We start from the raw sequence: 111,848 nt of genomic DNA, 5'->3' as shown, positions 1-111,848 counted from the left end.
GCCGCGCGGGGGGAACCCCGTACGGGCCGCGGACCGGGCCACGGGAGCCGCGTGGCGGTCGTTTTCGCAGGTCGTGGCCGGTGCGCCGGCCGGCCGGGCCGCTCGTCAGCCGGCTGCCGGCCGGGGGCCCTTCAGCACCTTGCTGATCCACTCCAGGGAGCTTTCCTTCATCCCCCGGACGTAATGCCAGCCGTTGTGTTCGCCGTTCTGGATGTCGTGGATGGTCGTCTTGACCGGGCCCTTGCCGTACTCGCGCTGGAACGCGAGCATCCGGTCCTTGCCGGTCTCCTTGGTCCCGATCTGGAAGTCGATGTAGACGTCCGGGCCCTTGCCGTCGATCAGCTTCCGGGCGAGGTTCTCCGGGTTGTTCTCGTCCATCTCCGCCTGGTGGCCCTTCCAGAGCGGCGAGTCGGGGATGATCTCCCCGCCGCTGGCGATCGCGGCCTTGAACCGGTCCGGGTGCTGGAGGACCTGCTTCATACCGACGAAGCCGCCGGAGGAGGCGCCCATGAAGGCCCACCCGTCGCGGGACTTGTACGTACGGAAGTTGGCGCGGGTGAAGTCCGGGATGTCCTCCGCGAGCCAGGTGCCCATCTTGGGCCGGCCGGGGATGTCGGAGCCGTCGTAGTAGAACTTGTTGTCCGGGTTGAGCACCGGCATGATCAGGACGAACGGCAGGCTGGTGCCGGCCTCGACGCCGTCCTCGATCGCCTTCTGGAGGCCGAGGCTGCGGTCGGACCAGTAGTTGGCGGGGAAGCCGTTGCCGCCGGGCAGCGAGATCAGGACCGGGAAGGCGCTCTTGGCGTACTTCGGGTCGCTGTACTCCTTGGGCGTCCAGACCCAGACGTCACCCTCGAAGCCGGATTTGGCGCCCGCGACGCGCGTCTTGCTGATGACCGTGCCGTCGTCCAGCTTGGCGGTCTGTTTGAAGTCGGAGCGGGGGCCGGTCTCCATCAGCACGTCCGGGTCCCCGGTCGGCTCGGCCGGGACGGCGGGGGCGGGCGGGGTCCGCGCGGCCTTGTCGTCGCCGTGCGCGGCCGGCGGGGGCGTCTTGGCGACGGTGACCGCCCGACCGTTGCCGGAGAACCACTCGTACTTCCGGGCGGCGAAGCCGCCGCCCCCGAGGATCAGCGCGACCGCGAGGCCGGCGCCGATCCGTATCGCGCGCCGGGACCGCTCGGGCGCGCGGCCGGCGGTCGTCTCGTGGGGCCGCGGGCTCTGCGGGGACTGGGGCACGGACTTCGCTCCGAACGCTGAACGGGTTGGGCCATCTGTGGGTGCTGACGTACGCATCCTGCCGGTGGTTGCGGGACGAGACAAAAAACCCGTCGCCGGGGCGCGAGGGCCCGCCGAACGTGAACGGAGGCGTCCCACTTCAGGGCGGGAGCCGTGTCACCTCAGGGCGGGAGGCGTCTCATTTCAGGGCGTCGAGGACCCGGGCGCACCGCCCCAGCAGCTCGATGAGCCGCTCCCGTTCCTCGGCGCTGAACTCGGCCGCGAGCCGCCGCTCGACCCGCACCGCCGCCGTGTCCGCCAGTTCCATCACCGTGCGCCCCTGCTCCGTCAGCCGGGTCTCCAGCACGTTGCGGTGCCATTCGTGCGGGGTCCGCTCGATGAGCCCGCGCTCCTGGAGGTTCTTCAGGACGGTGTTCATGGTGGGCGGCGTCACCCCGCACAGGCGGGAGAGCGCGGCGGCGGAGATGCCCGGCTTCTCGGCGAGCCAGAGCAGGGCGGCGTACTGGGGAACCGTTACCGCGGCCGGCTTGAGCGCCGTGTTCTTCGCCGCGAGCAGCGCCTGCTCGGCGCGCTTGATGTGCGAGCCGATGCGCTCCTCGGCGGACAGGGAAGTCATTCCCGCATACTACGGCCCTTGCAAGCATTAGAGCTCTAACGTACCTTCGTGCTCGACCGATCGGAAGATTACACAGAACAGGACGCCCTCACATGCGACGCGCCTCCACGGCCCTGTCCCTCGCCGCCGCCCTCGCCACGGCCCTGACCCTGGCCGCCACGCGGCCACCGCCTCAGCGCAAGCCACCGCCGCCGCGCCCGCCACGGCGACCCCGCGACTGTCCACCGCCTTCGCCCTCCCCGGCGAGAAGGTCTACCCGGAGGGCATAGCCTCGGACGCCCGTACCGGCACGGTCTACGTCGGCTCGTACGCGACCGGCGCCGTCTACCGCGCCCGCCCCGGCCAGGGCACGGCCGAGGTCTTCCTGCCGGCCGGGACCGACGGCCGCCACACCGCGAACGGCCTGGCCGTCGACGCCCGCGGCCGACTGTGGGTCATCGACTCCACCAAGGGCGTCGCCGTGTACGACACCCGTACCGGCGCCCGCGTCGCCCACTTCGACACCCCCGGTGGCGCCCCCTCCTTCGTCAACGACCTGGCGATCACCCCGGACGGCACCGCCTACCTCACCGACAGCCTCCGCGCGGTGGTCTACCGCGTGACCCCGGCCCGGTCGGCCACCGGCTCCGGTCCCCTGGAGGTGGCCTACGACCTGAGCGGCCAGGTGACCCCGGGCCCGGCGGGCAGCGTCACGCTGAACGGCATCGTGGCCGACCCGGCGGGCCGCTTCCTGCTGACCGTCGACATGACCGCGGGCGACCTCCACCGGATCGACCTGCGCACGGGCGCCCTGTCCCGCGTCACCCTCCACGGCGGTGACCTCAAGCACGGCGACGGCCTCCAGCTCTCCCCCGGCGGCGTCCTGCGCGTGGCCCACAACACCACCGACACCCTGACCCGCTGGCAGCTCACCCCGGACGGCACCCACGCCCGCCTGACCCGCACCCTCACGGACCCGGACCTCCAGATCCCCACGACCCTGACCCACACCCCCGGCCGCACCCTGGTGGTCCGCTCCCAGTTCGACAAGGGCGGCCCCATGACCCCCTCCACGGGCACCCCGACCACCTTCACGATCGCGTCGGTCCGCGACCTGTAGGGGGTGTCGGGCGGTGGCGCGCGTCAGGCCGTCGCGGGTGTCAGGCGGTGGCCACGCGCAGGACCACCGACAGGGAGCTGACGACCAGCAGCCCGAGGATCACCCGCCGGAAACGGGCGGCGTCCAGGCGGCGGAACGCCCGCTCGCCGACGAAGATGCCGATGAGCAGCGCCGGCACCCCGACGAGGAGCATCCGTCCGACGGTCGCCGTGAGCTGGCCGCTGATCCCGAACCCGACCAGCGCGGCCAGGCTGGTGCCGGAGAACACCACGCCCAGCGTGGCGCGTTGGACCCTGGGCTCCAGCTTCATGCTCTGGAACGCGGCGACCATGGGCGGCCCGTCGATGCCCGTGGCGGCGAAGGAGGCGCCGGAGAACATCCCGACGGCCATCACCGCGCCCAGGCCACCGCCGAGCGTGATCTTCCGCCAGACGATGAAGGTGCCCAGCAGCACCACGGTCGCGATGACGAACAGCAGGACCCGCGAGGAGAGCGTGGTCAGCAGCCACACTCCGATCGGCACCCCGGCCAGCCCCGACAGCAGGGTGGCCGTCATCAGGCGGCGGTCGACGTGGCGCCAGTCGCGGACGGCGATCCACAGGCTGAGCGGGGCGGCCATGATGCCGGCCACGACCACGGCGCTCGCCGGGTCGATGAGCAGCGCCAGGGGCGGAACGGCCACCAGGGAGAAGCCGAATCCCGCCGTGGTGCGTACGACGGAGGCGACGGCCAGCACCAGGAAGGCGCCGAGGAGGATCATCATGGGGAACGGGACTCCAGGTAGGTCGGCGCGGTTTCAGACGACGTGGTTGGTGAGGGCGCCGATCCCCTCGACGGAGACCGTGACCCGATCGCCGCGCCGCAGCGGTCCGACACCCGCGGGGGTACCGGTGAGTATCACGTCACCAGGGTGCAGTGTCATGGCCGAACTGATGTGACTGATCAGGCGGTCGACGGGGTGCACCATGTGGGAGCTGTTGCCGTCCTGTCGGGTTTCGCCGTTCACGGTGGCCCGTACCGCGACCGCCGTGACGTCGAGTTCGGTCTCCACCCAGGGGCCGATCGGGCAGAAGGTGTCCGACCCCTTGGCCCGCCACCACTGCCGGTCCGGTCCCTGGAGGTCGCGGGCGGTGACGTCGTTGGCGCAGGTGTAGCCGAGGAGGTGGGCGGGGACCTGCTCCGGTGTCAGGTCGCGGCAGGTCCGGCCGATCACCGCGGCGAGTTCGGCCTCGTGGTGGAGCTCGTCCGTGTAGGACGGTTTGACGATCGCCTCCCCCGGGCCGATGACGGCGCTGCCCGGCATGAGGAACACGAGCGGCTCCTCGGGCACCTCGTTGCCCAGCTCGGCGGCGTGCTCGGCGTAGTTCCGGCCGATGGCCAGGACCTTCCCCGGGGTGACGGGCGCGAGCAGCCGCACCTCATCGAGGGGGAAGCGGGGGGCGTCGGAGGACACGTCCAGGGGGCCGAAGGGACCGTTGACGAGCGGGACGACCTCGCCCTCGGCCAGGACTCCATAGCGGATCGTGCCCGCCTTCTCGAACCTTACGATGCGCATGTGCCGCTTCCGTTCTCGCGCTCGGCGGGGGTGGTGGTTCCCGGCAGGGCACGCAGCAGCAGCTCCGCCAGGTGTACGGGACGGTGGGAGCCCTCCTGGGCGATCTGCGTCCGGCAGGAGAAGCCGTCGGCCACCACGGCCGTCTCCGGGCCCGCGGCCCGCAGCTTCGGGTAGAGCTCCCGTTCGGCCGCGCCCCGGGAGACGTCCCAGTGGCCCGGTTCGTAGCCGAAGTTGCCGGCCATGCCGCAGCAGCCGGCGGAGACCACGTCCGTTGTCACGCCGAGCCGGCGCAGCACCTCGGCCTCCGGACCGTGGCCGTGGCCGGCCTCCTGGTGGCAGTGCGGCTGCATCACGGCGTCCTGGTCGAGGGTCCCGAACGGCCAGGGTCCGCGGTGGTCGGCGACCACTTCGGCGAGCGTGCGCACCTGCCGGGACAACCGGCGCACGAGCGGCGAGTCCGGCAGTTGTTCGGCCGCCTCCTCGCGCAGGGTCTGGGTGCAGGAGGGCTCCAGGCCGACGATGACGCGGCCGGCCTCCAAGTGCGTGCGCAGGGCGCCCACCGAACGGCCCAGCACCGCCCGGGCCGTCCCCAACTGGCCGGTGGAGTGCCAGGTCAGGCCGCAGCAGACCGGGCCGTCGGGGAGGACCACCTGGTACCCGAGGGCTTCCAGGACCCGGGTGGCGGCCTGGGCCGCGCGGGGGTCGAGGAGGTTGCCGAAGGTGTCCGGCCACAGGACGACCGTGCCGGCGGAACCCGCCGGGACGCGGGCCCCCGTACCGGCCGCCGCGCCCGCCGGGGCCGGCTTGCGGTAGCGGAACCACTGCCGGAAGGTCTGCGCGGGCAGTTCCACCAGCGGCCGACGGGTCTCCAGCCCGGCCAGGGAGCTCAGTTTGGCGGCGATCGGCGCGCGCCGCGTCAGCCGGTTCAGGGTGAGGGGCGCCACCGACGCCAGCCGGGCCAGCGCCGGCAGCCATCCCAGGGTGTAGTGGGCGCGCGGTCTCAGCCGTCCCTCGTAGTGCCGGTGCAGGAACTCCGACTTGTACGCGGCCATGTCCACGTTGACCGAGCAGTCGCTCTTGCACGCCTTGCAGGAGAAGCACAGGTCGAGTGCGTCGCGGACCTCGGTGGAGCGGTAGCCGTCGGTGATCGTCTCGCCGCGCAGCATCTCGCTGAGCACCCGGGCGCGCCCCCGCGTGGAGTGCACCTCGTCGCGGGTGACCTGGTAGGAGGGGCACATGTGGCCGGTGTCGTCGCGGCAGGTGCCGACGCCCGTGCAGCGGTGCACGGCGTTGGTGAGCGAGCCTTGGTCGGCGTCGAAGCGCTGGATCGTCGGCAACTGCTTGCGGTCGCGGCCCGGGCCGGGGCGGACCTGCTCGTCGAAGGGGACCGGGTCCACGATGACGCCGGGGTTGAGCAGGTTGCCCGGGTCCCAGATGTTCTTGAACGCGGCGAACGCGCCGATCAGTTCGGGCGAGTACGTACGGGCCAGCAGCTCGGAGCGGGCACGGCCGTCGCCGTGTTCGCCCGAGGCGCAGCCGCCGTGCCGGACCACGAGGTCGCCGGCGGCCGTGATGAACTCCCGGTAGCCGGCGAGGCCCTGCTCGCTGCCCAGTTCCCAGTCGACCCGGACGTGCAGGCAGCCCTCGCCGAAGTGCCCCGTGATGGTGCCGGTCCGGCGGTGCTCGGCCATGAGGGCGTGCAGGTCCCGCAGGTATCCGGACAGGCGCTCCGGCGGGACGGCGGAATCCTCCCAGCCGGGCCAGGCTTGCCGTCCGTCGGCCATCCGGGTGGCGATGCCCGCGCCGTTGCGGCGGATGGACCAGATCGCCGCCGTCTGCTCGGCGTCGGCGGTGATGAAGTGGGTGGCGTCGGTCTCACGGGCCAGGCGCCGGGCGTTGGCGATCGCGTCGGCCTCGTCCACGCCCTCGATCTCGCAGTACAGCCATGCCTCGCCGGGCGGCAGCAGGTCGATGCCCGGAGCGCGACCGCCCCGCGAGCGCAGCGCCTCGACGAGCGGGGCGTCCAGGCCCTCCACGGTCAGCGCGCCGGCCTTCGCGAGCGAGGGGGCGCGATCGGCGGCCGCGTAGACGTCGGGGAGGCCGAGGACGAGGAGCACCCGGGCGGCCGGGATCGGGGTGAGCCGGATCGTGGCGCCGAGCAGGACGCCACAGGTGCCCTCGGTGCCCACCAGGGAGCGGGCGACGTGGAAGCCCTTCTCGGGCAGCAGGGCGTTCAGTCCGTACCCCGACACCTGCCGACCGAAGCGGCCGAGTTCGGTGCGCAGCGGCGCGAGGTGGGCGTCCCTCAGCCGCTTCAGTCGGCGGTCGATGTCGGCGTCACCGCTGGATCGCTGGTCGGCGTGGACGCGGCGGCCGTCGGCGAGCAGCAGGTCCACGCGCTCGGTGATGTCGGCGGTGGTGCCCCAGGCCACCGAGTGGGCGCCGCAGGCGTGGTTGCCGATCATCCCGCCGATGGTGCAGCGGGAGTACGTCGAGGGGTCGGGGCCGACGGTGAGGCCGTGGGCGGCGGCCCGGTCCCGCAGGGTGCCGAGGACGACGCCGGGTTGGACCGTGGCGGTGCCGGCCTCGGGGTCGAGGTCTTCGATGCGGTTCATGTACCGGGAGAAGTCGAGGATCAGCCCGGAGCCGATGGAGTTGCCGGCGATGGAGGTGCCGCCGCCCCGGCAGGTGACGGGGACGCCGTGTTCGACGGCGGTGCCCACTGCGACGGCCGCCTCTTCCGCGTCCCGGGGCTCGAACACCGCGGTCGGCATGACGCGGTAGATCGAGGCGTCGGACGTGTAGGCGGTCCGGGTCCGCACGTCCGTGCGGGCGGCGGGCAGGCGTGACTGCAGGTGCCTGGTGAAGTCGTCGTTCATGGCGTCTTTCCCGGGTGGGGGGGGCGGAGCGGCGGCGGTCGGTGGGTGGTCGGGTCAGTCGCGCGCGCCGTCGGGGGCGAGCGGGAAGTAGTCGATCAGCAGCATGTCGCGCACGCCCTGCCGGACTCCGTCCGCCGGCTCGATGGCGGAGACGCCGTGGAAGACCCGGCGGTCGTCGATCACGATCGACTCGAACGGGCGCAGCAGGGTGGTGCTGTGGATCGGCCGGCGGTCGCGGTCGTACAGCTGCGACTCGCCGCCCTTGACGTCGGTACGGCGCATCAGGACCTGCGCCACGTAGTGGTGCCCGTCCTCGTGGACGCCCTCGGGGGCCGGGAGCCCCTTCGCGTCGCGGGTGGCGGTGATGCGGATCTGGTGGACGCCGACACCGCTGGTGGCCGGGTCGAAGTCACCGGGCACCCGCTCGGCGAAGAAGCGGATGAGGGTGTGGAGCACCCCTTCCGCGGCCACCTCGTCCGCCAGCGGCGGGAAGTGGCGGTCGACGCCGCCGTGGAGGGCGTTCACCTCGGCGCTCTGGTGGAAGGCGCGCGGGGCTTCCCGTACGAGGTCCCCGCCGAAGTGCCCGCCGAGGTCCCCGCCGGAGAAGCGGAAGGAACCGTGACGGCGACGGCGGTAGTCCGCGCCGTCCTTCATGTACGCATCGACCGGCAGGTCCTCCCAGGATTCCAGGAACAGCTTGATCTGGCCTTCCGAGTGGATTTCCAGCGCCCGTTCCACTTCCCTTTCGGAAAAATACCGGTAAGGGGCGCTGTTATGGCCGGCTGTGCCCTGTGACCGTGTTGCCTCGGTCGCCACTTCACACTCCATTCATGGATTGTTCACGACGTTGCCTCAGCGAATGAGGCATCACCGATCCTGGCCGGAACCGGCTGCCCGGACAAGGTGGAAACCGGTGCGGGAACCCGCTCCGCAGGAACACGCGGAGGAAGTCGGACCGTGCGGTCGGGTCGCTGCCGCGACACCCGCTCGAACAGCGACGTTCCGGATATTCCCCGTGCGTGCGACAGACGGTGAAAGGGGCCGAAAATAGCCTGATCGGTGGCGGGATTCCGTCCGGGAAGCGGGTGAAGGAAGCCGGTGCGCGCCGGCCGATGCGCCCCTCCCCTCAGCTCGGCCACAGCGTGATCAAAGTCTCCAACTGCGAAGATTCCCGGCCCTGGCGCCGTGAACTAGCCTGACGGCAAGCACAGGTCGCCGGCATGGGGGAATGCAGCGTGACGCCTGACTTCGGGGCACGTCTCGAATCTCTACGATCTCAGGACATTCAGCTCTACCGAGAGTTACTCGCACACGATTCGGCACCACACCTGCCGAAGCAGCCGGACTCCACCGCCGCCGACCAGGCGGTCGAAGCCCGGGTCGACTCGCTGGAGCGACTGCTCTCGTCCGGCCTCGCCGTCCCGGATGAACAAAGCGAAACAGGCTTCACTCCCGTGAATCCCGAAACCGTCGGGAGTTACGTGGTGGCCGAGATCCTCGAAAGCTCGGCCCGCTCGGCGATCAATCTTCTCCGGGTGCAGGAGGAATTGGGTCAGGTCGTCGCCGAGTACCGGAACAGTCACCTTCGCGACACCTACGGATACGTGACGCACACCGGCTTCGCGAACATCAACGCGGCCATCCGTCTCGCGGCCCGGGAATGCCGTGCCGAGGTGCTGACCTCACAGCCCGGCGGCGCCAGATCCGCGGCCGTCCTCAAGGAGTCGCTGCCGCCCACGCTCGACATGTTGGACCGCGGGGTGACGATGAAGACGATCTACCAGCACAGCGCGCGGTCCGGTTCGGCGACGCGTGACTTCGTCCGCGCGATCCAGGAGCGCGGCGCCCAAGTGGCCACGCTGGACGAGAACTTCGACCGTCTGATCATCTTCGACCGGACGGTGGCGTTCATCCCCGCCGACGACGACCGCCGGGCGGCGGCGGAGATCCGTGCCCCGGCCGTGGTCTCGTTCCTGGTCGCCCTCTTCGAACGCTCGTGGGTCAGGGCGGTCGCCTTCACCGCGCCCGGCGGCGGCCGGGCCGCGAGCCGCGTCACCGACGACCTGGAGCTGGCCATCATGCGGCACATCGTCGCCGGCGACACGGACTCGGTGACGGCCGGGCAACTCGGCATCAGTGTGCGGCGCTGCCAGGAATACGTCGCGAAGATGTCCGCGCGGCTGGGGAGCCGCAGCAGGGCCCAATTGGGCTACCTGATCGCCAAGTCGGGGCTGCTCGACAACGTTTCCGAGGAGGCGGCGACCCCGGGCTCCTGTGCCTGATCAGGCGCCGGGGAGGGGTGTGGGCGCGGGCTTGGCCGAGTCCCACCCGATGTCGCCGGCCACGGCGGCCCCGCCGACCACCCGCAGGCCGGCGGGGGCCGCCGCCCGGGCCGAGGCGACGGGCAGGGCGATCAGGGCCGTGGTCGAAACGAGAAGGGCGGCGGCGAAGCGGTGCATGGTGTCTCTCTCGTGGGGTGCGTGGCCGTGCGGACGACTGCGCTGAGGAGGTGCGCCCAGTTATGTTCATGCAACACCTACCGCGGGATCAAGGTTTCCGGGGGGTGGTAAACCCGCACTGCGGGAAGCCGCAGCGGCCGCGCCTCCAGGACCGTCGCCGTTCCACCCGCCACCGCCGTCTCGTACATCGTGATCCGGTCGCCCGGGGCGAGGTGCGCCCACCGCGTCGGCGTCAGCGGCAGGAGACGGACCGGGGCCCGCGCGCCGGGCGCGAGGTCGGGGGCGTGTTCGACCCACACGCGGGCGACGTACAGGTCGCGCGTGCCATCCGCCCGGCGCCGGCCGATGTCCCACATCGGCCGCAGCACCCCGGCGCCCGGAATCGGCGTCCGCCGGAACGTCTCACCGGCCGGGCGCAGCACGAGTTCGGCCCTTACGACCCCCAGACGGGTCTCGGCCTCCCGCCACCGGCACCACTCCCGGCTCCGTTCGAGCCCCGCCGTTTCGGCCGCCCGCCCCAGCGCCTCCCAGAACCCCGGCGGCGCGGTCCACTCGCCGGCCAACTCCTCCAGCAGCAGGAACGCGGCCTCCCACTCGTCGTGGGCGAGGTAGTCCCAGACGTCGGACACCGTGATGTCGTCACCGGTGGCCACGCCTTCGGGCACCAACAACGAAGCGGCCTCAAGCATCCCGACGACATCCACGCGCCGATTATGGATCAGCGGCCGCACCGACGTGTGTACACATGGGACGCACCGTACTTTTGGGCGCATGACACAGCCGCTGATACCGGCTGATCCGGCGTCAGCGATCTCCCGCACCCATCCGGCGCGGTGACGGCGAAGGGGCCGACTCCGAGAAGCGGGGACCGGTTCAAGTCCACCGCCGGCGGTGAGGAAGCGGAACGTCGAATGCGGAGCTGCGACCTGGCGGAAACGCCGTTTCGAAAGGAGTCTCTCCCGGCACCATCCCAGCACGGGCGGTCAGTAGTGGTACCGAGCCGCGAGGATGACGATCTCCTTGTCCGTCACCAGGTAGACGAGGCGGTGCTCGTCGTCGATCCGCCGCGACCACGCGCCGGGTAGGTGGTACCTCAAAGGTTCGGGCTTACCAATCCCCGAGAACGGGTCGCGCCTGACGTCCTCGATGAGCTTGTTGATCCGAGCGAGCATCTTGCGGTCGTTCTTGAGCCAGGACGTGTAGTCCTCCCAGCCCTGATCCTCGAAGACAAGCCTCACGAGGCGCCCGTGTCCGCCGAGTCCGGATCGATCAGCTCGCGCTCCGACACATTGACGTGGGTCAGCGCGTTCTCGTACGCCTTCAGCAACCGCCGGGCGTTCGCCGGCGAGCGCAGCAGGTACGAACCCTCGCGCAGCGCCGCGTAGTCCTCGGCCGAGACGAGCACGGCATTGCCGTGCTTCGAGACGATCTCGATGGCCTCGTGGTTCTCGTTGACCTTCTTGATCAGCGGAAAGAGTTCCTTGCGGGCTTCGCTAGCGGTTATCGACACGACGTAACACCTTCCACCCAGTGGTACCTGATAACGTACCACTGCCGGCCCAGCACCGCGCTGCACCTCCCAGCACCACACAAACGACCATGAGGAAAGGGGTCCGACTCCCAAGAGTCGGACCCCTTCTGATCTGCGGATTCGCTAGACCAGTCGTACTGCGGTGAGTCGCCCGCTACACGTTGAAGCGGAACTCCACCACGTCGCCGTCCTGCATGACGTAGTCCTTGCCCTCCATGCGGGCCTTGCCCTTGGCGCGGGCTTCCGCGACCGAGCCGCACTCGACCAGGTCGGCGAAGGAGATGACCTCCGCCTTGATGAAGCCGCGCTGGAAGTCGGTGTGGATGACGCCGGCCGCCTCCGGGGCGGTGGCGCCCTTCTTGATGGTCCAGGCGCGGGTTTCCTTCGGGCCGGCCGTCAGGTAGGTCTGGAGGCCGAGGGTGGTGAAGCCGACGCGGCCCAGGGTGGCCATGCCGGGCTCTTCCTGGCCGACCGACTGGAGGAGTTCGAGGGCCTCGTCGTCGTCCAGCTCGATGAGCTCCTGCTCCAGCTTGGCGTTCAGGAAGATCGCCTCGGCCGGGGCGACCAGGGCGCGCTGCTCGTCCTTGAACGCCTCGTCCGTCAGCTCGTCCTCGTCGACGTTGAAGACGTACAGGAACGGCTTCGTGGTCAGCAGGTGCAGCTCGTGGAGGAGGTCGCCCTTCTCCGTGCCCTTGGTGATGCCCTTGGAGAAGAGCGTGTCGCCCGCTTCGAGGATCTTCTGCGCCTCGGTGACGGCGCCCAGGACGGCCACCTTCTCCTTCTGGAGGCGGGACTCCTTCGTCAGGCGCGGCACCGCCTTCTCGATCGACTGGAGGTCGGCGAGGATCAGCTCGGTGTTGATCGTCTCGATGTCGTCCTTGGGCGAGACCTTGCCGTCGACGTGGACGACGTTCTCGTCCTTGAAGGCGCGGATGACCTGGCAGATGGCGTCGGACTCGCGGATGTTCGCGAGGAACTTGTTGCCGAGGCCCTCGCCCTCCGACGCGCCGCGCACGATGCCCGCGATGTCGACGAAGTCGACCGTCGCCGGGAGGACCTTCTGCGACCCGAAGATGTCCGCGAGGACGGCCAGCCGGTGGTCCGGGACACCGACGACGCCGACGTTCGGCTCGATGGTGGCGAACGGGTAGTTGGCCGCCAGCACGTCGTTCTTGGTCAGGGCGTTGAACAGGGTCGACTTGCCGACATTCGGCAGGCCGACGATTCCGATCGTGAGCGACACGTTGGCGACTTCCCGTAGCTGGAGGGGGCGGCGGCCCGGGGCTGGGCCACCTGACAGTTTACTTTCCGCTGAGTGGCGCTCGATGTACGCGTGTCCGGGCCGCCCCGGGCGGCCCCTCGCGCCTAGTTTGGTGCGGTGGAGCCTTACAGGGTGGAGCACCGGGTGGAGGAGTACAGCAGCGTGGAGCGATACGGGACGAAGCGCCCCGTACGACGGCCCCCTACGACCCCGACGAGCTCGACGGCCCCGTCGGCCGCGACGCCGCGGCCTGCGCCCGTCCGGCGGCTGCCCCGGCCCCGGCTGACCGGGCTCGGCGGCGGGCTGTTCGCGTGCGCCGCGATGGTCCTGGTCGCCGGGATCGACTGGCTGCTGTTCGGCTCGTCGCTGTTCGCGTACGGGCTGCTCTTCCTTCCCGTCGCCGCCGCCACCGCGCTCTGGGTGCGCCCGGCGGACCTGATCACCGCGCCGGTGGCCGTGCCGATCGCCTTCGCCGTCGGGGTGTGGCCCGTCTCGGGCGGCTCGGGTGGCTTCGGCGGAGAGCTGATGGGCATCGTGTCGGCCCTGTCCCTGCACGCCGGCTGGCTGTACGCGGGGACCGTCGTCGCCGCGCTGATCGCGCTGGTGCGCAAGGCCGCGCTGATCGGGAAGCGGCGGCTGCCCAGGCGCGTGGCGTGAGGGATGGCCGGGCAGCCGCCGTCCGGACGTGCTCGCCGAGCGGTACTACGCCGGCTTGGACGCCGACCGGGCCGCCATCGCCGCGCCGACGATGCCCGCGTTGTTCTGGAGCTGCGCCGGCACGATCTCCGCGCGGATGCCCTCGATCAGCGGGAGGAACTTCTCGGGCTTGCGGCTGACGCCGCCGCCGATGATGAAGAGCTGGGGCGAGAACAGCATCTCCACGTGGGCCAGGTACTTCTGGACGCGCCGCGCCCAGCGCTCCCACGTCATGTCCGCGTCCTCCTTGGCCTTCACCGAGGCCCGCTTCTCCGCGTCGTGGCCGTGCAGCTCCAGGTGCCCGAGCTCGGTGTTCGCCACCAGTCGGCCGTCGGTGAACAGGGCGCTGCCGATGCCCGTGCCGAGGGTGAGCAGGATGACCGTGCCGGAGCGGTCGCGGCCGGCCCCGTAGGTCATCTCCGCGACGCCGGCCGCGTCCGCGTCGTTCAGCACCGTGACGGGGCGCCCGCCCAGCCGGCTGGTGAGCAGGGACGCGGTGTCCACGCCGACCCAGGCGGGGTCCATGTTGGCCGCGGTGCGGGTGACGCCGTCGGTGACGACGCCGGGGAAGGTGACGCCGACCGGGCCGTCCCACTCGAAGTGGCGGACCACCTCGACGACGACGTCGGCCACCCCCTCGGGGGTGGCCGGCTGCGGTGTCGGTAGTTTCAGGCGCTCGCCCACGGGCTCGCCGCGGTCCAGGTCCACGGGAGCGCCCTTGATGCCGGTTCCGCCGATGTCCACGCCGAAGATCTCCATGGGACCACCGTAGAGAACGGCGCGGGCCGCGGCCTACCGGTCGGCCTACTCGGCGATGTCGGCCGCCCCGCCGCGTCCCGCGACCAGCTCGGCCGCCTCCGCGCGCAGGTCGCGGCGCAGCTCCTTCGGCAGCGAGAAGACGATCGACTCCTCGGCCGTCTTGACGATCTCCACGTCCCCGTAGCCGCGCTGCGCCAGCCACTCCAGCACCTCTTCGACCAGCACCTCCGGCACCGAGGCGCCCGAGGTCAGACCGACGGTGGTGACGCCGTCCAGCCACGCCTCGTCGATCTCGCTCGCGAAGTCCACGAGGTGGGCCGCGCCCGCGCCCGCGTCCAGCGCCACCTCGACCAGGCGGATGGAGTTCGAGGAGTTCTTGGAGCCGACGACGATCACCAGGTCGGAGTCGGCGCCCATCTGCTTGACGGCGGCCTGCCGGTTGGAGGTGGCGTAGCAGATGTCGTCGCTCGGGGGCGAGACCAGCAGCGGGAACTTGGTCTTGAGCGCGTCGACGGTCTCCATCGTCTCGTCCACCGAGAGCGTGGTCTGCGACAGCCAGACGACCTTCGACTCGTCGCGGACGGTCACCTTCTCCACGTCGTGCGGGCCGTCCACGATGGTGATGTGGTCGGGGGCCTCGCCGGAGGTGCCGATGACCTCCTCGTGGCCCTCGTGGCCGATGAGGAGGATGTCGAAGTCCTCGTTCGCGTAGCGGATGGCTTCCTTGTGCACCTTGGTGACCAGGGGGCAGGTCGCGTCGATCGTCGCGAGCCTGCCGCGCGCCGCCTCCTCGTGGACCACGGGGGCCACGCCGTGCGCGGAGAACATGACGATGGAGCCCTCGGGGACCTCCTCCGTGCGCTCGACGAAGATGGCGCCCTTCTTCTCCAGCGTCTGCACCACGTACTTGTTGTGCACGATCTCGTGGCGTACGTAGACCGGCGCGCCGTACTGCTCAAGGGCTTTCTCGACGGCGATCACGGCTCGGTCGACACCCGCGCAGTAGCCGCGGGGGGCGGCGAGCAGGACGCGGCGGGAAGCGGGAGCAGGGGCGGCAGCAGTCATGGTCTCCATCGTACGGGGGTCTCCGGCAGGCCGGTCGTCGCCCGTTCGACACAGACTGGGTCGCACGTACGTACCGGCTATCCCCCGGAGGAACGATGGCGTCCGCGACGGACACCCCCACGGCGCCCACCACACTGCGACGCACCCTCGGCTTCCGGGACCTGGTCGTCTACGGGCTGCTCTTCATCGCCCCGATGGCCCCGGTCGGGGTCTTCGGCACGCTCGACGCGAAGTCGCACGGTGCGGTCGCCCTGGTCTACCTCGTCGCGACCGTCGCCATGGCCTTCACGGCCTCCTCCTACGCGCAGATGGTGCGGGTGGCGCCGCGCGCCGGGTCGGTGTTCACGTACGCCCGCCAGGGCCTGGGCGAGGGGCCGGGGCTGATCGCCGGATGGATGGCGATGCTCGACTACCTGCTGATCCCGGCGGTCGCCTACCTCTTCTCCGGCATCGCGATGAACGCCCTGGTCCCCGAGGTGTCCCGGTGGGTGTGGACGGCGCTGGCGGTGGTGGTGACGACCCTGCTGAACCTGTGGGGCGTACGGACCGCGGCGCGCGTGGGCTTCGCGGTGCTCTCCATGGAGATCCTGGTGCTGCTGGTCTTCGTGGTCGCGGCGGTGACCGTGCTGGTCCAGGGCGGTGCGCGGCGCGGTTGGCTGTCCCCGCTGACCGGGGACGGCGCACTGGGCTTCTCGGTGGCGGCCGTGCTGGGCGCGGTGTCGGTCGCGGTCCTGTCGTACCTGGGCTTCGACGCCATCGCGTCCTTCGCGGAGGAGGTGACGGGGGGCTCGGAGCGGGTCGCGCGGGCGGTGCTGTTCTGTCTGGCGCTGGCCGGGGTGCTGTTCGTCGCGCAGGGCTACCTGGCCGCGCTGCTGATCCCGCTGTCCTCGGCGGAGCTGGCGGCCGACCCGGCGCTACAGGGGCCCGCCTTCTACACCGCGGTGGAGTCGGCGGCCGGGACCTGGCTGCACGACCTGGTCGCGGCGAGCAAGGCGATCGGGGCGGCCTTCGCGGCGCTGGCGGGGCAGGCCGCGGCGGGTCGGCTGGTGTTCGCGATGGCCCGGGAGCGGCGGCTGCCCCGGAGGCTGGCGGGCACCTCGGACGGCACGCCCCGGCCGGCCCTGCTGGTGGCGGCGACGGTGACGCTGGTCGCGGCGGTGTGGGCGGCCCGGCGCGACGACGGCCTCGACCGCCTGGTGTCGGTGGTGGACATCGGGGCGCTGGTGGCGTTCACGCTGCTGCACGCCTCGGTGGTGGGGTGGTTCGTCGTACGGCGCGGATCGGGCCCCCCGAACTGGTGGCTGCACCTGGTGGTCCCGGTGCTGGGGGCGGCGGTGACGGTCGCGGTGATCGTCGAGGCGGCGTGGACGGCACAGGTGGTGGGGGCGGTGTGGCTGATGGTGGGTCTGGGGGTGCTGGTGGCCCAGCGGGGGCGACGCGCGCGGGACGGGAGGGCGGGCCCCGGCACGGGTGTCGGTCCGGGCGGCTAGCCTGCCTGCATGGGTCTGAATACGTCGGCCGAGGCGCCGCTGCCGGTCGGTCAGGTGTCCCGGCTCATCGGGGGCTGGATCGACAAGCTCGGCCAGGTGTGGGTGGAAGGGCAGATCACCCAGTTGTCCCGGCGGCCGGGGGCGGGGGTGGTCTTCCTGACGCTGCGCGACCCCTCACAGGACATCTCGCTCGGCGTCACCTGCTTCCGCCAGGTCTACGACGACGTCGCGGACCTGGTGTCGGAGGGCGCGCGCGTCGTCGTACGGGCCAAGCCGGAGTGGTACGCGCCGCGCGGGCAGCTGTCCCTGCGGGCCACGGAGATACGGCCGGTCGGGATCGGCGAGCTGCTGGCGCGCCTGGAGAAGCTCAAGCGCTCGCTCGCCTCGGAGGGGCTGTTCGCGCCGGACCGCAAGAAGCCGCTGCCGTTCCTGCCGCAGCTGATCGGGCTGGTGGTGGGGCGGGCGTCGGCGGCCGAGCGGGACGTATTGGAGAACGCCCGCCGCCGGTGGCCGGCGGTCCGCTTCGAGGTGCGCAACGTCGCCGTGCAGGGGGTGAACGCGGTACCGCAGGTGATCCGGGCCGTGCGGGAACTCGACGCCCTGGACGAGGTCGATGTGATCATCGTGGCGCGCGGCGGCGGCAGCGTCGAGGACCTGCTGCCGTTCTCCGACGAGGAGGTCGTACGGACGGTCGCGGCGGCCCGTACGCCCGTCGTCTCGGCGATCGGGCACGAGCCGGACTCCCCGCTGCTCGACCTGGTCGCGGACCTTCGGGCCTCCACCCCCACGGACGCGGCGAAGAAGGTGGTCCCGGACGTGGGCGAGGAGCTGGAGCGGGTACGCCAGCTCCAGGGCCGGGGGTTGCGCGCGCTGCGCGGGCTGCTCGACCGCGAGGAGCGCGGGCTCGCCCACGCCCTCGGGCGGCCGGTGTTCGTCCACCCGCGGCGGATGGTGGAGACCCGGGAGGCGGAGGTGGAGGCCCTGCTGGCGCGTAGCCGGCGGACGCTGGGGCACCTGCTGGACCGGGCGGAGTCGGAGCTGACGCACACCCGGGCGCGGGTGGTGGCGCTGTCCCCCGCGGCCACCTTGGAGCGCGGGTACGCGGTGCTCCAGCGGGCCGACGGCCATGTGGTGCGCTCGCCGGAGGAGGTCGGCGCCGGGGACGTGCTGCGCGCGCGGGTGGCGGCCGGGGAGTTCACGGTCCGCGTGGACGGGGCCGGGCGGCCCGCGGAGACGGGTGGGCCCGAGGAGATCCGGCGGGCCGGGGAGGCAGGGCAAGAGGCCGCCCGCGCCGCCGAATGACGGCGCGCGTCGGCTCGCCGCACGAGCCGTTCAACCGCAGATCCACCGCAAATCGAGCGCATGAAGGTGAGATGGGAATGACCGAGGCCGATACGGCGCTGGGGTACGAGCAGGCGCGGGACGAACTCATCGAGGTCGTCCGAAAGCTGGAAGCCGGCGGCACCTCGCTGGAGGACTCGCTCGCGCTCTGGGAGCGCGGCGAGGAGTTGGCGAAGGTGTGCCGGCACTGGCTGGAGGGAGCCCGCGCACGGCTCGACTCCGCGCTGGCCGCGCGCGATGGAGCCGAGGAGGGTTCCGGGAACGACCGCGAGTAGAAGGTCGCGGGCGCCCGGATGTGACCTCGCTCACTCCCGAGGGATTTAGTTGAAAATTCATCTATCTCTCTCGTAGAGTCGAGGACATCGCGCTTCACCTCCGCATAGAAGAAGGCTTTCCGATGTCTCTCGTTCTCGACGCCGCCGCTCAGGACCTGCTGTTCCGCGAGGCCCGCACCGCCAACACCTTCTCCGACGAGCCGGTGACCGAGGAGCAGGTCCAGGCGATCTACGACCTCGTGAAGTTCGGCCCCACCGCCTTCAACCAGACGCCGCTGCGCATCACGCTGGTCCGCTCCCCCGAGGCCCGCGAGCGCCTCGTGAAGCACATGGCCGAGGGCAACCAGGCCAAGACCGCCGCCGCCCCGCTGGTCGCGATCCTCTCCGCGGACAACGAGTTCCACGAGGAGCTCCCGCAGCTGCTGCCGCACTTCCCGCAGGCCAAGGACGCCTTCTTCGCCGAGCGCCCGGTCCGCGAGCAGGCCGCCCTGCTGAACGGCGCCCTGCAGGCCGCGTACTTCATCATCGGCGTCCGGGCCGCCGGCCTGGCCGCCGGCCCGATGACGGGTCTTGACTTCGCCGGTGTCCAGAAGGAGTTCCTGGACGCCGACCACACCCCGCTGATGGTCGTCAACATCGGCAAGCCGGGCGAGGACGCCTGGTTCCCGCGCTCCCCGCGCCTGGCGTTCGACCAGGTCGTCACGACCGTCTGAGCGCGGCAGCGACCACGCCGGAGCCCCGCTCCACGGCAACGCGAGAGGCCGCCCGCCCCGATCCCGGGGTGGGCGGCCTCTCGCATGTCCGCGGTCTTCGCACGTCCGCGGCGGCCTACCGGCCCTGCTTGAACTCCAGCGCCGCCGCCAGCGCGCCCAACTGCTCGTAGGAGGCCGTCCCCGTCACCACCGTGACGTGGCCCTGCTCCTGCCGCACGAGCGCGTCGTACTTGTCGCCGTCCCAGCGCTCCCAGTCCTGGTCGCCGATCCGCTGCGACTGCCCGGTGGGCTTGGCCTGCCGGGTCACCGTGCCGATGTTCTTGGCGGACGCGTCGCTGGACTGCTCGACCGCCACGTACTGCTTGTCCGGATCGAGGAAGCCCAGGTGCCAGGCGTTGGCGTTCTTGCGCTCGTACGACACCGACGTCGCCCGCCACTCGGCCGGCAGACCCACCGGCGCGGCGACCGGGTACGGCGCCGCGCGCCGGGCCGTCGCCGTCTCCACGCGGTAGTCGACCACGTGCGTCGGGTCGGCGTTCTCGTCATGCGGGACGAACATGTAGATGCCCGCCACGACGACGCCGATCACCGCCAGCGACCGGACCATGTCCCAGACCGTCTGCTTGCCCTTCATACCTGCCACGGCTCCATAGTCCCGTACGCGCGGGAGCGATCACCGCCGGGGTAGGGCGCGGCGTGCCGACGTAGCCGCCGGCCAGGGCGCAAGATGTCCGCTCAGGCCAACACCCTGACCGATATTCCGCTCATACGTGACCCGCTCTGCTCAATATGTCGACGTACCGATAGAGTTTCCAGCACCCTCACATCCCGGCCGTCGTCGTACAGAAAGGTGCGCTCCGATGACCGAGCACAACCTGCCGCCCCAGCTCGAAGTCTCCCCGGAGGCCCCCGACCGCAACCTCGCCCTGGAACTCGTCCGGGTCACCGAAGCCGCCGCCATGGCCGCCGGCCGCTGGGTGGGCCGCGGCGACAAGCTCGGCGCGGACGGCGCGGCGGTCAACGCCATGCGCACCCTGATCTCCACCGTCTCGATGAACGGCGTCGTCGTCATCGGCGAGGGCGAGAAGGACGAAGCGCCGATGCTCTTCAACGGCGAACGGGTCGGCGACGGCACGGGCGCCGAGGTCGACATCGCCGTGGACCCGATCGACGGCACCACCCTGAACGCCAAGGGCATGCCGAACGCCATCGCCGTCCTGGCCGCCGCCGACCGCGGCACCATGTTCGACCCGTCGGCGGTCTTCTACATGGAGAAGTTGGTCACCGGCCCCGAGGCCGCCGACTTCGTCGACATCAACGCGCCCGTCTCGGTCAACATCCGCCGCGTCGCCAAGGCCAAGAACATGGCCGTCGAGGACGTCACCGTGGTCATCCTGGACCGCCCCCGCCACGAGGGCATCGTCAAGGAGATCCGCGAGACCGGCGCCCGGATCAAGTTCATCTCGGACGGCGACGTCGCGGGCTCGGTCATGGCGGTGCGCGAGGGCACCGGCGTGGACCTGCTCCTCGGCATCGGCGGCACCCCCGAGGGCATCATCTCGGCCTGCGCCATCAAGTGCCTGGGCGGAACCATCCAGGGCAAGCTGTGGCCCAAGGACGACGCCGAGCGCCAGAAGGCCATCGACGCCGGCCACGACCTGGACCGCGTCCTGCACACCAACGACCTGGTGTCCGGCGAGAACGTCTTCTTCGTCGCCACCGGCATCACGGACGGCGAGCTGCTGCGCGGCGTCCACTACCGCTCGGAGACCGCGACCACGTCCTCGCTGGTCATGCGGTCGAAGTCGGGCACGATCCGACAGATCGACTCCACCCACCGCCTGTCGAAGCTGCGCGCGTACAGCGCGATCGACTTCCACCACGCGCGGTAGGAGCGTGCGGCCGGCGGGCAACGCGCGCGAGGGGCGGTCCTCCCGGTGGAGGACCGCCCCTCGCGCGTGCTGTCCGCTCACGTTCCTTCGGGCGGGGTCATCCCGCGGCGGCGACCGGTCCCACGCCACCGCCCTGGCGCAGCTCCGCGGCCCGGCGCCGCCGCCGGCCCAGGAGGACCCGCCGCTCGGCGGCGGTCAGGCCGCCCCACACGCCGTAGGGCTCGGGCTGGAGCAGCGCGTGCTCCCGGCAGGCGACCATCACCGGGCAGCGCGCACAGACCCGCTTGGCGGCCTCCTCGCGGGCGAGCCGCGCCGCGGTGGGCTCCTTGGAGGGCGCGAAGAACAGTCCCGCCTCGTCCCTGCGGCACACCGCCTCCGCATGCCAGGGGCCGTCCTCTTCCCTCGCCGGCACCCGCGGCTTCGGCACTGCGGCCGGACGCGCGTGGAGAGTCTTGACGTCGGCTACCTGCAGGGACTGATGCGGCGGATGCGGCACGGTCTACTCCTGACGACGTATACGCGAGCGAGAGACGATGCGTCTGTCCCTACCCGCTGTGCGTGCCCCTAAGCACTGCGTGCCGCGCGTCGGCCGCTCCGGCGAACTTCGACCGAAACGCGTCCCTCCGCTCCCACGCGTGTCGCCCTCGGGGGCCGCTCGCGGTGGTCCGGGGCCGGGTTCAGCCGTCGAGCCGCTCGTGTCGCTTGGCCGCGAGGTCGGTCACCCGGGCGCCGCGCTTGGGTCGGGCCTCGATGTTGCCGAGCAGCGCGAAGCCGCGCACGATCACCACCGGCGCCTGCGGGTCGGCCGCCGCGACGCCCTCGTCGGTCACCTCGAAGTTGCCGAGCACACCGCCGCCGTAGCCGCGGAGCGTCACGTTCTCCGGGACGACGATCTCGACGTTGCCGAGGACGCAGCTCACGTTGATCTCGGTGACCCGCTGCTCGAACACGGCCTCGGTGAGGTCGAGGGAGACGTCACCGAGGACGGAGACCGCGCGGATCAGCGCGCCCGGACGCCAGCGGCCCTTGCGGGTGGCGGAGCTGCAGACGGCCAGGACCGTCTCGGCCTCGGCGCCCACCGACCCGCCGACCGGCACGACCGGCGCGGGCGGCGCGCCCGTCGCGGGGAGCCAGGCGCCGGCGTGGGCCGCGGGCAGGTCGCGTACGAGCACGTCCAGTTCGCCGACCGTCTTGACGGCGTACAGGGTGTCGAGGCGGTCGGAGTGCTCCTCGGCGGTCAGCCGACCCTCGGCGAGCGCGTCGGCGAGGAGCTGCGCGATCCGGTCCCGGTCGGCGTCGGAGGCGCGCAGGCCGGCCGGGGGAACGGCGGGCACGGCAGGGGCGGCGGGGTGCTTTTCCAGGTCCACGCCGCCAGCATAGCCAAACACGATAGATCGCGATACTCCCCGCCGGGGACGTGCCGAGCCCACGATCCCGGGCCAGTGAGCCTTACCTCACAGACACAGCCGTCCGGCGAGGTCCTACGCTTGAGGACTGCGCTGCCAATTGGTCGTCAGCGCTGTCTGCCGAGTGAGGAATGGCCACGATGCCGGAGTTCGCGTACACCGACCTGCTGCCCTTGGGCGAGGACACCGCCCCCTACCGGCTGGTGACCTCCGAAGGCGTCTCCACCTTCGAGGCCGACGGCCGTACGTTCCTCAAGGTCGAGCCGGAGGCGCTGCGCAAGCTCGCCGAAGAGGCCATCCACGACATCCAGCACTTCCTGCGTCCCGCGCACCTCGCGCAGTTGCGCCGGATCATCGACGACCCCGAGGCGTCCTCGAACGACAAGTTCGTCGCCCTCGACCTGCTGAAGAACGCGAACATCGCGGCGGCCGGCGTGCTCCCCATGTGCCAGGACACGGGCACCGCGATCGTCATGGGCAAGCGCGGCCAGAACGTGCTGACGGAGGGCGGCGACGAGGCGGCACTCTCGCGCGGCATCTACGACGCGTACACGCGACTGAACCTGCGCTACTCGCAGATGGCCCCGCTCACCATGTGGGACGAGAAGAACACCGGCTCGAACCTGCCCGCGCAGATCGAGCTGTACGCGACCGACGGCGGCGCGTACAAGTTCCTCTTCATGGCGAAGGGCGGCGGCAGCGCCAACAAGTCGTTCCTGTACCAGGAGACCAAGGCGGTCCTCAACGAGACCTCCATGATGAAGTTCCTGGAAGAGAAGATCCGCTCGCTCGGCACGGCGGCCTGTCCGCCCTACCACCTGGCGATCGTCGTCGGCGGCACCTCGGCGGAGCACGCGCTCAAGACCGCCAAGTACGCCTCCGCGCACTACCTGGACGAGCTGCCGACCGAGGGCTCCGCGCTGGGCCACGGCTTCCGTGACCTCGACCTCGAACAGCAGGTCTTCGAGCTGACGCAGAAGATCGGGATCGGCGCCCAGTTCGGCGGCAAGTACTTCTGCCACGACGTGCGCGTGGTCCGACTGCCGCGGCACGGCGCGTCGCTGCCGGTGGCCATCGCCGTCTCCTGCTCGGCCGACCGCCAGGCCGTCGCGAAGATCACCGCCGAGGGCGTCTTCCTGGAGCAGTTGGAGCGGGACCCGGCGCGGTTCCTGCCGGAGACCACGGAGGAGCAGCTCGCCGAGGACTCGGACGTGGTCTCCGTCGACCTGAACCAGCCGATGGAGACGATCCTCGCGACCCTCACCCGGCACCCGGTCAAGACCCGGCTGTCGCTGACCGGCCCGCTGGTCGTGGCGCGCGACATCGCGCACGCCAAGATCAAGGAGCGGCTGGACGCGGGCGAGGACATGCCGCAGTACCTCAAGGACCACCCGGTCTACTACGCCGGCCCCGCCAAGACCCCCGAGGGCTACGCGTCCGGCTCCTTCGGCCCCACCACGGCCGGCCGCATGGACTCCTACGTCGAGCAGTTCCAGGCGGCGGGCGGCTCCAAGGTCATGCTGGCCAAGGGCAACCGCTCGCAGCAGGTGACGGACGCCTGCGGCGCGCACGGCGGCTTCTACCTCGGCTCGATCGGCGGCCCGGCGGCCCGCCTCGCGCAGGACTGCATCAAGAAGGTCGAGGTCCTGGAGTACGAGGAGCTCGGCATGGAGGCGGTCTGGAAGATCGAGGTCGAGGACTTCCCGGCCTTCATCGTCGTCGACGACAAGGGCAACGACTTCTTCCAGAACCCCGCCCCGGAGCCCACCTTCACCCACATCCCGGTCCGCGGCCCGGGCCTGGGCTGAGCTGCCGCCGCCCGGCCGTACCGCGCCCCGCCCGGATCGATCCGGGCGGGGCGCGGGCGTACACGCCGCCGCCCGTCCACCGCGCCGGGTCGGGCCTCGGTTAACTTCGGGGTGACAGGGAGGCACCTTCCCGTTCACCCCGGTTCGCAAGGATTCCCGTATGACTGTGACGTCCTCCCTCCGCACCGGTCGCACGCCGCGGATCATCGCCCACCGCGGGGCCTCCCACGACCACCCCGAGCACACCCTGGCCGCGTACCGGCAGGCCGTCGAGGACGGGGCCGACGCGTTGGAGTGCGACGTGCGGCTCAGTGCGGACGGGCGGTTGGTGTGTGTGCACGACCGGCGGGTGGAGCGGACCTCGGACGGGCGCGGGGTGGTGTCCGCCATGACCTACGAGGAGTTGGCCGCGCTCGACTTCGGCCGGTGGAAGGGCGAGGAGCACCGAGGGGCGCGGGTGCTGCTCTTCGAGGACCTGCTCAAGGAGGCGCTGGGCGCAGGCCGGCCCGTCGGGTTGGCCGTGGAGACCAAGCACCCCACCCGCGCCGGTGGCCGGCTGGAGGTCGAGTTGGTGCGGGTGCTCAAGGAGCACGGGCTCGCCGGCGGCGCCGACGGCCTGGTCGAGGTGATGAGCTTCTCGCGGACCGCCCTGACCCGGTTGCACCGGCTGGCGCCCGGTCTGCCCGCCGTCTACCTGATCGAGCGGCGGCTGCGCCCCGCGCGCCCGCCGTTCGCCGGGCACGCCGGTCCGGGTATCGACCTCGTACGCCAGGACCCGGGCCTGGTGGGCCGGTTGCAGGCCAAGGGGCTCGCGGTGCGGGTGTGGACGGTGGACGAGCCGGAGGACGTGGAGCTGTGCCTGCGCCTGGGCGTGGACACGCTGATCACCAACCGGCCCCGGCAGGTGCGGGAGCAGGTGGAGGCGCTCCGGGGCCGCGGAGCGCACCGGTAGGCACACCCGGCCGGGGACCGGCCGGGTGTGAGGGGGTATGGGGTGTGGGGTGTGGGCCGTGCGGGGCGGGTCAGACGAAGCGCTGGTTGGGCGAGCCGTTGCAGGTCTGCAGCCGCAGCGGTTCGTGCGGGGCGGCGACGGTCAGGCACATGCCGGTGGCGGCGGCGGGGCGCAGGGTGGCGCCGTCGCGGACGAACTGCTGGTTGGCGCCGCCGTGGCAGTTGTAGATGATCAGGGCGGTGCCGTTGCCGTAGTTGGCGCCGGGGGCGTCCAGGCAGCGGTCCTGGGTCAGTTCGGTGTGCAGGGCCTTGCGGGCGGTGTCGTACCACCAGCCCTGGTTGCGGCCGCCGTGGCAGTCCCAGCCCACGACCTTGGTGTCGTTGGCGCTGGAGCCGCCGAAGGTGTCGAGGCAGTTGCCGGTCGCCTCGTTCTTCAGCGGCTGGTAGAGGGAGTCCCAGGCGCCGGCGGTCAGGACCGGGGTGCCGGTGCTCGCCGGGTCGGCGCAGGACGCCTCGCGCAGACCGGAGTCGTAGAGCTGGGTCAGACAGGACGCGAAGGCGCCGTGGCCGCGGTAGTTGGGGTGGAAGGACTGCCGGGCGGTGTTCTCGTCCCACGGGAAGTGGTCCCCGAGGTCGAGGTAGAGGCCGCGGGCCCAGGCGTCCTCCATGCACACCTCGTGGCCGTGGAAGAGCCGCGAGTCGTCCAGGTAGGTGGCACCGGAGGCGAGGGCCGCCTCGCGCATGCCCTTCTCGAAGGTGGGCACCGCGTAGTTGCGGCCCCAGGCGGCGTCGGAGTCGTAGCCGGCGCAACCCCCGGGGAGCTTGCCGGGGAAGTTCGGGTTGTCGTTGAAGTCGGGGCCGATGGGGCTCGGGTAGCCCATCACGACCAGCTTGTAGTCGGAGTCGGCGTAGCCGGCGTCGCGCATGACCGTCTTGAGGTCCGCGACGGTCGCCTCGACCTTGGGCTTGAGGCCGTCGACCCGGGCCTGCCAGCCGGGGCCGTACTTGGGCTCGCAGGTGCCCTGGCTGAGCACCCAGCGGGTGACGCAGTCCGTCATGACGGGGCCGAACTGGAGGTCGTCGTTGGCTCCGGCTACCAGCAGCACCATCTTGATCCGGGTGTTGCGGGCCTTGATGGCCAGGCTGTCGCTCTGCACCAGTTCGTCGGGGTACTGCTTGCTGCCGCCGATGCGGATGTTTCCGGTGTAGCCGCCGGAGCAGGCCGCGTTGAAGGTGAAGTCGGCGGGGATGCCCGTGCGGTGGATCGCCGAGTCGGGCGAGCGGTGGCACTGGTTGGTGGACGTGTTGGTGGCGGGGTCGTAGTTCCCGACGCCCTCCCCCGAGATCTCGCTGTCGCCGAGCGAGATCAGGCCGGTTTTGCGGTCGGCGAGCGGGCGGATGGCCGGGTCACCGTAGATCTTGGTGGCCTCGGCCGCCCGGACGGCTTCCAGTTCGGGCGAGAGGGGGGTGACCGCCGGTCCGGCGACGGGTGCCGCCTGGGCCATGGGGGTGATGGCGGTGACGCCCCCGAGGGCGGCCGCGATCGCCGCGACGGCGGCGAAGGTAGATCTGAGCCTGGGTTTCGTACGGGCACGTGCCATGAACGCCTCCCCGATATCGGTGTTACCCCCGGTATTTACTGGCCGGTAGGGGAGTTGGGAACACTTCGAACAAGACAATTGCTCAACTTTTTGAGGAGGTCATCGACATGACGGACGACCGGCAGGAAACGGACGGCCCCGAGGGGTACCGGATCGAGCACGACTCCATGGGCGAGGTCCGGGTCCCCGCGCACGCCAAGTGGCGGGCCCAGACGCAGCGCGCGGTGGAGAACTTCCCCGTCTCGGGACATCGGCTGGAGCGGGCCCACATCGCCGCGCTGGCCCGGGTGAAGGCCGCGGCCGCCGTGGTCAACGCCCGGCTCGGCGTGCTGGACGAGGATGTCGCCGAGGCGGTGCGCGCCGCCGCCGAGGAGGTGGCCGAGGGGCGCTGGGACGAGCACTTCCCCGTAGACGTGTTCCAGACCGGGTCCGGGACCTCGTCCAACATGAACACCAACGAGGTGATCGCCACGCTGGCGAGCGAGCGGCTCGGCCGCCCGGTGCACCCCAACGACCACGTCAACGCCTCGCAGAGTTCCAACGACGTCTTCCCCTCCTCCGTGCACATCGCGGCGACCGCCGCCGTCACCGGCGAACTGATCCCGGCACTGGAGCACCTCGCCGCCGCGCTGGAGCGCAAGGCCGCCGAGTTCGCCGAGGTGGTCAAGGCCGGACGCACGCACCTGATGGACGCCACCCCGGTCACCCTGGGGCAGGAGTTCGGCGGGTACGCGGCCCAAGTACGCTACGGCGTCGAGCGGTTGCGCGCGGCCCTGCCCCGGCTCGCCGAACTGCCCCTGGGCGGGACGGCCGTCGGCACCGGGATCAACACCCCGCCCGGGTTCTCCGCCGCGGTGATCGCGGAGGTGGCCGCCGTGACGGGACTGCCGTTGACCGAGGCGCGGAACCACTTCGAGGCCCAGGGCGCCCGGGACGCCCTGGTGGAGACCTCGGGGATGCTCCGTACGCTCGCCGTCTCGCTCACCAAGGTCTGCAACGACCTGCGCTGGATGGCCTCGGGTCCGCGCACCGGATTGGCCGAAATCAATCTCCCGGATCTCCAGCCGGGGTCCTCGATCATGCCGGGGAAGGTCAATCCGGTCATCCCGGAGGCCGTCCTGATGGTGGCCGCGCAGGTGACGGGCAACGACACCGCCGTCGCCGTGGCGGGGGCGTCCGGCAACTTCGAGCTCAACGTGATGATCCCGCTGATGGCGCGGAACCTGCTCGAATCGATCCGGCTGCTGGGCAACGCGAGCCGGCTGCTGGCCGACCGGACGGTGGACGGGATCACCGCCAACGCCGAGCGGGCCAGGGAGTACGCGGAGTCCTCGCCCTCCGTGGTGACCCCGCTGAACCGCTACATCGGCTACGAGGAGGCCGCCAAGGTGGCCAAACGGGCCCTCGCGGAACGCAAGACGATCAGGGAAGTCGTACTCGAATCCGGCTACGTCGACCAGGGCGCGCTCACCCTTGACCAGTTGGACGAGGCATTGGACGTACTCGGTATGACCCGGCCCTGAAGAGTGCCGGGGACGGGGTCCGGTTTCGGTCGTTTCCCTTCCCCGGGCAGGTCCGTGACCTGCGCCGCGGCACAAGCACGGGCCCCCGCCCTAAGATCTGCGCATGACAGGTACCGGAGGCCGCGGGGACGGCGTCGCACACGGCCCCGCGCTCGGCGCGGCGGACGGGCCCGCGGGCGGGATCACGGCCGGGATCGCGGGCGGGCCCGCCGACGGGGTGCCGCGGCCGCGCTGGGCGCCGGGGGAGCAGATCCTCTGGCGCTACCGCGACCACGCCCCGGGGCGGGGCGGCCCGGTGCACATCTGCCGGCCGGTGACGGTGGTGCGCGACACCGACGAACTGCTGGCGGTGTGGATGGCGCCCGGCACCGAGTGCGTGAAGCCGGTGCTCGCCGACGGCACCCCGGTGCACGCGGAACCCCTGGCCACCCGCTACACGGCGCCGCGGACCACCGTACGCTCGCGCTGGTTCGGGGCGGGCGTGCTGAAGCTGGCCCGGCCCGGTGAGCCGTGGTCGGTGTGGCTGTTCTGGGAGCGGGACTGGCGGTTCAAGAACTGGTACGTGAACCTGGAGGAGCCCCGGACGCGGTGGTCCGGCGGTGTGGACTCGGTGGACCACTTCCTCGACATCGCCGTCTATCCCGACCGCAGTTGGGTGTGGCTCGACGAGGACGAGTTCGCGCAGGCCCGCCGGGTCGGGTTGGTGGACGCGGCGCTGGCCCACCGGGTGCGGGAGGCGGGCCGCGCGGCCGTGGAGGTGGTCAAGGAGTGGGGTCCCCCGTTCCGGGACGGCTGGCGGGATTGGCGACCCGATCCACGATGGCCGGTTCCGGTTCTGCCCGAGGACTGGGACCGCACCCCCGCGCATATGACGTCATGAGACCCTTGATGCGCCCCCGGGGTGCGACCGTAGGATCGTCCCCCGCCGGGTCGGACATCCGTAATCGACGCGCCGCACAGGGGACTTGGGCCGGACCGACGCGAGGTGAGGTAACGAGCGGGACGCGGAACCTCGGGGCGGTGGTGCCCCTGCCGCTGAGCGGGTATACCGCGACTGAACCGAGTTGAGTGCAGCGCACATCGAGCGCAGACGGACGGAAATCCACGCGTGACGGAGTACCCCACCTCCCAGGAGGGCCCGCAGCCCGTCGCCTCCGGCGGAGGTACGGATGACGCCGGCCACGGCAAGGCCCCGATCGTGGCCGCCGAGGCCGTGCGCACGCATGCGCAGAACACGGCCGGGGACCCGGACGGCGCCCGCGCGCCCGGCCGGTCCGCCGAACTGCCCCGGCCCCGGGGCGGCGGGAGCGGCCGGCCGGCCGTCGACGGGGCGTCCGCCCCGGGCGGCGCGGGCGCGGCCGACGGCGGCGCCGGCGGTGCGGGGAGCCTCGTGACCGGCGGTCTGGTACCGGGCGGCCCCGTGGCGGGCGGTCCCGTACCGGGCGGCGGGACGGCGGATGCCGGCACCGCGCGCCGCGAAGGCGACCGGCTGCGCTTCGTCGGCGCGGCCACCCGCAGGATCGCGCGCGGCATCGACCTCGACGAGATCGTGCTCGGCCTGTGCCGGGCCACCGTGCCGACCTTCTCCGACGCCATCCTCGTCTACCTGCGCGATCCGTTGCCGGTCGGTGACGAACGTCCCGTCGGCCCGGTCGTCTTAAGGCTGCGTCGCACCGACCGGCTCCGGCCCCTCGACGACCTGACGGGCGGCGACTTCGCCGGAGCGGGTGGTTCGGGCGCGGCCGGCTCCGGCGGCTCCGGCGGGGAACTCGATTTCAGCCGGCTCCCGCTGGTCGGCCCGCAGGGTGACCTGCCCGCCGCCGAGCTGTGCGAGATCCGGCCGGGCGGCCCGCTCGCCGAGGTGCTGCGCGGCGTCCGCCCGGTGTTCGGGTCCTCCGTCGCCGCGAAGGACGCCCTGTCGGAGCTGCTGGGCGGCGACCATCCCGTACCGCGCGGGCAGCGGGCCATCCTCGCGCCGCTGCGCGGCCGCCGCCGGGTGATCGGCGCGGCGGTGTTCCTGCGTACCCCGGAGCGGCCCGCGTTCGAGACCAACGACCTGCTGGTCGCCGCGCAGTTGGCCACGCACACCGCGCTCGGCATCGACAAGGCGGTGCTGTACGGCCGCGAGGCGTACATCGCCGACGAACTCCAGCGCACCATGCTGCCCGACAGCCTCCCCCAGCCCACCGGGGTGCGCCTCGCCTCCCGCTACCTGCCGGCCGCCGAGACGGCCCGGGTCGGCGGCGACTGGTACGACGCCATACCGCTGCCCGGCAGCCGCGTCGCGCTGGTCGTCGGTGACGTCATGGGCCACTCCATGACCTCCGCCGCGATCATGGGGCAGCTCCGCACCACCGCGCAGACCCTGGCGCAGTTGGACCTGCCGCCCGCCGAGGTCCTGCACCACCTGGACGAACAGGCCCAGCGCCTGGGTTCCGACCGGATGGCGACCTGCCTCTACGCGGTCTACGACCCCGTCTCGCACCGGATCACCATCGCCAACGCCGGCCATCCCCCGCCCGTGCTCCTGCACCTGGGCGGGCGCGCCGAGGTGCTGCGCGTACCGCCGGGCGCACCCATCGGCGTCGGCGGTGTGGACTTCGAGGCGGTGGAACTGGACGCCCCGGCGGGCGCCACGTTGCTGCTCTACACCGACGGGCTGGTGGAGTCCCGGCTGCGCGACGTCTGGACCGGCATCGAGCAGCTGCGGGAGCGGCTGGCCACCACCGCGCAGTTGACCGGCGTGGATCACCCGCCGCCCCTGGAGGCGTTGTGCGACGACGTGCTGGACATGCTCGGCCCCGGTGACCGGGACGACGACATCGCGCTGCTCGCGGCCCGCTTCGACGGGATCGCGCCCAGTGACGTGGCGTACTGGTTCCTGGACCCGGAGGAGACCGCTCCCGGCCGGGCCCGCCGCCTCGCCCGCCGGGCGCTGGCCCGTTGGGGTTTGGAGGAGCTCCAGGACTCGCTGGAGCTGCTGGTCAGCGAGGTGGTGACGAACGCCGTCCGGTACGCCGAGCGGCCGGTGACCCTGCGGCTGCTGCGCACGGACGTGCTGCGCTGCGAGGTCGGCGACGACTCCCCGCAGTTGCCCCGCCAGCGCCGGGCCCGGGAGACCGACGAGGGCGGCCGCGGCCTGTTCCTCGTCAACCGGATGGCCCGCAGGTGGGGCGCCACCCGGCTGAGCAGCGGCAAGGTCGTCTGGTTCGAGCTGACACTGCCGCGCGGCGACGTGGGCTGAGCCGCCCCGGCCGGCGACACGGCCGGCACCTGACCGCCGGTACCTCACCGCCGATACGACACCGCCGATACGACACCGCCCCGCGACGATCACGTCGCGGGGCGGTGTCCGTTTCACCGGGCCGTCAGGGCTGGCGCTGCTGCTGCTCCTGCGCCGGCGGGAAGATGAACGACTTCGTCGGATCCGGGCCCTTCGTCGGGTCCTTCGTCGGCTTGGTCGGATCGGCCGTCTTCGTCGGGTCCTTGGTGCGGCCCGTCGGGTCGATGCTCTTCGTCGGGCTCGTGGTGGCCGTCGGCGACTTGGTGTTCCCCGAGGCCGTGGCGGTCGGGCTCGCGTCCTTGGTGGGGGCGGCGCTGCGGGTGGGCGCCGGGACCGGGCCCATGTCCGCGTCCGACAGGTCGAACTCGTCCGTGCTCACCCCGCCGAGGACGGAGGTGGTGTACGCCTTCCAGATCTCGGCGGGGAAGCTGGAGCCGCCCGCGCGGCCACCGCCGGCGGTACCGGTCAGGGTGACCTGGCCGTGGGTGTTGGGGTCCTCGCCGAACATCGCGACGACCGTGACGAGCTCCGGGGTGTAGCCGGTGAACCAGGCGGCCACGTTGGACTCGGTGGTGCCGGTCTTGCCCGCGGCCTGGTAGACGTCGCTCTTCACGGCCCGGCCCGAACCGTCGGCGACGACGCCGGTGAGCACCTTGGTGACGGTGTCGGCGGTCTTGCGGCTGAGGACCTGGCTGCCGATCGGGCTGCCCGGGTTGTACTGGGCGTCCTTGCGCTCGGCCTTCTTGATGATGGTGGGGGTGACCTTCTTGCCGTGGTTGTCGAAGGTGGCGTAGACGCCGGCCATCTCCACGGTGTTGGCGCTCATGGTGCCGAGCGACATGGCCGGCTTGTCCTCGGGCCAGCCGTCGCGGTCCTTCATGCCGAGGGCGAGGGCCTGCTTCTTCACGGTGGCCGGCTTGGCGTCCACGATCATCTGGGCGTAGACGGAGTTCACGGAGGAGTTGGTGGCCTCCTGGACCGTGAGCATCGGGTCGCCGTAATTGGCGTCGTCCTGGTTCTGCGGGGCGAAGGGCACCGAACTGCCGACGACGGGGCGCTTGCTGGTGCCGTCGTAGAGGGTGTTCGGGGTGATCTTGCGGCCGTCCTGGGTGGTCGCCCCGGTCTCCAGCGCGGTGGCCAGCACGACCGGCTTGAAGGTCGAGCCGGGCTGGAAGTCGGTGCGCAGCGCGTTGCTGTCGTACTTCTCGCTCAGCCCCGTGCCGCCGTACATCGCGACGATCGCGCCGGTCTTCGGGTCCACCGAGGTGGCGCCGGCCTGCACGCTCTGGTCCTGCGGCCGCTCCTGCACGTCCTTGCGCTTGAGCTGGGACTCCAGCTTGTCCTGGACCGCCTTCTCCATGGCGGCCTGCTTCTTCTTGTCGATGTTGAGCGTGAAGGTCCAGCCGCCGGCCGCGATCTGCTCGTCCTTGATGCCGTGCGCGTTCAGCTCGGCGTTGGCGGCCTGGATCAGGTAGCCCTTCTGCCCGTCCATACCCGGCGCGGGCTTGGGCTTGATGGGCTCCTGGAGCTGGATCGTCTTGCGCTTGGCGGGGTCCAGCTCGCCCATCTCGACCATGTTGTCGAGGACGGCGTTGAAGCGGACCATCACCAGGTGCCGGCCGTTGGGGCCCGCGAACGCCAGGTCGTACTGGCTGGGGGCCTGGATGACGGCGGCGAGGTAGGCGCCCTGCGCGAGCGTGAGCTTGTCGGCGTCGACGCCGTAGAAGGCCTGGGCGGCGGCCTGGATGCCGTAGGCGTTGCGGCCGTAGAAGTTGGTGTTCAGGTAGCCGGCGAGGATGTCGTTCTTCGACATGCGCTGGTCGACCTTGATGGCGATCACCAACTCGCGCAGCTTGCGGGTCGCCGACTGGTCCTGGGTCAGGTAGTAGTTCTTGACGTATTGCTGGGTGATCGTCGAGCCGCCCGCCGTGCCCTTGCCGCGGGCGGTGTTGAACAGGCCGCGGGCGACGCCCATGACGTCGACGCCGCTGTCCTTGTAGAAGGACTTGTTCTCGATGGCGATGAACGCCGTCCGCACGTCTTCGGGGATCTTGTCGATCGGGACGATGACACGGTTCTTGTCTCCCGTGCGCGCCATGATCGAGCCGTCGGCGTACTTGTAGGTGTTGCTCTGGAGCACGGCGTCGCTCCTGGGGTCCGGCGGGTCCACCAGGAAGTAGGCGGCGAACGCCCCGGCCACCAGGAGCAGGATCATCCCGAAGAACGCGCCGAGGATCTTCTTCCAGGTGAAGAAGCGGCGTATGCCGGTGCGTTTGCCGGCCGCCTTGCCCGCGCGCCCGTCTGAGCGCCCGCTCGGCGCTTTCCGCGCACCGCGCTGCTGCTGCGCCCGTCGCGCCTCTGCTCGGCTCATCGCTCCCGCTCCGCTCGATTACCCCCCCGACGTCAGCTCAAAAAACTAACACCGCAGGCTGTGACAAAGGTTGGCTAACCCTGATCAAATCCGGTCATTTCGGACGTGAGAATCAGCACCCACACCACTGGAACCGACGCTCAGAAGGCCCGAAGGGTTGCGGCGGGCGTAAAAAGTGCTATCACTTTGCTAGAACGTTCGGCCGATCACGACCGAACATCACCGACAAACGGGGGCAGACCATGACCACTTCATCGGCGACGGAATCGGACGCCATCGACGCGTCTCCCGCCGTATCCCCCACCGTGATACGGGAGTTCACCGCGCACAGCATCGGCGGCGGCCCGGCGCTGCTGCTCGGTCTCGCCGGCCTCGTGGCCGGTACGGGCCTGGTGGTCCTCGGTTCGATGACGGGGGTCGACGCCCTCAAGGTGGCGCTGGTCGCGGCCGGCGTGCTGCTGGACATCGCGGCCGTCTTCGCGATGAGCGGGCTGAACACGGTGGCGCCCGGGCAGGCCCGCGTCGTACAGCTCTTCGGCCGCTACCGGGGGACGATCCGGACGGAGGGTCTGCGCTGGGTGAACCCGCTCACCTCCCGCGAGAAGATCTCCACCCGCGTCCGCAACCACGAGACGAACGTCCTCAAGGTCAACGACGCGTACGGCAACCCGATCGAGCTGGCGGCGGTCGTGGTGTGGCGGGTGGAGGACACGGCCCGCGCGGTGTTCGAGGTCGAGGACTTCACCGAGTTCGTGGAGACCCAGACCGAGACGGCCGTCCGGCACATCGCCATCGAGTACCCCTACGACGCCCACGACGAGGGCGGCCTCTCGCTGCGCGGCAATGCCGAGGAGATCACCCGCAAGCTGGCGGCGGAGCTCTCCACCCGCGTCGAGGCGGCGGGCGTACACATCATCGAGTCCCGCTTCACGCATCTCGCGTACGCTCCCGAAATCGCCTCCGCGATGCTCCAGCGCCAGCAGGCGGGGGCCGTCGTGGCGGCCCGCAAGCAGATCGTCGAAGGAGCGGTGGGCATGGTGGAGCTGGCCCTGACCCGCCTGGCGGAGGAGGAGATCGTGGACCTGGACCCGGAGCGCAAGGCATCCATGGTCTCGAACCTGATGGTGGTCCTGTGCGGTGACCGCGCGGCCCAGCCCGTCCTCAACACCGGGACCCTCTACCAGTGAGTCCCGCCGGCGACGCGCCCCGCTCCGGACCCGGCCCGGCCGGGGAGTCGGAGCGGGGCGCGCGCGGGGGGCGCCAGGCGCGCAAGCAGGTGCTGCTGCGGCTGGACCCGCAGGTGTACGAGGCGCTGGCGCGCTGGGCGGGCGACGAGCTGCGCAGCGCGAACGCCCAGATCGAGTTCCTGCTCCGCCGCGCCCTGTCCGAGTCCGGTCGCCTCCCGGGCGGTGTCGCCCCCATTCCACCGCGCGGCCGGCCGCCGAAGCCGTCGGACCAGGACGCGTCCGACTAGAAGGCGTCCCGGTCCGCGCGTCAGTCGGACAGTCGGGCACTCCGGCACTCCGGCACTCCGGTGGGCAGTCCGTCAGTCCGTCAGCCACACGGGGAGCGGGCGGACCGCCTCGCGCAGGGAGGCGGCGATGGCGGTGAACTCCTGCTGTCGCGCCGTGCCGGTCCGCATGGCCAGCGCGATCCGCCGCGAGGGGGCCGGCTCGGCGAAGTACCCGGTGGCCAGGTGCTCGTTGCGGGCCGTCTCCAGGCGCAGTGCCGTACGCGGCAAGAGCGTGACCCCGAGCCCTCCGGCCACCAGTTGCACGAGCGTGGAGAGCCCGGCGGCGGTGGTGGTGACGTCCGCGCCCGCCGTGCGCCCCGCCTCGCGGCAGATGTCGAGCGCCTGGTCCCGCAGGCAGTGGCCTTCGTCGAGCAACAGGAGCTGCAACTCCCGCAGTTCCTCGCGGGGGATGTCCTTGCGCCCGGCGAGCGGGTGCTCGCGGGGCGCGAGGAGGACGAAGTCCTCGTCGAACAGCGGGAGTTCGGTGACACCGGGGACGCCCAGCGGCACCGCGAGCAGCAACAGGTCGAGCCGCCCGGCGGCCAGCCCCTCCAACAGCGAGGCCGTCTGCTCCTCGTGCACCTGGAGGTCCATCCGGGGGTAGCGGCGGTGGAACAGCCCGAGCACGGTGGGCAGCAGGTACGGGGCCACGGTGGGGATCACGCCGAGCCGCAACACCCCGGTGAACGGCGCGCGCACCGCCTCGGCCTCCTCCAGCAGTCCGCCCATCGCGTCGAGCACGGCCCGCGCCCGGGCGGCGATCCGCTCGCCGGCCGGGGAGAGCAGCACCTTGCGGGTGGTGCGCTCCAACAACTGCACGCCGAGGGCCTCCTCCAGGGCGGAGACGGCCCCGGACAGCGCCGGCTGGCTCATCCCGATCGCCGCGGCGGCGTCCCGGAAGTGCAGGTGTTCGGCGACGGCCGCGAAGGCGCGCAGTTGCGCGAGCGTCGCCTGCCGGGCCGCCCCGTTCTTGGGCCCGAGCTTCGCTCCCCTATTACCCATAGCCACTGATAGGCACCTCCGATCACCAGCCACAAGAGTAGCTATTTCCGTAATCAATGCAGCTGTGCCAGCATGTGAGATCCGTCCAACCCCCTTGGAAAGCCCCCAAAAGGGGTATTTTCCTGTCTGCAAGGAGAGCACGTGCTCACTGTCGGTGACAAGTTCCCCACCTACGATCTGACGGCCTGCGTCTCGCTCGAAGCCGGCAACGAGTTCGCGCAGATCGACCACAAGACCTACGAGGGCAAGTGGCGTGTGGTGTTCTTCTGGCCGAAGGACTTCACCTTCGTCTGCCCGACCGAGATCGCCGCCTTCGGCAAGCTCAACGAGGAGTTCCAGGACCGCGACGCCCAGGTCCTCGGCGTCTCCGGCGACTCCGAGTTCGTCCACCACGCCTGGCGCAAGGACCACGCCGACCTGCGCGACCTGCCCTTCCCGATGCTGGCCGACTCCAAGCACGAACTCATGCGGGCCTGTGGTGTGCAGGGCGAGGACGGCTTCGCGCAGCGCGCCGTCTTCATCGTCGACCAGAACAACGAGATCCAGTTCACGATGGTGACCGCCGGTTCCGTGGGCCGTAACCCCAAGGAGGTCCTGCGGGTCCTCGACGCCCTGCAGACCGACGAGCTGTGCCCCTGCAACTGGAACAAGGGCGAGGGCACCCTGGACGCCGGCGCACTGCTGGCCGGTGAGTGAGCGATGTCCCTCGACTCCCTGAAGGCCGCCGTTCCGGACTTCGCCAAGGACCTGAAGCTGAACCTCGGTTCGGTCATCGGCAACAGCGACCTCCCGCAGCAGCAGCTGTGGGGCACGGTCCTGGCCTGCGCGATCGCCGCCCGTTCCGCGCGCGTCCTGCGTGAGCTGGAGCCGGAGGCGAAGGCGGCCCTGTCGCCGGAGGCGTACACAGCCGCCAAGTCCGCGGCCGCGGTCATGGCGATGAACAACGTCTTCTACCGGACCCGGCACCTGCTGTCCGACCCGGAGTACAACACCCTGCGCGCCGGTCTGCGGATGAACGTCATCGGCAACCCGGGCGTGGAGAAGGTCGACTTCGAGCTGTGGTCGCTCGCGGTCTCCGCGATCAACGGCTGCGGCCAGTGCCTCGACTCGCACGAGCAGGTGCTGCGCAAGGCCGGTGTCGGCCGTGAGACGATCCAGGAAGCCTTCAAGATCGCCTCGGTGATCCAGGCCGTCGCCGTCACCCTCGACGCCGAGGCCGCGCTCGCCACCGAGTGACGACCCGTACGGGTACGACCCCCAGGACCCCCGCGGCCGGCACCGGCCGCGGGGGTCAGGCGTTCGTGCCCGCTTCGCCTTCGGAGCGGGGGAGGGCCGTGGCGCCGTGCGGGCCCGGGCCCGTCGCGGTGGCCGCGGCCCGCTGCTGGTCGCGCGAGTACGCCCGCAGGTACACCACGACGGTGTTGGTGACGGCGACCAGCGGTACGGCGACCACCGCGCCGCCGATGCCGGCGACCATCCCGCCGGCCGCCACCGCCAGCACCACCGCGAGCGGGTGTACCCGTACGGCGCGGCCCAGGATGAACGGCTGGAGCACGTGCCCCTCCAGCTGCTGCACCGCCAGCACCACCAGCAGGACCATCAGCGCGATGAACGGCCCCTGGGTCACCAGCGCCACCACCACGGCCAGCGCCCCGGAGACGACCGCGCCGACGAGCGGGATGAAGGCGAACAGGAAGATGAAGACGGCGAGCGGCACCGCCATCGTGACATCGAGGAAGTAGAGCCCGAGGCCGATGAACACGGCGTCGATGAGGGCGACGAGCACGGTGCCCCGGACGTACGCGGTCAGCGTGCGCCAGGCGCGCGGGCCGGCGCCCGCGACCCCGGGGCGGGCCGCACGCGGGACCAGGCCGAGCGTCCAGGTCCAGATGCGCTTACCGTCGTAGAGCAGGAAGAGCGTCGAGAACATCGAGAGCAGGATGCCCGTCAGCACCTCGACGAGGACCGTCACGCCTTGCAGGCCGGCGGAGGTGATCTGCTCGGTGTTGGTGCCGATGGTGTCGGTGAGGCTCTTCGCGATGTCGTTGATCTGCTTCTCGGTGACGTGGAACGGACTGTCCAGCAACCAGAGTTTGAGTTCGTCGATGCCCTCGCGCACCCGGGCGGACAGGGTGTCGAGGTTCTCCATGACCTGCCACACCACGAACCAGCCGACCAACCCGATCACCACGAAGCCGAGGATCGCGGTCACGGCCGTGGCGAGCCCGCGCGGCAGCCCGAGCCGCCGCAGCCGTACGACGAAGGGCTGGAGCAGCGCGGTGACGAGCAGGGCGGCGGAGAAGGCGAGGACCACGAGGCGGACCTCGCTGATCACCTTCATCAGCACCCAGAGCATCCCGGCGAGGAGCAGCAGCCGCCAACTGGCTTCGGCGGCCACCCGCATCCCCCAAGGGATGACCGTCACCGGATCGGGCCGCTCCCGCCAACCGGAGTCGCCGCCGGGGGCGATCACGGTCGCGGGCACCGGCCCGTCGACGGGGGCCGGGACCACGACGGGGACGTCGACGGCGGTCTCCGCCTCGACCTCGGCCCGCCGTTCGTCGAGGCGCGCGCCGATCTGGCTGAGCCCTCTGCCGAGCCGGCCGAGCCAGCCTGCCCTCTTCGTCATGTCGTTCCCTTTCCCCCCGCGCGCGGACCCACTCGCCCGACCGTACACGCGGGGAGCCCCGCACCGTAGGACGGTGCGGGGCTCCCCGAGGTTGATCGCCGGGAGCGTGTTTCCCCGGGACGAGGTGAGAGCTGGACGGCCTAGGTCCTGTCGTCAAAGTAGCGCCGGTAAGGCCCGCGATGTCCGGTGCCGTGCATCGCAAGGCGGAGGGGCGCCCGTGTACTGGACGTACTCGGGCGCTCCGACAACGCAGCGAGGTGCGGTGCCGGGCGTCGCGGGCCAGGCGGGACTTTGACGACCGGGCCTAGTACCAGCCGTTGGCCTGGTGGAAGCTCCAGGCGCTGCACGGGCTGCCGTAGCGGTCGTTCATGTAGCCCAGGCCCCACTGGATCTGCGTGGCCGGGTTGGTGCGCCAGTCGGCGCCGGCCGAGGCCATCTTGGAGCCGGGCAGGGCCTGGACCAGGCCGTAGGCGCCCGAAGAGGAGTTCACGGCCTGGTAGTTCCAGGTCGATTCCTCGTTGATGATGTTGGAGAAGCACTGGAACTGACCGGCCGGCACGATCTGCCGGGCGATGTCCTTGACCTGGGCGACCGTGTAGGAGCCCTGGACGGCGAAGTCGCCGGCGCTGCGCGTCGCGGAGCGGCTCGCCACCTGCTCGTCCTCGTGCTTCTTCGCTTCCTCTTCGGCCTTCTTCTTGGCCGCGGCCGCCTCGGCGTCCGTCTTCTTCGCCTTGGCGTCCTGCGCCGCCTGGATGCGCGCCGCTTCCTCGGCCGAGCGCTGGGCGTCGGCTTCGGCGGCGTGGGCGATGGAGTCGGCCTGCTGCGTCAGGGACGCGCTCTGGACCTGCGCCTGGTCGCCGACCGGGATGTCAGTGAGGAGAGTCGTTCCGGCGGCGGTCGTTTCGAGGTTGTTCGGGGTGGCGTCGCCCGCCGCAACGCCCACGACTGCGCCGACGGTGGTGACCGCGGTGGCCGAAGCCACTGCGAACCCCCGGACCGAGATCCGGCTCACACGGTGTCCTTCCAGCAGCGTCCGCAGTGACCGCGCGGCGCAATAGTGCCCCTCGACACTGGCCTCCATGAATCCGCGGTCACTGGAGGCTCGGGCCCGGGGCAACTCCCTCGCGGGGGTTGCCGGCTTGCTCGGGCGGCATACGGCGACCGGCTCTGGAGTTGTTGGTGTGCGCGTACCTCGCGAGAGGTACAGGAGTGCCGTATGCGGGGCCTGACGGAAAGCAGACTCTGCCGGACCACGACGCCGCAGGGCAATTCCACGTTGCGTGGGAAAGGTCACACCTGCCGGAACGCCTTTGATTTCACCGAAGACCTGTGCGGCACGACGCCGCCCGGCTAGGCTGCTGCGCCTTCGCCGGGCGGCGTCAACTCATCCTCCGCCTATGGGGTTTCTGCCCCCTTTGTGCTCCGGAGTCGCGGTGCCTCCGGGATCACCGCCTCCCCGGGGTCAGAGCGTCTCCAGCATCTCGGTGACGAGCGCGGCGATCGGGGAGCGCTCGGAACGCGTCAGCGTGACGTGGGCGAACAGCGGATGGCCCTTGAGCTTCTCAACGACGGCGACCACCCCGTCGTACCGGCCGACCCTCAAGTTGTCCCGCTGCGCCACGTCGTGGGTCAGGACGACCCGCGAGTTGGCCCCGATCCGCGACAGCACGGTCAGCAGGACGTTGCGCTCCAGCGACTGGGCCTCGTCCACGATCACGAAGGCGTCGTGCAGCGAACGGCCGCGGATGTGCGTGAGCGGCAGGACTTCCAGCATCCCGCGGTTCAGCACCTCTTCGATGACCTCGCGCCCGGCGACGGACGAGAGGGTGTCGAAGACCGCCTGCGCCCAGGGGCTCATCTTCTCGGCCTCGGTGCCCGGCAGGTAGCCGAGCTCCTGCCCGCCCACGGCGTACAGCGGCCGGAAGACCATCACCTTCTGGTGCTGCCGGCGCTCCAGCACCGCCTCCAGGCCGGCGCACAGGGCCAGCGCCGACTTGCCGGTGCCGGCCCGGCCGCCCATCGAGAGGATGCCGATCTCGGGATCGAGGAGCAGGTCCAGCGCGATGCGCTGCTCGGCGCTGCGGCCGTGCAGTCCGAACGCCTCGCGGTCGCCGCGCACGAGACGGACGTTGCCGTCCGCCGTGACCCGGCCGAGTGCCTTGCCGCGCTCCGACTGGAGGACGAGCCCGGTGTGCACCGGCAGTTCGGCCGCCTCCGGCACGTAGAGCCGTTCCTCCGAGAAGAGCAGGTCGACCTGCTCCCCGGACAGCGCGAGCTCGCTCATGCCGGTCCAGCCGCTGTCGGTGATCGCCAGCTCGGCCCGGTACTCCTCGGCGAGCAACCCCACCGAGGATGCCTTGATGCGCAGCGGCAGGTCCTTCGAGACCACCGTGACGTCGTAGCCCTCGGCCTGGAGGTTGCGGGCGACGGCCAGGATGCGGGAGTCGTTGTCCCCCAGCCTGAAGCCCGCGGGCAGGACGCCGGGGTCGGAGTGGTTGAGTTCGACGCGCAGCGTGCCGCCCAGATCGCCCAGCGGGATGGGGGCGTCGAGGCGACCGTAGCGAACCCGGAAGTCGTCGAGCAGGCGCAGGGCCTGGCGCGCGAAGTAGCCGAGTTCGGGATGGTGCCGCTTGGCCTCCAGCTCGGTGATCACCACGATCGGGAGCACGACCTCGTGCTCTTCGAAGCGGGAGACCGCGTTGGGGTCTGCCAGCAGGACGCTGGTGTCGAGGACGTAGGTCCGCCTGTCGGGCAGGCGGCGCTTTGTGCTGGTCACCACGGAAGGACGTACCCCCTCGGAAGAGGTCGGGCCATGAAGACCGGACCGGTCATCGGCACCCATGCGTGGGCCGATTTCCGGCCCTCCACTTCGTCCGTGCGAACCGCACGCGCGTCCTGGTGCAAAGGGCCTCCCGGGCGGACGGCCCCATGCCGTCCGCTGAGACTCGACACCCGTGGATCGGGCGTCGACCTGCTAGGGGTATGCCCTCGAACCGACGCGCCCATGCCATGGCATATGACGGACGCTCGGTGAAGCGCTGGTGAAGGCTTCGCGACGCGGAGGGGCGACCCCGGAAGGGGCCGAGGGGGTGTCAGGTGGCCGGGACCGGGTCCCTGCTCGTCAGGTCCCGTACCGCCGGTGGCGCGCGGCGTAGTCGCGCAGCGCCCGCAGGAAGTCGACCTTGCGGAAGGCCGGCCAGAAAACCTCGCAGAAGTAGTACTCCGAATGGGCGCTCTGCCACAGCATGAAACCGGACAGCCGCTGTTCGCCGCTGGTGCGGATGACCAGGTCCGGGTCGGGCTGGCCGCGGGTGTAGAGGTGCTCCGCGATGTGGTCGATGTCCAGGACCTCGGCGAGCTCCTCGAAGGAGGTGCCCTTCTCGGCGTGCTCCAGCAGCAGCGAGCGGACCGCGTCGGCGATCTCCTGCCGGCCGCCGTAGCCCACCGCGACGTTGACGAGTATCCCCTCGACGTCGTGCGTGGCCTGCTCGGCCTCCTTGAGCACCGTCTGGGTGCCGGCGGGGAGGATGTCCAGGTTGCCGACGTGGTGGACCCGCCAGCGGCCGTCCGCGGCGAGGCCCCGCACGGTGTTCTCGATGATGTTGAGCAGCGGCCGGAGTTCGACCTCCGGCCGGTCCAGGTTGTCGGTGGACAGCATCCACAGGGTGACGACCTCGACGTCCGTCTCGGTGCACCAGCCCAGCATCTCGGAGATCTTGTCGGCCCCGGCCTGGTGGCCCTGTTCCGTCGTGCCTCCGGACGCCTTCGCCCAGCGCCTGTTCCCGTCCAGGATCACGCCGATGTGCTTGGGCGACGCGTCGTGGTCGAGGCGGCCTTCCACCCGGCGTGCGTAGAGCCTGTACACCAGGTCGCGCAGCTTCACGATCTTCCAGCCCCTCCGTGCGTCCCCCGTGCGGATTGCGGTCCTACCCCCGAGCCCGCCACATTACTGCGCGGCGGGATCGCGTACCCAACTCGGCCGGTCACAGGTCCGTGATAGGGAGGACAACGTGACTGATACCAATCCCTATCGGGCAGAGCCCTCGCGCTACGACTCCATGGAGTACCGCCGCACGGGCCGCAGCGGCCTCAAACTCCCGGCCATCTCCCTGGGCCTGTGGCACAACTTCGGCGACGACAAGTCGCTGGCCTCGCAGCGTGCCATCCTGCGCCGGGCCTTCGACCTCGGCGTCACCCACTTCGACCTCGCCAACAACTACGGCCCGCCGCCCGGTTCGGCCGAGCTGAACTTCGGCAAGATCTTCGCGCAGGACTTCGCGTCCCACCGCGAGGAACTGGTGCTCTCCACCAAGGCCGGCTACCTGATGCACGCCGGCCCGTACGGCGAGTGGGGCAGCCGCAAGTACCTGCTCGGTTCGCTCGACGCCTCGCTGCGGCGGATGGGCGTCGATTACGTCGACATCTTCTACTCGCACCGGTTCGACCCGGAGACCCCGCTGGAGGAGACCATGGGCGCCCTCGCGTCCGCGGTCCACCAGGGGAAGGCGCTGTACGTGGGCGTCTCCTCGTACACGGCCGAGCAGACGGCCGAGGCGGCGCGGATCCTCGTCGAGATGGGCGTGCGCCCCCTCATCCACCAGCCCTCGTACTCCATGATCAACCGCTGGACGGAGGAGGACGGGCTGCTGGACGTCCTGGAGGACGCCGGCATGGGCTGCATCTCCTTCGTGCCGCTGGCGCAGGGACTGCTGACGGGCAAGTACCTCAAGGGCATCCCGGAGGGCTCGCGGGCCACCCAGGGCAAGTCCCTCAACCCGGACCTGCTCTCGGACGACGTGGTGCGGAGGCTGAACGGCCTGAACGACATCGCCGCCCGGCGCGGGCAGTCGCTGGCGCAGCTCGCGCTGAACTGGGTGCTCCGGGACAGCCGGATGACCTCGGCGCTCATCGGCGCGTCGAGCGTGGCGCAGTTGGAGGAGAACGTGGCCGCGCTGGCCGGTCCGCCGCTGACCGCGCGGGAGCTGGAGGAGATCGATTCCCACGCCGTCTCCACGCCCGGCACCAACATCTGGGCCCAGCGGGCCTGACCTGCGGCGCGCCCGCGGCACTGACCTGCGCTTTCGCGGCGGTGCCCGCGGGGGTGGGGAGAAAAGAAAAACGGGCCGGTCCGTGGGGGGGATACGGACCGGCCCGAGGGGGGGGTTCCACCATAACCCTTCGTAAAGCGTCCTGCGTGCATCGGCGCGAAACGACTACGCTCCGAATCCGCCCAGCAGCAATCCCGTAAGCGCGCCGGCAGTCATGAAGGGGCCGAACGCGAAGGCCGTCCGCGCTCCCCCACGGCGGCGCAGCACAAGGGCGAGGCCGTACCCGGCGCCGTAGAGGAAGCCCAGGAACGTTCCGGCGAACCATACCCCCCACCCGTACCACCCAAGAGCGACCCCCAGCGACAGCGCCAGTTTGACGTCGCCGAACCCCATCCCGGCGGGGTTGATCAGGAACAGCACGAGGTACGAGCCTCCCAGCGCGGCCCCGCCCAGCAGCGCGAGCCGCCAGGACCCGGCGGCGCCCGGCAGCAGGGCCGCGCCGCCGAGCAGCGCGACGGTCAGCGCGGCGAGCGGCAGCGTCAGCGGGTCGGGCAGCCGGTGCACCGCCAGGTCGACCAGGCCGAGCAGGACCAGGGCGGGGGCGAGCGCCACGAAGGCGACCACCTCGGGGCGGGGCCCGCCGGCCACGGCCAGGGCGGCGCAGACCGCGCCGGTCAGTGCGGCGGTGCGGGCGGAGGAGGGCCCGTACGGATGCGGCCGCGCGGGTGGCGCCCCATCGGGTCCGGCCGGGTGGGCCCCTTCGGGTGCCCCCGCACCGCCCGGGCAGCGCGCGAGGCCGAGCCGGCCGGGCAGCGGGTGGCCCTCGGGACAGCGGTCGCGCCAGGGCTGCTCCGGCTCCACGGACAGCCGGTAGGCGGCTCGGGGCAGCAGCAGCCCACCGGTCACGCCGTAAACGGCGGCAAGGACGATCACGGCCAGACCCATGCGCAGACCGTAGGCCCCGGCGGGCGGCGCGGGCATGGGCCCGGGGGCCCATCGACCCCTACCCTGACCGGCATGGCGATCAGGCGGCACTGGACGGACGGTAGGGCCACCCTCAGGATCGGCGGCCCGGCGGAAACCGCGCCCGGGGCCCGGCCGGGGCCCTCGGCCCGCGCCGACCCGGCCCGACCTGTGGTCCAGACGCCCGAGGCACCGCTGCCCGAGGCCCCGTTCGATGTCCCGCCGGAGATCCCGCCGGAGATCCCGCTGGAGATCGCCGCCTCGTACCGGGCCCGCACCCGGGGCCTGCTCGGCCGTGACGGCATCACCGGCGCCCTGCTGCTGACCCCGGCGGCCAGTGTGCACACCTTCCGGATGCGCTTCCCCATCGACGTGGCGTACCTGGACCGGAACCTCACCGTCATCGCCGTGACCACGATGCCCCCCGGCCGCCTCGGCCTGCCCCGCCCGCGCGCCCGGCACGTCCTGGAGGCCGCGGCCGGCGCCATGGCCCGGTGGGGCCTGCGCCCCGGCACCCGGGTGGACGTACGGCCCGACAGTCGAGACGGCCGATAGGTCCTGTCGTCAAAGTAGCGCCGTTAAGGCCCGCGATGTCCGGTGCCGTGCATCGCAAGGCGGAGGGGCGCCCGTGTACTGGACGTACTCGGGCGCTCCGACAACGCAGCGAGGTGCGGTGCCGGGCGTCGCGGGCCAGGCGGGACTTTGACGACCGGGCCTAGGCGAGGCGCGTCGCCGGGGGTAGGTTGGGGCGGTTGAGCTGGGGTGGTGGCAGGGGAGCGGCATGACGGAGAACGTTGCGGTCAAGGCACTGGAGCAGATCATGCCCGCGACGCACGGCGCCGACGAGGACATCGACTGGCCCGCCGTGGAAGCGGCCTGGGGGACCCGGTTCCCCGCCGACTTCATCGCCTTCATGGGCCGTTTCGGCTCCGGGTCCATCAACGGCGAGGCCGACATCCTGCTTCCGCTCCCCAAGCCCGGACTCCAGTGGGCCCCCGCCGAGATGGCCGAGGAGACCGAGAACGCCCGGCAGGTGTGGGAGACCGAGGGCGGCCGGGCCGCCTTCGACGTGGACCCCGAGTCGATCATCGCGTGGGGCGTCACCGGCGGCTCCGACATCCTGTGCTGGCTGACCACCGACCCCGACCCGGACCGCTGGCCCGTCCTCGTCGTCGGGCGCCACACCGCCGAACCGTTCGCGGTCCACCCGTACGGCATGGCCGAATTCCTCTACCGGCTCTGCTCGGACGACTTCGACGTGAGCCCCGTCAGCATCACCTTCTGGGACGGCGGGCACCTCAGCTTCGTGCACTGGCGCAAGGCGCAGCGCCGTTGGCAGGAGGGCCGCAACCCCGAGACGGGTGAGCCCGACCCCTACGCGGGCGAGTTCGCCGACTAATCCCCGCCGCTGCCGGCTCGCTCCCCCCTCCCCTCTCCCCCCTCCCCTCTCCCCCCTCCCCTCCATCCCTCTCGTCGACCTGTTTCCCTCGGAAACGGGCGTTTCGCCATGTCTACGCGCGTCGGAATCGTGGATCACATATCGGAAAACACCATAGGGAATAAGGCCAGTTGGAGCATTGAACACAACTGCCGCCCCAATGGGACCAACCGCCCTGCCGTCAGGAGAGAATTCCGGCCAACGGGCCACGGAAGGACACCTCGGCCCGGAGTAACTCATAAGTAACACCGGGAATCACAAGAAAATCAGGGGAATCCACCCGTGCGACGAAGAATGTTCGGCCCGGCCGCCGGTGCGGCCGTGATCGGTCTACTGATACCTCTCGCAGGATGCGGCAGTTCCGGCGGACGCGCAGGTGACAGCGGTACGCTGCGCCTCGTCGCGGCGGAATACGGCGACAGTTCGGCCACCGGCTCCAAGTCCTACTGGGACAAGGTGACGCACGACTTCACCGCCGCCCACCCCGACCTCAAGGTCGAGGTGCAACTGTTGCCCTGGGCCGACATCGACCGCGAGGTCTCCCGCATGGTGAAGGCCGGCAACGCGCCGGACATGGCCCTCATGGGTTCGTACTCGGACTTCGCGGCGCAGGGCAAGCTCTATTCCGCCGACGAACTCCTCACCGTCACCGCGGAGGCGAACTTCCTCCAGCCCCTCACCGAGGCCGGCACCGTCGGCAGCACCCTCTACGGTCTGCCCTTCGTGGCGAGCAGCCGCCTGCTCTTCTACAACGACACTCTGTTCAAGCAGGCCGGAATCAGCGCGGCGCCCAAGACCTGGGCCGATCTGCAGACCGACGCCAAGGCCCTCAGGGACAAGGGGGTCAAAATCCCCTACGCGCTCCCGCTGGGTCCGGAGGAGGCGCACGCCGAGGCGTTGATCTGGGAGTTGAGCAACGGCGGCGGCTACGCCGACAGCAGCGGCAACTACAGCCTCGCGTCGGACCAGAACATCGCGACCTTCAAATGGGTCAAGGACCACCTGGTCACCCCCGGGCTGACCGGCCCGGTCGCCCCGTCGCAGTTCAACCGCGCCGACGCCTTCGCCGCGTTCCTGCGCGGCGAGGTCGGCATGGTCAACGGCTACCCGTCGCTCGCCTACGAGGCGCGCGCCAAGAACATCGAGGTCCGCGCCGTTCCGATGCCGGTCTCCGACACCCTCGGCGCGGGCGAGATCCCGCCCACCGTCGGCGTGGCGGACTGGATGATGGCGTTCAAGCAGAACGGCAAGCGCGCCGAGATCGGCACGTTCCTGGACTTCGTCTACCAGGACAAGTACCTGTCGGACTTCGCGAGCCGCTACCACCTGCTCCCCGCGACCGTCAGCGCCTCCCGCACCCCGGCCGGCGGCGGTCTCGACAAGACCGACCAGGACTTCCTGACCGCGTTGCGCGGGGCCCAGCTCTACCCGGTGAACGACCCGTCCTGGGTGACGGTCAGTGACACCATCAAGCGCAACATCGGCCGTGCGGTGGAACCGACGGGGGACGCGAAGAGCGTCCTGGAGGACATCGCCTCCAAGGCGAACGCGGCCCGCAAGCAGCACTGATCGGGCCGCCCCCGACAGCCATCGCCACAGCCACAGTTATGGCCATGGCCACCACGGTCGCCGTCGCCGTCGCCACCGTCCCGCGAGGTCTCAGCGCGTCAGCCCTCGGCGCTCAGCCCTCACCGACCGGCAGGCCCTCCCGCGGCCCGGCCGACCCGACCCCGGGCGAACTCCCCCCGCATGACGGGACCTTCGCCTCGCTCCGCATCCACCCCATGCGGCATCATGCTCTCCACGGCCCTTGATCCGAGGCCGCGGCCCAGCCGTCCGGCGACCACCCACAAGGTGCGCGGGCGGCCGGCCTTCCCGGGACGCGCCCCTCAGTGGATCCGCCCGTTGTCGTCCGAGAACGCCGTACGGTACTGCTCGCAGCTCGAATCCCAGTGCAGGGTTCCCCGCAGCGTCCCGTATCCGGATCGGGTGACCGACCACTCCACCGTGTACTCGCCGCTGTCGCAGGCGATCCGCTTCCCGCCGGGAACCTTGACCCGGCCCGTGGCAGGCCGGCCGGTCAGCTCCTGGTCCACCTCCGCCGCCTTGGCCTGCCCGGCGGTGCGCAGCACGGCGTGCACGACGATCGGGTGCTTGCCGTCCTTCGTCGTCACCGCCTTCTTGACGAGCTTGGAGTCGGCGACGGACCACGCGAACTCGAACGAGGGCGTCCAGGACATCGTCTTCGGGTCGGGAACCTCCCGCTCCCACTGCTGGCCGCCCTTCGATTCGGTCCGGGTCACCGTCTTGTACTGGATGTTCGGGTAGAGGCGGAACTGGGCTTCCACCTTGTGCATGTCGTCCTTCGTCCACATCGACTTCATCGCCTTCTCGTCGCCTGCCGGGTCCTGGAGGAAGGTGCCCTGCGCCGCGGTGGCGGCGGATTGACCGAGGGCGGGGGCGAGCGCCGCCAGGGCGGCGGTGAGGACGAGGGCGGCGGTGCGGGTGCGGTTCATACCCGGTCCAACGGGGGCTCGCGGCGGCCCGGAACGACACCGGGGGCGCGTTCACCCGTAAGGGAGCCGACACCCGCCGCGGAGCTGACACATCCGCGGAGCGCCGGGAATACCACCTGATCAGCGCCAGTTGGGCGGGTGTTCGACAGGTGCACCGACCCGCCCCCTGGACGTCATGGCGTACGGCAACCCCCGTTGGTGAAGACCCAGAGGCCGGCGGCGGGCGGAGTCGGCACGGCGGCCGGCATCGCGGGCATGTACGCGGCGGCGATCGGCGAGGTCGACGGCCGACCGGTGCCTGACGGCAAACGGCCCGGCCCCGGGGATTTGTCGATCCCCGGGGCCGGGCCGTTTCATGCCGTGCCTTGCCGTGCCGTACCCACGGGCTTCAGTGGGCGATGGACTCCGGCGCGAGCTGCGCCGGCTTGTCACCCTCGCCGGTGGCGTCGGCCGGAGCCGGGCCCGCGCCCCGCAGCGGGACCTCCTTGACGAACCAGGCCGCCAGGAAGCCCAGTACGGCGATGGCCGCGCCGAGCAGGAACGCGGAGTGCGTACCGGCGGCGACCGCGTGCTGGTAGGCGTCGCGGATGGCCTCGGGCAGCTTGGCGAGGCTGGCCGCGTCGAGCTGCGCCGAGCCCGCCTTGGCGGCGGCTGCCGGACCGAGCCGGTCGGTCATGGTGTCGGTGACCCGCGAGGTGAACAGGGAACCCATCAGGGCCACGCCGAAGGAACCGCCGAGCGTACGGAAGAGGGTGGCGGAGGACGAGGCGACGCCCATGTCCTTCATGTCCACGCTGTTCTGCGCGACCAGCATCGTGATCTGCATCAGGAAGCCGAGGCCGGCGCCGAGCACCGCCATGTAGAGCCCGGAGACGAGTCGGGTGGTGTCGGTGTCCATCGTCGCGAGCAGGAAGAGCCCGACGACCATGAGCGCGCCGCCGACGATCGGGAAGACCTTGTACTTGCCGGTGCTGGTGGTGATCCGACCCGCGATCAGCGAGACGACCATCATCGACAGCAGCATCGGCAGGAGCAGGAGCCCCGAGTTGGTCGCGGAGGCGCCCTGCACGGCCTGCTGGAACAGCGGCAGGTAGAGCACACCGCCGAACATCGCGAAGCCGACGAGGAAGCCGATCACCGACATGAGGGTGAAGTTGCGGCTGCGGAAGATGTGCAGCGGCATGACGGGCTCGGCGGCCTTGGTCTCGACGTAGAGGAACGCGGCGAGGGCGAGGACACCGACGACGATCAGACCGATGATCTCACCGGAACCCCACGCGTACTCGGTCCCGCCCCAGGTGGTGACCAGCACGGTGGAGGTGATGGCGATGGTCAGCAGGGCCGCGCCCAGGTAGTCGATCCTGGGGCGTTCGCCCTGTCCGGTCTTCTTCGGCAGGTGCAGGACCGCCGTGACCATCGCCAGCGCCACGGCGCCGAGCGGGAGGTTGATGTAGAAGGACCAGCGCCAGCCCATGTGGTCGGTGATGGTGCCGCCGACCAGCGGGCCGCCGATCATGGCGAGGGCCATCACGCCGGCCATCATGCCCTGGTACTTGCCGCGCTCACGGGGCGGTATCAGGTCGCCGATGATCGCCATGACGCCGACCATCAGACCGCCGGCGCCCAGGCCCTGGATCGCGCGGAAACCGATCAGCTGGCCCATGTCCTGGGCCATGCCGCTCAGCGCGGAACCGATCAGGAAGATCACGATGGAGGTGAGGAACGAGCCCTTGCGGCCGTACATGTCGCCGACCTTGCCCCAGATGGGCGTGGAGGCGGCCGTGGCCAGCGTGTAGGCGGTGACCACCCAGGACAGGTGCTCCAGTCCGCCCAGCTCGCCGACGATCGTCGGCATCGCCGTACCGATGATCATGTTGTCGAGCATGGCGAGCAGCATCGCGATCATGAGTGCCATGAGTACGACGCGGACGCTGCGGGGCTTCACCTCCCCGGAGTTCTCCGCTTGTTTCGTCATCTCCACCATGTCGTCCACTCCCCTGGCACTTTCCGCACCCGGCCACTTACTTGCCGCCCGGCTAGTTCACTACACTGGTGAAGGTAGACGCGTCACTAGCCGGGCGTCAAGTAAGTTTTTTGGGGAGAGTCATGTCCAGCAGCAGTCCGCACCAGCGGCGTGGGAACACGCGTCAGCGCATCCAGGACATCGCGCTGGAGCTCTTCGCCGAGCAGGGGTACGAGAAGACGTCGCTGCGCGAGATCGCGGAGCGGCTGGAGGTCACGAAGGCGGCGCTGTACTACCACTTCAAGACCAAGGAAGACATCATCATCAGCGTCTTCGAGGACCTGACCCAGCCCATCGACGACCTGATCGGCTGGGCCGAGGAACAGCCGCGCACCTTGGAGACCAAGCGCGAGGTGCTGCGCCGCTACAGCGAGGCGATGGCCTCCGGGGTCTCGCTGTACCGGTTCATGCAGGAGAACCAGGCGACGGTGCGGGAGCTCAGCATCGGCGACACGATGAAGAAGCGGCTCTTCGCCCTGGTGGAGCTGCTCCGGGCCGAGGACGCCCCGCTGGCCGACCAAGTGCGCTGCATCAGCGCGCTGTTCACCCTGCACGCCGGCATGATGTTCCTCCAGCACGTGGAGGGCGACCCCGAGGAGACCCGTAAGGCGGCCCTGGAAGTCGCCACGGACCTCATCACCCAGGCCCACCACCACCAGCAGCCGTAGCCCGGGGGGCACGTCAGGCGGAGAGGTACCCGACCGCCCCGGCCCCGGGGAGGGTCGCCCAGGTGCGCGTACCCCCACCGGGCTCGCGGGAGCCCTCGAACCCCCAGGCCCCGCCACACTCCCTGACGACCGCCGCCATCAGCCGCAGCGCGGAGCGCCGTCGCGCCTCGCAGTGGGCGGCGAGGCGGGGGTGCGCGTGGGGGGCGTGGCCGTCGTAGACCGTGAGCCGGAGGGCGTCGTCGCGGTGCCGGACGGACAGGTAGAGGCTCTGCCCGGGGTTCAAGTACCAGGCCGCGCCGACCAGTTCCCCGGTGACCTGCACGGCGGCCGGCGCGAGCGGGTCGAGCCGGTGGGCGTGTAGCGCGGCCCGTACGGCGCTGCGGGCGATCTGGGCGCTGTACGGCTCGCCGGGCACGGTGAGGCTGCACGCGAGGTCGTCGGCGCCCGGCGGCCCGGTGGGGGCGGCGGGCGCGGCCGGGCAGGCGGTGAACCCGCCGGGGGCGACGGCCGGGTCAAAGGGGCTGGGCATCGGTGACTCCCTGGTGTGACGTTGCTGGGCGGCTGACGTGACTTCGGCGAGTTCGACGCGCACGGGTGGCTGACGCGGGCGGGGAGCGTGGCTCGTCGCCGAGGCCCGAGGCATGCTGCGGCGATGCACTTCAACTTCCCTGCGTGAGCGGTGCGTTACCTAACGTAGCTGATGGCGTGGACTATTGGCCACCCGCTCGCGGAGATTGGCCCACCCTTGGATATCGAAGGGCTGGACACGGCAGACTGCAGCCATGCCGCCGAGGACTGCGCCGACCGAACGACAGAAGCGACTGGGCGCCGAGCTGCGCAGGATGAGGCTGGCGGCGGGCGTGTCCGCCGAATCCGCCGCAGGACTGCTCGGCGTCGACCGTTCCAAGGTCTCGGCCATCGAGCAGGGCATCCGAACCATCAGCGAGGAACGACTTCGGACGCTGGCCTGTCACTGCGATTGCGCTGACGAGCGGTACATCGACGCACTCGTGGCCATGGCCCAGCCCGGTAAACGGGGTTGGTGGGAGCGCTACCGCGGCTCCTTGTCCGCCGCGATGCTCGACATCGCCGAGACGGAAGCCCATGCCACCCGCGTGCGGTGCGCACACTCCGTGCACGTTCCAGGGTTGCTCCAGACCAGCGACCACGCCCTGGCGCTCTTCCGGTTCGTCGTACCGACCCTCCCGGAGCAGGAGATCGCCCTGCGCCTTGCCCATCGACTGGAGCGCCAGCAGGTGCTGGAGGGCGATGCGGCGCCCGAGTACATCGCGGTCGTGCACGAGGCGGCGCTGCGGATGCGCTTCGGCGGCCGAAACGTGGCGCGGGCTCAGCTCGATCACCTGCTGTACGCGTCGGAGCGGCACAACGTCGTTTTGCGTGTTCTCACTTTCGAGGCGGAGGGCTTCCCGGGCGCCGGCCAGACGGTCAACTACCTGGAGGGACCGGTCCCCCAGTTGGACACCGTGCAGGTCGACAGCACGCACGGCGCGGATTTCCTGCACACCGAGGCGCAACTGTCGAAGTACCGTTTCCAATTGGACTGGACGGAGCGGCTCAGTCTGGCGCCCGGCCCTTCCCGGGATTTCATCCACCGCCTGGCTCGTGAACTCTGAGAGGACTCCGATGGTCGACATCACCTGGGAAGACGCCTTCTGCGGCGAGGGCGCGAGCTGCTACCGGATAGGGGTCGACGGGGACGGCAACAGCTACATCGCCCTCTCCGGCCAGGAGGACACGTATCTCACAGACAGCCGCGAAGCCCTCCGGCAGCTCATCCGGGACATCAAGGCCGGTAAGGCCGACCACCTCCTATGAGTCCAGGAACGCGGTGAGGGTGTCGACGTAGGCGTCCGGGTGCGTGAGGTGGGGGACGTGACCGGCGCCCTCCAGGGTGACCACCCGGGCCCCCCGCAGCGCCTTGGCGAGCGTGGCGACGATCCCCGGGAACCACGGCATGCCCTCGCTGCCCGTGGTCAGCAGGGCGGGGCCGGTGTAGCCGGCGGCGAGGCGCGGGAGGTCGACCAGGGCCCACGCCGGGTCGGACTGCTCGTCGAGGAAGGTGGGGGCGTTGGCGATGAACGTCTCGCGGACCGACTCCGGCACCCGGTCCCACTCCCCCGGCCCGGAGACCACCTCCTCCACGAAGCGCCGGGCCGCGGCCTCGTGGTCGCCGCCGCGGATGTCCGCGAAGACGGCATCCAGCCGCAGCCGGGCGGCTTGCGCTTCCTGATCGCCCTCGACGAGGCCCGGCAACGGGGGCTCGTGGGCGGCGAGGCTGCGGAACAGGTCGGGGCGGCGGGTGGCGAGGCCGAGGGCGATGGACCCACCGAAGGAACTCCCGGCGACGTGGGCCGGAGCCAGGTCCAGGGTCTCGATGAGCGCCGCCAGGTCGTCCTCGTCCTGGGTGCGGGTCCCCTGGCCGGGCGGACGCTCGCTGCGGCTGTGGCCTCGGCGGTCGTAGACCAGTACCCGGTACGACTCGGCGAGGCGGAGGGCGACCGCGTCCCAGCTGTGGTGGTCGACCCAGGATCCGTGGACCAGGACGAGGGGATCGCCCTTCCCCGTGACCTCGTAGAAGAGTTCCACGCCGTTCACCCGAGCCCGTGGCATGCCGAGTCTCCTGATCCGCCGGTAGGTCCGCCGGGACACATACCTCGGGGTGCCACGGCTCACACGTGGGGTTAGCCCGGGTGGCGGCCGACCCCTCGCCGGGCCGGGGACGCCGCGGGGTCGGGACCTACCGCTCGCTGCCGCGCGGGAAGGTGACCTCGACCCGACGGTTCTTCTTGCGGCCCTCTTCGGTGCCGTTGTCGGCGATGGGGTAGTCCTCGCTGTACCCGCGGACGTCGAAGATGACCCCCGGACTGGTCACGGTCTTGGCGAGCTCCGCCTGCACGGCGTCGGCGCGCTGCTTGGACAGCTCCTTGCCGTGCTCGTAGCTGCCCTGGTCGTCGGTGAAACCGAAGACCCGGACCCGGGTCGCCTTCTGTTGGTTGATCTCCTGCGCGATGGCCTGGATCCGGGCGGCGGCCTGGGCGTTGAATACGGCACTGTCCTCGGGGAACAGCACCTCGGCCTGGAGGGCCATCATCACGGTCTGGTTGGTCTCCTGCCGCCGCTGCTCCCCGCCGAGGTCTTCGACGACCTCGGCGATGTCGAGCACCTTGACGGGGGCCAGGGTCCCGCCCTGCGGGATCTTGAGCCCGGGCGCGTTGGAATCGATGGCCACGGGCGCGGCGGCGGACGGCTCGGTCCCGGGCGGCACGGAGGGCTTGATGTCGTCGGCGTACGCGGAGGTCGCACCGAGGAGGTGGGCGCCGGCGATGACGAGGCCGGCGACGGCGGTCGCGGCGGAGACGCGGTGGCGTTGGCTCATGGGGTCACCCGGAGATTTTGACGGTGGCCGTGGCGAAGGTGGGGAGACTGAAGTCCACCTCGGTGGTCGTTGACGGTGGGGCGGGGAACTGGGCGAAGAAGGGGACCGTCTGGCCCGGGTCGATGATGGTCAGCCCGGTGGTGCAAAGGCACCGACCATCGGTGTCTCGCAGCACGTAGTACCGCTTCTTGCCGAGCTTGTCGACCAAAGTCACGCCGGCCACCGATGCACCACTGCTGTTCAGCTCGTTTCCCCGCCAAGCCGCAGTGCTCGCGAATGGCTGGCCACCGGTGTTCTTGAGCTGACCACTAACGGTCAGGAAACCACCGGCGTCGCGAACGGCAGAGTTGACGGTGAGGGTCATACCGGCCTCCCCGTTGACGGTGGCGAGGGTCTCCGTCGGCGTCGGCTGGGCGCTGCCAGTGGGAGCTTGCGATCGAGCCGCGCCATCCGGCGACTTTGAATGGCCTGGAGCCTGGCTGGCCTTGGGTTTGTTGTCGCCATCGCCACCGCAACCGGCCGTCGTGAATGCCAGAACCGTCACCAGTAGTGCGGCCACTCCCCCACGGACCGTCACCGAGTGCCGAGTGCTCATCTGCGCTGCTTCCTTCTCTCATTGCTGTCAGTCCACCAAGCGCACGTCGAACAGGCTCCTCGCCAGGGTGCGCCACGACTCGGGCTTCGTAGGGTCCAGCTTCAGGGACTTTCCGCCTTTGCACGTGAACTCGACCGACGAGGGCGTCGCAGGGGATGGATCCGTAGACGGGGCGGACCCCAGGTGGCAACGCGGCTCGATCGAAGCAGTGGCCTTCGCCTCCCCGTGCATACCGCCGGTTCCCGGAATCACCGAACTTCCCACCGTCCCGTGCGTTGACACCTCGACCGTGTAGCTGCGGGATGATGCGGTACAGGTAGCGGACGCGCCGTTCTGTTCGGCAAAGCTGCGTGCTTGGTCACACGCCCCCGTAGGGTCCAACAGATCACCGCGGAGGATCTTTTCCCAGTCCCCTTTCTCGAACTTCGTGAAGTCCAAGCCCGGTACGAGATGATCTCGCGCGTCTCGCGCAGCCGCCAGGGCGGCAGCATCCGCGGCCGCTTGTGCACTGCTGCGCGTAACTCCGGCCTGACTGATGACGAAGAAGGCAAGTGCGGCGAACAGCATGCCTGCGATCACCACGATGTAGATCGGGAATGCCTGCCCTCCATCGCGGAGCCGCCGCGCGATCACTTCCCCGCGGTTACCGACGCGACCGCCGTGGCAATGCGGTTGGTAATGGCCTGGCCGATGCCCGTGCCCACGATCGCGCCGATGATGACCACGACCACCAGGATGATGCCCAGGTACTCGAAGGCCGTCTGGCCGCGGTCCGCCGTGGTCTTGGTGCCGTACCGCTTCCGCATCCTTGCCAGGGTGTTGGGTGACATGGGGGTTTCCTCCCGGGCCGGTGCCGTTGTCGATGGGCGGACCGTACGGGGAGTTACGGGTGATAACCAAGGGTCCCGGGGCCCAAATACGGACCCACTGCGCAGTACGTCTACCCATGGCCGGTCACCCCTGGACGGGCCGTGCCCAGCCAGCGGGCTATCGCTTCGCTGCGGGTGGTGGTCTGGAGCTTCGCGAAGATGCGGTTGATGTGGTTCTTGACCGTCTTCTCACTGATGAAGCAGGCCGCCGCGATCTGCTGGTTGTTCATCCCGGACGCGATCAGATCCATGACCTCCTCCTCCCGCGAACTCAGGCCGTAGGCAACATGGTTGACGAGTCGCTGGGAAGACTGTGCCACAACCGGTTGCGTTTGCGAAGAGGCGCGGAGTTCCGCGAGGAGGGCGTCGGCCGCCGTCGGGGTGAAGTGGGCGCGGCCCGCGTGGGTGTCGTGGATGGCGCGGATCAGGTCGTCCGGGGTGAACTCGCCGTGGACGAGGTAGCCGCCCGCGCCCAGCAGCAGGGCCTCCCGGACGACCTCCGACTCCGTGCTGTACGTCAGCATCAGGACCGGGGCGAGGCGGACGAGGTGCGGAAGGGCGGAGATGCCGTCCACGCCCGGCATGCGGACGTCGAGCAGGACGACATCGGGCCGGTGGAGGCGGGTCAGGTTCAACGCCTCGCGGCCGTCCGCCGCCTGGGCGGTGACATCGAGGTCTTCGGCGGTCGCCAGCAGGGCGGCCAGGCCCGCCCGGACGACAGGGTTGTCGTCGGCGATCAGGATCCGCAGTGCGGGCATCACGGGCTCCCGAGGGGGAGTTCGAGGCGGACCCGGGTGCCGGGGCCGGACGGGCGCGGGCCGATACCGAACCCGGCGCCGATCGCCGCCGCGCGCTCCCGCATGCCGAGCAGGCCGAAGTGGCCCGATGCCGCGAGGGCCGTCACGTCGGGGCCGTCCGGCGGCAGGCCGCAACCGTTGTCCTCCACCGTGACCACCAACTGGGGCCCGGAGACGGCGGCCTCGACCTCGACCGACGACGCCGACGCGTGCCGACGGGCGTTCTCCAAGGCTTCCGACACCACCGCCAGGAGGTGTGTCGCGACCGCCGAGGGGAGTAGGGGCAGCGCCCCCGACGCACGGACCCGCACGCCCGCGCCCGCCAGGGCCCGCAGCTCCGCCGACAGCGAGACGCCCGGGGTGTCCAGGTCCCGGCGGAGGTCCGTCAGCAGGGCCCGCGACTCGGTCGCCGCCCGGCGCGCCGCCTCCGCCACCGCCCGCGCCTGGCGGCGGGTCGCCTCCGGGTCGTCGGCGGTGCGGGCGAGGGCGTCGGCGGACAGGGCCAGGCCGTGCAGGGTCTTCGACACGGAGTCGTGCATCTCGCGGGCCAGGCGGTCCCGTTCGGCCCGTACCGCCTCGGCCACCGCCAGCCGCGCCCGGGTCTCGGTCAGGGCCTGGCCCGCCGCCCCGAAGCGGAAGAGGAGGCCGCGCAGGGAAGCCCCGGCGGCGCCCGCGAGCAGGCACAGGGCCGCCAGGGTCGTACCGCCCGACGCCGCGACCACCGGGCCCGACGCCGCCACCACCAGGGCCGCCTGGAGGGCCGCGTAGACCGCCGAGCCGCGCCACCCGTAGACCAGCCCGGCCAGCAGCGGGGTGCAGAGCGCGACCGGGCCCAGCGGCGACGCGGGGGTGGCGGTGATCAGGAGCAGGGCGCTGAACGCCATGTCGACCGCGAGCAACCAGCGGTGACGCAGCAGCAGCGGGCCGAACCGCTCCCAGTCGCGGAAGGCGACGTACGACAGCATGAAGGTGAGCAGGACCGCCCCGCCGACCAGGTAGACGGGGGCGCCGGGGGCGGTCCGGCCGAGCGCGAGGGGCGCGCCGAGGGCGGTCATCACCATCCGGAAGGCGAAGACCTGCCGGCACAGCGCCTGGAGGGCGTTCACCCGGAGTGTGAGGGACGGCAACACCTCCGAGGACGGCAGCACCCCCGAGCGGACCGGCTCGCGGGGCGCGGTCGCGTCGTGGCGGCCGGTGCGCGCGGCGAACGGCAGGGTGACGGCCATGGCTCACCCGCTCCCGAACAAGGCGCCGAAGTCGATGTTCGCCCCGTAAACGAAACCGCAGACGAGCAGGATCAAGGTGCCGGGCAGCATGAACATGGTGACCGTGAAGGTGGCCTTCGGGATCGCCCGAGCGGCCCGGCGGCGGGCGTTCTGCGCGTCCGTGCGGCGCATGTCCTCCGCGATGGCGATCAGTGTCTCCACGATCGGGGAACCCAGTTCCTCGCCCTGCTGGAGCGCGGTGACGAACTGCGCCACCTGCTCGGAGTCGTTGCGCCGGCGCAGTTCGTCGAACGCCTGGCGGCGGCTGACGCCCATGTCCATCTGCTGGAGGGTGATGCGGACCTCGTCCGACCAGGGGCCCTCGTACTTGTCCGCGACCCGCTCCAACGCCTGCCGGAAACCGAGCCCGGCGCTGACGACGACGGCCAGTACGTCGAGGAAGTCCGGCAGCGTCCGCTCGATGTGGTCCCGGCGCACCCGGATCGCCGACCACAGGCCGACCTCGATCCAGAACAGGCCGAAGGCGACCATGAGCAGGGCGGCCACCAGCTGCCCGTTGATCAGCATCGCGAAGGCGCCCAGCGCGCCGAGGAACCCGTACACCGCGCGCCGGGCGGCGTACCGGTCGATGGTCAGGCCGGCCGGGTTGCCGGCCATGTCGATCTGGCGGCGCTTGCGGGCCACCCGGTCCTGGCCCATCGCGCGCAGCACCAAGGGGGCCCAGCGGATGCCGAGGCGGTCGACGAGGGAGCCCACGGCGGTGGTGCGGGTGGCCCCGATCTCCAGGGCGAGGACGAGGTCACCGGGCAGTTTGACGTCGGCGCGGTAGAGGCGGATTCCGTACAGGGCGCCGAAGACCGACAGCCCGAGGGCCGCGGCGAGCAGGAGTGTGATCACGCGGCCCTCCTCACACTTCGATCTTCGACAGCCGGCGGATGAGGATGAACCCCAGGGTGAAGAGGCCGAGCGCGATGATGACGGCCGTCTGCCCGATGAAGGCACCGGTCATGCGGTCCAGGGCGCCCGGCATCATCATGTCCACGAGCAGCAGCGAGCCCAGCCCGATGGCGGGCACCAGGTACGCCGTCACGGTCACCTGCGAGAGCTGCGTACGGATCTCCCTGCGCGTCTCCTTCCGCTGTTCCAGCGTCACCGTGAGGTTGCGCAGGCTGCCCACCAGCGCGCCGCCCGCACGGGCGGACAGGACCAGCGTGGAGACGAGGACGACGAGTTCCCGCGAGGGCAGGCGTTCGGTCAGTTCGCCCAGGGACTCCTCGATGGAGTGGCCGACGGCGAGGCGGTCGGCGACGCGGCCGAGTTCCTCGCCCGCCGGGGCCTCCAGTTCCTCCGCCGCCATGCCGATGGCGGTGCGCAGTGCCAGGCCGGCCTGGGTGGCGTTGGCCAGGATGCGGGCCAGTTCGGGGAGTTGGTTGATGAACCGCTCCGTGCGGCGGGTGCGCTGCCAGTTGAGGAAGGCGTTGCCGGCCCACAGCCCGATCAGGCCCGCGACCGGGCCGAAGAACGGGGCCAGGAGGGCGGCCGAGACGAGCCAGACCCCGGCGACCGACATCAGCATGTAGACGAGGAACTCGCCCGGGGTGAGGTCCAGGCCGGTCGTGGCCAGCTTCACCTCGATCCGGCGGCCCGGTCGGGTGCGGCGCAGCCGGCGGTCGACCCCGCGGAAGCGGCGCCGGCGGCCCAGGGGCTCGGGGGCGCCGCTCGCGGAGAGGCGTTCGATGAGGGCGGCGCGCTGGGCGCGGCCGGCGGCGTAGGCGTGTACGCCGAGGACCACGAGCAGGCAGGCGAGCAGCGTGGCGCCGAGGGTGAGGAGGATCAGTGGGTTCACAGGGCGTTCCGAGTGGTCCAAGGGGTCCCGGGGGCGCCGGGGGAACCGGTCGTCCAAGGGGCTCCGGGGGCGCCGGGCAGCCCGGGGCCGGTGGTGGTCCGGGCGGCGAGTTGGTCGTCGGACAGGGCGACCCCGAATGCCTGCGGGATGGGCTGGTTGTGCATGTAGAGGCGGTCCGCGACCGTGCGCGGCAGCGGGTAGTACGCGAAGTGGCCGTGTACCCGGCCGTCGGCGCCCATCGGCCGGGCCACGAACCGGCAGACGGTGATGATCCGGAAGGGTTCGCGGCCGTGCGAGTCGAGGAGGGAGATCTCGGTGATGCGGCGCGAGCCGTCGCCGAAGCGGGTGAGCTGGACGACGACGTCCACCGCGCTGTTGATCTGGTCCTGGAGCGCCTCGAACGGGATCTCCACCTCCGACATGGATGCCAGGGTCTGCAGGCGCGTCAGGGCGTCCTCGGAGCTGTTGGCGTGGACGGTGGCGAGGGAGCCGTCGTGGCCGGTGGACATCGCCTGGAGCATGTCGAGGGTCTCGCCGCCGCGCACCTCGCCGACGATGATGCGGTCGGGGCGCATGCGCAGCGAGTTGCGTACGAGGTCGCGGATGGTGATCCGGCCGCTGCCCTCGACGTTCGCGGGGCGCGATTCGAGGCGGATGACGTGGGCCTGCTGGAGCTGGAGTTCGGCCGAGTCCTCGATGGTGATGATCCGCTCGCCCTCGGGGATCAGGCCGGAGAGGGCGTTGAGGAGGGTGGTCTTGCCGGTGCCGGTGGCTCCGGAGACGATCACGTTCATCTTCGCCTGCACCAGGCCGGACAGCAGGAGCAGCATCTGCTCGTCCAGGGAACCGAGACCGATCATCTCGTGCAGGGTGAACGCCCGGGGGAAACGGCGGATGGTGAGCGTGGCGCCCGTGAGGGAGAGCGGCGGGATGATGACGTTGACGCGCTCACCGCTGGGCAGTCGGGCGTCCACCATCGGGTTGGCCTCGTCGACCCGGCGGTTGACGGTGGAGACGATGCGCTCGATGGTCTGCATGAGCTGCTCGTGCGAGGCGAAGCGCAGCGGCAGTTGTTCGACGCGACCGGCGCGCTCGACGAAGATCTGGTCGGGGCCGTTGACCATGATCTCGGAGATCGACGGGTCTTCGAGGAGCGGTTCGAGGACGCCGAGGCCGAGCGCTTCGTCGACGACGCGGCGGATGAGCTGGGCGCGTTCGACGGTGGAGAGGACGGGGCCCTCGCGGCTGATGATGTGGCCGAGTACGCGTTCCAGGCGGGCCCGGCGCTCGGCGGGCGCGAGCGCCGACATCTCGGCGAGGTCGATCTCCTCCAGCAGCTTCGCGCGGTAGGCGGAGACCAGCCGGCCGTCCTCGCGCGGGTTGTGGCGGTCGTCGGGGGTGTTGACCCGGGAACGCAGGCTCATCGTCAGGGTCCCTTCGGGTCGTCGTTGGGCATGACGGCGGTGGCGGTGGCGGGGTCGAGTCCGAGGCCCGGGATGATGGACGTGACATCGATGCTGGCGGTCGCGGTGACGGCGTCGGCGGTCTTGCTGACCATCACCCTCGCGCCCAGCGAGGACTTCACCGCGGCGACGCCCGCCGCCTGCCCCGCCCCCGGTTTGCGGGCCTCCACCCGGGCCGCCGTGCGCGCGGCGGTCTCCGCCTGCTGGTGGACGTACCCGACCCAGCCGAGCTGGATGCCGCACAGCGCGACGAAGAGCAGGATGGGGATGAAACCGATGTACTCCAGGGCCACTTGACCCCGGTCCTGTGCCGCACCGCGCCGGGTCCCTGTCATCTCACTCCCCCTCCCTCTCCTGCTCCTGTGACGAGCCGCCTTCGCCCGTGATGGGCACGCCGATGTCGAGCCCGGGCACCAGCACGGGGACGTTGAGCCTGACGGTGGCCTTATAGATGTCCCCCGCGTTGCCGCAGTCCACCGTCATGGTCCAGGCGTCCCCGATGTGCCGGCGCGCCGCCGTCGCGCACGCGTCGTCACCGTGCACGGCCCCGACGCGCGCCGCCTCGTCCGCCGCGTTGCCCGCCAGGGAGAACGCGTACCCGATCAGGACGCACTCCCACACCGCCGCGACGAGCAGCAGGATCAGCGGCACCATGCCGACGAACTCGACGGCCACCTGACCGCGGTCCCCCGGGGCGCCGCCCCGGCTCCGCGCGGGCACGCCCTCACCCCTCCCGGCCCCGGCGCAGCCGGGCCAGTGGCCCGGCCGTCGCCCGTACGGCCAGTTCGGCGGAGGGGGCTTCGGCGGCGGTGGCGGTGGCGGTGGTCGGGGCGGTCAGCAGGCCGAGTTCCCCGGCCAGCTTCCACAGGGCCTGCTTGACGGTGGAGCGGTTGTCGAGGTCCTGGACCCGGCCCGCGTCGATCACGGCCTGGAGCTCCTTGAAGGCGGCCGGGACGGTGGTGCGGGCGCCCCTGGTCCTGGTGATCTTCTCGATCAGGGCGGGCTGGATCTCGGTGTGCCGGCTCCAGCGGTTGACGACCATCACGGTGTCCTCGGCCTTGCGTACTTGGAGCCGCTCCCACATCCGGACCAACCGCTTCGCCGCCCGCACCGCGACGACGTCGGGGGTGGTGACCAGGACCGCCACCTCGGCCAGTTCCACGGCCGCCGCGTTGGCCCCGGTGACCTGGGTCCCGCAGTCGATGACGATCAGCTCGTAGTGGGCGCGCAGGGCGGCGATGACGTGCCGGGCCGCGCGTTCGTCGACCTCCTCGCCCCGTTCGCCCTCGGCCGGGGCCAGCAGCAGCGCCGGCCCGGTGCCGTCGTCGTACACGGCGTCCTGGAGGACGCGGGGGGAGATGTCCTGGATCCCGGCGAGGTCGGCGATGGAGCGGCGGAACCGCACGTCGAGGTACGAGCCCACGTCCCCGGCCTGGAGGTCCAGGTCCACCAGGGCCGTACGGCGCCCCGAGGCGGCCGCGGCCAGGGCGAACTGCACCGCCGTGAAGGTGGTTCCGACGCCGCCCTTGGCCCCGGACACGGTGACCACCCGGCCGCCGGGTCCGGTGGGTGTCTCCGGGCCCCGGCCCAGGTGGCGGCGTACGCCCGCGGACCACTGGGCGGCGGCCTGGACGCGGGCGGCGAGTTCCTCGTAGGAGAGCGGGAGGCCGATCAGGCCGCGTGCGCCGCAGTCCATGGCGGCGGAGAACAGGGCGGGGCCGGCGTCGGAGGACAGCAGGACCACGCCCACCGCGGGGAAGCGCAGGGCGACCTCGCGGACGAGTTCCAGGGCGGGCAGCGGGCCGATCCGCTCGTGGACGAGGACGACTTCGGGCAGTGCGTCGACGGACTCTGCGGCGAGCCGCGCCAGGGTGTCGAGCAGGGCGGTCGAGTCGGGGAGCGGCCCGGCCGGTTCGGCGGCCGGGAGCCGGCCCAGCAGGGTGGCGATGAGGCGGGCGGCGTCCGGGTCGCCGGCCGCGGGGAGGATTCGGGTGCTCATCCGGGCCTCACTTGTCCCCGTCGAGGGTGTACGTGCGGTCGCCCGGGGCGGGGACCGACTCGGTGCCGGGGGCCACCAGGGCGAGCCGTACGTGCTCCGCGAACGACTCGGCGTACGCGACGCGCTGGGTGTCCTTGGTGTTCAGGGCGAAGGTGATCGGGACCGCCTCGGCGGGGCCCTTCTTGTCGCTGTCCTTGTCGAGGGGGGTGAGCTTGCCGACGTTCAGGACGCGGGCGTTGGCGACGATGATCACCGACCGGGACGGATCGGTGTCCTTGGCGCCCTTGAAGGTGGCGATGATGTTGACCTTGGCGCCGGAGGTGATCTTGCCGGCCACCCCGGTCGCGGCGTCGATCATGATCGCGATCTCCTGCTCGCCCGGCTGGAGCTGGGGTTTGTCGACGAACATGTCCTCCTGGAGGAGGGAGCCCTTCTTGAGCGTGGTGAGGGCGATCTTTCCCTTGAGCGCGCCGAGGTCGGTCACCGCGGTCTCAGAGAGCCACCGCTTGGGGACCTTGACCTCCTCGAACTGACCGGCTGCGAGGGGGCTGTACGGGGCGATGTCCCCCTTCACTCGGTAGGCGACGACCTCGGACCCGACCTTGGAGTTGACGTCACCGATCACCACGAGGACGCCGGCGAACGCCGCGAGCGCGCACAGGACCGACAGGAGCAGCAGGATGACGCCGCGGCGCTGGCGTGAGTTCATGGCCGTACTACCTCGCCGTTCTTCGTTCGTTCGGGCCGGTCAGGGTCGGGGTCCGGTCGGTGCGGCGCTGTGTCCGCCGGCGGGTGGCGGCGCCGGTGGGGGCGCCGTCAGCGGGGCCGCGCAGAAGCCGCAGCGGTCGCCGATGAGTTCCATGCCGCACCAGCGGCACTCCTCGCGGCGGACCGAGGCGACGAGCTGGTAGAGCACGGACGGGTCCGGGATGGCCGCGGCGAACTCGACGAGTTTGGGGGTGCCCCACCAGGCGGCCGAGTCGGCGGGCAGCGGGTTCTCCATGACGCCCGCGACCTGCCAGGCGGGTGCCAGCTCGGTCGCCACCCAGTCGGAGGCGAGCCGGCCGCGGGCGAAGGTGAGGTGGGTGACGAAGCCCGGGCCGGGCGGCAGCGCGGAGCCGCCGCCCGCGTGCGCGCCGGAGGAGGCCGCGGGCGTCAGCCGGGAAAGGTGGGGTGTGGGGTGCGCGAGTACGGCGAACTGGGCGCCCGGTGACCAGGAGCGGGCGTGCGCCTTGAGGCCGACCGGGACCCGGTCCAGTCTGGCGACGCTGCCCAGCAGGGCGCCCGCGTGGATGTAATGGGACAGCAGCCGGGCCGCCGAGGCGACGACCCCGGGGCTGAACTCGCAGACGCTGATCTGGCGCAGCTGACGCACCAGCAGGGCGGCGCCCAGTGGCGGCAGGTCGACCTCGACGAGGGCGATCCGGTCGGTTTCCAGGATGGCGCGTACGGTGTGCAGCCGGCGGACGGCGGCGGCCGACAGCCAGGTCGGCACGACGACCACGAGGTGGCCGTGCGCCTCCAGCAGGGCGGTGGTCTCGGCGAGGGCGCCGTCGAGGTCGAGCTGCCCGGGCGGGCGCAGGACGGCGGCGCCGGGGGTGTGGCGGTCCGGGGCCGGCAGCACCAGATCGGCGGTGGTGACAGCAATGGCGGTCGGCACGCGCATCCCCCCGTTCACCCCGTACACCGCGGTCTTCACCCGCCCGTCGCGCGGACTTCACCTCCGCGTACGAACGGCGCGACCGCTCACGACCAGCGCACTTCCCCCCTGCCTCAGCACCATATCCGCGTCGTCCCCGGTGGGGCAGGGCCTTGCTGATTCCCGTGCCGGCAGCACATGTCACAGGTGGCCGGAAACCCGGACAACAAGGACCGCACCGCATGCTGAACCGGGTTGATTTCAGGCCACATTGCCAAGAGTCTTGACACCGGGATTGGTCTGGACCAACTTGGCTCCCGGGGGTCCCCCACACGCCCCTGTCACCCCCTTCACATCCCCTCCTCCCCCCACCGGAGCCTTCGTGAACCGCATACGCTCCCTCGCCCTGCCCCTCGCCGCCACGCTCGCCGCCGGCGCCCTGACGGCCCTCACCGCCGGTCCGGCACAAGCCGCCGACGTCAACGTCGCCCGTAACGGAGGCTTCGAGTCCGGCCTGGCCGACTGGAGTTGCACCGGCGGCAGCGGCGTCGCCGTCTCCTCCCCCGTCTTCGCCGGCTCCGGCGCCCTCAAGGCCACCCCGGCCGGCCAGGACAGCGCCCAGTGCTCGCAGACCGTCACGGTCAAGCCGAATTCCACGTACACGCTCAGCGCGCAGGTGCAGGGCTCGTACGTGTACCTCGGCGCGACCGGCACCGGCACCCAGGACGTGTCCACCTGGACCCCCGGCTCCGGCGGCGGCTGGCAGAAGCTCTCCACCACCTTCTCCACCGGCCCGAACACCACCCGGGTCACCGTCTGGACGCACGGCTGGTACGGCCGGCCGGCCTATCTCGTGGACGAGTTCAGCGTCTTCGGACCGGACGGGGGCGGCGGCACCGACCCCGGTCCGAGCGTCCCCGGGGCGCCCTCGGGGGCCGCCGTTTCCGGTCAGAGCGCAAGCGCCCTCACCCTTTCGTGGAACGCGGTCGGCGGGGCGAGCGGCTATTACGTGTATCAGGACGGCGTGCGGGTCCGTACCGTCTCCGCCTCCCCGGTCCAGCTCACCGGGCTCGCCGCCGGCACCTCGTACGCGCTCCAGGTGAGCGCGTACAACGCGGCCGGCGAGGGCCCGAAGTCGGCGGCGGTGACCGGCACCACCACGGGCGGGGGCAACCCGACCCCGAACCCGTCGGTGCCCAAGCACGCCCTCACCGGCTACTGGCAGAACTTCGACAACGGCGCGACCGTCCAGAAGATCTCGGACGTCTCCGCGCAGTACGACATCATCGCCGTCTCCTTCGCCGACGCGACCACCACGCCCGGCGCCATCTCCTTCACCCTCGACTCGGCCGGTCTCGGCGGATACACGCCGGCGCAGTTCAAGGCGGACATCGCGGCGAAGAAGGCGGCCGGGAAGTCGGTCGTCCTCTCGATCGGCGGCGAGAAGGGCACCATCTCGGTCAACGACTCCACCTCGGCGAACAACCTGGCGAACTCGGCGTACGCGCTGATGCAGGAGTACGGGTTCAGCGGGATCGACATCGACCTGGAGAACGGCCTCAACCCGACGTACATGACGCAGGCGCTGCGCTCGCTGTCCGCGAAGGCGGGGTCCTCGTTCGTCCTGACCATGGCGCCGCAGACGATCGACATGCAGTCGACGGCCGGCGGCTATTTCAAGACGGCCCTGAACGTCAAGGACATCCTGACCGTCGTCAACACGCAGTTCTACAACAGCGGCTCGATGAACGGCTGTGACGGCAAGGTCTACTCCCAGGGGACGGTGGACTTCCTGACCGCCCTCGCCTGCGTCCAGTTGGAGGGCGGGCTGGAGCCCTCGCAGGTGGGCCTGGGCGTCCCGGCGTCGCCCAGCGGCGCGGGCAGCGGCTACGTCTCGCCGGCCGTCGTGAACAACGCCCTGGACTGCCTGGCGCGGGGCACGAACTGCGGGTCCTTCAAGCCGTCGAAGACCTACCCGGGGCTGCGCGGCGCGATGACCTGGTCGACCAACTGGGACGCCAAGGCGGGTAGCGCTTGGTCCGACACGGTGGGTCCGAAGGTCCACTCGCTCCCGTAGGCGGTACGTGTGGGGGTGTCCGACCGACCCGACCGAGTTTTGGCCGGTTTCGGTTTCTTGACCCGGACATGCCATGAGAGCACGCTGTGCGCGTCCGCACGGCTACCCCCACACTCCCACCCAGGAGAACGCATGCGGCTCCACAACCGTCGGAGGGCCGCCGTCACGGCGGCCCTGCTGACCCTGGCCCTCGGCGCCCCCGCCTACGGGATGAGCGCGACGGCCGCCCCACCACCCACCCCCTCGACCGCCACCCAGGACGAGTCCATCGCCCAGTACGAGGTCAAGGGCCCGGCCACCGCCGCCGAACGCACCGCCCTGCTGCGCACCGGCGTGTCGATCGACGAGGTGGACGCCCGCTCCGTCGTCGTCAGCGCCGACCCCGCCCAGGCCAGGGACCTGCGCAGGCTCGGCTACCAGATCACCCCGCTGCCCGGGCCGCCCGACCGCTCGCTGGGCAACGTGGCCACCGGGACGAGCGACTTCCCGTCCGCCGACTCGAACTACCACAACTACGCCGAGGCGATGAGCGAGATCAACCAGCGGATCGCCCAGTACCCGGCGATCATGAGCAAGCAGGTCATCGGGAAGTCGTACCAGGGCCGGGACATCATCGCGATCAAGATCAGCGACAACGTCGGGACCGACGAGGCCGAGCCCGAGGTGCTCTTCACCCACCACCAGCACGCCCGTGAGCACCTGACCGTGGAAATGGCCCTGTACCTGCTCAAGGAGTTCGGCTCCAAGTACGGCTCCGACGCCCGGGTCACCGACATGGTCAACAGCCGTGAGATCTGGATCGTGCCGGACCTCAACCCCGACGGCGGCGAGTACGACATCGCCTCCGGCTCCTACCGCTCGTGGCGCAAGAACCGGCAGCCCAACTCCGGCTCCTCCGCCGTGGGCACCGACCTGAACCGGAACTGGAACTACAAATGGGGCTGCTGCGGCGGCTCCAGCGGCAGCAAGGGCTCCGAGACCTACCGCGGCTCCGCCGGCGAGTCGGCGCCCGAGGTGAAGGTCGTCGCCGACTTCGTCCGCAGTCGTGTGGTGGGCGGCAAGCAGCAGATCAAGGCCGCCATCGACTTCCACACCTACAGCGAACTCGTCATGTGGCCGTTCGGGTGGACGTACAACGACACGGCGCCCGGGATGACCGCCGACGACCTCGCCGCCTACAAGAAGATCGGCACCGGTATGGCGGCGAGCAACGGCTACACGGCGGAACAGTCGAGCGACCTGTACATCACGGACGGGACGATCGACGACTGGCTGTGGGGCGACCAGAAGATCTTCGCCTACACCTTCGAGATGTACCCGAGCGACACCGGCGGAGGCGGCGGCTTCTATCCGCCCGACGAGGTGATCGACCGCGAGACGGCGCGCAACCGGGACGCCGTGCTCCAACTGCTGGAGAACGCGGACTGCATGTACCGGTCGATCGGCAAGGCCGCGCAGTACTGCGGCTAGCCGACGACCGGCCGGACGAGCCGGGGGCGCCCCACCGCCAGGGGGGCGCCCCCACACGCCGTCGCGGGTGCTATCCGAGGACGGCCAGCGCGTCGATCTCGACGAGCAGGCCCGCGGGCAGGCCCACGTAGACGGTGGTGCGGGCGGCCGGGGCCTCCTTGATGCCCTGCTCCTCGAAGTAGGCGTTGTAGATCTCGTTCATCTCGGCGAAGTGGTCGGTGTCGGTGAGGTACACGCGGATCATCACCGCGTCGTCCCAGGTGGCGCCGCCCGCCTCCAGCACGGCGCGGACGTTCTCCAGCGTCCGCAGCGTCTGCTCGCGCAGCGACGGACCGGCGAGGGTGGCCGGCTGGCCCACCACGTACGGCAGGTAGCCGACCTGGCCCGCGACCTGGAGGATGTTCCCCTTGCGCACACCGTGCGAGAACCTCGCGGGCGGGGCGTTGTGGGTCTCGGGCGTGACGGCGATCTTCTCGGTCATGGGGCGCCTTCCGGTAAGTGATCGTCTCGGTGTGCGTCGTCGGAAGCGGATGCTCCCGGCCGATGGTCTCGGCGGTACGGCGAGAGTCCGCCCCGGCGTGCGCCGGTTCGGCTCCGCCGGGTGCGGGCGGACGGTCTCACGGACGCCTCGCGGTCGACTCGCGAACGAGGTGCCCGACGGCCTCGACGGCCTCGATGTCCTCGGCGGCGGGGGCGAACAGGGCCGTTCCGGGCCGGTGGCGGCCCTCCGGCCGACAGTGGCAGAAGCCGTGGGCGCGGGGGGTGCGCGGCAGGCGGGGGCGGTGCTCCGGTGCACGCCGAGCGCGTCCGCCACCGCGCCGAGCCCGGGGTCTCGGCCACTCACGCCCCGCCCCTGCGCGCCGCCCGAGATCCCGGTGCCCCCTCCCGCCGCCCGGGGCCCCGGGAACCGACCGCCGTTGACCCGTCGTCGTCGGGGATGTTAGACAGCACCGGGCACCACCTGCAATGGACGTCGCGCACAGCGCGACGCGAGAGGATTCCGCATGGGCAGCGACGCAGTCCGCCGGCTCGCCGACGAACCGGTGGACCACCGCTTCAAGGGCCTCCCGCCGGACGCCGAAGCCTCCGCCCTGACCGTCGGCATGCTGGCTGCCGAGCGCCGCGACCTGTTCACGGGCGGCTTCACCACCCCGGTCCTCACCCTCGACGCGGACGCCCTCGCCCACAACCTGGCCGCCCTGGAGACGTACGCCCGGCGCCACGGGCTGTCCTTCGCCCCGCACGGCAAGACCTGCATGGCCCCGCAGTTGTTCCGGCGCCAACTGGACCACGGCGCCTGGGGCATCACCGCCGCCGTACCCCACCAGGCCCGCGTCTACCGCGCCTTCGGCATCCGGCGGATCTTCCTCGCCAACGAGCTCGTCGACGCCGCCGCCCTGCACTGGGTGGCCGGTGAACTCGCCGCCGACCCCGAGTTCCGCTTCGTCTGCTACGTCGACTCCGTGCGCGGCGTCCGGCTCATGGACCGCGCCCTCGCGGGCCGGGGCGCCACCGTCGACGTCGTCGTCGAACTCGGCGCCGGGGAAGGGGCCCGCACGGGCGCCCGTACCGAGGACGACTGCCGCGCCGTCGCCGACGCCGTCGCGCAGAGCGACACGCTGCGCCTGGTCGGCGTCGCCGGGTACGAGGCCGAGGTGCCCGGGGCGGACCCGGACTCCGTGCACGCCTACCTGCGCCGGCTCACCGGCCTCGCCGTCGAGTTCGACAAGGCGGGCCGGTTCGCCCGGGACGTGGCGGAGATCGTCGTCAGCGCGGGCGGCTCCTCCTGGTTCGACGCCGTCGCCGACGTGTTCGCGCAGCTGCCGGAGTTGTCGCGGCCGACGCTGCGGCTGCTGCGCTCGGGCGCGTACGTCTCCCACGACCACGGCTGGTACACCCGCCTGACCCCCTTCAACCGCCTCCCCGAAGAAGGGGACCTGCGCCCCGCGTTCCGCCTGTGGACGCAGGTCGTCTCGCGCCCCTCCCCCACCCAGGCGTTCGTCAACGCCGGCAAGCGCGACATCGCGTACGACCTCGGGCTGCCCGAGGTCGAACTGGTACGGGACCCGCTCGACGGCGCCGAGCGGCCCGCCACCGGCGTCCGGGTGGTCAAACTGTCCGACCAGCACGCCTGGCTGGAGACCGATTCGGCCGACGACCTCCAGGTGGGCGACTGGGTGGCGCTCGGCATGTCCCACCCCTGCACGATCTTCGAGAAGTGGCCGTTGATCCCGGTGGTGGACGCGGACGGCACGGTCGGCGACTACGTCCGCACCTTCTTCTAGTGCTGTGGCCGGGAAGGTTTGCCGGGTCGCGGTGGTCGGTGCGGTACATCGCAAGGCGGAGGGCCCCGGCTCGTACCGGACGTACTTCCGTGGTCCGACAACGCAGGGAGGTGCCGTGCCGGGCGCCGCGACCCGGTGGACCTTCCCGGCCACAGCACTAGCCGCCGGTGGACCTGGTGGTCCGGGGGGCCCGCGTCGTGGACGGCACGGGCGGCCCCTCGTACACCGCGGACGTGGCCGTCCACGAGGGTCGGATCGAGGCGATCGGCCGGATCCGGGCGGGCGGCCGGCGCACCCTGGACGCGCACGGCCTGGTGCTCGCCCCCGGCTTCGTGGACATGCACGCCCACAGCGACCTGGCCCTGCTGCGCGACCCGGACCACAGCGCGAAGGTCGCCCAGGGCGTGACCCTGGAGGTCCTCGGCCAGGACGGCCTCTCCTACGCGCCCGTCGACGACCGCACCCTCGCCGGCGTCCGGGCGGCGATCGCGGGCTGGAACGGCCCCGGCGACGACATCGACTTCGACTGGCGCACGGTCGGCGAGTACCTCGACCGGCTCGACTCCACCGGCATCGCCGCGAACGCCGCCTACCTCGTCCCGCAGGGCACCGTCCGCGCCTACGCGGTCGGCTGGGACGACCGCCCGGCCGGCCCCGCCGAACTGGACCGGATGCGCGCCCTCGTCGCGGACGGCCTCGCCGAGGGCGCCGTCGGCATGTCCTCCGGGCTCACCTACACCCCCGGCATGTACGCCGACGACGCCGAACTGACCGCGCTGTGCCGGGTGGTGGCCCGGTACGGCGGCTATTACTGCCCGCACCACCGCTCGTACGGGCGCCACGCCCTGACCGCCTACGCCGAGATGATCGCCCTCGCCCGAGAGGCGGGCTGCGCCCTGCACCTCGCGCACGCCACCATGAACTTCCCCGAGAACCGGGGCCGGGCCGGGGAACTCCTCGCCCTCCTCGACCGGGCGCGGGCGGCCGGCGTCGACCTCACCCTCGACAGCTACCCGTACACCCCCGGCTGCACCACCCTCGTCGCCCTGCTGCCGAGCTGGGCGGGCGCGGGCGGCCCGGCGGCGGTGCTCGCCCGACTGCGGGACGACTCCGAGGCCGAACGGATCCGGTACGCACTGGAGGTCGACGGCTCCGACGGCTGCCACGGGGTGCCGGTGGACTGGTCGACGGTCGAGGTGTCCGGCGTCGGGGACCCCGCCTTCGGCCGGTACGTCGGCGCCCGGCTGCGCGGCTGGGACGAGGCGCGGCGGCTGCTGCTCGGCGACCGGCTGCGGCCCACGATCATCCAGCACGTGGGTCATGAGGAGAACGTCCGGGCGATCATGCGCCACCCCGCGCACACCGGCGGCTCCGACGGCATCCTCCGGGGCGCGAAGCCGCACCCGAGGGCGTACGGCACGTTCCCGCACTACCTCGGCCGGTACGTGCGCGAGCTGGGCGTGCTGTCCCTGGAGGAGTGCGTGGCGCACCTCGCCGGCCGCCCGGCGGCCCGACTGCGCCTGCCCGACCGGGGGCTGGTCCGCCCCGGCCACCACGCCGACCTGGTGCTCTTCGACGCGGACACGGTGGCCGCCGGATCGACGTACGAGAACCCGCGGGCGCTGCCGACCGGTGTCCCCCACGTCTTGATCGACGGCCGTTTCGTGATGCGCGACGGCCGCAGGACGGACGTGCTGGCCGGGCGCGCGATCCGCAGGACCCCGAAGGACGCGTAGCGCCGGCGGCCCGGAGGCCGTTCCCGCGCGGCCCCTACGATGACCACCATGATCGCTTTTGCCCCGGCCGCGGCGTTGTTCGTCTTCTTCTGCCTGAGCGTGCGGGAGGACCGCCGGCGTTTTCGCAACGCGGTCCTGCTGGGGCTCACGTTCGTCAGCCTGGCGCTGGGACTGCTGGCGCGGATCACGCGACTGCCGTCGGGCCTCGCCGTGGTCCTGGTCGTCGCCGTGTTCCTCCTGCCGGCGCTCGGGGTGGTGGCGCTCGCCTGCTTCCTGGTGGCCAACGGGGTGACGATGGTGCGCAAGGAGGGCCGCGGCCTCGGCAACCTGCTGTCGCTGCTGGCCGGCCTCGCGATCTTCGGGGTACTCGGGCTGACCCTCGTCACCGTGCTGAGCGGCTCGGGCAAGCTGGCCGGGATGACCGCGATGGTGGTCCTGATCGCCGCGTACGTCGCGTTCCTCTTCCTCTGCTTCCTCGCGTACGCCTATCTGTACGGGCGGATCAGGGTGCGCGGCGACGTCGACTACGTGGTCATGCTCGGCTCCGGCCTGGTCGGCGGCGACCGGGTGCCGCCGCTGCTGGCCTCCCGGCTGCGCAAGGGCAAGCAGATCTACGACGCCCAGCGCGCCCGGGGCGGTCCGGCGCCGGTGCTGCTGCCCTCGGGCGGCAAGGGCTCGGACGAGAAGGTCGCCGAGGCGCGGGCCATGGCGGACTGGCTGATCGCCGAGGGCGTGCCCGCCGAGCACATCCGACCGGAGGACCGCTCGCGCACGACGGAGGAGAACCTCTCCCTGAGCGCGGCGATCATGACCGAGGGCACGCCGGGGTACCGGTGCGTGGTGGTGACCAACAACTTCCACGCGTTCCGCGCCGCGATGATGGCCCGCAAGGCCGGGGTCAACGGGCAGGTGCTGGGTTCGCCGACGGCCGCGTACTTCTGGCCGAGCGCGACGATCCGCGAGTTCGCGGCGGTGTTCATGGAGCACAAGGGCGTCAATCTGGCCGTCTGCGGGTCGCTGTTCGCGCTGGGTGTGGTGCTGACGCTGGTGGTGCGCTGAGGGCGGCAGCGGCCCTGCGGCGGCCGACGTGCGTTCATGAGGCGGGCGCCGGAGGATGAGGGGAAACGGGGACACCCCCGAGGAGGTACGCGATGGAACGTGAATCGGACCAGCAGCCCCAGCACGCGGACCGCCCGTCCAAGCTGTGGACCGGCGGCGAGCGGCCTTACGACCCCGAGGACCTCGTCATGGCGACGGGCGCCGACCCGACTCCGGAGCGGGTCGAGAAGGCCCGGAAGATGATCGAGCGGGAGGGTCCGTCGGTCATCGAACGCTACCTGCCGTAAGCGGGGGCGGGTCCGCTCAGCAGGCAGGGGGCGGTTCGTCCGACGCCGCGCCCGGTCCGCGCCCACCGGCCGGACCGGGAGCGGCGGTCGGCGTGCGTCGGCTGGCGTTGGCGTGCGCGCGTCGGTTCGCGTCGGCGTGCGCGCAACCCCTCGCGTCGGGCGTCGTTAGGCCGCGGGGGGCCGAAGCCGGAGGACGCCGTGATGCAGACCGTCACCATCGACTGGGACCACCCCACCGATCCGGGGCCGGGTCGCGCCCTGGAACACGTCCGGGCCTATGTGGGCTCGGGGGGCCTCGACGGCCATCTCTGGCACGGTGTCCCGACCCTGCTGCTCACCACGGTCGACCGCGACCGGGGGCGCACCGAACGCACCCCGCTGATCTACGCCCGTGACGGCGGCCGGCACCTCGTCGTGGCCGCCGGCCCCGTCCCCGGCGCGCCGGCCCCGCGGTGGTACGCGCACCTCACCGCCCACCCCGAGGTACGGCTCCAGGTCGGCGCCCTCTCCTTCCAGGCGCTGGCCCGCACGGCGGACCGGCTGGAGCGGGAGACGTACTGGGAGGCGTTGACCGCGCTGTGGCCCGCGTACGAGGACCACCAGGCGGCCGCCGCGCCCGGCGAGGTCCCGCTCGTGATCCTGGACCGGTCCGGTCACCCGTAGGGGTGGCGGGTCCCCCGTACGGCGGTTGCGCGCCCCCGTGCCGTGCTACCAACGGCACGGAGGTGGGACCCCGTTGCACGATGATCCGCGCACGCCGATCGCGGTGGGCGACGTACTGGACGGCGCCCTCGCGGCGATCGGCGGGCCCGACGGCCGCGCGGGCCGGCCCGCCACCTGCCGCGACTGCGGCGACGCCGCCCTCTGGCACCGCACGGTGCACGGTCGTTGGATCCTGATGCAGCCCGGGACCGTCCCGCACCACCTGGTCCCGCCGGGCCACCGCTACCGCATCGGTTCCGACGGCACGGCGATCCACCTCGGCGACGGGGCGCCCACGGATGCCTGCCGGGTCACCCACTTCGACATCTGCCCGGCCGGCCCGGCGCCCCGCCATCCGTACCTGCTCCGCCTCTGGCAGCATGCGGCGGCCCGCCGCGGCCGGCTCTAGCGGGACTCCGGCGAATCTCCACCCCCCGACCCGCCCCAGCTGCTTTAATGAATGCACAGTCATTTATTAATCGGCCACATCGGGCCGGGGCGGAGGTGGGGCGTGGCCGGACGACCCCGGGGCGTCGACGACTCCACGATCCTGCGGGCGGCCGTCGAGGTGATGGGCCGGACCGGACCGGCGAAGCTCACCCTGGCCGCCGTGGCGCGGGAGGTCGGACTGGTGCCCGGAACGCTCGTGCAGCGGTTCGGCTCCAAGCGCGGGCTGCTGCTCGCGCTGGCCCGGCACGGGGCGGCGCGATTCGCGGAACTCCGGGAGCGCGTCGGCCGCGAGGACGGTTCGGCGCTCGACGCGCTGGCCCGACTGATCGCCGAGACCTGGAGCCCGGTGGCCACCCCGCAGGCGTACGCCCATCACCTGGCCTTCCTCTGCTCCGACCTGGCCGACCCGGAGTTCCGCGAGTCCGCGCTCGCCTCGGAGCGGGCCCAACACGACGCCTGCCGGGCACTGCTCGACCGGGCGGCGGATGCGGGCGAGCTCCACCCGGACACCGATGTCGCCGCGCTCACCGAGACCGTCCGGGCGGCCGTCACCGGGGCCGGGCTGCTCTGGGCCGTCGACCACGAGGGCGGCCTCGCCGAGCGCCGGCGCGCCGCCCTGACCGCCACCCTCGCGCCGCACCGCACCGACGCGACCACCAGCACCGACGCCGGCGACCCACTAGGGGCCACCGGCACCACCGACCGAAGGGACACCGCATGACCTGGGACCGCACCTTCCGCACCGCCGTGACCATAGGCGTCAGCCTCGACGGGTTCATCGCCCGCCCCGACGGCGACATCGAGTGGCTGACCACCCGCGGCGAGGCCGCCGGGGACACGGGCTACGAGGGGTTCATGGCCGGGATCGACACCCTCGCCATGGGCCGCAACACCTACGAGAAGGTGCTCACCTTCGGGTTCTGGCCCTACGAGGGCAAGCGCGTGGTGGTCCTCAGCACCACCTTGACCACGGACGACCCGCGCGTGACGGTGTACCGCTCGCTGGAGGAACTCATGGCGGGCCTGACGGATCTGGGCGCCAAGAGCGTCTACGTGGACGGCGGCCGGATGGTCCAAACGTTCCTGCGCGAGGGCCTCCTGGACGAACTCACCCTCACCACCGCGCCGGTACTCCTCGGGTCGGGTCTGCCGCTCTTCGGGGCGCTGGACGAGGACGTGGACCTCACCCTGCGGGAGGCCAAGGCCCTGGGCGGCGGTTTCACCCAGGCCCGGTACACCGTGGGGTGACGAGCGCAACACCGGGGCGGCCGACGCGGGTGAACGCGGTCGTTCCGCAGGGCGGAACGCGGGCTGGGCCACGGTTTCCAAGGAGCGTGCGGGCCGTGGCCTCCGCATCCCCCGAACCGGGACATATCGCCTCGCCGAAAGGTGCCGGAATAAAGCGGCGCGGTCGCCGCCGGGCCCGTAAGCTCCCGTCATGCAGGTGATCCAGTCAACGAAACTCGCCAATGTCTGCTACGAGATCCGCGGACCCGTCCTCGAAGAGGCGATGCGGCTCGAAGCGGCAGGTCATCGCATCCTCAAGTTGAACACCGGCAACCCCGCGGCCTTCGGCTTCGAGTGCCCGCCGGAGATCCTCGAGGACATGCTCCGCAACCTGGGCACCGCCCACGGCTACGGGGACGCGAAGGGTCTGCTGTCCGCGCGGCGCGCGGTCATGCAGCACTACCAGACCAAGGGCATCGAGCTGGACGTCGAGGACGTCTACCTCGGCAACGGCGTCTCCGAACTGATCCAGATGTCCATGCAGGCGCTGCTGGACGACGGGGACGAGGTCCTGGTCCCGGCGCCGGACTACCCGCTGTGGACCGCCTCGGTCAGCCTCGCCGGCGGCACCGCGGTGCACTACCGGTGCGACGAGCAGTCCGACTGGATGCCGGACCTCGCGGACATCGAGCGCAAGATCACCGACCGCACCCGGGCCATGGTGATCATCAACCCGAACAACCCGACCGGCGCCGTCTACGACGACGAGATGCTGCGCGGCCTGACCGACATCGCGCGCCGCCACAACCTGGTCGTCTGCTCGGACGAGATCTACGACCGGATCCTGTACGACGGGACCACGCACACCAACACCGCCGCGATCGCGCCGGACGTCCTGACCCTGACCTTCAACGGGCTCTCCAAGAACTACCGCGTCGCCGGATACCGGGCCGGTTGGATGGCGGTCTGCGGCCCGAAGAAGCACGCCTCCTCGTACATCGAGGGCCTGACGATCCTGGCGAACATGCGGCTGTGCGCCAACATGCCGGCGCAGCACGCCGTCGCCACCGCGCTCGGGGGTCGGCAGTCGATCAACGACCTCGTACTGCCCGGTGGACGGCTGCGCGAGCAGCGCGACACCGCGTACGACCTGCTGACGCGCATCCCCGGCATCAGCTGCGTGAAGCCCAAGGGCGCGCTGTACCTGTTCCCGAAGCTGGACCCGGCGGTCTACAAGATCAAGGACGACCGGCAGATGGTCCTCGACCTGCTGCGGGCCGAGAAGATCATGGTGGTGCACGGCACGGGCTTCAACTGGCCGGAACCGGACCACTTCCGGATCGTCACGCTGCCGAACGCCAAGGACCTGGCGGACGCGGTCACCCGCATCGGGAACTTCCTGGAGGGCTACAGCCAGCCCTAGCGGGGCGACCCTGCGGTCGGCTCGGACGGCGGGCGCTTTCGGGTCGCTCCGGACTCGCCGGAGACTGGAGTCTCGCCGGATCGAGCACAACTTTAGAACCGATCCAATGTAGGATGGTCTCCTGACCCGCAGGAGGCCACCTCATGTACGAGCCGATCCGCACCAAGTCGGTCGTCCACCGCATGCCCGGCGGCCACACCGACTACCCGCACCGCAGCCGCGGCGAAGCCCTGGACATCCAGCTCGCCGGGCACCTCGCGGCGCTCCTCGCCGTCACCGACGAACTCGGACTCGACGACGCCGCCGCCCGGATCGCCGACCAGGTCACCCGCCTGCGCGGGGCCCGGCCGGCGCGCGCGGCCCACGAGCGGCCGGCCCACGACCGGGCGGCGGATCCCGCCCGGCTGCACCGCCGCGCGCACGACCTCGCCGGCCGGGTGCTGCTCGTCGCCGCGTCCCGCGCCGACACCACCGTCGCGATCCTCGCCGCCGAGCGCATGGACGCGCACGCCGCCGCCCTGGACTCCCAGGACCGGGCCGGCGCCCACTGACGGCCCCGGTCCGGGGCCGCGGAGGCTCCGGACCGGGTGCCACACACCCTCAGGGCGACGGTGTGGAACTCGGTGACGGTGTGAACTGCGCCGCCGCCACCCCGCACCACGGGACCTTCGCGGCCGGCCACACGGGGCCGACCGCCTCACCGCGTTCCGTCGCCCCCGGTGCCACCCCCGGAACCCGCACCAGCGCCTGGGCCGCCCGGGCCCCCGGCGCCGGGTCCGCGCTCTCGCGGAACTCGACCGTGACGACGTAGGCACCACCAGCCGTGGCGCGGCCCGTCACCTCGACGGTCGCCACCACCCGCCGGCTCGCCGGTTCGACCCGACACGCGGTGACCCGTACGTCCTGCGCCGCCGGCCGCTCCGGTACGGCCGCGCCGGTCCCGCCGCCGCTGGCCCACACGTACAGGCCCAGCGGGGCGAACACCAGCAGTCCGGCCACCACCACCAGGCCGGCCAACCAGCCCTGCCACTTCAACGCGCTCACGCCCATGGCCCGATCCTCCCCGCCGCCCGCGCGACCCACCAGCACCCGCAGGTTCACACAGCATTTCGAAGTGGGACCGCCTGGACCCCGACGTTCACTCGAACCAGCGCCCCGGGCGGGGCAACTCACCCACGGACCGGCCGACTTCACCTGCCCCGAAACGCCTGACGGCGGGCCTCCGGGAAACGGAGGCCCGCCGTCGGCGGACGCGTACGACCTGCCCGGAGGACCGGGGGCCGGTCCTGATCAGGCGGGAACGGGCCGGCTCAGCCCAGGCGCTCGACGAGCGCGCGGTACTGGTCCCACAGCTCCTTCGGCGTGTGGTCGCCGTAGGTGTTCAGGTGCTCGGGGACCAGGGCGGCCTCGTCGCGCCAGACCTCCTTGTCGACCGTCAGCAGGAACTCCAGGTCCTCGGCCGGCAGATCGAGGCCCTCGGTGTCGAGGGAGTCCACGGTCGGCAGGATGCCGATGGGGGTCTCGACGCCCTCGGCCTTGCCGTCGAGGCGCTCGACGACCCACTTGAGGACCCGGCTGTTCTCGCCGAAGCCCGGCCACACGAACTTGCCCGCGTCGTTCTTGCGGAACCAGTTCACGTAGTAGATCTTCGGCAGCTTGGCCTGGTCCTTGTCCTTGGCGACGTCGATCCAGTGGCCCATGTAGTCGCCCATGTTGTAACCGCAGAACGGCAGCATGGCGAACGGGTCGCGGCGCAGCTCGCCGACCTTGCCCTCGGCGGCGGCGGTCTTCTCGGAGGCGATGTTCGAGCCGATGAAGACGCCGTGGTTCCAGTCGAAGGACTCGGTCACCAGCGGCACGGCGGAGGCGCGGCGGCCACCGAAGAGGATCGCGGAGATCGGGACGCCCTTGGGGTCCTCCCACTCGGGGGCGATCGTCGGGCACTGCGAGGCCGGGACGGCGAAGCGGGCGTTGGGGTGGGCGGCCGGGGTCCCGGACTCGGGCGTCCAGTCGTTGCCCTTCCAGTCGATCAGGTGGGCGGGCGTCTCCTCCGTCATGCCCTCCCACCACACGTCGCCGTCGTCGGTGAGCGCGACGTTGGTGAAGACGGTGTTCGCGTACATCGTCTTCATGGCGTTGGCGTTGGTGTGTTCGCCGGTGCCGGGCGCGACGCCGAAGAAACCGGCCTCGGGGTTGATCGCGTAGAGGCGGCCGTCCTCGCCGAACCGCATCCAGGCGATGTCGTCGCCGATCGTCTCGACCGTCCAGCCGGGGATCGTGGGCTCCAGCATGGCGAGGTTGGTCTTGCCACAGGCGGACGGGAACGCGGCGGCGACGTACTTCGCCTCACCCCGCGGCGGGGTGAGCTTGAGGATCAGCATGTGCTCGGCGAGCCAGCCCTCGTCGCGGGCCATGACGGACGCGATGCGCAGCGCGTAGCACTTCTTGCCGAGCAGGGCGTTGCCGCCGTAGCCGGAGCCGAAGGACCAGATCTCGCGGGTCTCCGGGAAGTGCGAGATGTACTTGGTGGTGTTGCACGGCCACGGGACGTCGGTCTCGCCCTCGGCGAGCGGAGCGCCGAGGGTGTGGACGGCCTTGACGAAGAAGCCGTCGGTGCCGAGCTCGTCGAGGACGGCCTTGCCCATGCGGGTCATGGTGCGCATGGCGACCGCGACGTAGGCGGAGTCGGTGATCTCGACGCCGATCGCGGAGAGGTCGGAGCCGAGGGGGCCCATGCAGAAGGGCACGACGTACATCGTGCGGCCCTTCATGGAGCCGCGGAAGATCCCCTTCTCCCCCGCGAACAGCTCCTTCATCTCGGAAGGGGCCTTCCAGTGGTTGGTCGGGCCCGCGTCCTCCTCCTTCTCGGAGCAGATGAAGGTCCGGTCCTCGACGCGCGCGACGTCGGAGGGGTCGGAGGCGGCGTAGTACGAGTTCGGGCGCTTGGCCGGGTCGAGCTTCTTGAACGTGCCCTTGGAGACGAGCTCCTCGCACAGGCGCTCGTACTCGGCCTCGGAGCCGTCGCACCAGACGACCTGGTCCGGCTCGGTGAGGGCCGCGATCTCATCGACCCAGGAAATGAGCTCCGTGTGGTTCGTCGGGACGGAAGTGGTGGGAGCCGCGTTGTCGCGCGCCACGATTGCTCCTTGTTGAGGGGTTTGTTTGGTGTATGCCCCGTGGGGGCTGCGACCCGGACGCTTCGCGCTCCGCTCATCCGGTGCCGACCGCACTCATCTGATCATCCGGTGCGTATGCGCATATGTCCAGAGGGCTTCTCACGTGAGCATCGCCACTCGTGTCAATCTTCCGTAAAGCCCACTAATGGAAACCTACGGACCCGTAGGTAGCATGTGCGGTATGACTTCTGACGTCGCCGCCGTGGCCGAAACGGCCCCCGAGGGCCCCGCGGAACTCAAGCCGCTCATGCGGGGCTGGCTGCACACCGGGATGTTCCCCGCAGTGGTCGTCGCCGGCCTCGCCCTGATGGCCTTCACCGACTCGACCAGGGCCCGAGTGGCCTGTGGTGTCTATGTGCTGACGGCCTGCATGCTCTTCGGGGTGAGCGCCGTCTACCACCGCGGCACCTGGGGGCCGCGGGGCGAGGCCGTGCTGAGGCGGCTCGATCACGCCAACATTTTCCTGATCATCGCAGGGACGTATACCCCGCTGACGGTGCTCCTCCTCCCCGACTCCACCGGACGGACGCTCCTGTGGGCGGTCTGGATCGCCGCCACGGCCGGTATCGCCTTTCGCGTCTTCTGGGTCGGCGCGCCACGCTGGCTCTACACGCCCTGCTACATAGCGATGGGTTGGGCGGCCGTCTTCTTCCTGCCCGACTTCCTGCGGACCGGCGGCGTCGCCGTACTGGTCCTCGTCATCACGGGCGGCCTGCTCTACAGCGCCGGGGGCGTCATCTACGCGATGAAGCGCCCCAACCCCTCCCCCCGCTTCTTCGGGTTCCACGAGGTCTTCCACTCGCTGACCCTCGCGGCGTTCGTCGCGCACTACGTCGGCATCTCCATCGCCGCGTACCAGCACTGACGACCACCCCGCCGGCCGCCCGCTTCGAGACCCGCGGGCGGCCGGCGGCGCGCTCAGGCACTCAGGCACCCAGGCACTCAGGCACTCAGGACATGACCGGAGCCGTCAGGTCGTCACCGCGCCCAACTGCTCCGCGAGCTCCGCCGGTTCCGTCGTGGGCCGCGAGCAGACGAAGTGCCGGCAGACGTACGCGGTCGGCCGGTCCTCGACCAACGTCCGATCGGCCAGGAGCGGGAACTCGCCGCCGCTGCCGTCCTCCCGCAACGGCAGGCCCACCGCCACGACCGCCCCCGGCGCCGTCCCCAGCAGCGCCGTCCGGTGCAGCGCCGCCGTCGCCGGATCGTCCGGCTGCCCGACGACGGCCACCTCGCGCGGCCCGTCCGACAGCGCCTCGGCCACCGCCAGCCCGTGCCCGATGAACCGCGGCACCCGCGGCCCGAGGGCGTGCACCACCCCCAGCGCCCGCTCGGCCGCCGTGCGGTGCGCCTCGGAGCCGGTGTGCGCGGCGTACGACAGGAGCGCGCCGGCCGCGGCGGTCCAACCGGAGGGCGCGGCCGTGTCCGTCGGGTCCTGGGGACGCCGGATCAGCTCCTCGGCGTCGTGCGCGGTGTCGTACAGCGAGCCGTCCTCGGCGGTGAACCCGTCCAGCACCAGGTCGAGGAGGAACCCGGCGAACTCCAGCCAGACCCCCTCACCGGTGACGGCGCCGAGCGCCAGGAACCCCTCGGCGACGTCACCGTAGTCCTCCAAGACCCCCGCGTTGGCGCCGACCCGGCCGTCCTTGCTGGTCCGCGCCAGCCGGGCCTTGCCGTCCATGTGCACCCGGACCAGCAGGTCGGCGGCCTCGGTGGCCCGCTCGATCAGGTCGGGCCGCTCGAAGTACGCCCCGCACTCGGCGAGCGCCGCGATGGCCAGCCCGTTCCAGGCGGCGACCACCTTGTCGTCCCGGCCGGGGGCGGGACGCCGCTCCCGCGCGGCCAGCAGCCGTTCCCTGATCCCGGCCGCCTTCGCCGCGTCGAGGGCGGGCCCGTCCTGCGGGAGCGTCAGTACGGAGGTGCCGTGCTCGAAGTTCCCCTCGTCGCCCACCCCGAAGTACACGGCGGCAAGCAGCCCGTCGTCCTCGCCGAGCACCTCGGTCAACTGCGCCGGGGTCCAGGCGTAGTACGCCCCCTCGACGTGCTTGCCGCTCGCCGGGTCCTCGCTGTCGGCGTCGAGCGCGGAGGCGAAGCCGCCCTCGCGGGTGCGCAGCTCGCGGACCATGAAGTCGGCGGTCTCCAGCGCGACGCGCCGCGCGAGCTCCGATCCGGTGGCCCGCCACAGGTGTGCGTACACCCGGCACAGCAGCGCGTTGTCATAGAGCATCTTCTCGAAGTGGGGCACCACCCAGTCCCGGTCCACGGAGTACCGGGCGAAGCCGCCGCCGAGCTGGTCGTAGATCCCGCCGCGGGCCATGGCCTCGCAGGTGTCGGCCGCCATCTGGAGGGCGCCCTCGGAGCCGGTGCGGGCGTGGTGGCGCAGCAGGAACTCCAGCACCATGGACGGCGGGAACTTCGGGGCCCCGCCGAACCCGCCGCGCGCGGCGTCGTACTCGCGGGTCAGCGCGAGCAGCGCCTGCGCGAGCTCCTCGGGACCGGGGGCGCCCGCCCTCCCGTAGTCGAGCTTGCGGCCGGCGAGGTCCTGTACGACGCGCTGCGCGACATCGGCCACCTCCTCGCGGCGCTCGGCCCAGGCGGTGTGGACGCCTTCGAGGATCTGCGGGAAGGAGGGGATGCCGTGGCGCGGCACGGGCGGGTAGTAGGTCCCGAAGTAGAACGGCTCGGCGTCGGGGGTCATGAACACCGTCATGGGCCAGCCCCCTTGCCCGGTGGCGGCCTGCACGGCCTCCATGTAGACGGCGTCGACGTCGGGCCGCTCCTCGCGGTCGACCTTGATGTTGACGAAGTGCTCGTTCATGTAGGCGGCCGTCGACTCGTCCTCGAAGCTCTCGCTGCTCAATCGATGGCACCAGTGACACGAGCTGTAGCCCACGCTCAGCAAGATGGGCACGCCCCGCTCCCGCGCCTCCGCGAACGCCTCAGGGCACCAGGGCCACCAGTCGACGGGGTTGTCGGCGTGCTGGAGGAGGTACGGAGAGGTCTCGTGCGCGAGGCGGTTCGGCATGAGGCCAATCCTGCCTCACGGGGCGCGCCGCGGCCGGCGACGGGGCCATCAGGCCACCCCATCAGCGACCCGTACACGATCAACCCATTTCCATACCGGCACCACGCGCCCGTAGTCCCAGACCCGGTTCCCCTTCCTGCCCGGCTTGATCACCAGGTGGCTGAAGACCGAGGCGATCACCTTCCGCTTCTCCTCGAACCCCATCTCGCCGGACTGCCACCGCAGCCGCATGGGTTCCGGGAGCCGGACGCGCCCCTGGCCCCAGAGTTCGTCTGATGCTCGACCCAACGCACGAACCGATGATCGGGTTACGGGACCGACCCTCCGGGCGAGGGCACCGCACGAGGGTCACCCGGTCGGTGTTCGTCCCGTCACCCGGTCGGGCCGGGGCGTGGATATATGCGGGTGTGGGCGGGGTGGGGGGTCAACTCCCTCTGAACTAGCTCAGATTGCTCGCACTCGTGGAGGTGCCGCAGGACACTTGGGGCTCGTTGCCGGAGCTCTCTGAGGGGATGCCGATGCGGGACAGCCATCGCGGTGAGGCCGAGCGACTGTTGGAGCGGGCCGTGGCGGAGGAGGCGCGGCGGGCGCCGGTGGGCGCGCCGGTGGACAAGGCGGCGCTGCTCGCGCGGGGGCGGGAGGAGCTGGAGCGGATCGCCGCTGCCGCCGCCGTGGAGTACGAGGCGTACGTACGCGCGCTGGACGAGGCGGCGGCCGGGGAGGAGTCCCTGGCGGAGGCGTTCCGGCGGGCGAACACCTCCACCGCCCTGCTGGTGACCGGGGTCGCCGCCGCGGCCGCCGCCGGCGCGGACCTTGCCTTCGGGGTGGCGGCGGGTACCGCCCTCGGCGCGGGCCTGGTCGCGGGCGTCGCCGGGGCCGCGGCGACGGTGGCCAAGGTGACGGCCCTGCACCTGCCGGCGGCGAACCGGCGGGCCGGCGTCCTGGGACGGCCGGGCGGCGCCGAGCAGTTGCGGCTCCACTGGCTGTCGGTGCTGGAGGTGCGCGGGATACGTCCCTTCCTGGAGCAGCAGCGGTTGGTGGCGGCGGCGGTGCGCACCGGCCCGCGCGGCCCGGGCGGGGCGGGCGGCGCGGCCGGTGTCGTCGGGCTCGCCAAGCAGCCCGCCGGCGGGGCCGGCCCCGCGCTGCGCGGTACGGACCGCAGTGCGCAGGCCCGTCGGCGCGGCGCGCTGGAGCAGTCCTTCGGGCAGCTACCGAGCTCGGAGGCGGTGTTCGCGGGGCGGCGGGAGGAGCTGGCCCGGATCGTGCGGTGGGTGCAGGCGGCCCGGGCCGGTACCGAGACCCGGCCGGTGGTGGTGGTGTTGCACGGCGAGCCGGGTTCGGGCCGCACGGCCTTGGCGCTGCGGGCGGCGCACGCGCTGCGGGACCAGTTCCGGGGCGCGTGCGTGGTGGACCTGCGGGGCGGCGCGGCCGAGGCGGGTCAGGCGCCGCTGCCGACCCGCGAGGCGCTGTTGCACCTGCTGAACCGGCTCGGCGCCCCGCGCGAGCAGTTGCTGTTCCGTGAGGGCGCGTCGGCGGAGCAGCAGGTGCGCAGGCTGGGCGAGCTGTACCACCAGCACCTGCGGGGGCAGCCGGTGACGGTGGTGTTGGACGACGCGGTGGACCCGGAGCAGGTCCGCACGCTGGTTCCGGAGCGTTCGGAGAGTCTGGTGCTGGTGACGGCGTCCGGCCCGCTGGAGCTGCCGGCGGACCTCGCGGCGTGGGTGTACCAGTTGCCGGTCACCCGGTTGGGTCGGCCGGAGGCCGCGGAGCTGGTCCGGGCCGCGCGCCCGGCGGCGGTCGGGGCGGCGGGTGGGGTCCCGTACGACGAGGAGACGGAAGGGGCCGTGCTGGAGCTCGGCGCCGGTCTGCCGCTCGCGCTGCGGGTGTTGGCCCCGCTCGGCCGGTTGCCGGGGGCGTCCGGCGGCGGGCTCGAAGCGGCGTTGGCCTCGGCCTACGAAAGCCTGCCCGAGGAGCGACGGCGGTTGCTGCGGCGGCTGACGTTGGCGGGACGGGCCTCGCTCGGCCCGTCGGCGGCGGCCGCGCTGATCGACGCCGATCCGGTGGAGGCCGGGCGGTCGCTGCGCGAGCTGGCGGAGGCGGGGCTGCTGGACCACGTACGCGGGGAGCGGTACCGGATGCACGACGCGGTGCGCGCGTACGCGGCGGCGCGGCTCGTGGCGGACGAGGACCGGGCGCGGGCCGCGGCGGCGCACGAGCGGCTGATCCGCAACTACGCGCAGCTCGCGGACTCGGTGATCCGGATGGTGGACGGGAAGATGTCGACGCGCGCCCATCACTTCGGCGGTCACGGCTTCGCCTCGTTGGACGCGGCGCTGCGCTGGCTGGACGACGAGTCGAGCTTCATCACGGCGGCGCTGCGGCACTCGGAGGACGTCGACCAGCAGGCGGTCCTGGATCTGCTGGGCGCGCTGTGCGACTTCTGTCTGCTGCGCGGGGACCTCTACCGGCTGGGGGAGATCAACGAGCTGGCGCGGTTGGTGGAGGGCGGTCGGGCCGGCCCGGGCGGTCGGCTGGCGCGTTCGGTGCAGTGGCGTACGGGTATCGCGGCGCGTCAGCTCGGTGACCTGGACAAGGCCCGTACCACCTTGACGTCGGTGGTCGACCAGTACATGGAGGCGCGGCAGGAGGCGGGCGCGGCGATGGCGTTGGTCTCGCTCGGGATCACGCTGCACCACCAGGGCAATCTCCCGGAGGCGGCGTCCCGGCTCCGGGAGGCGTTGACCTTGCAGGAGGCGGACGACCTGGCGGGCGACCGGGCGTGGGGACTGCACGCGTTGGCGGCGGTGGAGCGCGATCGGGGGCTGCTCGCGGAGGCGTTGTCCCTGTTGGAGCGGTCGCTGGCGCTGCACCGGGACAGCGAGAGCGTGCACGGCGAGGCGTGGGCGCATTTCCAGCTGGGGCAGGTGTACCTGCGGCTGGGGGCGGTGGAGGGGGCGGAGGCGGAGTTGCGGCTGGCCCTGGAGCTGTACGGGCGCACGCGTGACGATCGCGGCGAGGCGTGGGCGCTGACCCAGCTCGGTCGGTCCCGGGTGGTGGCCGGGGAGCCGGCCGCGGCGTTGGAGCGGTTGCGGGAGGCGCTGGGTCGCCACCGGTTGGCGGAGGACGCGCGGGGCGAGGCGTGGACGCTGTACTACCTCGGGCAGGCGTTGGAGGAGGGCGGCGAGCGGGACGCGGCGGTGCGGGAGCTGGAGCGGGCGCGGGCGATGTTCTCGCGGATGCGGGACGTGTACGGGCTGGCGCACGCCCGTCACGACTCGGGCCGGGTGACCCGCGACCAGCGGGCCGCGCAGACGGGGAACCTGCTGAACTCCGGCTATGCCCGGCAGCTGCTGGTGGACGCGCGTGCGGATTTCCGGCGGATCGGGCTGGCGCACGGCGAGGGGTGGACGTGTCTGGAGCTGGCGGTGGTGGACGCGGGCAACGCCCGGCTGTCGCAGGCGCTGGTGCTGTGTGAGGAGGCGGCGCGGCTGTTCGTGTCGTACGGGGATCTGCGCGGCGAGGACTGGGCCCGCTTCCTGCGCTGCACGCTGCTGCCGTACGCGGTGCCGGCCGATCCGCAGGGGGCCGCGGCGGAACTGGCCCGGCTGGCGGCGGCCCCGCATCCGTTGCGGGACGGCCGGCTGGCGGACTGCCTGGACTCGTACGCGGTGATCCTGGGGCGGGGCGTGGACCCGGCGGAGGGTTGGCAGGGCTGGCGCCTGGGCCTGGTGCCGAACCTGCACTCGCGGGAGATCATGGGCGTCCGCGTGCCGTGACCGGGCGCCGGTGCCGGGCCCGTGCCGTGACCCCACCGAGCGGGGGTCACGGCAGCCGCGGGGCCGCTACGGCTTGCGGGTGTCGGGGGCGGGGGCGGCCGGCTCGGGCGCCTCCTGGAAGTCGACCCGGCCCATGTGCCGGCTCATGGACTTCATCAGGCCCCACACCCCGAGGGCGAGGGCGGCGAACACGATGAAGCCCAGGAGCCCGGGCGTCACCTTGTTCTTGTCGAAGGTGTCGGCGGCCAGCGGAAGGAGCTGGGTGAATGCTGCCTGCGTAGCGCTCATAGCTACGCATTCTCCCGGATGCCCGCGAAGAGGTCGGACTCGGGGAGGGTGGTGTCCACGAACGACTTCGCCAGCTCGTACTCCTCGGTGGGCCAGACCTCCTTCTGGATCTCCATCGGGACGTGGAACCAGCCGCCGTCGGGGTCGATCTGCGTGGCGTGCGCGATGAGGGCCTTGTCACGGATCTCGAAGAAGTCGGCGCACGGGACGTGCGTGGTGAGCGTCCGCTCCTTGCGCTCGAACTCCTTCCAACGCTCCAGCCACTCCCCGTACGGGGATTCCAGGCCGCGCGCGAGCAGCGCCTCGTGCAGGGCGATGGTGCGCGGCTTGTTGAAGCCCTGGTTGTAGTAGAGCTTCTGCGGCTGGTAGGCGGGGCCGAACTCGGCCTCGGGGAACTTCTCGGTGTCGGCCGCGCCGTCGAAGGCGACCATCGTGACCTTGTGGGTCATGATGTGGTCGGGGTGCGGGTACCCGCCGTTCTCGTCGTACGTGGTGATCACCTGCGGCCGGAAGGCGCGGATCTTCTTCACCAGCCGGCCGGCGGCCTCGTCGACGTCGGCGAGTGCGAAGCAGCCCTCGGGCAGCGGCGGCAGCGGGTCGCCCTCGGGCAGCCCCGAGTCGACGTAGCCGAGCCATTCCTGCTCGATGCCGAGGATCTCGCGCGCCTCGTCCATCTCCTTCGCGCGGACCTCGTGGATGTGCTCCTCGATGTACTTGTCACCCTGGAGCTTGGGGTTCAGGATCGAGCCGCGCTCGCCACCGGTGCAGGTCACCACGAGGACCGGCACCCCCTCGGATACGTACTTGGCCATGGTGGCCGCGCCCTTGCTCGACTCGTCGTCGGGGTGGGCGTGGACGGCCATCAGTCGAAGCTGCTCGGTCAAGACAGGATCCTCTGTGATTCGTCAGGGCGAAGGCTTCTATAGTGACCGAATCGGGGGACGGAAAATTCCTGGGGTGGGATCCGGCGGCGGTGCCGCTCCCCGGCCCGCTGGGCCCTCTCGAAAGGATCGGTCGATGAGCACGGTGCGCGAGGGACTGCCCGAGGGCCGGTACGGCCGTTCGGCGGACGAGCGGGCGGACCGGAAGCTCAAGATCGTCGGCTCGGTGCTCGGGGTCGCCCTGCTGGGTGTCGTAGGCTGGATCGGCTGGGACTACGTGGCCGGGCAGAGCGTCAGCGCCCAGGTGATCACGTTCCAGATCGTGTCCGCGAGCGAGGTCAAGGTCCACTTGGAGGTCCGCAAGGACGCCACCGTCACCGGGGTGTGCACCCTCAGTTCCCAGGACAAGGATCACGGCGAGGTCGGCCGGGCCGATTTCACCTTCCCGCAGCGCGACACGCGCGTGGACGAGGTCGTCTCGCTCAAGACCACGGGACGCGCGACGATGGTGGAGCTGGTGGGCTGCCAGGCGGCTGCCGCACACTGATCGGGCCGGTCCGCGGGGGGTTCCGTGACCGGCGATGACACACTTCATACGGAAGGTGTCCTCCCCCTTTTCTTCCCGAATTGTTAGGCTCGTGGTTTCGTCCGCCGCTGGCGGCTTTGTAGTCCCCTGTACCGACGAGGAGCACCCGTGACCCAGACGAGCGAGAGCGTCACCTGGCTGACCCAGGCGGCGTACGACCAGCTGAAGGCGGAGCTGGACTACCTCTCTGGTCCTGCCCGCACGGAGATCGCGGCGAAGATCGCGGCCGCGCGCGAAGAGGGCGACCTCCGGGAGAACGGCGGCTACCACGCGGCCAAGGAGGAGCAGGGCAAGCAGGAGCTGCGCGTGCGCCAGCTGACACAGCTGCTGGAGAACGCCAAGGTCGGCACCGCGCCCGCCTCCGACGGCGTGGTGGCCCCCGGCACCCTCGTCAAGATCGCCTTCGACGGCGACGAGGACGACACCATGGAGTTCCTGTTGGCCTCGCGCGAGTACGCGTCCTCGGACTTCGAGACGTACTCGCCGCAGTCGCCACTGGGCATGGGCGTGATGGGCAAGACGATCGGCGAGAACGCCGAGTACGAGCTGCCGAACGGCAAGAAGGCGGCCGTCAAGATCCTCGACGTCAAGCCGTTCACCGGCTGATCACCCCCCTTCGAAACCCGGGGTACCGCGAACGCCCGGCCGGATGATCCGGCCGGGCGTTCGTGTGCGTCCGGGGCGACCGGTCGCGGCGGTCGCGCCGTCGGCTACGCCGTCGCCGAGCGGTACTTGCGGACGGCGAGCGTCCGGAACACCACGATGATCAGTACCGACCACAGGACGGACGCGAGAACCGGGTGCTGCATCGGCCAGGCGGCGGGCGCCGGGTAGCCGGGCGGCAGGTTCCCGAAGAGTTCGCGGGCCGCCAGGACGGTCGCGCTGAACGGGTTCCACTCCGCGATGTGCCGCAGGAAGTCCGGCATGTTGTCGGAGGGCACGAACGCGATCGAGATGAACGTGAGCGGGAAGAGCCAGATCAGCCCGCCGGAGGTGGCCGCCTCGGGGGTGCGTACGGACAGGCCGATGAGGGCGCCGATCCAGGAGAAGGCGTACCCGAGCAGGAGCAGCAGGCCGAAGCCCGCCAGCACCTTGCCGAGGTTCTCGTGGGTGCGCCAGCCGACGATCAGCGCGACGGCGGCCAGGACGACGATGGTGAGGGTGGTCTGGACGAGGTCGGCGAGGGTGCGGCCGGTGAGCACCGCGCCCCGGGCCATGGGCAGCGAGCGGAACCGGTCGATCAGGCCCTTGTGCATGTCGTCGGCGATGCCCGCGCCCGCACCGGCCGTCGCGAAGGTGACGGTCTGGGCGAAGATGCCGGCCATCAGGAACTCGCGGTAGGCGGCGGGCGAGGTGTTGCCGCCGACACTGATCGAGCCGCCGAAGACGTAGCTGAACAGCACGACGAACATGATCGGCTGGATCACGCCGAAGATGATCATCTCCGGGATGCGGGACATCCGGATCAGGTTCCGCTTGGCGATGACCAGGGAGTCCCTGACGCCCTGGGCCGGGCCGCCGCGCGGGCGGGGCGCCGCGAGTCCCGGGGTCGGGGAGGGGGTGGTGCTCACTTCGCGGCCTCCTTCCGGGCCGCGCCCTTGCGGCCCTTCGCGTCGACGGGCGCCGCGTCGGTCTTGCCGGTGCCGGTGCCGGTGCCGGTGTCGGCGCCGTTCACCGCGGCCTTGTCCTCGTCGGCCAGTTCGGCCGCGTGGCCGGTCAGGGATATGAAGACGTCGTCGAGGGTGGGGCGGCGCAGGCCGACGTCGTCGAGCTCGATACCGCGTCCGTCGAGTTCGCGGATGACCTCGGCGAGCAGCTTGGCGCCGCCGGTGACCGGGACGGTCAGCTTGCGGGTGTGCTCCTCGACGGTGGTCTCGCCCTTGCCGAAGCCGGCGAGCACGGCGCGGGCGTCGGCGATGCGTTCCCGCTCGTGGACCACGACCTCGACGCGCTCGCCGCCGATCTGCGCCTTGAGCTGGTCGGAGGTGCCGCGGGCGATGACCTTGCCGTGGTCGACCACGCAGATGTCGTGCGCGAGGTGGTCGGCCTCTTCCAGGTACTGGGTGGTGAGCAGCAGGGTGGTGCCGCCGGCCACGAGTTCCTGGATGACGTCCCACAGCTGCTGGCGGTTGCGGGGGTCGAGGCCGGTGGTCGGCTCGTCCATGAACATCACGGGCGGCCGGACGACGAGTGCGGCGGCGAGGTCCAGGCGCCTGCGCATGCCACCGGAGTAGGTCTTGGCCGTGCGGTCGGCGGCGTCGGCGAGGCGGAAGCGTTCCAGCAGTTCGGCGGCGCGGGCCTTGGCCGCCTTGGAGCTCATCTGGTAGAGCTGCCCGACCATCTGGAGGTTCTCGCGGCCGGTGAGGTACTCGTCGACGGCCGCGAACTGGCCCGAGAGCCCTATGGAGCGGCGGACTTCGTTGGGGTGCTTCAGTACGTCGATCCCGGCGACGACGGCCTTGCCGCTGTCGGGCCGGAGCAATGTGGTGAGGACGCGCACGGTCGTGGTCTTGCCCGCGCCGTTCGGACCGAGGAGGCCGAGAACGGTTCCTTCCGGGACATCGAGGTCCACGCCGTCCAGTGCCCGTACGTCGCCGAAGGTCTTCACCAGACCTTCGGCGTAGATGGCGCCTGGCATATGGATTCTCCCAGTGCGAATCAGGTGTTACCTCAGGAAAGCCTAGGGTCGGAGCGCGGGCGCCGCCCCGGCTTTTTTCGCATGGGCTCGCAGGGGGCGGGCGGCCGGGGCCGAGCGGGGTCGAGCGGGGTCGAGCGGGGTCGAGCGCGTTCCACGTATCGCGTTATATCGCGTCACGCCGGCGGCCGGGCCGCCCGAGGACCGCGTAGGAGGCCGGCTCAGCCTCTGATGACCGTGTAGCCCGCGCCGTGCAGCGACCGGGCGACCTCCGCGCAGTGTTCCGGCCCCTTGGTCTCCAGGTGCAGCTCGACCTCCACCTCCGTGAGGCCGAGCCGCGGGTCGGTCCGTACGTGGCTCACGTCCAGCACGTTCGCGTCGACCACCGACAGCACGCCCAGCAGCCCGGCCAGCGCCCCGGGCCGGTCCGTGACGCGCAGCCGTAGCGACAGGTAGCGGCCCGCCGCCGCCATGCCGTGGCGCAGGATGCGCTGGAGCAGCAGCGGGTCGATGTTGCCGCCGGACAGCACGGCGACGACCGGGCCGCCGCCGTACAGTTCGGGTTCGCTGAGCAGGGCGGCCACCGGGCTGCAGCCGGCCGGCTCGACCACCAGCTTGGCCCGTTCCAGGCACAGCAGCAGGGCACTGGAGAGGGCGTCCTCCGAGACCGTACGGACCTCGTCGAGCAACTCCCCGATGATCTGGAAGGGGACGTCGCCGGGGCGACCGACCTTGATGCCGTCCGCCATGGTGACCGGGTTCTCGATCGACACCGGGTGCCCGGCCTTGAGCGAGGGCGGGTACGCGGCGGCGCCCGCCGCCTGGACGCCGACGACCCGTACGTCCGGGCGCAGCGCCTTCACCGCGACCGCGATCCCGGCGGCGAGTCCGCCGCCGCCGACGCCCACCAGGATGGTCCGCACCTCCGGGCACTGTTCCAGGATCTCCAGGCCGACCGTGCCCTGGCCGGCGATGATGTCGCGGTGGTCGAAGGGGTGGATGAACACCGCCCCGGTACGGTCCGCGTACTCCTGGGCGGCGGCGAGGGTCTCGTCGACGACCTGTCCGTGCAGCCGTACCTCGGCGCCGTACTCCCGGGTCGCGGCCACCTTCGGCAGGGGCGCCCCGACGGGCATGAACACCGTCGAGCGGACGCCGAGCAGCGAGGAGGCCAGGGCCACGCCCTGCGCGTGGTTGCCGGCGCTGGCCGCGACGACGCCGGCGGCGCGCTGCTCGGGGCGCAGCCCGGCGATGCGCACGTACGCTCCGCGCAGCTTGAAGGAACCCGTCCGCTGGAGGTTCTCGCACTTGAAGTGGACCGGGGAGCCGGTGAGCGCGGAAAGGTGCCGGTTGCCCTCCATGGGGGTCACCCGCGAGACCCCCGACAGCATCTTCTGGGCACCCCGCACGTCGTCGAGGATGACCTGCGGTACGGGCTGGGGGACGCGGTAGTTCATGCGGCCAGTCTCCCAGCCGCGACGCCCACCGGCTGGCCACGCGACCCCTGCCCCCGCCCGACCGCGCCCGCGACGCGGTTCGGCCGGGGGCCGGGGCGTGGGTTCGGCGGGGGCCGGGACGTGGTGCGGCCGGGGGCCGGTGGGCGGGTCCGGCACGGGTCTGCCGTGGACCCGGGACGAGCCCCCGCCGCTTCCTCGGCGAGGAACGGCACCGGATTCGGGCTCGCTCCGAGCCCAGACCGGGAACAGTTCGGGGGCCTCGGCCGAGGCCGCCGCCTCGTCCCCGGCGCTAACTGCCCCCGGGGCGCCGCCATGCCCCGGGGCTGCGGTCCCGGCGCACACCGTGCCCCGGAACCGGTTCCCGGAGGGGTCGGGTCGACCTCGGCCGCAGCCCCGGGGCCCGGAACCGGTCCCGCGCCCGAGGACGAGGTCGACCCCTGCCCTCCTCCCACCGGGACCCGGCCCCGGCGCTGGGTGTCCCCGGGGCCGCCCTGCGCCCGGGCCGAAGTCCCACCGCTTCCTTCCTCGGCCCGGCCGAGACCCTGGGGCCCGCCCCGGAACCGGCCCCGGACGGGATCGGCGGGAGCCCCGGCCGCTTCCTCGGCCGGGGGCGGGACGGGCCCGACCGACCCGCGCCCGCGCCCCGGCCGGAGCCGGCCGACGGGCGAGTGGGCTGAAGGGGCGCGGCGGGGGCAGGCTCACAGCGGCCCCGGGGGCGCCTCCCGGGCGAAGGCCGGGGGACGAACCGAGCCCGCGAAAAAGAGGGGTCGTATCAGATCTCGTACGGGGCGTACGAGCCGCCGTGTGGCCGCGTACTCTGTCCCCCATCCTTGTCGGACCCACGCGAAGAGAGCCCACGGCCATGCCCTCCATCCCGGCCAGTTCCGACCTGCCCACGGCGGCCGAAACGCCCGCCGAAGCCGGTCTCCTCGACGCGCTCCAGCACCAGGTGGCGGTCTTCGCCCGCCGCGCGGAGCAGACCCGTCTCGGTGGGGTGGGCCAGGCCCGCAACTCGATGGACCGCGCCGCCTACCTGCTGCTGAACCGGCTGGACCTGGAAGGGCCCATGGGCGTCAAGGCGCTCGCGGGCGGCATGGGCATCGACTCCTCCACCGTCACCCGGCAGGTCGCCCCGCTCGTCGACGGCGGCCTGGTCAAGCGCACCTCCCACCCCGAGGACGGCCGGGCCGTGGTGCTGGCGCTGTCCCCGCGCGGGCTGGCGCGGCTGGAGGAGGTACGTTCCTCACGGCGCGAGCTGATGGCCCTGGTGACGCGGGACTGGACCGAGGAGGAGCGCGAGGCGTTCACCTCGCTGCTGACCCGGTTCAACGTGTCGCTGTCGGAGCTGATGGCCTCCGTCCAGGACGCCGGTCCGACGACCTGAGTCCGACGGGCCGGGAGCGCGCGCATCCGGCCCCGTCCCACCCCTTGACCGGGGTGGTCCCCCCGGCCGCACCATGTGGGTCATGGCGGCTGTGGACCACCGGGCGGGACCCTTCGCGGAGTTCGAGGCGTTCGTCGCGGGCGCGGCGGGCCGGCTGCTGCACGTCGCGGTCCTGCTGACGGCCGAGCCGGAGTCCGACCCGCCCGTCGCCCGCCGGCTCCTCGCGGGCGCGCTGGCCCGGACGTACGCGCACTGGCGCAGACTCCGCGCGGACGATCCGTACGAGTTCACGCGCCGCCGGCTCTGCGCGGCATACGCCCGCACCGCCCGGCGGCACCCCGGTGGCAGCGGTGTCCTAGCCGGGCTGGGCCCGCAGGAGCGGCTGGTGTTGGTGCTGCGGGTCTACGAGGGCGTCGCGGAGGAGGTCACGGCCGCGCAGCTGGCACTGCCGCCCGAGCGGGTGGAGGCGCTGCGCGCCGGCGCCCTGGCGAAGCTGCGCGCCGCGCCGACCGACGACGGGCACGCGGCGTGAGCGGCTTCCCGGACCCCAAGGAGGACCGGGTCAGGCGGTTGCTGGCGGGCCCGCACCCACCGGTGCCGACCGGGCTGGCGGCGGCTGCCGCGGCCCGCGGGACCCGGCTGCTGCGCCGCTACCGGGCATTGCGGCGGTTCGGCTGGGCGGTGCTCCTCGCGGCGGCCGCGGCCTTCACGGTGTGGGCGGTCCTGACCCGCCCGTGGGTGACGCCGCCGAGCGGTGTCTCCCCGCCCTTGGAGGGCTGGTAGCCACCGCCCGGCGCAATGGTCCGGCTAGCCCAGCGCCCGCGTCAGGTCCGCGATGAGGTCGTCGGCGTTCTCGATGCCGACGGAGAGGCGGATCAGGTCGGCGGGGACCTCCAGCGCCGATCCGGCGACCGAGGCGTGCGTCATCCGGCCCGGGTGCTCGATGAGGGACTCGACGCCGCCGAGGGACTCGCCCAGGGTGAAGAGCTTCGCCCGGTCGCAGACGGCGACCGCCGCCTCCTCGCCGCCCTCGACCTGGAAGGAGATCATGCCGCCGAAGTTGCGCATCTGCTTGGCGGCGATCTCGTGGCCGGGGTGCTCGGGCAGGCCCGGGTAGAGGACCTTGGTGACCTTCGGGTGCCGCTTGAGCACCTCGACGATCTTGGCGGCGTTCTCGGCGTGCCGGTCCATGCGGACGGCGAGGGTCTTGATGCCGCGCAGCACGATCCAGGAGTCGAAGGGGCCGGCGACGGCGCCCATCGCGTTCTGGTGGTAGGCCAGTTCCTCGCCCAGCGCCGCGTCGGCGGTGACGAGGGCGCCGCCGACGACGTCGGAGTGCCCGCCCATGTACTTCGTCAGCGAGTGCACGACCACGTCGGCGCCCAGGGCCAGCGGCTGCTGGAGGTAGGGCGAGGCGAAGGTGTTGTCGACGACCAGCTTGGCCCCGGCGGTGCGCGCGACGTCGGCCACCATGGCGATGTCGGTGATGCCGAGCAGCGGGTTCGAGGGGGTCTCGACCCAGATGACCTTGGTCTTCGGGGTGATCGCCGCGCGGACGGACTCGGCGTCGGAGGTGTCGGCCACCGACCACTCGACGCCCCAGCGGGAGACGACCTTCGCGAAGAGCCGGAAGGTGCCGCCGTAGGCGTCGTTGGGGATGACCACGTGGTCGCCGGGGGCCAGCAGCGTACGCAGCAGGCAGTCCTCGGCGGCGAGCCCGGACGCGAAGGCGAGGCCGCGCGAGCCGCCCTCCAGTGCCGCGAGGTTCTCCTCCAGGGCGGTCCGGGTCGGGTTGGCGCTGCGGCTGTACTCGTAGCCGCCGCGCAGGCCGCCGACGCCGTCCTGCTTGTACGTGGACACCTGGTAGATCGGGGGCACGACCGCGCCGGTCAGCGGGTCCGCCGTGTTGCCCGCGTGGATCGCGCGGGTCTCGAAGCTCTGGTGCTCGTGGCTGTCGTCGCTCATGGGCCGATGCTATGCCCCACACGCCCCACGGGTCCTCCCCGGCCCGGCCGGCCGGCCGGGCCGCCGGGTCCCGCCGGGGCGGAGGGCATTCGCGTTCGCGCGGGTGCGTCTGGTTCGCTGGGGCCATGGAGATTCTGTGGTTCCTGATCGCGGTCGGGCTGGTCGTCGCCGCCCTGGGTCCGTACATCCGGCGCAGGCGGGGCGGTGTCCGGCTGGTCGCGCCCGGCAGCCCCGACGCGGCCGACCCCGCGAACTACGGATTCGACCGGCAGGAGGACCTCGACGTCCGGGTGCCCGGGCCCGACCCGGACCTGATGGACGCCTTGGAGAACGTGCGCCGGACCGCCGGCTGGCAGGCCGCCTCGCAACTGCTGGCCGGCACCCCCGCCGCCGGGGAGCTGCGTTGGCAGCGCGTCCAGGCGTTCGGCGGCGCGGCGGCGCTGGAGCTCGCGGAGCGTCCGGGGCACGGCGCGCAGTGGCTCAAGGCGTGGCGGCTGGAGGCGCCGAAGGACGCCGGCGGCGCGCAGGTGCACGCGGAGCTGCTGGTGCAGCAGGCGTGGCGGCAATCGGGCGGGGTGGGCTCCACCGACCACCGGATCATCCTGGAGGAGGCCCGGGATGCCTGCGGCCGGGCGGCGCTGCTCGCGCCGGGGGACCCGGTCCCGTACATCACGGAGCTGGCGGTCGCGCGGGGGCTGGGGTACTCCGAGACCGAGTACGACACGCTGTGGGCGAAGATCATCGACGTGGCCCCGAACCACATGGGCGCGCACCTGGCCGCGCTCAACTACTGGTGCGAGAAGTGGCACGGCTCGCGGGAGAAGGCCGACGCGTTCGCGCACGCGGCGGCGGCCCGCGCCCCGCGGGGCTCGCTGCTGGCGGCGTTGCCGCTGTTCGCGGTGTACGAGCACCTGCCCGAGGTGATCCTCGTGTCGTCGTTCTGGCGCGGCGCGGTGGTGACGCGGGCGGTGGAGGGGGCGCTGTACGCGGTGGCCTCGGCCGGCCCGGACGACCCGATGCTCGCGCACGTACGGCACCTGCTGCTGTGGTTCCTCGTGGGGATGGAGCGCTGGGCCGAGGCGATGGAGCAGGTACGGCACGTCGACGGCTACGTGGGCGCACTGCCCTGGTCGACGGCCCAGGACCCGGCTGCGGCGTACGCGATCCACCGGGCCCTGGCGGTCGCGGGCTACGAGGCCAACGGCGGCTCCCCGGCCACCCTCCCCCACTGACCCGCCCCGCCCGACCGACCACCGCGACCACCACCACTCCCACCGATGGCACCGATCCGCCCCCGATCGGCCGGAACGCACCGGACGAGCCCGAGCCCGGACGTCCGCAGTTCCGCAAACGGCTCCGTTCGGTTCCTCCTCCCCCCACCGCCGCCGGCCGGCCGAGGGGATCTGTCCATGTGACTCCTCCCCCTCGTAAGCGAGGGGGCTTCTCGCTATGCCGGGTTGGCGTCGCGACGGACCAGCCCGGCCCGTAGAACGTTGAGTGCTCCCACTGTGTCGGCGTGCGCGGTGTGGCCGCAGGCGACGCAGTGGAACTTCTCCTGTGTGGGCCGGTTCTCCTTGGCGGTGTGCCCGAATGTGGGGCACCGCCGGGAGGTGTTGCGGGGGTCCACGGCGATCACATGCCGACCGGCGCTTTCAGCCTTGGCGTACAGGATCGTCAGGAACACCCCCCAACCGGCATCGGCGATCGAACGGTTCAGCCCGGCCTTCGCGGTGGCCCCATTGGACAGGAAGCTGCCCGGCTGGTCGGGGTCGGGCTTCGGCGCGGGGGCCTTGCCCATGTTGCGGATCTTGAGGTCCTCGTGCGCGATGACATCATGCTCACGCACAAGGGCGAGCGCGGTCTTGTGCGCGTGGTCCAGGCGCCAGCGACGTACCTTGCCGTGGAGCCCCGCGACCTTCTCCACGGCGCGCTGGTGGTTGGCGCTGCGGTCCTTGGCCTCGCAGAGCGGAAACCGGGACAGGGCCTGTTGCGCGGCTTCGAGCCGGTCGGCGGCGTGGCGCCCGTGGCGCGGGTTGGGGACATGTACGCCGTTGGAGTCGGTGAGGAACGACGCGATACCGAGGTCGATGCCCACCACGCTGCCCGTCGGGGGCAGCGGCTCGGGCCGCTCCTGTTCGGCGGTCAGCACGACGAACCACTTACGCCCCGTCCCTGGGGAACTCCACCGTGTCGAACCGGTTCACCCCGCGAAAACGCGGGTAGCCGGGGGTGTCGCCGGACCTGATCCGGCGAAAGAACGCGGCGAACGCCTTGTCGAGACGGCGAAGGGTGGCCTGCTGGCTGGAGAACGACCAGCGGCCCTGACGCTCCGGGTCGAACGCCCGGATCTCCTTGAGCTGCCCCGACTGCATCCCGTACGTGACGCTCGTCCTCGAACTGTGCCGGAAGGCATCACGGCGTTCTTGCAACGCACCGCGCCGGCCCAAGGCCACCTTCCTGAAGACCCGCGACTTCAGCGTGCGGCAGATGATGCACGGCACGTGACGGGTGACGGCACAGGGCCGGGCGGGGCGGGGCCGGGAATCCGGGCCCGCCCCCGGTCGTTGAGGGGATACCACTAGGAGGGAATCCATGTTCTCGTACCGCCGTACGCCCGAGCTCCCCACCCGCGAGGAGGCCCTCAAGGGCCGCCCCCGGCCCCTCTTCGACGTGCCCGCCGTGCACACCGTGCTCGGCAATCCGCTCGCCGGCCCCTACCCCGCGCACCTCGCGGTGGCCGACTTCGGGCTGGGCTGTTTCTGGGGCGCGGAGCGCAAGTTCTGGCAGACCCCGGGGGTGTGGACGACCCTGGCCGGCTACCAGGGCGGTTTCACGGAGAACCCGACGTACGAGGAGGTGTGCTCGGGCCTGACCGGCCACACCGAGGTCGTCCGGGTGGTCTTCGACCCGTCGCGGGTCTCGTACGCCACGCTGCTGAAGCTGTTCTGGGAGTCCCACGACCCCACCCAGGGCTTCCGCCAGGGCAACGACGTCGGCACCCAGTACCGCTCGGCGATCTACACCCACTCCCCCGCCCAGCAGGCGGAGGCCGAGTCCTCCCGGGCCGCCTACCAGCGCGTCCTGACCGCCTCGGGCCACGGCGAGATCACCACGGCCGTCCTCCCGGCCGATGAGCGCCCCTTCTGGCCTGCCGAGGCACACCACCAGCAGTACCTGGACCGCAACATCAACGGCTACTGCGGCATCGGCGGGACGGGCGTCTCCTGCCCGATCGGCGTGGTCACTGCCGAAGACTGACAGCCCCGTGATGCAGGCATGAGCAGGCTGGCTCCCCGACGATTGGCCGTGACCGGTCGGTGGGTACTTGAGCTGTGTGGCTCACGGGGAGCCCGCTAAGCCAGTGGGGCATGTATGCGGTTGAACAACATGATCTACTTCTCGCGGCGCAGGCTGGAAGCGTTCTTCCCCGAACGCCCCCCACGCCGCCTGCCGACGGTGAACGCAGAATTAGATCTACAGGTTGCAACGCTGGCAGTCTCACCCGCGCCACCGCGAAATCCGACCGACACTGAGCTCCACAGGCTTCGCCAGGTGCGGCGGCAGCTTGAGCGTGAGGCAGCGTGCTTCTACGCTCCGGAGCTCACAACTGGCGAGTGGATCGTTTTCGACGTTGAGATGGGCTGGAGCACATCCCATGGGGACAGCAATCTCCCAGACCTCGACGATGTTGTGCTCTTCTTCGGATCCTTGCGAAGTGAACGAAGTCCGGTTGGAACCCCCGTTGACCTGATGTTGTGCGGTTCCACGGAACACCTGCTCAAGAAGACCGCAACGGCAGGAAGAATGGGATCCGGTACCACGTGGTTGCATGAGCTGATCCTCAAGATCAACGACGCAGATGAACGCGGGTGGACAGACATCCCCGAAGCCCTGACGGCGGAATCCCTGGCCGTGTCACGCGTCAATCGTCCTGAACAGGTGGCGCGGTGGGTGTTCAACGTGATTGAAGGCCACCATGCACCGCAGCATCGTGCGCGAGTGCAGGGGTTGGCCCGGGTAGACCTCCACATCCCGGAGTCGCAATTCCTCCCACGGCTCATCGTGGCAACCCCGCTATACGTCCAGGACACCTCGAAGAAGCCAATGCGATGGCTCACACGACTGCGTCTTCACCGTGACCTTCACCGTCGCCACCGCCGCTCAATCTGGCAGTGGCAGCCTGACCAGCCGCCAGGTGATCGCAACAGGTACTACTACCCACCTGGGCACCCTGAAGCCCAGCCTCTACGACGTGGAGGAGGAACGCGAGGAGTTCGAACGCTTCCTGCTGGCGGGGACATGGGCCCTGACTGAGACGACAACCTGTGGGTACGGTCCATGACAACAAGGGCAAGAAGGTCTCGCGCGTTCACCTGCTCCGGTCCCCGCTGACCGATTATCTGCGGTACGAACTGGTCGCGTACCCGGCAACATCACGGCCGGCGAGCCCATCGGCATCATCGACCAGGCTGAGCAGCACGTGTCCGACCTGCCTAATCACGACTTCTGGATGTTCGACGTGCTCCCTGACCACAAGCTTGGCGAGTATCAAAACTACCGGGACAGGGCCCTAGCCGAAGCGTGCCGTCGCGGACTACTGGGAGCGGCACCACTGACCGCCGACTCGATCGGGAAAGCCCTGCGGGCACTGCGCGACGCATCCGGACTCACGGGTGACTGGCCCCAGGGCTTCCCTGCACGCTGGATGCCATGCACCTTGCAGGACAGGGAACCTCTGGCCGTGTCGTACATGTAGCAGCCAAGGCCCACGCAGGCAGCGGTAGCCCATACCCGCAAGGCAAACGAAGAGGCACCAACCAGACGGCGGCGCCCCATTCCGATTCCACTGCCCCGTCAGACCCGCCACTTCGGGACCAGCAGGTCTGGGTTGAACGGGCGCCGACCTCCGCCTCCCACCGGCAGCACGATCACCGCGTGTAGCGCTTCCCTGATCAGGGCACGCTTCTGCGCCAGGTCCAGCCTGCCCGAGGTCCAACGCTCGCGTACGTCGCCAGTGACTTCGGCGGCCCGCTGCCGGCTCAGGGCGTGACGTGTCCTGTCCGCGCGGAGTTCCTTGACACGCGCTTCCACCTTCTGGTTCTCGGGGAAGAACAGCTCATCCGAGACTCGGTCTTGCTGCCACGCCTGGAGCAGCTTGCGCTGCTTGGCCATCAGGCAGCCCAGCTCTTCCTCCCCTCCCCACAGCTCGTCGGTGTGCGTCGACCTGGCCGCCCTCTCTTCCAGCTTCGCAAGTACAGCTTCCGTGACGAACTCATCGGTCTTGGCGCCGTTCCGTCCGGTGCCCCCACACCCGCCCATTTCTTTACTGGGGCACTGGTAGAGATATCCCCCAGAGAGGTCCGCTCGCACGGTTGCTCGAAGGGGCGAATTGCAGATTTGCTCATCCTCGCGAGGCTTTCCGCAGCGGAGGATTCCAGTCAGCAGGTACGAGGGGGTCCGGTAGTCCGTGACCGATCCGTCAGCCTTCATGTTGGGGCCGACGCGGGCAGAGAAGATGGCGTCGATGGCCATCCATTCCTTGGGAGTGATGACGGGCTCCCAGCGACCGACAACGGGCATGCCGTTGGCGTCCCGCACCAGTTCGCCGTTGTGCTTCCGCCAGCCGCACAGCCGCGGGTTCCACAGCGCGAGCTTGAGCGAGCGGCTCGCCCATTCCTTGTCGTTGATCGTGCGTACGCCAGCCTCCCGCCACTCGCGGAGGATCGAGTGCAGGGACTTGCCCGCGATCACCTCGCGGGCGCCCTTCGCCAGCCACGCCGCTTCCTCGGGCTCCAGCGCGAGCTTGTCGTCCTGCCAGCCGAAGGGGCGCTTTCCGCCCACCGGGATGCCCAGCTCCGCGCGAGCGCGGTGTGAGCGGCGCGCCCGCCGCTGCATCTTGCGGACCTCCATCTTGGAGATGACGACGCCGAAGAGCCCCATGGACTCCACGTCCTCGCTGTAGAGGTTCTTCGACCCTTTGGCGTCGGCGTAGAGCCGTCCGTCCTCGTACGTGAGCGCGTCCACGAACCGCTCGTAGTCGCCCGCACGGCGCGTTAGCCGGTCATCCGCCACCACGATGACGCCGCGTACGGGCTGCCCGTCCGGCATGTGGCCCGACTTGAGCGCCTTCACCATGGCCTCGAAGTTCGGTCGCACCACCGACGCCTTGGACGCCGACAGGTCGTTGTCGGTATAGCGGTGCACGATTGTCCAGCCGAGACGGGCCGCCGTCTCGCCGTTCACCTTGTGCTGGTCCTCGACGCCATGACCGTCCCTGGCAGTGTCGGCGGAGATACGCGCGTACGAGACAACCGGGATCACCGGTGCCACTTCGTTCACTCCCACCCCTTTTACGAAGAGTCACTAATTCTACGCAAAGAGAAGTGGTAACGCAGCCGTACCTGGACAAGAACCCGGGCGGCTACTGCGGCATCGGCGGCACGGGCGTCTCCTGCCCCATCGGCGTGGCCGCCGCCGAGGGCTGAGGGGGCCGTCGACGGCGATCGCGCCCGGGTGATGCCCGGGCGCGAGGCCGGGGGCGGCCGGGCGGGTCAGATGGTGGAGGTGTCGATGACGAAGCGGTAGCGGACGTCGCTCGCCTGGACCCGCTCGTACGCCTCGTTGATGCCGTCGGCGCCGATGAGTTCGATCTCGGCGCCCAGGCCGTGCTCGGCGCAGAAGTCGAGCATCTCCTGGGTCTCGGCGATGCCGCCGATCATGGAGCCGGCGATGGTCTTGCGGCCGCCGATGACCGAGAACAGGTTCAGCGAGACCGGCTCCTCGGGGGCGCCGACGTTCACGAGCGCGCCGTCGACCTTGAGCAGACCGAGGTACGCGTCGAGGGCGAGCGGCGCCGAGACGGTGGAGACGATCAGGTCGAAGCTGCCGGCGAGCTCCTCGAAGGTGGTCTCGTCGTTCGTCGCGTAGTAGTGGGCGGCGCCCAGCCGCAGCCCGTCCTCCTTCTTGCGCAGCGACTGGGACAGGACGGTGACCTCCGCGCCCAGCGCGTGCGCGATCTTCACACCCATGTGCCCGAGTCCGCCGAGGCCGACGATCGCGACCTTCTTGCCGGGGCCCGCCTGCCAGTGCCGCAGCGGCGAGTAGAGGGTGATGCCCGCGCACAGCAGCGGGGCGGCGACGTCGAGGGCGAGACCGTCGGGGATGCGGACGGTGTAGTTCTCGTCGACGACGATGTGCGTGGAGTAACCGCCGTACGTGGGCTGCCCGTCCTTGCCGAGGGCGTTGTACGTGCCGGTCATGCCCCGGGTGCAGAACTGCTCCTGGCCGCGCAGGCAGTACTCACAGGTGCGGCAGGAGTCGACGAAGCAGCCGACGCCGACGTGGTCGCCGACCGCGAACCTGGTGACGCCCGCGCCGACCTCGGTGACGACGCCGGCGATCTCGTGGCCCGGGACCATCGGGTAGATGCCCTCGCCCCAGCCGTCGGTGACCTGGTGGATGTCGGAGTGGCAGATGCCGGCGTACTTGATGTCGATGAGTACGTCGTGCTCGCCGACGGCGCGGCGGGCGATGGTGGTGCGCTCCAGCGGAGCCTTGGGGGCGGGGGCGGCGTACGCGGCGACCTGGGTGAGCGGGGTGTGCTGAGTGGCGGACATGCGCTGCTTCTCCTGGGGGTTCCTTGGTGCGGTACCCACCACCCTGCCCGTGGCGGCGGCTCCCACCCAGCCCCCTGCGGTGCATAGGACTGCCGGTCCTACCACTGGCGGGGTCAGGTTGCCGGTCGGCGGCCCGGTGATACTGGCGGTATGGACCAGCTTGATCAGCGCGCCGAACTGGGCGAGTTCCTCCGCTCCCGCCGGGCGCGCCTGCGCCCCGAGGACGTGGGCCTGCCGCACTACGGACGCCACCGCAGGGTCCCCGGCCTGCGCCGGGAGGAGCTGGCGCAGTTGGCCGGCGTATCGGTCGCGTACTACACGCGGCTGGAGCAGGGCCACGGGCAGAACGTGTCGGCGGACGTACTGGACGCCATCGCGCGGGCCCTGCGCCTGGACGGCACCGAGTCGGCGCACCTGACGCACCTGGCGAGCCCGCGCCCGCGCAGGCGTCGTTCCTCGCGGCGCCCCGAGCAGGTCCGCCCGGAGCTGCGCGTGCTGCTGGACGCGATGGAGGGCGTACCGGCGTACCTGGTGGGTCGGCGGCAGGACGTCCTGGCGTGGAACCGGATGGCGACGGCGGTGTTCGGTGACTTCGGCGCGCTGCCGGCGCAGGAGCGCAATCTGGTCCGGATGGTGTTCCTGGACCCGGCGACGGCCGAGCTGTACGCGGAGTGGGAGTGCCGGGCCTGCCAGGTGGTGAGCTACCTGCGCCTGTACGCGGGCCGGCACCCGGAGGACGAGCAGCTCTCCGCGCTGGTGGGCGAGTTGTCGGTGAAGAGCGAGGAGTTCCGGCGGCTGTGGGCCGCGCACACCCTGGCGGACGACAAGACGCACGGGGTGAAGCGGCTGCGGCATCCCCTGGTGGGCGACTTGAGCCTGGCGTTCGAGACGCTGGCGCTGCCGGACGACTCCGAGCAGTCCCTGATCACCTTCCACGCCGCCCCGGACTCCCCGTCGGCCGACGCGTTGCGCATGCTGTCGTCCTGGTCGGCGGCGGGCCCGGCCCCGGCCCACCCGGTGGGGTCGACCCACCCGGTGGGGTCGACCCATGTGGGGACGGCCGAGCCCGCCGACGAGTGACGTCGTGTCAGAGCCGGGTGGCGTCGGAGGTCGAGTGCGTCAGAGCCCCAGCCGGAACACCGCCGCCGCCCGCTCGCGCCGGTAGCCGAGGGCCGCGTTGACCGCCCGCATCGGCGCGTTCTCGTCGGCGACGGTCGTGTCGATCTCGCGCAGCGCGGGGTGGCGCGACCGCGCCTCGGCGAGCATCGCCAGCTTGACGGCGCGGCCGAGCCCACGGCCGCGGTGGGCCGGGACCACGACCGTGTCGTGCTGGAGGCCGCGCGGGCCCGCCGGGTCGGTCGGGTCCGGGACGACGAGGACGGTGTACGCCGCGACCTCCCCCGCCGGGGTGACCGCGGCGACCGTGGTCGGCTCCCCGCCCCGGTCGATGAAGAGTTGCTGCGCCGCGCGCACGCGCTGCGCCGTCCAGCCCAGGAACAGCAGGTCGGTGTCCCCGCCCGGCGCGTCCTCCATGGCCCGGTGGGCGACGGCCAACGCGTCCGCCCACCGCGGCGGTACCAGGCCGGGCCAGTAGAGCAACTCGTACCCGGCTGGTACCGGGACGGGGGCCAGCGGCGCCGGCTCCCCCGTGAGGTCCTGGACGTACCAGGACATCGGCAGGACGTTCTCGAAGCCGAGTGACTCCGCGAACGCCTGCCCGGGACCGCCGAGGTCGACGAGGGTGCTGATCGAGGTGCGGCCCCGCGCCAGGAGTTCCGTACGGACCCGCTCCCACAGCTCCGTTCCGACACCGCGCCGGCGCACGTGCGGACGTACCGCGAGTACGTCCAGGTACGCGGCGTGCGCGTTGCCCGGGTCCGTGAACAGGATCAGGGAGGCGACGCCGGCGCCGTCGTCCCGCGCCCAGTACACGGCCCGCCGCGGCAGCGGCGGCACCCGCAGCCGCCCGGCGACCTCCGCCCGGGAGGGCGCCGGCACCCGGTCGACGGCCGCCGCCGCGGTCAGGACGCCCAGCCAGGCGTCGACTTCGGCATCGGACGGGGGCGCGGTCAGCTTGTGAACGGTCATGCCCCGACCCTATGAAGGTCGCTCGACGCCGCGCTCAGGGGTTTTCCGTCACCGTCACCCGGCCCTTGCGGATCGTCGCGACGCGCGGGGCCCGCTTCGCGAGCGCGCTGTCGTGGGTGACCATCACGAACGTCAGGCCGTGTTCCTTCCACAGCCCTTCCAGCAGGTCCATGACCTCGTCGCGCATCGACTCGTCCAGGTTGCCGGTCGGCTCGTCGGCCAGCAGCACCTTCGGCCGCTTGACCAGTGCCCGCGCGATCGCGACGCGCTGCTGCTGGCCGCCGGACATCTCGCCCGGCAGGTGGCCGGTCCGCTCGCCGAGGCCGACCGATTCCAGCGCCTCGGCCGCCCGCGTGCGCCGCTCGCGCGCCTTGAGGCCGAGGGGGACCAGGGCCGTCTCGACGTTCTCCTGCGCGGTCAGCGTCGGGATCAGGTTGAAGGACTGGAAGACGAAGCCGATGGTCTCGGCCCGGACGCGGGTGAGCCGGGCCTCGGAGACGGTCGCCAGGTCCAGGCCGTCCAGGACGACCTGGCCCTCGGTCGGCCGGTCGAGGGCGCCGAGCATCTGGAGCAGGGTGGACTTGCCGCCGCCGGTGGGTCCTTGGATGACGAGCCGGCCGCCGTCCTCGATGGTGAGGTCCACGCCGGCGAGCGCGTCGATGGACTGCTTGCCGCGCCGGTAGCGCTTGGTGACTCCGCTGAGTTGGTACATCTGGTTGCCTCGCTTGATCGAAAAGTGGGGAGGGGCGGGCCGGCGGGCTATTCGACGCGGCGCAGCGCGTCCGCCGGTCGCAGCCGCGACGCCCGCCAGCCGCCGAAGCCGCCCGCGATCAGGCCGCCCGCCACGGCGAGGGCGACGGCCAGGCCGATGACGGACAGGGACACCGGGGCGGTGAGGGCCACGTCCAGGGCCTTGCCGGCGCCCTGGCGGGCGGCGCGCATCCCGCCGCCCCCGCCCCCGGACCGCATGCCCGCGCGCCCGGCGGCGCCCGCCAGCTTGGCGGTGAGGGTGGGGCTGGTGGCGGTGATCGCGTACGCGGCGCCGAGGCCGACGGCGATGCCGAGGACGCCGCCGATCAGGCCGTTGACGAGGGCTTCACCGGCGACCTGGAGGGTGACGCGGCCGCTCTTCCAGCCGAGCGCCTTGAGAGTGCCGAACTCGCGCACGCGGCGGGACACGGCGGAGGAGGTGAGCAGCCCGGCGACGAGGAAGGCGGCGGCGAGCACGATGTACGACAGCCACGTGCCGACGGTGGAGGCGAGCGAGGCGGCGGTGGACAGCGAGCCGGAGACGGTGTCCGCGAGGTCGGCGGAGGTGGTGACGGTGGTGTCGGGGACGTTCTTCTGGATGGCCTGCTTGACGGAGCCGATGTCCTGGGAGTCCTTGGCCTGGACGTAGACCGTGGTGATCTTGTCGGGGGTCTCGGCGAGGGTCTGGGCCTGGTGCAGGGGGACGTACAGGTTGGCGGTGGCGTCCCCGCTGTCGGCGGTGGCGATGCCGACGACCTTGAACGCGGTGCCCTTGAGGGTGAGGTCGGAGCCGACGGACAGGTTGTTCTTCTTGGCGTACGCGCTGTCGACGACGGCGACGGCCGCGTCCTTGTCGGCCGCCGCGAAGGCCCGACCCGAGGTGATCTTGGAGGTGGTCAGCGGGCCCAGCTTCGGCTGGGTGACGTCCGCGCCGTAGACGGAGTAGGAGTTGACGGAGAAGTCCGCGCCGCCGCCCTCGACGGTGTTGCCGCCACCCGCGCCGCCGCCGCCCGGCTTGCCGGCCGTACCGCCCGCCGCCCCGCCGCCGCCCTGGCCCCGGCGGAACTCGCCGCGCTTGAACTGGCCGTTGACCTTGGTCACCTGGAGGCTGAGGCCGCCGACCGCCTGGGCCACGCCGTCCTGGCCGGCCACCTTGCCGACGGTCGCGGAGTCGAGGGTCTGGAAGCCCTGGGGCATCACCAGGTCCCGGCTCTGGTCGGTGTCGGCGCCCGCGTCGCCGTCGCCCTTGGCGTCGAACTTGAAGCGCGGGCGGCCGGAGTCGCCCCCTTCCCCCTGCGGTGGCTGGGCCTTGGTGACGGTCATGTCGGTGCCCAGCCCGTAGAGGGACTGCAAGACCTTGCCCTGGGCCTGGGTCATGCCCGCCGACACGGAGCTGACGACGATGACGAGGGCGATGCCGAGGGCGAGGCCGGACGCGACGACCAGCGCCGCCTTGCGGCGGCGGCGCAACTCGCGCCGGAGGTAGGTGAAGAACATGGCGCCGAACGTAGGCACCGCCCCTGATGACCGGGTAAGCCGCGGGTAAGAGTCCGATGAGAACGCCGAACGGCGGGGAACCCGTGGGGGTTCCCCGCCGTTCGCGCGGGTCCGTGCGCCCCGGAGGGCGCGGACGTCAGGAGGCCGAGCCGGCCTTCCACTCCGCCCAGCTCATGTTCCACCCGTTGAGGCCGTTGTCCGGCTTGATGGTCTTGTCGGGGGAGTTGACGACGGTGACCACGTCGCCGATGAGCGAGTTGTCGAAGAACCAGGCGCCCGCCGTGTTCGGGTCGTTCGCACCCTGGGTGTCGTTCAGGCCGACACAGCCGTGGCTGGTGTTCACGTTGCCGAAGATCGAGTCCGATCCCCAGTAGTTGCCGTGGATGAAGGTGCCCGAGGAGGACAGCCGCATGGCGTGCGGGACGTCCTTGATGTCGTACTCGCCCTTGCCCTCGCCGTTCTTGAAGCCGACGGTGGCGCCGTCCATCCGGGTCTCCTTGAACTTCTCGGAGATCACCATCTGGCCGTTGTACGTCGGGTTCGCCGGGGAGCCCGCCGAGATCGGAATGGTCTTGACGACCTGGCCGTCCCGGGTGACCGTCATCTGCTTGGTCTTCGCGTCGACGGTGGAGACCTGGCTCCGGCCGATCTTGAAGGTGACGGTCTTGTTCTGGACGCCCTTGATGCCCGGGGCGCCCTGGACGCCGTCCAGCGCCAGCTTCAGCGTGACGGTGGAGTTCGCCTGCCAGTACTGCTCCGGGCGGAAGTCCAGCCGCTGCGCGTCGAACCAGTGGCCGACGACTTCCTGGCCGCTGCTGGACGAGACGTTGATGGCCGCCTGGACGGCCTTCTGGTCCTTGATGGGCTTGTTGAAGGTGATCGAGACCGGCATGCCCACGCCGACGGTCTGGCCCTCGTCCGGCACGAACGAGCCGATGAAGCTGTTCTCCGGGGAGACGGTGGTGAAGGAGGCGTTCTCGTGCGCCTCGTGACCCGCCTCGTCCTTGGCACTCGCGGCCAAGGCGTACTTGGTGGAGCGCTTGAGGGCGCCCTCCGGCTTCCAGCTCTTGCCGTCGGCGGCTATCTTGCCCGGCACGTCCGCGCCGTCGGAGCTCTTGAGCTCGACCTTGGTGAGGGTGCCGTCGCTCACGGTCACGCTCGTGGCGTCGTTGAGGCCGATGTTGGTGGCACCGTCCTTGGGCGTGATGGCTATTCGCGCCTTCGACGCGTCCTTGGCCGCCGCCGCGTCGACATCGGCCTGCGACTTGCCCGACGCCTGCCCGCTGCCCTTGGGCTGGTCACCTCCGCCGTTGCACGCCGAAAGCACCAGTACGCCACCGAGGACGGCGGATATGGCCACCAGGGACCTCTTCCGCCGCTTGCTGTCCGTCCTCACACGCCACTCCATCGTTGCCGGAACCCCCGAGCTCCTCCCCAGCTGCCGCTGGAAAGTACCCACCGGGCAGGAGGCCATGCCCCCTGCCCACGGTTGTGACAACGCGTGAACGACCCGTTTCGGTTCCACGTTCCGTTGGGATGTGGGCAAGCCCACGGTCAGGCGTTGTCGGTCACCTCTTCGTCGAAGTCACCATCTTCCTCGTCCAGGTCCCACTCCATGGACTCGGGGTCGTATTCGACGGGCTCGCTGCTCCACGACGCCTGGGCCAGTTCCACGCCGGGGATGTCCGCGACCAGGTCGGTGGGGTCGACGAGGTAGGCGAGCGCCTCCGACTCGTCCGCGCCGACCGCCGCCTCGGCGTGGCCGCGCTCCTCGTCCGGCATGAACTCGTCGGCCTTGATGTGGGCGAGGGCGGCCCCCGTCAGCGCTGTGGTGTCGGTCACTTCAAGGACCAAATCAACCCGAAGTCGTACGTACCGTGAGGTGTCAGAAGAGTTCATACGACGGAGAGTAAGCCCCGAGCGAGCCTCGACTTTCCCACGACCCGCCCCTTTCACTAGCATCGGCGCACACGGCCAATTCGCTGCTGCCACAAGGGGGATCGCACCGTGTCCGCACGTCGATCGCTGCTCACCGCTCTCGGAGCGACCACCCTCCTCGCCGCCCTCTGGTTCGTGCCCTCGGCGAACGCCACCGCACCGGACCAGACACCCGTCCGCTCCGGCCTGTCCGACCAGCGGAGCCTGCCCGACCAGCGCGCCCTGCCCGACCGGCAGAACCGGCCAGCCCGGGAGAACCGGGCCACGCTCTCCGAGACCGCCACGGTCGTGGACGCCTCGGCGCCCCGCGACGCCGCCGCGCTGCCCCTCTCGCTCGCCGACACCGGCAGCGTCGACACCAGCCCCTACCTGATGGGCGGCGCGCTCTGCCTGGGCGTGGGAGCGGGCTTCGTCGCCTTCTCCGTACGGCGCTCCCGCGCGCAGTAGGCAGCCGGCCGCACACCAGAAGGGCCGCGCCCCGGGGGGGGGGCCCGGGGGCGGGCGGGGGCGGTTGACAACGCGCCCCCGGCGGGGGCGGGGGCGGGGGGCCGGGGGGGGGGGGGGGGGGGGGGGCCACGGTCCACATCCACTCGCGGAGCTTGTCGCGCTCGTGGGTGAGTTCCAGGATG

109 protein-coding genes and 3 pseudogenes are annotated in these 111,848 nt (G+C 71.4%); 51 read left to right on the top strand and 61 right to left on the bottom strand.

Annotated features, from left to right (window positions below):
• Positions 1–105: 105 nt before the first annotated feature.
• Both ACFVXJ_RS23410 and ACFVXJ_RS23405 read right to left on the bottom strand, forming a co-directional pair.
• Positions 106–1,236, bottom strand: coding sequence for an alpha/beta hydrolase-fold protein (locus ACFVXJ_RS23410; protein ID WP_389664330.1), 1,131 nt, complete (start codon positions 1,234–1,236; stop codon positions 106–108).
• Between the two features lie 178 nt (positions 1,237–1,414).
• On the bottom strand, positions 1,415–1,852 hold the full coding sequence (locus ACFVXJ_RS23405) for a MarR family winged helix-turn-helix transcriptional regulator (protein ID WP_389664329.1): 438 nt from the start codon (positions 1,850–1,852) through the stop codon (positions 1,415–1,417).
• A gap of 67 nt (positions 1,853–1,919) precedes the next feature.
• Between ACFVXJ_RS23405 and ACFVXJ_RS23400 the strand changes: the two genes are divergently transcribed.
• A complete protein-coding gene (locus ACFVXJ_RS23400) occupies positions 1,920–2,951 on the top strand; it encodes an SMP-30/gluconolactonase/LRE family protein (RefSeq protein ID WP_389664401.1) in 1,032 nt (343 codons plus the stop codon).
• 40 nt (positions 2,952–2,991) lie between these two features.
• Here ACFVXJ_RS23400 and ACFVXJ_RS23395 read toward each other — a convergent pair whose 3' ends face one another.
• Genes ACFVXJ_RS23395 through ACFVXJ_RS23380 form a run of 4 tightly spaced genes read right to left on the bottom strand, consistent with a single transcriptional unit; the run spans position 2,992 to position 8,123 of the window.
• On the bottom strand, positions 2,992–3,714 hold the full coding sequence (locus ACFVXJ_RS23395) for a sulfite exporter TauE/SafE family protein (protein ID WP_389664325.1): 723 nt from the start codon (positions 3,712–3,714) through the stop codon (positions 2,992–2,994).
• A gap of 33 nt (positions 3,715–3,747) precedes the next feature.
• The gene (locus ACFVXJ_RS23390; protein ID WP_389664323.1) at positions 3,748–4,506 is read right to left on the bottom strand and encodes a fumarylacetoacetate hydrolase family protein; all 759 of its coding nucleotides are present in this window, start codon (positions 4,504–4,506) and stop codon (positions 3,748–3,750) included.
• Positions 4,494–7,385 (bottom strand): FAD-binding and (Fe-S)-binding domain-containing protein, encoded by a 2,892-nt coding sequence (locus ACFVXJ_RS23385; RefSeq protein ID WP_389664321.1) that lies wholly within the window; start codon positions 7,383–7,385, stop codon positions 4,494–4,496. Before ACFVXJ_RS23385 ends, ACFVXJ_RS23390 begins: the two co-directional genes overlap by 13 nt.
• A gap of 54 nt (positions 7,386–7,439) precedes the next feature.
• Positions 7,440–8,123 carry a 2OG-Fe dioxygenase family protein gene (locus ACFVXJ_RS23380; protein WP_389664319.1) on the bottom strand — a complete coding sequence of 228 codons (684 nt, stop codon included), beginning with the start codon at positions 8,121–8,123 and terminating at the stop codon, positions 7,440–7,442.
• A gap of 716 nt (positions 8,124–8,839) precedes the next feature.
• Here ACFVXJ_RS23380 and ACFVXJ_RS23375 point away from each other — a divergent pair.
• A complete protein-coding gene (locus ACFVXJ_RS23375; RefSeq protein ID WP_389664317.1) occupies positions 8,840–9,667 on the top strand; it encodes a helix-turn-helix transcriptional regulator in 828 nt (275 codons plus the stop codon).
• Here the strand turns inward: ACFVXJ_RS23375 and ACFVXJ_RS23370 are convergent, their stop codons facing one another.
• The 5 genes from ACFVXJ_RS23370 to ychF all read right to left on the bottom strand — a co-directional run bounded on the left by ACFVXJ_RS23370 (position 9,668) and on the right by ychF (position 12,618).
• A complete protein-coding gene (locus tag ACFVXJ_RS23370; protein ID WP_389664315.1) occupies positions 9,668–9,844 on the bottom strand; it encodes a hypothetical protein in 177 nt (58 codons plus the stop codon).
• Positions 9,845–9,921: 77 nt separating this feature from the next.
• Positions 9,922–10,548 (bottom strand): hypothetical protein, encoded by a 627-nt coding sequence (locus ACFVXJ_RS23365; RefSeq protein WP_389664313.1) that lies wholly within the window; start codon positions 10,546–10,548, stop codon positions 9,922–9,924.
• Positions 10,549–10,827: 279 nt separating this feature from the next.
• A complete protein-coding gene (locus ACFVXJ_RS23360; protein ID WP_389664312.1) occupies positions 10,828–11,082 on the bottom strand; it encodes a Txe/YoeB family addiction module toxin in 255 nt (84 codons plus the stop codon).
• Positions 11,079–11,354: a type II toxin-antitoxin system Phd/YefM family antitoxin gene (locus ACFVXJ_RS23355; protein WP_389664310.1), complete on the bottom strand. Its 276-nt coding sequence runs from the start codon at positions 11,352–11,354 to the stop codon at positions 11,079–11,081. The genes ACFVXJ_RS23360 and ACFVXJ_RS23355 overlap by 4 nt, the downstream gene beginning before the upstream one ends.
• 175 nt (positions 11,355–11,529) lie before the next feature.
• On the bottom strand, positions 11,530–12,618 hold the full coding sequence (gene ychF / locus ACFVXJ_RS23350) for a redox-regulated ATPase YchF (protein WP_389664308.1): 1,089 nt from the start codon (positions 12,616–12,618) through the stop codon (positions 11,530–11,532).
• A 285-nt stretch (positions 12,619–12,903) separates the two neighbouring features.
• On the opposite strand from ychF, the gene ACFVXJ_RS23345 reads away from it, so the two are divergent.
• Positions 12,904–13,293, top strand: a complete 390-nt coding sequence (locus ACFVXJ_RS23345; RefSeq protein ID WP_389664399.1) for a DUF6542 domain-containing protein — start codon at positions 12,904–12,906, stop codon at positions 13,291–13,293.
• A 45-nt stretch (positions 13,294–13,338) separates the two neighbouring features.
• On the opposite strand, the gene ppgK is transcribed toward ACFVXJ_RS23345, so the two are convergent.
• Positions 13,339–14,091 (bottom strand): polyphosphate--glucose phosphotransferase, encoded by a 753-nt coding sequence (gene ppgK / locus ACFVXJ_RS23340; protein WP_389664306.1) that lies wholly within the window; start codon positions 14,089–14,091, stop codon positions 13,339–13,341.
• Positions 14,092–14,136: 45 nt separating this feature from the next.
• Positions 14,137–15,165: a 4-hydroxy-3-methylbut-2-enyl diphosphate reductase gene (locus tag ACFVXJ_RS23335; RefSeq protein WP_389664305.1), complete on the bottom strand. Its 1,029-nt coding sequence runs from the start codon at positions 15,163–15,165 to the stop codon at positions 14,137–14,139.
• 86 nt (positions 15,166–15,251) lie between these two features.
• Here ACFVXJ_RS23335 and ACFVXJ_RS23330 point away from each other — a divergent pair, with 86 nt between their 5' ends.
• The 4 genes from ACFVXJ_RS23330 to ACFVXJ_RS23315 all read left to right on the top strand — a co-directional run bounded on the left by ACFVXJ_RS23330 (position 15,252) and on the right by ACFVXJ_RS23315 (position 18,975).
• The gene (locus ACFVXJ_RS23330; RefSeq protein ID WP_389664303.1) at positions 15,252–16,646 is read left to right on the top strand and encodes an APC family permease; all 1,395 of its coding nucleotides are present in this window, start codon (positions 15,252–15,254) and stop codon (positions 16,644–16,646) included.
• Positions 16,647–16,655: 9 nt separating this feature from the next.
• Positions 16,656–17,948, top strand: coding sequence for an exodeoxyribonuclease VII large subunit (xseA, locus tag ACFVXJ_RS23325; protein ID WP_389664301.1), 1,293 nt, complete (start codon positions 16,656–16,658; stop codon positions 17,946–17,948).
• Between the two features lie 77 nt (positions 17,949–18,025).
• Positions 18,026–18,262, top strand: a complete 237-nt coding sequence (locus ACFVXJ_RS23320) for an exodeoxyribonuclease VII small subunit (RefSeq protein ID WP_361310004.1) — start codon at positions 18,026–18,028, stop codon at positions 18,260–18,262.
• Between the two features lie 122 nt (positions 18,263–18,384).
• A complete protein-coding gene (locus tag ACFVXJ_RS23315; protein ID WP_389664299.1) occupies positions 18,385–18,975 on the top strand; it encodes a malonic semialdehyde reductase in 591 nt (196 codons plus the stop codon).
• Between the two features lie 115 nt (positions 18,976–19,090).
• Here ACFVXJ_RS23315 and ACFVXJ_RS23310 read toward each other — a convergent pair whose 3' ends face one another.
• Positions 19,091–19,609, bottom strand: coding sequence for a DUF4245 domain-containing protein (locus tag ACFVXJ_RS23310; protein ID WP_389664398.1), 519 nt, complete (start codon positions 19,607–19,609; stop codon positions 19,091–19,093).
• 226 nt (positions 19,610–19,835) lie between these two features.
• Between ACFVXJ_RS23310 and glpX the strand changes: the two genes are divergently transcribed.
• The gene (gene glpX / locus ACFVXJ_RS23305) at positions 19,836–20,867 is read left to right on the top strand and encodes a class II fructose-bisphosphatase (protein WP_136213856.1); all 1,032 of its coding nucleotides are present in this window, start codon (positions 19,836–19,838) and stop codon (positions 20,865–20,867) included.
• Between the two features lie 97 nt (positions 20,868–20,964).
• On the opposite strand, the gene ACFVXJ_RS23300 is transcribed toward glpX, so the two are convergent.
• Together ACFVXJ_RS23300 and ACFVXJ_RS23295 are read right to left on the bottom strand one after the other, a co-directional pair.
• Positions 20,965–21,363, bottom strand: coding sequence for a WhiB family transcriptional regulator (locus tag ACFVXJ_RS23300; RefSeq protein WP_389664297.1), 399 nt, complete (start codon positions 21,361–21,363; stop codon positions 20,965–20,967).
• Between the two features lie 181 nt (positions 21,364–21,544).
• Positions 21,545–22,234, bottom strand: a complete 690-nt coding sequence (locus ACFVXJ_RS23295; protein WP_389664296.1) for a DUF1707 domain-containing protein — start codon at positions 22,232–22,234, stop codon at positions 21,545–21,547.
• A 179-nt stretch (positions 22,235–22,413) separates the two neighbouring features.
• Here ACFVXJ_RS23295 and ACFVXJ_RS23290 point away from each other — a divergent pair, with 179 nt between their 5' ends.
• Together ACFVXJ_RS23290 and ACFVXJ_RS23285 are read left to right on the top strand one after the other, a co-directional pair.
• Positions 22,414–24,081: a fumarate hydratase gene (locus ACFVXJ_RS23290; protein WP_389664294.1), complete on the top strand. Its 1,668-nt coding sequence runs from the start codon at positions 22,414–22,416 to the stop codon at positions 24,079–24,081.
• A gap of 160 nt (positions 24,082–24,241) precedes the next feature.
• Positions 24,242–25,033, top strand: a complete 792-nt coding sequence (locus tag ACFVXJ_RS23285; protein ID WP_389664293.1) for a glycerophosphodiester phosphodiesterase — start codon at positions 24,242–24,244, stop codon at positions 25,031–25,033.
• Positions 25,034–25,103: 70 nt separating this feature from the next.
• Here ACFVXJ_RS23285 and ACFVXJ_RS23280 read toward each other — a convergent pair whose 3' ends face one another.
• On the bottom strand, positions 25,104–26,633 hold the full coding sequence (locus ACFVXJ_RS23280) for a ricin-type beta-trefoil lectin domain protein (protein WP_389664291.1): 1,530 nt from the start codon (positions 26,631–26,633) through the stop codon (positions 25,104–25,106).
• Positions 26,634–26,740: 107 nt separating this feature from the next.
• On the opposite strand from ACFVXJ_RS23280, the gene ACFVXJ_RS23275 reads away from it, so the two are divergent.
• From ACFVXJ_RS23275 to ACFVXJ_RS23265, 3 genes are all read left to right on the top strand, one after another.
• Positions 26,741–28,156 (top strand): class II fumarate hydratase, encoded by a 1,416-nt coding sequence (locus tag ACFVXJ_RS23275; protein WP_389664289.1) that lies wholly within the window; start codon positions 26,741–26,743, stop codon positions 28,154–28,156.
• A gap of 103 nt (positions 28,157–28,259) precedes the next feature.
• Complete coding sequence (locus tag ACFVXJ_RS23270) at positions 28,260–29,036, top strand: DUF402 domain-containing protein (protein WP_389664287.1); 777 nt, start codon at positions 28,260–28,262, stop codon at positions 29,034–29,036.
• A 228-nt stretch (positions 29,037–29,264) separates the two neighbouring features.
• Complete coding sequence (locus ACFVXJ_RS23265; protein ID WP_389664285.1) at positions 29,265–31,400, top strand: SpoIIE family protein phosphatase; 2,136 nt, start codon at positions 29,265–29,267, stop codon at positions 31,398–31,400.
• Positions 31,401–31,524: 124 nt separating this feature from the next.
• On the opposite strand, the gene ACFVXJ_RS23260 is transcribed toward ACFVXJ_RS23265, so the two are convergent.
• Complete coding sequence (locus tag ACFVXJ_RS23260; RefSeq protein ID WP_389664283.1) at positions 31,525–33,810, bottom strand: transglycosylase domain-containing protein; 2,286 nt, start codon at positions 33,808–33,810, stop codon at positions 31,525–31,527.
• A 242-nt stretch (positions 33,811–34,052) separates the two neighbouring features.
• Here ACFVXJ_RS23260 and ACFVXJ_RS23255 point away from each other — a divergent pair, with 242 nt between their 5' ends.
• Both ACFVXJ_RS23255 and ACFVXJ_RS23250 read left to right on the top strand, forming a co-directional pair.
• Positions 34,053–34,997 carry an SPFH domain-containing protein gene (locus tag ACFVXJ_RS23255; RefSeq protein ID WP_389664281.1) on the top strand — a complete coding sequence of 315 codons (945 nt, stop codon included), beginning with the start codon at positions 34,053–34,055 and terminating at the stop codon, positions 34,995–34,997.
• Positions 34,994–35,284 carry a hypothetical protein gene (locus ACFVXJ_RS23250; RefSeq protein WP_389664279.1) on the top strand — a complete coding sequence of 97 codons (291 nt, stop codon included), beginning with the start codon at positions 34,994–34,996 and terminating at the stop codon, positions 35,282–35,284. Before ACFVXJ_RS23255 ends, ACFVXJ_RS23250 begins: the two co-directional genes overlap by 4 nt.
• Positions 35,285–35,356: 72 nt before the next feature.
• On the opposite strand, the gene ACFVXJ_RS23245 is transcribed toward ACFVXJ_RS23250, so the two are convergent.
• Complete coding sequence (locus ACFVXJ_RS23245; RefSeq protein WP_389664278.1) at positions 35,357–36,325, bottom strand: hydrogen peroxide-inducible genes activator; 969 nt, start codon at positions 36,323–36,325, stop codon at positions 35,357–35,359.
• Positions 36,326–36,466: 141 nt separating this feature from the next.
• On the opposite strand from ACFVXJ_RS23245, the gene ACFVXJ_RS23240 reads away from it, so the two are divergent.
• Together ACFVXJ_RS23240 and ACFVXJ_RS23235 are read left to right on the top strand one after the other, a co-directional pair.
• Positions 36,467–37,021: a peroxiredoxin gene (locus tag ACFVXJ_RS23240; RefSeq protein ID WP_361310035.1), complete on the top strand. Its 555-nt coding sequence runs from the start codon at positions 36,467–36,469 to the stop codon at positions 37,019–37,021.
• 3 nt (positions 37,022–37,024) lie between these two features.
• Positions 37,025–37,561 carry an alkyl hydroperoxide reductase gene (locus tag ACFVXJ_RS23235; RefSeq protein WP_389664276.1) on the top strand — a complete coding sequence of 179 codons (537 nt, stop codon included), beginning with the start codon at positions 37,025–37,027 and terminating at the stop codon, positions 37,559–37,561.
• Between the two features lie 55 nt (positions 37,562–37,616).
• On the opposite strand, the gene ACFVXJ_RS23230 is transcribed toward ACFVXJ_RS23235, so the two are convergent.
• The 4 genes from ACFVXJ_RS23230 to ACFVXJ_RS23215 all read right to left on the bottom strand — a co-directional run bounded on the left by ACFVXJ_RS23230 (position 37,617) and on the right by ACFVXJ_RS23215 (position 42,837).
• Complete coding sequence (locus ACFVXJ_RS23230; RefSeq protein WP_389664275.1) at positions 37,617–38,954, bottom strand: AI-2E family transporter; 1,338 nt, start codon at positions 38,952–38,954, stop codon at positions 37,617–37,619.
• A 304-nt stretch (positions 38,955–39,258) separates the two neighbouring features.
• Entirely contained in the window at positions 39,259–39,966 is a 708-nt protein-coding gene (locus ACFVXJ_RS23225) for a transglycosylase SLT domain-containing protein (RefSeq protein ID WP_389664273.1), read from the bottom strand.
• A gap of 450 nt (positions 39,967–40,416) precedes the next feature.
• On the bottom strand, positions 40,417–41,733 hold the full coding sequence (locus ACFVXJ_RS23220; protein ID WP_136216150.1) for a PhoH family protein: 1,317 nt from the start codon (positions 41,731–41,733) through the stop codon (positions 40,417–40,419).
• Positions 41,734–42,075: 342 nt separating this feature from the next.
• Entirely contained in the window at positions 42,076–42,837 is a 762-nt protein-coding gene (locus ACFVXJ_RS23215; protein ID WP_136216151.1) for an isoprenyl transferase, read from the bottom strand.
• A gap of 127 nt (positions 42,838–42,964) precedes the next feature.
• Between ACFVXJ_RS23215 and mgrA the strand changes: the two genes are divergently transcribed.
• Positions 42,965–44,002: an L-glyceraldehyde 3-phosphate reductase gene (mgrA, locus tag ACFVXJ_RS23210; RefSeq protein WP_389664272.1), complete on the top strand. Its 1,038-nt coding sequence runs from the start codon at positions 42,965–42,967 to the stop codon at positions 44,000–44,002.
• 165 nt (positions 44,003–44,167) lie between these two features.
• Here mgrA and ACFVXJ_RS23205 read toward each other — a convergent pair whose 3' ends face one another.
• Entirely contained in the window at positions 44,168–44,947 is a 780-nt protein-coding gene (locus ACFVXJ_RS23205; protein WP_389664270.1) for a prepilin peptidase, read from the bottom strand.
• A 78-nt stretch (positions 44,948–45,025) separates the two neighbouring features.
• Here ACFVXJ_RS23205 and ACFVXJ_RS23200 point away from each other — a divergent pair, with 78 nt between their 5' ends.
• The 3 genes from ACFVXJ_RS23200 (at position 45,026) to ACFVXJ_RS23190 (ending at position 47,972) form a co-directional block, all read left to right on the top strand.
• On the top strand, positions 45,026–45,520 hold the full coding sequence (locus ACFVXJ_RS23200; protein WP_389664396.1) for a DUF192 domain-containing protein: 495 nt from the start codon (positions 45,026–45,028) through the stop codon (positions 45,518–45,520).
• 226 nt (positions 45,521–45,746) lie between these two features.
• The gene (locus ACFVXJ_RS23195) at positions 45,747–46,364 is read left to right on the top strand and encodes an SMI1/KNR4 family protein (RefSeq protein WP_389664268.1); all 618 of its coding nucleotides are present in this window, start codon (positions 45,747–45,749) and stop codon (positions 46,362–46,364) included.
• A 333-nt stretch (positions 46,365–46,697) separates the two neighbouring features.
• Positions 46,698–47,972, top strand: coding sequence for an extracellular solute-binding protein (locus ACFVXJ_RS23190; protein WP_389664394.1), 1,275 nt, complete (start codon positions 46,698–46,700; stop codon positions 47,970–47,972).
• 320 nt (positions 47,973–48,292) lie between these two features.
• On the opposite strand, the gene ACFVXJ_RS23185 is transcribed toward ACFVXJ_RS23190, so the two are convergent.
• Both ACFVXJ_RS23185 and ACFVXJ_RS23180 read right to left on the bottom strand, forming a co-directional pair.
• Positions 48,293–48,919, bottom strand: a complete 627-nt coding sequence (locus ACFVXJ_RS23185) for a hypothetical protein (protein ID WP_389664267.1) — start codon at positions 48,917–48,919, stop codon at positions 48,293–48,295.
• 388 nt (positions 48,920–49,307) lie between these two features.
• Positions 49,308–50,903, bottom strand: coding sequence for an MDR family MFS transporter (locus ACFVXJ_RS23180; protein ID WP_389664265.1), 1,596 nt, complete (start codon positions 50,901–50,903; stop codon positions 49,308–49,310).
• Positions 50,904–51,025: 122 nt separating this feature from the next.
• Here ACFVXJ_RS23180 and ACFVXJ_RS23175 point away from each other — a divergent pair, with 122 nt between their 5' ends.
• The gene (locus tag ACFVXJ_RS23175) at positions 51,026–51,610 is read left to right on the top strand and encodes a TetR/AcrR family transcriptional regulator (RefSeq protein ID WP_389664263.1); all 585 of its coding nucleotides are present in this window, start codon (positions 51,026–51,028) and stop codon (positions 51,608–51,610) included.
• A 13-nt stretch (positions 51,611–51,623) separates the two neighbouring features.
• Here ACFVXJ_RS23175 and ACFVXJ_RS23170 read toward each other — a convergent pair whose 3' ends face one another.
• Positions 51,624–52,139 (bottom strand): ATP-binding protein, encoded by a 516-nt coding sequence (locus ACFVXJ_RS23170; protein WP_389664261.1) that lies wholly within the window; start codon positions 52,137–52,139, stop codon positions 51,624–51,626.
• A 253-nt stretch (positions 52,140–52,392) separates the two neighbouring features.
• On the opposite strand from ACFVXJ_RS23170, the gene ACFVXJ_RS23165 reads away from it, so the two are divergent.
• Positions 52,393–53,244, top strand: coding sequence for a helix-turn-helix domain-containing protein (locus ACFVXJ_RS23165; protein ID WP_389664259.1), 852 nt, complete (start codon positions 52,393–52,395; stop codon positions 53,242–53,244).
• Positions 53,245–53,254: 10 nt separating this feature from the next.
• Entirely contained in the window at positions 53,255–53,446 is a 192-nt protein-coding gene (locus ACFVXJ_RS23160) for a hypothetical protein (protein WP_389664392.1), read from the top strand.
• On the opposite strand, the gene ACFVXJ_RS23155 is transcribed toward ACFVXJ_RS23160, so the two are convergent.
• From ACFVXJ_RS23155 to ACFVXJ_RS23085, 15 genes are all read right to left on the bottom strand, one after another.
• Entirely contained in the window at positions 53,441–54,241 is an 801-nt protein-coding gene (locus tag ACFVXJ_RS23155) for an alpha/beta fold hydrolase (protein WP_389664257.1), read from the bottom strand. The genes ACFVXJ_RS23160 and ACFVXJ_RS23155 overlap by 6 nt on opposite strands.
• A 127-nt stretch (positions 54,242–54,368) precedes the next feature.
• Positions 54,369–55,007, bottom strand: a complete 639-nt coding sequence (locus ACFVXJ_RS23150; RefSeq protein WP_389664255.1) for an OmpA family protein — start codon at positions 55,005–55,007, stop codon at positions 54,369–54,371.
• A 4-nt stretch (positions 55,008–55,011) separates the two neighbouring features.
• Complete coding sequence (locus ACFVXJ_RS23145) at positions 55,012–55,602, bottom strand: hypothetical protein (protein ID WP_389664253.1); 591 nt, start codon at positions 55,600–55,602, stop codon at positions 55,012–55,014.
• Between the two features lie 27 nt (positions 55,603–55,629).
• Positions 55,630–56,235: a pilus assembly protein TadG-related protein gene (locus ACFVXJ_RS23140; RefSeq protein WP_389664251.1), complete on the bottom strand. Its 606-nt coding sequence runs from the start codon at positions 56,233–56,235 to the stop codon at positions 55,630–55,632.
• Positions 56,232–56,432, bottom strand: a complete 201-nt coding sequence (locus ACFVXJ_RS23135; RefSeq protein ID WP_389664249.1) for a hypothetical protein — start codon at positions 56,430–56,432, stop codon at positions 56,232–56,234. Before ACFVXJ_RS23135 ends, ACFVXJ_RS23140 begins: the two co-directional genes overlap by 4 nt.
• Positions 56,433–56,542: 110 nt before the next feature.
• On the bottom strand, positions 56,543–57,229 hold the full coding sequence (locus tag ACFVXJ_RS23130) for a response regulator (RefSeq protein WP_389664247.1): 687 nt from the start codon (positions 57,227–57,229) through the stop codon (positions 56,543–56,545).
• A complete protein-coding gene (locus tag ACFVXJ_RS23125; protein WP_389664245.1) occupies positions 57,229–58,494 on the bottom strand; it encodes a sensor histidine kinase in 1,266 nt (421 codons plus the stop codon). Before ACFVXJ_RS23125 ends, ACFVXJ_RS23130 begins: the two co-directional genes overlap by 1 nt.
• Positions 58,495–58,497: 3 nt before the next feature.
• Positions 58,498–59,388, bottom strand: coding sequence for a DUF5936 domain-containing protein (locus ACFVXJ_RS23120; protein WP_389664390.1), 891 nt, complete (start codon positions 59,386–59,388; stop codon positions 58,498–58,500).
• A 13-nt stretch (positions 59,389–59,401) separates the two neighbouring features.
• Entirely contained in the window at positions 59,402–60,340 is a 939-nt protein-coding gene (locus ACFVXJ_RS23115; RefSeq protein WP_389664243.1) for a type II secretion system F family protein, read from the bottom strand.
• The gene (locus tag ACFVXJ_RS23110) at positions 60,337–61,764 is read right to left on the bottom strand and encodes an ATPase, T2SS/T4P/T4SS family (RefSeq protein ID WP_389664241.1); all 1,428 of its coding nucleotides are present in this window, start codon (positions 61,762–61,764) and stop codon (positions 60,337–60,339) included. The genes ACFVXJ_RS23115 and ACFVXJ_RS23110 overlap by 4 nt, the downstream gene beginning before the upstream one ends.
• A gap of 2 nt (positions 61,765–61,766) precedes the next feature.
• Positions 61,767–62,138: a TadE/TadG family type IV pilus assembly protein gene (locus tag ACFVXJ_RS23105; RefSeq protein ID WP_389664239.1), complete on the bottom strand. Its 372-nt coding sequence runs from the start codon at positions 62,136–62,138 to the stop codon at positions 61,767–61,769.
• 1 nt (position 62,139) lies between these two features.
• Positions 62,140–62,523, bottom strand: a complete 384-nt coding sequence (locus ACFVXJ_RS23100) for a TadE/TadG family type IV pilus assembly protein (RefSeq protein ID WP_389664238.1) — start codon at positions 62,521–62,523, stop codon at positions 62,140–62,142.
• Positions 62,524–62,527: 4 nt separating this feature from the next.
• Entirely contained in the window at positions 62,528–63,802 is a 1,275-nt protein-coding gene (locus ACFVXJ_RS23095) for a CpaE family protein (protein ID WP_389664236.1), read from the bottom strand.
• A 7-nt stretch (positions 63,803–63,809) separates the two neighbouring features.
• The gene (cpaB, locus tag ACFVXJ_RS23090; protein ID WP_389664235.1) at positions 63,810–64,511 is read right to left on the bottom strand and encodes a Flp pilus assembly protein CpaB; all 702 of its coding nucleotides are present in this window, start codon (positions 64,509–64,511) and stop codon (positions 63,810–63,812) included.
• Positions 64,512–64,550: 39 nt separating this feature from the next.
• Positions 64,551–65,468, bottom strand: coding sequence for a hypothetical protein (locus ACFVXJ_RS23085; RefSeq protein WP_389664234.1), 918 nt, complete (start codon positions 65,466–65,468; stop codon positions 64,551–64,553).
• Between the two features lie 355 nt (positions 65,469–65,823).
• On the opposite strand from ACFVXJ_RS23085, the gene ACFVXJ_RS23080 reads away from it, so the two are divergent.
• The gene (locus tag ACFVXJ_RS23080; protein WP_389664233.1) at positions 65,824–67,518 is read left to right on the top strand and encodes a chitinase; all 1,695 of its coding nucleotides are present in this window, start codon (positions 65,824–65,826) and stop codon (positions 67,516–67,518) included.
• 132 nt (positions 67,519–67,650) lie between these two features.
• Positions 67,651–68,988 carry a M14 family metallopeptidase gene (locus ACFVXJ_RS23075; RefSeq protein WP_389664231.1) on the top strand — a complete coding sequence of 446 codons (1,338 nt, stop codon included), beginning with the start codon at positions 67,651–67,653 and terminating at the stop codon, positions 68,986–68,988.
• A 70-nt stretch (positions 68,989–69,058) separates the two neighbouring features.
• Here ACFVXJ_RS23075 and ACFVXJ_RS23070 read toward each other — a convergent pair whose 3' ends face one another.
• On the bottom strand, positions 69,059–69,469 hold the full coding sequence (locus ACFVXJ_RS23070) for a RidA family protein (protein WP_389664229.1): 411 nt from the start codon (positions 69,467–69,469) through the stop codon (positions 69,059–69,061).
• Between the two features lie 523 nt (positions 69,470–69,992).
• On the opposite strand from ACFVXJ_RS23070, the gene ACFVXJ_RS23065 reads away from it, so the two are divergent.
• The 10 genes from ACFVXJ_RS23065 to ACFVXJ_RS23020 all read left to right on the top strand — a co-directional run bounded on the left by ACFVXJ_RS23065 (position 69,993) and on the right by ACFVXJ_RS23020 (position 78,708).
• Positions 69,993–71,273, top strand: a complete 1,281-nt coding sequence (locus ACFVXJ_RS23065) for an amino acid deaminase (protein ID WP_389664227.1) — start codon at positions 69,993–69,995, stop codon at positions 71,271–71,273.
• Positions 71,274–71,440: 167 nt separating this feature from the next.
• A complete protein-coding gene (locus tag ACFVXJ_RS23060; protein WP_389664225.1) occupies positions 71,441–73,009 on the top strand; it encodes an amidohydrolase family protein in 1,569 nt (522 codons plus the stop codon).
• 48 nt (positions 73,010–73,057) lie between these two features.
• Positions 73,058–74,068, top strand: coding sequence for a YdcF family protein (locus tag ACFVXJ_RS23055; RefSeq protein ID WP_389664223.1), 1,011 nt, complete (start codon positions 73,058–73,060; stop codon positions 74,066–74,068).
• 92 nt (positions 74,069–74,160) lie between these two features.
• A complete protein-coding gene (locus tag ACFVXJ_RS23050; protein ID WP_190183185.1) occupies positions 74,161–74,355 on the top strand; it encodes a hypothetical protein in 195 nt (64 codons plus the stop codon).
• A 201-nt stretch (positions 74,356–74,556) separates the two neighbouring features.
• Positions 74,557–75,018 carry a nitroreductase/quinone reductase family protein gene (locus tag ACFVXJ_RS23045; RefSeq protein ID WP_389664221.1) on the top strand — a complete coding sequence of 154 codons (462 nt, stop codon included), beginning with the start codon at positions 74,557–74,559 and terminating at the stop codon, positions 75,016–75,018.
• Positions 75,019–75,091: 73 nt separating this feature from the next.
• Positions 75,092–75,466 (top strand): DUF6083 domain-containing protein, encoded by a 375-nt coding sequence (locus tag ACFVXJ_RS23040; protein ID WP_389664219.1) that lies wholly within the window; start codon positions 75,092–75,094, stop codon positions 75,464–75,466.
• Positions 75,467–75,568: 102 nt separating this feature from the next.
• A complete protein-coding gene (locus tag ACFVXJ_RS23035; protein ID WP_389664217.1) occupies positions 75,569–76,228 on the top strand; it encodes a TetR/AcrR family transcriptional regulator in 660 nt (219 codons plus the stop codon).
• Positions 76,225–76,755 carry a dihydrofolate reductase family protein gene (locus tag ACFVXJ_RS23030; protein ID WP_389664215.1) on the top strand — a complete coding sequence of 177 codons (531 nt, stop codon included), beginning with the start codon at positions 76,225–76,227 and terminating at the stop codon, positions 76,753–76,755. Before ACFVXJ_RS23035 ends, ACFVXJ_RS23030 begins: the two co-directional genes overlap by 4 nt.
• A 190-nt stretch (positions 76,756–76,945) precedes the next feature.
• Positions 76,946–78,157, top strand: a complete 1,212-nt coding sequence (locus ACFVXJ_RS23025; RefSeq protein WP_389664213.1) for a pyridoxal phosphate-dependent aminotransferase — start codon at positions 76,946–76,948, stop codon at positions 78,155–78,157.
• 143 nt (positions 78,158–78,300) lie between these two features.
• Positions 78,301–78,708 carry a hypothetical protein gene (locus ACFVXJ_RS23020; protein ID WP_389664212.1) on the top strand — a complete coding sequence of 136 codons (408 nt, stop codon included), beginning with the start codon at positions 78,301–78,303 and terminating at the stop codon, positions 78,706–78,708.
• 49 nt (positions 78,709–78,757) lie between these two features.
• Here ACFVXJ_RS23020 and ACFVXJ_RS23015 read toward each other — a convergent pair whose 3' ends face one another.
• Together ACFVXJ_RS23015 and ACFVXJ_RS23010 are read right to left on the bottom strand one after the other, a co-directional pair.
• Entirely contained in the window at positions 78,758–79,201 is a 444-nt protein-coding gene (locus ACFVXJ_RS23015) for a hypothetical protein (RefSeq protein WP_389664210.1), read from the bottom strand.
• Positions 79,202–79,467: 266 nt separating this feature from the next.
• Positions 79,468–81,294, bottom strand: a complete 1,827-nt coding sequence (locus ACFVXJ_RS23010) for a phosphoenolpyruvate carboxykinase (GTP) (RefSeq protein ID WP_389664208.1) — start codon at positions 81,292–81,294, stop codon at positions 79,468–79,470.
• 220 nt (positions 81,295–81,514) lie between these two features.
• On the opposite strand from ACFVXJ_RS23010, the gene ACFVXJ_RS23005 reads away from it, so the two are divergent.
• Complete coding sequence (locus ACFVXJ_RS23005) at positions 81,515–82,198, top strand: hemolysin III family protein (protein ID WP_389664206.1); 684 nt, start codon at positions 81,515–81,517, stop codon at positions 82,196–82,198.
• A gap of 105 nt (positions 82,199–82,303) precedes the next feature.
• On the opposite strand, the gene ACFVXJ_RS23000 is transcribed toward ACFVXJ_RS23005, so the two are convergent.
• Complete coding sequence (locus ACFVXJ_RS23000) at positions 82,304–84,358, bottom strand: thioredoxin domain-containing protein (RefSeq protein ID WP_389664204.1); 2,055 nt, start codon at positions 84,356–84,358, stop codon at positions 82,304–82,306.
• Positions 84,359–84,406: 48 nt separating this feature from the next.
• Positions 84,407–84,562 carry a hypothetical protein gene (locus ACFVXJ_RS22995; protein WP_389664202.1) on the bottom strand — a complete coding sequence of 52 codons (156 nt, stop codon included), beginning with the start codon at positions 84,560–84,562 and terminating at the stop codon, positions 84,407–84,409.
• A 314-nt stretch (positions 84,563–84,876) separates the two neighbouring features.
• Between ACFVXJ_RS22995 and ACFVXJ_RS22990 the strand changes: the two genes are divergently transcribed.
• On the top strand, positions 84,877–88,134 hold the full coding sequence (locus ACFVXJ_RS22990; RefSeq protein WP_389664200.1) for a tetratricopeptide repeat protein: 3,258 nt from the start codon (positions 84,877–84,879) through the stop codon (positions 88,132–88,134).
• A 66-nt stretch (positions 88,135–88,200) separates the two neighbouring features.
• Here ACFVXJ_RS22990 and ACFVXJ_RS22985 read toward each other — a convergent pair whose 3' ends face one another.
• Together ACFVXJ_RS22985 and mca are read right to left on the bottom strand one after the other, a co-directional pair.
• Entirely contained in the window at positions 88,201–88,422 is a 222-nt protein-coding gene (locus ACFVXJ_RS22985) for a hypothetical protein (protein ID WP_389664198.1), read from the bottom strand.
• A 2-nt stretch (positions 88,423–88,424) separates the two neighbouring features.
• Positions 88,425–89,306 carry a mycothiol conjugate amidase Mca gene (mca, locus tag ACFVXJ_RS22980; RefSeq protein WP_361310148.1) on the bottom strand — a complete coding sequence of 294 codons (882 nt, stop codon included), beginning with the start codon at positions 89,304–89,306 and terminating at the stop codon, positions 88,425–88,427.
• 133 nt (positions 89,307–89,439) lie between these two features.
• Between mca and ACFVXJ_RS22975 the strand changes: the two genes are divergently transcribed.
• Together ACFVXJ_RS22975 and greA are read left to right on the top strand one after the other, a co-directional pair.
• Positions 89,440–89,850 carry a DUF4307 domain-containing protein gene (locus tag ACFVXJ_RS22975; protein WP_389664196.1) on the top strand — a complete coding sequence of 137 codons (411 nt, stop codon included), beginning with the start codon at positions 89,440–89,442 and terminating at the stop codon, positions 89,848–89,850.
• A gap of 147 nt (positions 89,851–89,997) precedes the next feature.
• Positions 89,998–90,495 (top strand): transcription elongation factor GreA, encoded by a 498-nt coding sequence (gene greA / locus ACFVXJ_RS22970; protein WP_361310152.1) that lies wholly within the window; start codon positions 89,998–90,000, stop codon positions 90,493–90,495.
• A 104-nt stretch (positions 90,496–90,599) separates the two neighbouring features.
• On the opposite strand, the gene ACFVXJ_RS22965 is transcribed toward greA, so the two are convergent.
• From ACFVXJ_RS22965 to ilvA, 3 genes are all read right to left on the bottom strand, one after another.
• The gene (locus ACFVXJ_RS22965; RefSeq protein WP_389664194.1) at positions 90,600–91,460 is read right to left on the bottom strand and encodes an ABC transporter permease; all 861 of its coding nucleotides are present in this window, start codon (positions 91,458–91,460) and stop codon (positions 90,600–90,602) included.
• Positions 91,457–92,527, bottom strand: coding sequence for an ATP-binding cassette domain-containing protein (locus ACFVXJ_RS22960; protein ID WP_389664192.1), 1,071 nt, complete (start codon positions 92,525–92,527; stop codon positions 91,457–91,459). Before ACFVXJ_RS22960 ends, ACFVXJ_RS22965 begins: the two co-directional genes overlap by 4 nt.
• Positions 92,528–92,745: 218 nt before the next feature.
• Positions 92,746–93,981 carry a threonine ammonia-lyase gene (ilvA, locus tag ACFVXJ_RS22955; protein WP_389664190.1) on the bottom strand — a complete coding sequence of 412 codons (1,236 nt, stop codon included), beginning with the start codon at positions 93,979–93,981 and terminating at the stop codon, positions 92,746–92,748.
• 862 nt (positions 93,982–94,843) lie between these two features.
• On the opposite strand from ilvA, the gene ACFVXJ_RS22950 reads away from it, so the two are divergent.
• The 3 genes from ACFVXJ_RS22950 to ACFVXJ_RS22940 all read left to right on the top strand — a co-directional run bounded on the left by ACFVXJ_RS22950 (position 94,844) and on the right by ACFVXJ_RS22940 (position 96,148).
• Entirely contained in the window at positions 94,844–95,365 is a 522-nt protein-coding gene (locus ACFVXJ_RS22950) for a MarR family winged helix-turn-helix transcriptional regulator (RefSeq protein ID WP_389664188.1), read from the top strand.
• An 82-nt stretch (positions 95,366–95,447) separates the two neighbouring features.
• Entirely contained in the window at positions 95,448–95,897 is a 450-nt protein-coding gene (locus ACFVXJ_RS22945) for a sigma factor-like helix-turn-helix DNA-binding protein (protein WP_389664186.1), read from the top strand.
• Positions 95,894–96,148 (top strand): hypothetical protein, encoded by a 255-nt coding sequence (locus tag ACFVXJ_RS22940; RefSeq protein ID WP_389664184.1) that lies wholly within the window; start codon positions 95,894–95,896, stop codon positions 96,146–96,148. Before ACFVXJ_RS22945 ends, ACFVXJ_RS22940 begins: the two co-directional genes overlap by 4 nt.
• 24 nt (positions 96,149–96,172) lie before the next feature.
• Here the strand turns inward: ACFVXJ_RS22940 and ACFVXJ_RS22935 are convergent, their stop codons facing one another.
• A complete protein-coding gene (locus ACFVXJ_RS22935; RefSeq protein WP_389664182.1) occupies positions 96,173–97,330 on the bottom strand; it encodes a cystathionine gamma-synthase in 1,158 nt (385 codons plus the stop codon).
• Between the two features lie 125 nt (positions 97,331–97,455).
• Here ACFVXJ_RS22935 and ACFVXJ_RS22930 point away from each other — a divergent pair, with 125 nt between their 5' ends.
• On the top strand, positions 97,456–98,562 hold the full coding sequence (locus ACFVXJ_RS22930; protein WP_389664181.1) for a hypothetical protein: 1,107 nt from the start codon (positions 97,456–97,458) through the stop codon (positions 98,560–98,562).
• Between the two features lie 215 nt (positions 98,563–98,777).
• On the opposite strand, the pseudogene ACFVXJ_RS22925 reads toward ACFVXJ_RS22930, so the two are convergent.
• Positions 98,778–99,765: pseudogene (locus tag ACFVXJ_RS22925) on the bottom strand (RNA-guided endonuclease InsQ/TnpB family protein); the annotation flags it as partial.
• 157 nt (positions 99,766–99,922) lie between these two features.
• Between ACFVXJ_RS22925 and msrA the strand changes: the two are divergent.
• From msrA to ACFVXJ_RS22905, 4 genes and pseudogenes are all read left to right on the top strand, one after another.
• A complete protein-coding gene (gene msrA, locus ACFVXJ_RS22920; protein WP_389664179.1) occupies positions 99,923–100,588 on the top strand; it encodes a peptide-methionine (S)-S-oxide reductase MsrA in 666 nt (221 codons plus the stop codon).
• Between the two features lie 114 nt (positions 100,589–100,702).
• Positions 100,703–101,404, top strand: a pseudogene (locus ACFVXJ_RS22915) (SAVMC3_10250 family protein); the annotation flags it as partial.
• A 61-nt stretch (positions 101,405–101,465) separates the two neighbouring features.
• Positions 101,466–101,672 carry a hypothetical protein gene (locus ACFVXJ_RS22910; RefSeq protein ID WP_389664403.1) on the top strand — a complete coding sequence of 69 codons (207 nt, stop codon included), beginning with the start codon at positions 101,466–101,468 and terminating at the stop codon, positions 101,670–101,672.
• Entirely contained in the window at positions 101,656–101,904 is a 249-nt protein-coding gene (locus ACFVXJ_RS22905; protein ID WP_389664177.1) for a DUF6879 family protein, read from the top strand. Before ACFVXJ_RS22910 ends, ACFVXJ_RS22905 begins: the two co-directional genes overlap by 17 nt.
• Positions 101,905–102,184: 280 nt before the next feature.
• Here ACFVXJ_RS22905 and ACFVXJ_RS22900 read toward each other — a convergent pair whose 3' ends face one another.
• Complete coding sequence (locus tag ACFVXJ_RS22900) at positions 102,185–103,669, bottom strand: recombinase family protein (RefSeq protein ID WP_389664175.1); 1,485 nt, start codon at positions 103,667–103,669, stop codon at positions 102,185–102,187.
• A 41-nt stretch (positions 103,670–103,710) separates the two neighbouring features.
• On the opposite strand from ACFVXJ_RS22900, the pseudogene ACFVXJ_RS22895 reads away from it, so the two are divergent.
• Positions 103,711–103,815 (top strand): annotated as a pseudogene (locus ACFVXJ_RS22895) (peptide-methionine (S)-S-oxide reductase); the annotation flags it as partial.
• A 66-nt stretch (positions 103,816–103,881) separates the two neighbouring features.
• Here ACFVXJ_RS22895 and ACFVXJ_RS22890 read toward each other — a convergent pair.
• On the bottom strand, positions 103,882–104,946 hold the full coding sequence (locus ACFVXJ_RS22890) for an NAD(P)-dependent alcohol dehydrogenase (RefSeq protein WP_389664174.1): 1,065 nt from the start codon (positions 104,944–104,946) through the stop codon (positions 103,882–103,884).
• 150 nt (positions 104,947–105,096) lie between these two features.
• On the opposite strand from ACFVXJ_RS22890, the gene ACFVXJ_RS22885 reads away from it, so the two are divergent.
• Positions 105,097–106,026 (top strand): helix-turn-helix domain-containing protein, encoded by a 930-nt coding sequence (locus ACFVXJ_RS22885; RefSeq protein WP_389664172.1) that lies wholly within the window; start codon positions 105,097–105,099, stop codon positions 106,024–106,026.
• Positions 106,027–106,065: 39 nt separating this feature from the next.
• On the opposite strand, the gene ACFVXJ_RS22880 is transcribed toward ACFVXJ_RS22885, so the two are convergent.
• From ACFVXJ_RS22880 to ACFVXJ_RS22860, 5 genes are all read right to left on the bottom strand, one after another.
• Positions 106,066–107,034 (bottom strand): GNAT family N-acetyltransferase, encoded by a 969-nt coding sequence (locus tag ACFVXJ_RS22880; protein WP_389664170.1) that lies wholly within the window; start codon positions 107,032–107,034, stop codon positions 106,066–106,068.
• Between the two features lie 34 nt (positions 107,035–107,068).
• Positions 107,069–107,746 carry an ABC transporter ATP-binding protein gene (locus ACFVXJ_RS22875; protein WP_389664169.1) on the bottom strand — a complete coding sequence of 226 codons (678 nt, stop codon included), beginning with the start codon at positions 107,744–107,746 and terminating at the stop codon, positions 107,069–107,071.
• A 47-nt stretch (positions 107,747–107,793) separates the two neighbouring features.
• On the bottom strand, positions 107,794–109,281 hold the full coding sequence (locus ACFVXJ_RS22870; RefSeq protein WP_389664168.1) for an ABC transporter permease: 1,488 nt from the start codon (positions 109,279–109,281) through the stop codon (positions 107,794–107,796).
• Positions 109,282–109,417: 136 nt separating this feature from the next.
• Positions 109,418–110,689, bottom strand: a complete 1,272-nt coding sequence (locus ACFVXJ_RS22865) for an Ig-like domain-containing protein (RefSeq protein WP_389664166.1) — start codon at positions 110,687–110,689, stop codon at positions 109,418–109,420.
• A gap of 146 nt (positions 110,690–110,835) precedes the next feature.
• Complete coding sequence (locus ACFVXJ_RS22860; protein WP_389664165.1) at positions 110,836–111,123, bottom strand: hypothetical protein; 288 nt, start codon at positions 111,121–111,123, stop codon at positions 110,836–110,838.
• Between the two features lie 165 nt (positions 111,124–111,288).
• Here ACFVXJ_RS22860 and ACFVXJ_RS22855 point away from each other — a divergent pair, with 165 nt between their 5' ends.
• Positions 111,289–111,666, top strand: coding sequence for a hypothetical protein (locus ACFVXJ_RS22855; protein WP_389664163.1), 378 nt, complete (start codon positions 111,289–111,291; stop codon positions 111,664–111,666).
• Positions 111,667–111,848 lie beyond the last annotated feature (182 nt).

The sequence above is a fragment of the Streptomyces sp. NPDC058279 genome (assembly GCF_042881255.1).
Lineage (GTDB): Bacteria > Actinomycetota > Actinomycetes > Streptomycetales > Streptomycetaceae > Streptomyces.
The sequence above is the reverse complement of the archived record's forward strand: the minus strand, read 5'-3'. Positions and strand labels throughout refer to the sequence as shown.

Coding starts and splice junctions, on each gene's coding strand:
- glpX (WP_136213856.1), top strand. CDS start 19,836: ATGACCGAGCACAACCTGCCGCCCCAGCTCGAAGTCTCCCCGGAGGCC.
- ACFVXJ_RS22875 (WP_389664169.1), bottom strand. CDS start 107,746: ATGTACCAACTCAGCGGAGTCACCAAGCGCTACCGGCGCGGCAAGCAG.
- ppgK (WP_389664306.1), bottom strand. CDS start 14,091: ATGGAGATCTTCGGCGTGGACATCGGCGGAACCGGCATCAAGGGCGCT.
- ACFVXJ_RS23125 (WP_389664245.1), bottom strand. CDS start 58,494: ATGGCCGTCACCCTGCCGTTCGCCGCGCGCACCGGCCGCCACGACGCG.
- ACFVXJ_RS23230 (WP_389664275.1), bottom strand. CDS start 38,954: ATGACGAAGAGGGCAGGCTGGCTCGGCCGGCTCGGCAGAGGGCTCAGC.
- msrA (WP_389664179.1), top strand. CDS start 99,923: ATGTTCTCGTACCGCCGTACGCCCGAGCTCCCCACCCGCGAGGAGGCC.
- ACFVXJ_RS23390 (WP_389664323.1), bottom strand. CDS start 4,506: ATGCGCATCGTAAGGTTCGAGAAGGCGGGCACGATCCGCTATGGAGTC.
- ACFVXJ_RS22865 (WP_389664166.1), bottom strand. CDS start 110,689: ATGGAGTGGCGTGTGAGGACGGACAGCAAGCGGCGGAAGAGGTCCCTG.
- ACFVXJ_RS23195 (WP_389664268.1), top strand. CDS start 45,747: ATGACGGAGAACGTTGCGGTCAAGGCACTGGAGCAGATCATGCCCGCG.
- ACFVXJ_RS23320 (WP_361310004.1), top strand. CDS start 18,026: ATGACCGAGGCCGATACGGCGCTGGGGTACGAGCAGGCGCGGGACGAA.
- ACFVXJ_RS23105 (WP_389664239.1), bottom strand. CDS start 62,138: ATGACAGGGACCCGGCGCGGTGCGGCACAGGACCGGGGTCAAGTGGCC.
- ACFVXJ_RS23190 (WP_389664394.1), top strand. CDS start 46,698: ATGTTCGGCCCGGCCGCCGGTGCGGCCGTGATCGGTCTACTGATACCT.
- ACFVXJ_RS23085 (WP_389664234.1), bottom strand. CDS start 65,468: ATGCGCGTGCCGACCGCCATTGCTGTCACCACCGCCGATCTGGTGCTG.
- ACFVXJ_RS23050 (WP_190183185.1), top strand. CDS start 74,161: ATGGAACGTGAATCGGACCAGCAGCCCCAGCACGCGGACCGCCCGTCC.
- ACFVXJ_RS23285 (WP_389664293.1), top strand. CDS start 24,242: ATGACTGTGACGTCCTCCCTCCGCACCGGTCGCACGCCGCGGATCATC.
- ACFVXJ_RS23180 (WP_389664265.1), bottom strand. CDS start 50,903: ATGGTGGAGATGACGAAACAAGCGGAGAACTCCGGGGAGGTGAAGCCC.
- ACFVXJ_RS22985 (WP_389664198.1), bottom strand. CDS start 88,422: ATGAGCGCTACGCAGGCAGCATTCACCCAGCTCCTTCCGCTGGCCGCC.
- ACFVXJ_RS23020 (WP_389664212.1), top strand. CDS start 78,301: ATGTACGAGCCGATCCGCACCAAGTCGGTCGTCCACCGCATGCCCGGC.
- ACFVXJ_RS23145 (WP_389664253.1), bottom strand. CDS start 55,602: ATGAGCACTCGGCACTCGGTGACGGTCCGTGGGGGAGTGGCCGCACTA.
- ilvA (WP_389664190.1), bottom strand. CDS start 93,981: ATGAACTACCGCGTCCCCCAGCCCGTACCGCAGGTCATCCTCGACGAC.
- ACFVXJ_RS23110 (WP_389664241.1), bottom strand. CDS start 61,764: ATGAGCCTGCGTTCCCGGGTCAACACCCCCGACGACCGCCACAACCCG.
- ACFVXJ_RS22930 (WP_389664181.1), top strand. CDS start 97,456: ATGGAGATTCTGTGGTTCCTGATCGCGGTCGGGCTGGTCGTCGCCGCC.
- ACFVXJ_RS22945 (WP_389664186.1), top strand. CDS start 95,448: ATGGCGGCTGTGGACCACCGGGCGGGACCCTTCGCGGAGTTCGAGGCG.
- ACFVXJ_RS23165 (WP_389664259.1), top strand. CDS start 52,393: ATGCCGCCGAGGACTGCGCCGACCGAACGACAGAAGCGACTGGGCGCC.
- ACFVXJ_RS23185 (WP_389664267.1), bottom strand. CDS start 48,919: ATGAACCGCACCCGCACCGCCGCCCTCGTCCTCACCGCCGCCCTGGCG.
- ACFVXJ_RS23155 (WP_389664257.1), bottom strand. CDS start 54,241: ATGCCACGGGCTCGGGTGAACGGCGTGGAACTCTTCTACGAGGTCACG.
- ACFVXJ_RS22890 (WP_389664174.1), bottom strand. CDS start 104,946: ATGTCCGCCACTCAGCACACCCCGCTCACCCAGGTCGCCGCGTACGCC.
- cpaB (WP_389664235.1), bottom strand. CDS start 64,511: ATGAACTCACGCCAGCGCCGCGGCGTCATCCTGCTGCTCCTGTCGGTC.
- ACFVXJ_RS23235 (WP_389664276.1), top strand. CDS start 37,025: ATGTCCCTCGACTCCCTGAAGGCCGCCGTTCCGGACTTCGCCAAGGAC.
- ACFVXJ_RS23150 (WP_389664255.1), bottom strand. CDS start 55,007: ATGAGCCAACGCCACCGCGTCTCCGCCGCGACCGCCGTCGCCGGCCTC.
- ACFVXJ_RS23075 (WP_389664231.1), top strand. CDS start 67,651: ATGCGGCTCCACAACCGTCGGAGGGCCGCCGTCACGGCGGCCCTGCTG.
- ACFVXJ_RS23055 (WP_389664223.1), top strand. CDS start 73,058: ATGATCGCTTTTGCCCCGGCCGCGGCGTTGTTCGTCTTCTTCTGCCTG.
- ACFVXJ_RS23065 (WP_389664227.1), top strand. CDS start 69,993: ATGGGCAGCGACGCAGTCCGCCGGCTCGCCGACGAACCGGTGGACCAC.
- ACFVXJ_RS23335 (WP_389664305.1), bottom strand. CDS start 15,165: ATGGAGACCATGACTGCTGCCGCCCCTGCTCCCGCTTCCCGCCGCGTC.
- ACFVXJ_RS22990 (WP_389664200.1), top strand. CDS start 84,877: ATGCGGGACAGCCATCGCGGTGAGGCCGAGCGACTGTTGGAGCGGGCC.
- ACFVXJ_RS23385 (WP_389664321.1), bottom strand. CDS start 7,385: ATGAACGACGACTTCACCAGGCACCTGCAGTCACGCCTGCCCGCCGCC.
- ACFVXJ_RS23070 (WP_389664229.1), bottom strand. CDS start 69,469: ATGACCGAGAAGATCGCCGTCACGCCCGAGACCCACAACGCCCCGCCC.
- ACFVXJ_RS22995 (WP_389664202.1), bottom strand. CDS start 84,562: ATGGGGTTCGAGGAGAAGCGGAAGGTGATCGCCTCGGTCTTCAGCCAC.
- ACFVXJ_RS23095 (WP_389664236.1), bottom strand. CDS start 63,802: ATGAGCACCCGAATCCTCCCCGCGGCCGGCGACCCGGACGCCGCCCGC.
- ACFVXJ_RS22880 (WP_389664170.1), bottom strand. CDS start 107,034: ATGACCGTTCACAAGCTGACCGCGCCCCCGTCCGATGCCGAAGTCGAC.
- ACFVXJ_RS23000 (WP_389664204.1), bottom strand. CDS start 84,358: ATGCCGAACCGCCTCGCGCACGAGACCTCTCCGTACCTCCTCCAGCAC.
- ACFVXJ_RS22935 (WP_389664182.1), bottom strand. CDS start 97,330: ATGAGCGACGACAGCCACGAGCACCAGAGCTTCGAGACCCGCGCGATC.
- ACFVXJ_RS23135 (WP_389664249.1), bottom strand. CDS start 56,432: ATGTCACCCAACACCCTGGCAAGGATGCGGAAGCGGTACGGCACCAAG.
- ACFVXJ_RS23395 (WP_389664325.1), bottom strand. CDS start 3,714: ATGATGATCCTCCTCGGCGCCTTCCTGGTGCTGGCCGTCGCCTCCGTC.
- ACFVXJ_RS23005 (WP_389664206.1), top strand. CDS start 81,515: ATGACTTCTGACGTCGCCGCCGTGGCCGAAACGGCCCCCGAGGGCCCC.
- ACFVXJ_RS23330 (WP_389664303.1), top strand. CDS start 15,252: ATGGCGTCCGCGACGGACACCCCCACGGCGCCCACCACACTGCGACGC.
- ACFVXJ_RS22950 (WP_389664188.1), top strand. CDS start 94,844: ATGCCCTCCATCCCGGCCAGTTCCGACCTGCCCACGGCGGCCGAAACG.
- ACFVXJ_RS23245 (WP_389664278.1), bottom strand. CDS start 36,325: ATGGGTAATAGGGGAGCGAAGCTCGGGCCCAAGAACGGGGCGGCCCGG.
- xseA (WP_389664301.1), top strand. CDS start 16,656: ATGGGTCTGAATACGTCGGCCGAGGCGCCGCTGCCGGTCGGTCAGGTG.
- ACFVXJ_RS23205 (WP_389664270.1), bottom strand. CDS start 44,947: ATGGGTCTGGCCGTGATCGTCCTTGCCGCCGTTTACGGCGTGACCGGT.
- ACFVXJ_RS22870 (WP_389664168.1), bottom strand. CDS start 109,281: ATGTTCTTCACCTACCTCCGGCGCGAGTTGCGCCGCCGCCGCAAGGCG.
- ACFVXJ_RS23170 (WP_389664261.1), bottom strand. CDS start 52,139: ATGCCCAGCCCCTTTGACCCGGCCGTCGCCCCCGGCGGGTTCACCGCC.
- ACFVXJ_RS23290 (WP_389664294.1), top strand. CDS start 22,414: ATGCCGGAGTTCGCGTACACCGACCTGCTGCCCTTGGGCGAGGACACC.
- ACFVXJ_RS22885 (WP_389664172.1), top strand. CDS start 105,097: ATGGACCAGCTTGATCAGCGCGCCGAACTGGGCGAGTTCCTCCGCTCC.
- ACFVXJ_RS23280 (WP_389664291.1), bottom strand. CDS start 26,633: ATGGCACGTGCCCGTACGAAACCCAGGCTCAGATCTACCTTCGCCGCC.
- ACFVXJ_RS23260 (WP_389664283.1), bottom strand. CDS start 33,810: ATGAGCCGAGCAGAGGCGCGACGGGCGCAGCAGCAGCGCGGTGCGCGG.
- ACFVXJ_RS23255 (WP_389664281.1), top strand. CDS start 34,053: ATGACCACTTCATCGGCGACGGAATCGGACGCCATCGACGCGTCTCCC.
- ACFVXJ_RS23275 (WP_389664289.1), top strand. CDS start 26,741: ATGACGGACGACCGGCAGGAAACGGACGGCCCCGAGGGGTACCGGATC.
- ACFVXJ_RS23130 (WP_389664247.1), bottom strand. CDS start 57,229: ATGCCCGCACTGCGGATCCTGATCGCCGACGACAACCCTGTCGTCCGG.
- ACFVXJ_RS22975 (WP_389664196.1), top strand. CDS start 89,440: ATGAGCACGGTGCGCGAGGGACTGCCCGAGGGCCGGTACGGCCGTTCG.
- ACFVXJ_RS23315 (WP_389664299.1), top strand. CDS start 18,385: ATGTCTCTCGTTCTCGACGCCGCCGCTCAGGACCTGCTGTTCCGCGAG.
- ACFVXJ_RS23045 (WP_389664221.1), top strand. CDS start 74,557: ATGCAGACCGTCACCATCGACTGGGACCACCCCACCGATCCGGGGCCG.
- ACFVXJ_RS23175 (WP_389664263.1), top strand. CDS start 51,026: ATGTCCAGCAGCAGTCCGCACCAGCGGCGTGGGAACACGCGTCAGCGC.
- ACFVXJ_RS23270 (WP_389664287.1), top strand. CDS start 28,260: ATGACAGGTACCGGAGGCCGCGGGGACGGCGTCGCACACGGCCCCGCG.
- ACFVXJ_RS23405 (WP_389664329.1), bottom strand. CDS start 1,852: ATGACTTCCCTGTCCGCCGAGGAGCGCATCGGCTCGCACATCAAGCGC.
- ACFVXJ_RS23370 (WP_389664315.1), bottom strand. CDS start 9,844: ATGCACCGCTTCGCCGCCGCCCTTCTCGTTTCGACCACGGCCCTGATC.
- ACFVXJ_RS23160 (WP_389664392.1), top strand. CDS start 53,255: ATGGTCGACATCACCTGGGAAGACGCCTTCTGCGGCGAGGGCGCGAGC.
- ACFVXJ_RS23030 (WP_389664215.1), top strand. CDS start 76,225: ATGACCTGGGACCGCACCTTCCGCACCGCCGTGACCATAGGCGTCAGC.
- ACFVXJ_RS23025 (WP_389664213.1), top strand. CDS start 76,946: ATGCAGGTGATCCAGTCAACGAAACTCGCCAATGTCTGCTACGAGATC.
- ACFVXJ_RS23310 (WP_389664398.1), bottom strand. CDS start 19,609: ATGAAGGGCAAGCAGACGGTCTGGGACATGGTCCGGTCGCTGGCGGTG.
- ACFVXJ_RS22960 (WP_389664192.1), bottom strand. CDS start 92,527: ATGCCAGGCGCCATCTACGCCGAAGGTCTGGTGAAGACCTTCGGCGAC.